At 45.9% G+C, this 115343-nt stretch carries 96 protein-coding genes and 1 tRNA gene (1 of these 97 running past the window's edge); 50 read left to right on the forward strand and 47 right to left on the reverse strand.

Features of this window, described 5'->3' with window-relative positions; all coding sequences use genetic code 11:
* Together ACYVD4_RS05615 and ACYVD4_RS05620 are read left to right on the forward strand one after the other, a co-directional pair.
* Positions 1-534: the end of a PQQ-dependent sugar dehydrogenase gene (locus ACYVD4_RS05615; RefSeq protein ID WP_460943285.1), read on the forward strand. 681 nt of this gene lie to the left of the window's left edge; the window shows 534 of its 1215 coding nt (coding positions 682-1215); its start codon lies beyond the left edge, outside the window; its stop codon occupies positions 532-534.
* A 75-nt stretch (positions 535-609) separates the two neighbouring features.
* Complete coding sequence (locus ACYVD4_RS05620; RefSeq protein ID WP_460943287.1) at positions 610-1107, forward strand: methylated-DNA--[protein]-cysteine S-methyltransferase; 498 nt, start codon at positions 610-612, stop codon at positions 1105-1107.
* On the opposite strand, the gene ACYVD4_RS05625 is transcribed toward ACYVD4_RS05620, so the two are convergent.
* Entirely contained in the window at positions 1089-1523 is a 435-nt protein-coding gene (locus tag ACYVD4_RS05625) for a DUF1801 domain-containing protein (RefSeq protein ID WP_460943289.1), read from the reverse strand. The two genes, ACYVD4_RS05620 and ACYVD4_RS05625, sit on opposite strands and share 19 nt — an antisense overlap.
* A 248-nt stretch (positions 1524-1771) precedes the next feature.
* Between ACYVD4_RS05625 and ACYVD4_RS05630 the strand changes: the two genes are divergently transcribed.
* Complete coding sequence (locus ACYVD4_RS05630; RefSeq protein WP_460943291.1) at positions 1772-2299, forward strand: 5' nucleotidase, NT5C type; 528 nt, start codon at positions 1772-1774, stop codon at positions 2297-2299.
* 76 nt (positions 2300-2375) lie between these two features.
* On the opposite strand, the gene ACYVD4_RS05635 is transcribed toward ACYVD4_RS05630, so the two are convergent.
* The 6 genes from ACYVD4_RS05635 to aroQ form a co-directional block, all read right to left on the reverse strand.
* Positions 2376-3188 carry an acyl-CoA desaturase gene (locus ACYVD4_RS05635; RefSeq protein WP_460944744.1) on the reverse strand — a complete coding sequence of 271 codons (813 nt, stop codon included), beginning with the start codon at positions 3186-3188 and terminating at the stop codon, positions 2376-2378.
* Between the two features lie 108 nt (positions 3189-3296).
* Positions 3297-3956: a DUF4159 domain-containing protein gene (locus ACYVD4_RS05640; RefSeq protein WP_460943293.1), complete on the reverse strand. Its 660-nt coding sequence runs from the start codon at positions 3954-3956 to the stop codon at positions 3297-3299.
* On the reverse strand, positions 3953-4660 hold the full coding sequence (locus tag ACYVD4_RS05645) for a 16S rRNA (uracil(1498)-N(3))-methyltransferase (RefSeq protein ID WP_460943295.1): 708 nt from the start codon (positions 4658-4660) through the stop codon (positions 3953-3955). Before ACYVD4_RS05645 ends, ACYVD4_RS05640 begins: the two co-directional genes overlap by 4 nt.
* Before the next feature lie 142 nt (positions 4661-4802).
* Positions 4803-5378: a MarC family protein gene (locus tag ACYVD4_RS05650; RefSeq protein WP_460944746.1), complete on the reverse strand. Its 576-nt coding sequence runs from the start codon at positions 5376-5378 to the stop codon at positions 4803-4805.
* A gap of 62 nt (positions 5379-5440) precedes the next feature.
* On the reverse strand, positions 5441-6460 hold the full coding sequence (locus ACYVD4_RS05655; RefSeq protein ID WP_460943297.1) for an aminotransferase class V-fold PLP-dependent enzyme: 1020 nt from the start codon (positions 6458-6460) through the stop codon (positions 5441-5443).
* A gap of 110 nt (positions 6461-6570) precedes the next feature.
* The gene (gene aroQ, locus ACYVD4_RS05660; RefSeq protein ID WP_460943299.1) at positions 6571-6990 is read right to left on the reverse strand and encodes a type II 3-dehydroquinate dehydratase; all 420 of its coding nucleotides are present in this window, start codon (positions 6988-6990) and stop codon (positions 6571-6573) included.
* 95 nt (positions 6991-7085) lie between these two features.
* Between aroQ and xerD the strand changes: the two genes are divergently transcribed.
* On the forward strand, positions 7086-7988 hold the full coding sequence (gene xerD / locus ACYVD4_RS05665) for a site-specific tyrosine recombinase XerD (protein WP_460944748.1): 903 nt from the start codon (positions 7086-7088) through the stop codon (positions 7986-7988).
* Positions 7989-8176: 188 nt separating this feature from the next.
* On the opposite strand, the gene ACYVD4_RS05670 is transcribed toward xerD, so the two are convergent.
* Positions 8177-8713, reverse strand: coding sequence for a hypothetical protein (locus ACYVD4_RS05670; protein WP_460943301.1), 537 nt, complete (start codon positions 8711-8713; stop codon positions 8177-8179).
* A gap of 90 nt (positions 8714-8803) precedes the next feature.
* Between ACYVD4_RS05670 and ACYVD4_RS05675 the strand changes: the two genes are divergently transcribed.
* Positions 8804-10000, forward strand: a complete 1197-nt coding sequence (locus ACYVD4_RS05675) for an aminotransferase class V-fold PLP-dependent enzyme (protein WP_460943302.1) — start codon at positions 8804-8806, stop codon at positions 9998-10000.
* An 85-nt stretch (positions 10001-10085) separates the two neighbouring features.
* Here ACYVD4_RS05675 and gloA2 read toward each other — a convergent pair whose 3' ends face one another.
* The 3 genes from gloA2 to ACYVD4_RS05690 all read right to left on the reverse strand — a co-directional run bounded on the left by gloA2 (position 10086) and on the right by ACYVD4_RS05690 (position 11282).
* Positions 10086-10475, reverse strand: a complete 390-nt coding sequence (gene gloA2 / locus ACYVD4_RS05680) for an SMU1112c/YaeR family gloxylase I-like metalloprotein (protein ID WP_460943304.1) — start codon at positions 10473-10475, stop codon at positions 10086-10088.
* A 5-nt stretch (positions 10476-10480) separates the two neighbouring features.
* Positions 10481-10675 carry a hypothetical protein gene (locus ACYVD4_RS05685; protein WP_460943306.1) on the reverse strand — a complete coding sequence of 65 codons (195 nt, stop codon included), beginning with the start codon at positions 10673-10675 and terminating at the stop codon, positions 10481-10483.
* A gap of 100 nt (positions 10676-10775) precedes the next feature.
* A complete protein-coding gene (locus ACYVD4_RS05690; protein ID WP_460943308.1) occupies positions 10776-11282 on the reverse strand; it encodes a SixA phosphatase family protein in 507 nt (168 codons plus the stop codon).
* Positions 11283-11471: 189 nt separating this feature from the next.
* On the opposite strand from ACYVD4_RS05690, the gene asnS reads away from it, so the two are divergent.
* From asnS to ACYVD4_RS05710, 4 genes are all read left to right on the forward strand, one after another.
* A complete protein-coding gene (asnS, locus tag ACYVD4_RS05695) occupies positions 11472-12911 on the forward strand; it encodes an asparagine--tRNA ligase (protein WP_460943310.1) in 1440 nt (479 codons plus the stop codon).
* Positions 12912-13005: 94 nt separating this feature from the next.
* On the forward strand, positions 13006-14091 hold the full coding sequence (locus ACYVD4_RS05700) for a complex I subunit 1/NuoH family protein (RefSeq protein ID WP_460944751.1): 1086 nt from the start codon (positions 13006-13008) through the stop codon (positions 14089-14091).
* A 23-nt stretch (positions 14092-14114) separates the two neighbouring features.
* Positions 14115-14930, forward strand: a complete 816-nt coding sequence (locus ACYVD4_RS05705; RefSeq protein WP_460943312.1) for an ion transporter — start codon at positions 14115-14117, stop codon at positions 14928-14930.
* A 93-nt stretch (positions 14931-15023) separates the two neighbouring features.
* Positions 15024-15692: a phosphatase PAP2-related protein gene (locus tag ACYVD4_RS05710; protein ID WP_460943314.1), complete on the forward strand. Its 669-nt coding sequence runs from the start codon at positions 15024-15026 to the stop codon at positions 15690-15692.
* Here ACYVD4_RS05710 and ACYVD4_RS05715 read toward each other — a convergent pair.
* Positions 15689-16828: a BamA/TamA family outer membrane protein gene (locus ACYVD4_RS05715; RefSeq protein ID WP_460943316.1), complete on the reverse strand. Its 1140-nt coding sequence runs from the start codon at positions 16826-16828 to the stop codon at positions 15689-15691. The genes ACYVD4_RS05710 and ACYVD4_RS05715 overlap by 4 nt on opposite strands.
* A gap of 179 nt (positions 16829-17007) precedes the next feature.
* Here ACYVD4_RS05715 and ACYVD4_RS05720 point away from each other — a divergent pair, with 179 nt between their 5' ends.
* The 16 genes from ACYVD4_RS05720 to hemF all read left to right on the forward strand — a co-directional run bounded on the left by ACYVD4_RS05720 (position 17008) and on the right by hemF (position 40933).
* Positions 17008-17823 carry a phytanoyl-CoA dioxygenase family protein gene (locus ACYVD4_RS05720; RefSeq protein WP_460943318.1) on the forward strand — a complete coding sequence of 272 codons (816 nt, stop codon included), beginning with the start codon at positions 17008-17010 and terminating at the stop codon, positions 17821-17823.
* Positions 17824-17920: 97 nt separating this feature from the next.
* On the forward strand, positions 17921-18694 hold the full coding sequence (locus tag ACYVD4_RS05725; protein ID WP_460943320.1) for an SDR family NAD(P)-dependent oxidoreductase: 774 nt from the start codon (positions 17921-17923) through the stop codon (positions 18692-18694).
* A 193-nt stretch (positions 18695-18887) separates the two neighbouring features.
* Positions 18888-20366 (forward strand): DEAD/DEAH box helicase, encoded by a 1479-nt coding sequence (locus ACYVD4_RS05730; RefSeq protein ID WP_460943322.1) that lies wholly within the window; start codon positions 18888-18890, stop codon positions 20364-20366.
* Positions 20367-20505: 139 nt separating this feature from the next.
* Positions 20506-22632, forward strand: coding sequence for an outer membrane protein assembly factor BamB family protein (locus ACYVD4_RS05735; protein ID WP_460943324.1), 2127 nt, complete (start codon positions 20506-20508; stop codon positions 22630-22632).
* Positions 22633-22694: 62 nt separating this feature from the next.
* Positions 22695-23360, forward strand: coding sequence for an SGNH/GDSL hydrolase family protein (locus ACYVD4_RS05740; protein WP_460943326.1), 666 nt, complete (start codon positions 22695-22697; stop codon positions 23358-23360).
* Positions 23361-23663: 303 nt separating this feature from the next.
* Positions 23664-24281, forward strand: a complete 618-nt coding sequence (locus ACYVD4_RS05745; protein ID WP_460944753.1) for an RNA polymerase sigma-70 factor — start codon at positions 23664-23666, stop codon at positions 24279-24281.
* 84 nt (positions 24282-24365) lie between these two features.
* Complete coding sequence (locus ACYVD4_RS05750; RefSeq protein WP_460943328.1) at positions 24366-25367, forward strand: FecR family protein; 1002 nt, start codon at positions 24366-24368, stop codon at positions 25365-25367.
* A gap of 31 nt (positions 25368-25398) precedes the next feature.
* Positions 25399-28893, forward strand: a complete 3495-nt coding sequence (locus ACYVD4_RS05755; protein ID WP_460943330.1) for a SusC/RagA family TonB-linked outer membrane protein — start codon at positions 25399-25401, stop codon at positions 28891-28893.
* Positions 28894-28914: 21 nt separating this feature from the next.
* Positions 28915-30420 (forward strand): RagB/SusD family nutrient uptake outer membrane protein, encoded by a 1506-nt coding sequence (locus ACYVD4_RS05760; protein ID WP_460943332.1) that lies wholly within the window; start codon positions 28915-28917, stop codon positions 30418-30420.
* 325 nt (positions 30421-30745) lie between these two features.
* Positions 30746-31651 carry a ThuA domain-containing protein gene (locus tag ACYVD4_RS05765; RefSeq protein WP_460943334.1) on the forward strand — a complete coding sequence of 302 codons (906 nt, stop codon included), beginning with the start codon at positions 30746-30748 and terminating at the stop codon, positions 31649-31651.
* Positions 31652-31665: 14 nt separating this feature from the next.
* Positions 31666-34833 carry a PVC-type heme-binding CxxCH protein gene (locus ACYVD4_RS05770; RefSeq protein ID WP_460943336.1) on the forward strand — a complete coding sequence of 1056 codons (3168 nt, stop codon included), beginning with the start codon at positions 31666-31668 and terminating at the stop codon, positions 34831-34833.
* A gap of 114 nt (positions 34834-34947) precedes the next feature.
* A complete protein-coding gene (locus ACYVD4_RS05775; protein ID WP_460943338.1) occupies positions 34948-35814 on the forward strand; it encodes a sugar phosphate isomerase/epimerase family protein in 867 nt (288 codons plus the stop codon).
* Positions 35815-36196: 382 nt separating this feature from the next.
* Positions 36197-37465, forward strand: coding sequence for a PKD domain-containing protein (locus tag ACYVD4_RS05780; protein WP_460943340.1), 1269 nt, complete (start codon positions 36197-36199; stop codon positions 37463-37465).
* 1094 nt (positions 37466-38559) lie between these two features.
* Positions 38560-39042, forward strand: coding sequence for a hypothetical protein (locus ACYVD4_RS05785; protein WP_460943342.1), 483 nt, complete (start codon positions 38560-38562; stop codon positions 39040-39042).
* 275 nt (positions 39043-39317) lie between these two features.
* Positions 39318-39944, forward strand: a complete 627-nt coding sequence (locus tag ACYVD4_RS05790) for an AlbA family DNA-binding domain-containing protein (protein ID WP_460943343.1) — start codon at positions 39318-39320, stop codon at positions 39942-39944.
* 59 nt (positions 39945-40003) lie between these two features.
* On the forward strand, positions 40004-40933 hold the full coding sequence (gene hemF, locus ACYVD4_RS05795; RefSeq protein WP_460943345.1) for an oxygen-dependent coproporphyrinogen oxidase: 930 nt from the start codon (positions 40004-40006) through the stop codon (positions 40931-40933).
* On the opposite strand, the gene ACYVD4_RS05800 is transcribed toward hemF, so the two are convergent.
* Entirely contained in the window at positions 40926-42035 is a 1110-nt protein-coding gene (locus tag ACYVD4_RS05800) for an o-succinylbenzoate synthase (protein ID WP_460943347.1), read from the reverse strand. The genes hemF and ACYVD4_RS05800 overlap by 8 nt on opposite strands.
* Before the next feature lie 97 nt (positions 42036-42132).
* Between ACYVD4_RS05800 and lpxK the strand changes: the two genes are divergently transcribed.
* Together lpxK and ACYVD4_RS05810 are read left to right on the forward strand one after the other, a co-directional pair.
* A complete protein-coding gene (gene lpxK / locus ACYVD4_RS05805) occupies positions 42133-43197 on the forward strand; it encodes a tetraacyldisaccharide 4'-kinase (protein ID WP_460943349.1) in 1065 nt (354 codons plus the stop codon).
* Positions 43198-43587: 390 nt separating this feature from the next.
* Positions 43588-45609 carry a putative porin gene (locus tag ACYVD4_RS05810; RefSeq protein ID WP_460943351.1) on the forward strand — a complete coding sequence of 674 codons (2022 nt, stop codon included), beginning with the start codon at positions 43588-43590 and terminating at the stop codon, positions 45607-45609.
* Between the two features lie 18 nt (positions 45610-45627).
* Here ACYVD4_RS05810 and ACYVD4_RS05815 read toward each other — a convergent pair whose 3' ends face one another.
* From ACYVD4_RS05815 to ACYVD4_RS05830, 4 genes are all read right to left on the reverse strand, one after another.
* Positions 45628-46536: a hypothetical protein gene (locus tag ACYVD4_RS05815; protein WP_460943353.1), complete on the reverse strand. Its 909-nt coding sequence runs from the start codon at positions 46534-46536 to the stop codon at positions 45628-45630.
* A gap of 196 nt (positions 46537-46732) precedes the next feature.
* Complete coding sequence (locus ACYVD4_RS05820) at positions 46733-48160, reverse strand: efflux transporter outer membrane subunit (protein WP_460943356.1); 1428 nt, start codon at positions 48158-48160, stop codon at positions 46733-46735.
* A gap of 2 nt (positions 48161-48162) precedes the next feature.
* Positions 48163-51342 (reverse strand): efflux RND transporter permease subunit, encoded by a 3180-nt coding sequence (locus ACYVD4_RS05825; protein WP_460943358.1) that lies wholly within the window; start codon positions 51340-51342, stop codon positions 48163-48165.
* Between the two features lie 64 nt (positions 51343-51406).
* A complete protein-coding gene (locus ACYVD4_RS05830; RefSeq protein WP_460943360.1) occupies positions 51407-52579 on the reverse strand; it encodes an efflux RND transporter periplasmic adaptor subunit in 1173 nt (390 codons plus the stop codon).
* A gap of 630 nt (positions 52580-53209) precedes the next feature.
* Between ACYVD4_RS05830 and ACYVD4_RS05835 the strand changes: the two genes are divergently transcribed.
* The 6 genes from ACYVD4_RS05835 to ACYVD4_RS05860 all read left to right on the forward strand — a co-directional run bounded on the left by ACYVD4_RS05835 (position 53210) and on the right by ACYVD4_RS05860 (position 59530).
* Positions 53210-53653, forward strand: coding sequence for a DoxX family protein (locus ACYVD4_RS05835; protein ID WP_460943362.1), 444 nt, complete (start codon positions 53210-53212; stop codon positions 53651-53653).
* A 107-nt stretch (positions 53654-53760) separates the two neighbouring features.
* Entirely contained in the window at positions 53761-54744 is a 984-nt protein-coding gene (locus ACYVD4_RS05840) for a sensor histidine kinase (RefSeq protein WP_460943364.1), read from the forward strand.
* Positions 54713-55420, forward strand: coding sequence for a LytR/AlgR family response regulator transcription factor (locus tag ACYVD4_RS05845; RefSeq protein WP_460943366.1), 708 nt, complete (start codon positions 54713-54715; stop codon positions 55418-55420). Before ACYVD4_RS05840 ends, ACYVD4_RS05845 begins: the two co-directional genes overlap by 32 nt.
* Positions 55421-55725: 305 nt before the next feature.
* The gene (locus ACYVD4_RS05850; RefSeq protein ID WP_460943368.1) at positions 55726-56892 is read left to right on the forward strand and encodes an alpha/beta hydrolase-fold protein; all 1167 of its coding nucleotides are present in this window, start codon (positions 55726-55728) and stop codon (positions 56890-56892) included.
* 161 nt (positions 56893-57053) lie between these two features.
* Entirely contained in the window at positions 57054-58799 is a 1746-nt protein-coding gene (locus tag ACYVD4_RS05855) for a GMC family oxidoreductase (protein ID WP_460943370.1), read from the forward strand.
* 95 nt (positions 58800-58894) lie between these two features.
* A complete protein-coding gene (locus ACYVD4_RS05860) occupies positions 58895-59530 on the forward strand; it encodes a gluconate 2-dehydrogenase subunit 3 family protein (protein WP_460943372.1) in 636 nt (211 codons plus the stop codon).
* 76 nt (positions 59531-59606) lie between these two features.
* Here the strand turns inward: ACYVD4_RS05860 and ACYVD4_RS05865 are convergent, their stop codons facing one another.
* From ACYVD4_RS05865 to ACYVD4_RS05880, 4 genes are all read right to left on the reverse strand, one after another.
* Entirely contained in the window at positions 59607-60632 is a 1026-nt protein-coding gene (locus ACYVD4_RS05865; protein WP_460943374.1) for an MlaD family protein, read from the reverse strand.
* A gap of 167 nt (positions 60633-60799) precedes the next feature.
* Positions 60800-61555: an ABC transporter ATP-binding protein gene (locus ACYVD4_RS05870; protein ID WP_460943376.1), complete on the reverse strand. Its 756-nt coding sequence runs from the start codon at positions 61553-61555 to the stop codon at positions 60800-60802.
* A gap of 9 nt (positions 61556-61564) precedes the next feature.
* Entirely contained in the window at positions 61565-62380 is an 816-nt protein-coding gene (locus tag ACYVD4_RS05875) for an MlaE family ABC transporter permease (protein ID WP_460943378.1), read from the reverse strand.
* Between the two features lie 324 nt (positions 62381-62704).
* The gene (locus tag ACYVD4_RS05880) at positions 62705-62980 is read right to left on the reverse strand and encodes an HNH endonuclease (protein ID WP_460943380.1); all 276 of its coding nucleotides are present in this window, start codon (positions 62978-62980) and stop codon (positions 62705-62707) included.
* Between the two features lie 231 nt (positions 62981-63211).
* Between ACYVD4_RS05880 and ACYVD4_RS05885 the strand changes: the two genes are divergently transcribed.
* Both ACYVD4_RS05885 and ACYVD4_RS05890 read left to right on the forward strand, forming a co-directional pair.
* On the forward strand, positions 63212-64063 hold the full coding sequence (locus tag ACYVD4_RS05885) for a CvfB family protein (RefSeq protein WP_460944755.1): 852 nt from the start codon (positions 63212-63214) through the stop codon (positions 64061-64063).
* 104 nt (positions 64064-64167) lie between these two features.
* Complete coding sequence (locus tag ACYVD4_RS05890; RefSeq protein WP_460943382.1) at positions 64168-67227, forward strand: PD-(D/E)XK nuclease family protein; 3060 nt, start codon at positions 64168-64170, stop codon at positions 67225-67227.
* 507 nt (positions 67228-67734) lie between these two features.
* Here ACYVD4_RS05890 and ACYVD4_RS05895 read toward each other — a convergent pair.
* The 4 genes from ACYVD4_RS05895 to ACYVD4_RS05910 all read right to left on the reverse strand — a co-directional run bounded on the left by ACYVD4_RS05895 (position 67735) and on the right by ACYVD4_RS05910 (position 74055).
* Positions 67735-69189 carry a TolC family protein gene (locus ACYVD4_RS05895; RefSeq protein WP_460943384.1) on the reverse strand — a complete coding sequence of 485 codons (1455 nt, stop codon included), beginning with the start codon at positions 69187-69189 and terminating at the stop codon, positions 67735-67737.
* A complete protein-coding gene (locus ACYVD4_RS05900; protein WP_460943386.1) occupies positions 69164-72352 on the reverse strand; it encodes an efflux RND transporter permease subunit in 3189 nt (1062 codons plus the stop codon). The genes ACYVD4_RS05895 and ACYVD4_RS05900 overlap by 26 nt, the downstream gene beginning before the upstream one ends.
* Before the next feature lie 93 nt (positions 72353-72445).
* Complete coding sequence (locus tag ACYVD4_RS05905) at positions 72446-73585, reverse strand: efflux RND transporter periplasmic adaptor subunit (RefSeq protein ID WP_460943388.1); 1140 nt, start codon at positions 73583-73585, stop codon at positions 72446-72448.
* Between the two features lie 161 nt (positions 73586-73746).
* Positions 73747-74055, reverse strand: a complete 309-nt coding sequence (locus ACYVD4_RS05910; protein WP_460943390.1) for a hypothetical protein — start codon at positions 74053-74055, stop codon at positions 73747-73749.
* Between the two features lie 223 nt (positions 74056-74278).
* Here ACYVD4_RS05910 and ACYVD4_RS05915 point away from each other — a divergent pair, with 223 nt between their 5' ends.
* A complete protein-coding gene (locus ACYVD4_RS05915; protein WP_460943392.1) occupies positions 74279-74809 on the forward strand; it encodes a GNAT family N-acetyltransferase in 531 nt (176 codons plus the stop codon).
* Positions 74810-74881: 72 nt separating this feature from the next.
* On the opposite strand, the gene ACYVD4_RS05920 is transcribed toward ACYVD4_RS05915, so the two are convergent.
* On the reverse strand, positions 74882-77149 hold the full coding sequence (locus tag ACYVD4_RS05920) for an aconitate hydratase (RefSeq protein ID WP_460943394.1): 2268 nt from the start codon (positions 77147-77149) through the stop codon (positions 74882-74884).
* Between the two features lie 253 nt (positions 77150-77402).
* Between ACYVD4_RS05920 and ACYVD4_RS05925 the strand changes: the two genes are divergently transcribed.
* Complete coding sequence (locus ACYVD4_RS05925; protein ID WP_460943396.1) at positions 77403-77870, forward strand: CHRD domain-containing protein; 468 nt, start codon at positions 77403-77405, stop codon at positions 77868-77870.
* A gap of 101 nt (positions 77871-77971) precedes the next feature.
* Here ACYVD4_RS05925 and ACYVD4_RS05930 read toward each other — a convergent pair whose 3' ends face one another.
* From ACYVD4_RS05930 to allB, 8 genes are all read right to left on the reverse strand, one after another.
* Positions 77972-78460 (reverse strand): Hsp20/alpha crystallin family protein, encoded by a 489-nt coding sequence (locus tag ACYVD4_RS05930; protein ID WP_460943399.1) that lies wholly within the window; start codon positions 78458-78460, stop codon positions 77972-77974.
* A gap of 45 nt (positions 78461-78505) precedes the next feature.
* On the reverse strand, positions 78506-78769 hold the full coding sequence (locus ACYVD4_RS05935) for a hypothetical protein (protein WP_460943401.1): 264 nt from the start codon (positions 78767-78769) through the stop codon (positions 78506-78508).
* Positions 78770-79024: 255 nt separating this feature from the next.
* Positions 79025-80257: a M20 family metallo-hydrolase gene (locus ACYVD4_RS05940; RefSeq protein WP_460943402.1), complete on the reverse strand. Its 1233-nt coding sequence runs from the start codon at positions 80255-80257 to the stop codon at positions 79025-79027.
* 111 nt (positions 80258-80368) lie between these two features.
* Positions 80369-80704, reverse strand: coding sequence for a hydroxyisourate hydrolase (gene uraH, locus ACYVD4_RS05945; RefSeq protein WP_460943404.1), 336 nt, complete (start codon positions 80702-80704; stop codon positions 80369-80371).
* Positions 80701-81207, reverse strand: a complete 507-nt coding sequence (uraD, locus tag ACYVD4_RS05950) for a 2-oxo-4-hydroxy-4-carboxy-5-ureidoimidazoline decarboxylase (RefSeq protein WP_460943406.1) — start codon at positions 81205-81207, stop codon at positions 80701-80703. The genes uraH and uraD overlap by 4 nt, the downstream gene beginning before the upstream one ends.
* On the reverse strand, positions 81204-81950 hold the full coding sequence (gene allE, locus ACYVD4_RS05955; RefSeq protein ID WP_460943408.1) for a (S)-ureidoglycine aminohydrolase: 747 nt from the start codon (positions 81948-81950) through the stop codon (positions 81204-81206). Before allE ends, uraD begins: the two co-directional genes overlap by 4 nt.
* Before the next feature lie 45 nt (positions 81951-81995).
* Complete coding sequence (locus ACYVD4_RS05960) at positions 81996-83240, reverse strand: allantoate amidohydrolase (protein ID WP_460943410.1); 1245 nt, start codon at positions 83238-83240, stop codon at positions 81996-81998.
* A gap of 1 nt (position 83241) precedes the next feature.
* Positions 83242-84579, reverse strand: coding sequence for an allantoinase AllB (gene allB / locus ACYVD4_RS05965; protein ID WP_460943412.1), 1338 nt, complete (start codon positions 84577-84579; stop codon positions 83242-83244).
* Positions 84580-84706: 127 nt separating this feature from the next.
* On the opposite strand from allB, the gene pucL reads away from it, so the two are divergent.
* The gene (pucL, locus tag ACYVD4_RS05970; protein ID WP_460943414.1) at positions 84707-85552 is read left to right on the forward strand and encodes a factor-independent urate hydroxylase; all 846 of its coding nucleotides are present in this window, start codon (positions 84707-84709) and stop codon (positions 85550-85552) included.
* A gap of 144 nt (positions 85553-85696) precedes the next feature.
* Positions 85697-86857 (forward strand): signal peptidase I, encoded by a 1161-nt coding sequence (gene lepB / locus ACYVD4_RS05975; protein WP_460943416.1) that lies wholly within the window; start codon positions 85697-85699, stop codon positions 86855-86857.
* Positions 86858-86988: 131 nt separating this feature from the next.
* Here lepB and ACYVD4_RS05980 read toward each other — a convergent pair whose 3' ends face one another.
* The 5 genes from ACYVD4_RS05980 to ACYVD4_RS06000 all read right to left on the reverse strand — a co-directional run bounded on the left by ACYVD4_RS05980 (position 86989) and on the right by ACYVD4_RS06000 (position 92677).
* A complete protein-coding gene (locus ACYVD4_RS05980; protein ID WP_009282104.1) occupies positions 86989-87852 on the reverse strand; it encodes a sigma-70 family RNA polymerase sigma factor in 864 nt (287 codons plus the stop codon).
* 75 nt (positions 87853-87927) lie between these two features.
* Entirely contained in the window at positions 87928-90054 is a 2127-nt protein-coding gene (gene pnp, locus ACYVD4_RS05985) for a polyribonucleotide nucleotidyltransferase (RefSeq protein ID WP_460943418.1), read from the reverse strand.
* Positions 90055-90292: 238 nt separating this feature from the next.
* Positions 90293-90568 carry a 30S ribosomal protein S15 gene (gene rpsO / locus ACYVD4_RS05990; protein WP_460943420.1) on the reverse strand — a complete coding sequence of 92 codons (276 nt, stop codon included), beginning with the start codon at positions 90566-90568 and terminating at the stop codon, positions 90293-90295.
* A gap of 113 nt (positions 90569-90681) precedes the next feature.
* Positions 90682-92184 (reverse strand): LptF/LptG family permease, encoded by a 1503-nt coding sequence (locus ACYVD4_RS05995; protein WP_460943422.1) that lies wholly within the window; start codon positions 92182-92184, stop codon positions 90682-90684.
* 100 nt (positions 92185-92284) lie between these two features.
* Complete coding sequence (locus ACYVD4_RS06000) at positions 92285-92677, reverse strand: START-like domain-containing protein (RefSeq protein ID WP_460943424.1); 393 nt, start codon at positions 92675-92677, stop codon at positions 92285-92287.
* A gap of 112 nt (positions 92678-92789) precedes the next feature.
* Here ACYVD4_RS06000 and ACYVD4_RS06005 point away from each other — a divergent pair.
* Positions 92790-92866 (forward strand) — tRNA-Met (locus ACYVD4_RS06005).
* 132 nt (positions 92867-92998) lie between these two features.
* Here ACYVD4_RS06005 and ACYVD4_RS06010 read toward each other — a convergent pair.
* The 3 genes from ACYVD4_RS06010 to ACYVD4_RS06020 all read right to left on the reverse strand — a co-directional run bounded on the left by ACYVD4_RS06010 (position 92999) and on the right by ACYVD4_RS06020 (position 98060).
* Positions 92999-93919 (reverse strand): sugar phosphate isomerase/epimerase family protein, encoded by a 921-nt coding sequence (locus tag ACYVD4_RS06010; RefSeq protein ID WP_460943426.1) that lies wholly within the window; start codon positions 93917-93919, stop codon positions 92999-93001.
* A gap of 161 nt (positions 93920-94080) precedes the next feature.
* Positions 94081-96489, reverse strand: coding sequence for a TonB-dependent receptor (locus ACYVD4_RS06015; RefSeq protein WP_460943428.1), 2409 nt, complete (start codon positions 96487-96489; stop codon positions 94081-94083).
* Between the two features lie 287 nt (positions 96490-96776).
* Complete coding sequence (locus ACYVD4_RS06020; protein WP_460943430.1) at positions 96777-98060, reverse strand: MFS transporter; 1284 nt, start codon at positions 98058-98060, stop codon at positions 96777-96779.
* 204 nt (positions 98061-98264) lie between these two features.
* On the opposite strand from ACYVD4_RS06020, the gene ACYVD4_RS06025 reads away from it, so the two are divergent.
* A complete protein-coding gene (locus tag ACYVD4_RS06025) occupies positions 98265-98444 on the forward strand; it encodes an IS1 family transposase (RefSeq protein WP_460944757.1) in 180 nt (59 codons plus the stop codon).
* A 74-nt stretch (positions 98445-98518) separates the two neighbouring features.
* On the opposite strand, the gene ACYVD4_RS06030 is transcribed toward ACYVD4_RS06025, so the two are convergent.
* Complete coding sequence (locus ACYVD4_RS06030; protein ID WP_460943432.1) at positions 98519-98989, reverse strand: Lrp/AsnC family transcriptional regulator; 471 nt, start codon at positions 98987-98989, stop codon at positions 98519-98521.
* 86 nt (positions 98990-99075) lie between these two features.
* Between ACYVD4_RS06030 and ACYVD4_RS06035 the strand changes: the two genes are divergently transcribed.
* The 7 genes from ACYVD4_RS06035 (at position 99076) to ACYVD4_RS06065 (ending at position 107663) form a co-directional block, all read left to right on the forward strand.
* Entirely contained in the window at positions 99076-100554 is a 1479-nt protein-coding gene (locus tag ACYVD4_RS06035; RefSeq protein WP_460943434.1) for a CoA-acylating methylmalonate-semialdehyde dehydrogenase, read from the forward strand.
* Positions 100555-100668: 114 nt separating this feature from the next.
* Positions 100669-102021, forward strand: coding sequence for an aminotransferase class III-fold pyridoxal phosphate-dependent enzyme (locus tag ACYVD4_RS06040; RefSeq protein WP_460943436.1), 1353 nt, complete (start codon positions 100669-100671; stop codon positions 102019-102021).
* 106 nt (positions 102022-102127) lie between these two features.
* Positions 102128-103180 (forward strand): nucleoside hydrolase, encoded by a 1053-nt coding sequence (locus ACYVD4_RS06045; protein WP_460943438.1) that lies wholly within the window; start codon positions 102128-102130, stop codon positions 103178-103180.
* A gap of 62 nt (positions 103181-103242) precedes the next feature.
* A complete protein-coding gene (locus tag ACYVD4_RS06050; RefSeq protein WP_460944759.1) occupies positions 103243-104775 on the forward strand; it encodes an NCS1 family nucleobase:cation symporter-1 in 1533 nt (510 codons plus the stop codon).
* A gap of 71 nt (positions 104776-104846) precedes the next feature.
* Complete coding sequence (locus ACYVD4_RS06055) at positions 104847-105224, forward strand: GxxExxY protein (protein ID WP_460943439.1); 378 nt, start codon at positions 104847-104849, stop codon at positions 105222-105224.
* Positions 105225-105323: 99 nt separating this feature from the next.
* Positions 105324-106706: a dihydropyrimidinase gene (hydA, locus tag ACYVD4_RS06060; RefSeq protein ID WP_460943441.1), complete on the forward strand. Its 1383-nt coding sequence runs from the start codon at positions 105324-105326 to the stop codon at positions 106704-106706.
* 90 nt (positions 106707-106796) lie between these two features.
* On the forward strand, positions 106797-107663 hold the full coding sequence (locus tag ACYVD4_RS06065) for a nitrilase-related carbon-nitrogen hydrolase (protein ID WP_460943443.1): 867 nt from the start codon (positions 106797-106799) through the stop codon (positions 107661-107663).
* A gap of 85 nt (positions 107664-107748) precedes the next feature.
* Here the strand turns inward: ACYVD4_RS06065 and ACYVD4_RS06070 are convergent, their stop codons facing one another.
* The 3 genes from ACYVD4_RS06070 to ACYVD4_RS06080 form a co-directional block, all read right to left on the reverse strand.
* Complete coding sequence (locus ACYVD4_RS06070; protein WP_460943445.1) at positions 107749-108606, reverse strand: acyl-CoA thioester hydrolase/BAAT C-terminal domain-containing protein; 858 nt, start codon at positions 108604-108606, stop codon at positions 107749-107751.
* Between the two features lie 65 nt (positions 108607-108671).
* On the reverse strand, positions 108672-109274 hold the full coding sequence (locus tag ACYVD4_RS06075) for a Crp/Fnr family transcriptional regulator (RefSeq protein WP_460943447.1): 603 nt from the start codon (positions 109272-109274) through the stop codon (positions 108672-108674).
* Positions 109275-109340: 66 nt separating this feature from the next.
* A complete protein-coding gene (locus ACYVD4_RS06080) occupies positions 109341-111071 on the reverse strand; it encodes an alpha-L-fucosidase (protein WP_460943449.1) in 1731 nt (576 codons plus the stop codon).
* A gap of 122 nt (positions 111072-111193) precedes the next feature.
* Here ACYVD4_RS06080 and ACYVD4_RS06085 point away from each other — a divergent pair, with 122 nt between their 5' ends.
* Together ACYVD4_RS06085 and ACYVD4_RS06090 are read left to right on the forward strand one after the other, a co-directional pair.
* Positions 111194-112168: an NADPH:quinone oxidoreductase family protein gene (locus ACYVD4_RS06085; RefSeq protein ID WP_460943451.1), complete on the forward strand. Its 975-nt coding sequence runs from the start codon at positions 111194-111196 to the stop codon at positions 112166-112168.
* A gap of 85 nt (positions 112169-112253) precedes the next feature.
* Positions 112254-114155: a YgiQ family radical SAM protein gene (locus tag ACYVD4_RS06090; protein WP_460943453.1), complete on the forward strand. Its 1902-nt coding sequence runs from the start codon at positions 112254-112256 to the stop codon at positions 114153-114155.
* Between the two features lie 707 nt (positions 114156-114862).
* Here the strand turns inward: ACYVD4_RS06090 and ACYVD4_RS06095 are convergent.
* Positions 114863-115294, reverse strand: coding sequence for a response regulator (locus ACYVD4_RS06095; RefSeq protein ID WP_460943455.1), 432 nt, complete (start codon positions 115292-115294; stop codon positions 114863-114865).
* Positions 115295-115343 lie beyond the last annotated feature (49 nt).

Genomic DNA, 115343 nt, shown 5'->3' on the forward strand with positions numbered 1-115343 from the left:
GGCATTCCTGCCGATAATCCTTACGTTGGAAATACAAACGGATTTCGTGAAGAGATTTTTGCCTATGGATTACGGAATCCCTGGCGAATGAGCTTCGACGGTCAGGGCCGTTTATGGGTAGGCGATGTTGGCCAGAATGCGGTGGAAGAAATTGACATCGTTACCAAAGGCGGAAATTACGGCTGGCGAGTCAAAGAAGGTACGAAAGATTACAATGCCAGTGGCAGTACGATCAATGCGTCGGAATTAATTCCGCCCGTTTTTGAGTACGGACGTAGTCAGGGCGACGTATCGATTACGGGCGGTTCAGTTTATCGAGGCCCGACCAACACCAGTTTAACCGGGAAATACATTTATGCCGATTATGCCAGCGGGCGTGTTTGGGCATTGACCATGAACGGTAATAGTGCTGCCGGAAATCAGGAAATTGTGAGTAAGGCGGGGGCTATTTCCGCATTTGGTGAAGACCAGAAAAAAGAGTTGTATATGTGCGATCACGGTTCGGGCAAGATTCTGAAACTAGCCACGAACTAGACGTAGCGCATTGCCGTTTGAGCCGAAGAAACCTGTGAAGTTAAGGCAGGTTTCTTCGGCTTTTTCCGTCTGCTTATGGCAACTACACTTTTTGAATCTCCGCTGGGTTTGGTACGTATCACAGGTGATGAACAGGGCGTTTCGGCGATTTCCTGCATTGATGTGCCAGAATCGGTAGCCGCCGAGCAAACTGTAGATGTACTTCCTGATCCAGTGCAACAGGCTGTTCAGCAACTTCAGGAGTACTTTGCCGGAAACCGTCAGTCGTTCGATTTTTTGTTGAATCCGTCAGGAACAAAGTTTCAGCAAACCGTCTGGAAGGCATTACTCAACGTACCGTTTGGTACTACGTTATCGTATCTGACCTTAACCCGACGTATTGGCGATGAAAAAGCGATACGGGCCGTAGCCGCAGCGAATAGCCGAAATCCGTTATGGATTGTGGTGCCTTGCCATCGGATTATTGGCTCGGATGGTTCGTTAACTGGCTATGCAGGTGGATTGTGGCGCAAAAAATGGCTGCTTGAACATGAAGGTGTGTTTGCCCGACCAACTCAATTATCATTATTCTGAGGAGAGTATTGCTGTTGTAGATGGCTGATTGAATGGTTTATTAATTGTTCCAGAACCCGGATATCAATGTCCTCTAGTTTCTGAATATACAGACATCCTTTTCCAATTTTGTGTTTTCCTAATTGAAGAAGTAATTCATCCTTGTTTTCAAAGTCAACAGCCAGATACAATGTAATGGCATTGGCTCTAGAGGAAAATCCGACTAGTGGCGCATCGCCTTCACGCCCGCTGTCATATCGATAGTGATAACTGCCAAAACCAACGATACTGGGCCCCCACATTTTGGCTTCACGGCCTGTTATGGTAGTCATTAACGTAGCGATTTCGGTACAGTCGTTACGTTTTTTGTGTTCGGTAATTGTTTGCAGGTAATCTGCTACGTTCGAATCGGTTTCTGTTGTTTTGTTCTTAGCCATAGTTAGTTCAAGGTTGTGCTACGTTCCTGAAAATGCTTCCAGCGGAGCTTGGCCGTTCTAGTATACGAAAATTAACGGTTTATGAAGTGTTATTGAAAATTGAACTTTTATACGGCAACCTATTTTACTTAATAAAGCTTTTTTCTCCATCGCGAATAACTACTAATAAATTTACCAGCGCTGAGTAAAAAAAGTGTTTCGCGAAATACTATTCGCGATTAGATCAGCCCAATTTTAGATTAGATTATATGAAACAACGTATTGCCATCGACATGGATGATGTGATGGCCGACACACACGCCAAGTTTATCAAACTGTACCTAGAAGGTGAAATGCCTCGTTATACGCTCGAAGAATTAAAAGAAAAATCGTTTCATGAGCTATTCGATGAGGACGAGTATCGTGCTTTGTCAAAGCAGGTTTATGAGCCGGGCTTTTTTGCTGATATACCCGTAATGGAAGGGGCACAGGACGTAATAGCTGACCTGATGAGTAAATACGAAATATTCATTGCCTCAGCCGCTCAGGAATTCCCCAATTCGCTACGTGAGAAATGGGACTGGCTGCAGATGCATTTTCCGGCTATATCGTGGCGGAATTACATTTTCATGGGCGATAAGAGCGTATTGAATACAGCTTACCTGATTGATGATATGCCTCGTAATTTGCATACTTTTCAGGGAGAGGGATTGCTTTTTGATGCACTACATAACCGTGAAGAAACAGGTTTCAAGCGTATGAAATCGTGGCAGGACGTAGCAAATTTGTTGCTGTAACGTGGATATGCTGTCCGCTTTACATAAAAAAAGGCTCTGATCAATCGGAGCCTTTTTCGTTTTGAGAAATCTATAGTTATGCTTCAACTTCTTGTTCAGTCTCAACTCGTCTATCGTGACCGACTTCGTGCTGCGCTTTTTTGGCTTCTGCCGACGGTCGGAGCCGAACAATGTGAAGCTTATGCAGAATTGTGATCATTGGGTAGGTAGGGTCAAATTCGAACCATTTAGCCCCGAAATTAGCTGCGTTCGGGCGTTTGTGGTGGTTGTTCTGGAACAGTTCACCCATCATCACTACGTCCAGAATCAGCGAATTTTTTGACTTGTCCTGGTTGTCAAAATTAGAATAACCGTATTTATGACCGCTCCAGTTAATGATGGCTCCATGCACAGGCCCCATCACGAAATGTACAGGCAACAGGAAGAAAAATGCCCAGTGCATGTCCAGATAGATAAAAGCGAAGATATAGAACAGGCTATAGACAATACCCCAGCCAGCACGTGAAATCCAGGAATCGCCTACTTTTTCAATAAAACTCCATTCTGGATAATTCCGGTCGAACTGGCGCTCAACGTTGTATCTACGGTGCAAAACGGCGTTATAGATATCTTTTGTCTTCCACATCATCGTAAAAATATTCTTGGTGTGATGTGGTGAGTGAGGATCTTTTTCAGTGTCGCTAAAGGCGTGGTGCATCCGGTGCAACACAGCATACGCACGTGGGCTCAAGTATGAAGAACCCTGCGATAGGTAGGTAAGTGCATAGAAAAACCGCTCCCAGAATTTGCTCATCGAAAACATTTTGTGAGCAGAATAGCGGTGCAGGAAAAACGTTTGGCAGAAAAGGGACAGATACCAATGTCCAATAAATGCGGCCAGAACAAAAATCACGGTATTTCTGATTAAAAGGGTGAAATGACGAGGTACTAAGAATATTACTACAAAACTAACGAATTCTTAACGGAATTAACGTTCTTTCCCAAAATAATACTTTACTTAATTTGTAGTTGTAGCATACTGTAACAAATTGGCGCCCATACGTAAGGCCTGCTGACGTAGTGGCTCAGGGTCATTATAAATGCTCTGATCTTCCCAGCCGTTTCCTAAATCGCACTCGTAGCTATAGAAACAAATTAACCGACCCTGATAAATTAGTCCGAAGCCTTGTGGCGCTTTTCCATCATGTTCGTGAACTTTCGGCAAACCCGTTGCAAACTTGAATTTCTGATGGTAAACGGGATGATTAAAGGGCAGCTCCACAAAATTCAGTTCGGGGAATACCTTTTTCATTTCACGTCGGATAAACTTATCGAGTCCGTAGTTATCATCGATATGCAGAAAACCACCCGACATGAGGTAACGACGCATATTTTTTACCTCGCCGTCGCTAAACGTAATGTTGCCATGGCCTGTCATGTGCACAAACGGATAACCGAAAATATCGGGGCTGCCCGGCTCTACTATATCTTCTTCCGGGAAAATATTCATTCGCAGATTAGCGTTGGCAAACTTAATCAGGTTGGGCACCGAGGTTTTGTTGGCATACCAGTCGCCCCCACCGTTGTATTTGAGTTTGGCAATCTTATATGCGTATTGTGCGTTGGCTACGATTACCGACGATTGAAACAGAATGAAGAATAACAGCAGCTTTTTCATGTATTGATAAAATTCAAAATCTGGCAGGCCGTCAGCGCTGCCGTCTCCGTTCGTAATCGATTTGGGCCGAGTGTTACGGGCTGAAAACCAGCATTGATGGCCTGTTGTATTTCTTTCTCTGAAAAATCACCTTCTGGCCCAATCAGAACAACGTAGCGCCCGTTTGGCGTAGCTTTTTTTGTTACGTTAACTGGTGGCTCATGGTCGGGCAAATGGGCGATAAACCGTTGTTCATCATCAATCGACGTCACTAATTTCTCGAACGGCAATGCTTCATCGAGTTGCGGTAAAAACGATTGTAACGATTGTTTCATAGCCGCAATCGCTATTTTCTCCAGCCGTTCCAGTTTAAGCACCCGCCGTTCGGAATGTTGACCGAAAAAGAAACTGATCCGTTCAATGCCAATTTCGACAGCTTTCTCCACAAACCACTCAATCCGGTCGATGTTTTTTGTTGGAGCCACACAAATACGAATCGAAAATTGGCGTGGCTGAGTTGTTTGCGTATCCAGTATCCGAAAACTGCAACGCCGGGCATCAGCTTTCGTTATAACGGCGGAATACTGATTTCCGTACCCATCCGTTACCGCAATGGCATCGCCCGTGTTCAGACGTAACGTTTTGACCGCGTGGCGCGAATCATCATCGCTTAAATAAAGTACAGGCTCGGGTGCGCTTACAAGGGGTTGATAAAACAAATGCATACGTAACAAATGTACGAAAGCGGGCCTATTTATTATCTGGCTACAACATCAGACTACAGATAATGTAGTGATTCGGTTGGCATTGAGTTAATAGCAGTTGATACTGTGACGCGTTACACCAGTTCGACCGCATTACAGTAGTCTAAAAGTCGGCTATTAGGTTGGTTTTGAAGAGCTTGATAGCAATTGCCAGTAGAATAATTCCGAAAATTTTACGTAGAACGGCCAATCCTCCCGCTCCAAGGCGTGTTTCGAGCCAACCCGACGATTTCAATACCAGATAAATAAGAATCAGGTTTATAATAATCCCGATCACAATATTGATGATCTGATATTCGGCACGTAGCGAAATGATGGTGGTTAACGTACCGGCTCCGGCAATAAGCGGAAAAGCAATCGGCACAATATGCGTAGCGCCACCCGTTTCGACCTCCGATTTAAAAATAGTCCGGCCCAATATCATTTCAAGTCCAATCAGAAAAATGATCAAGGCCCCGGCCACAGCAAAAGAAGCCACATCGACGCCAAATAATTTCAAAATCCGTTCGCCCACAAATAGAAACGAAATCATCAGTGCGCCCGAAGCAAACGTAGCACGCTCGGCTTCAATTTTTCCAGCTTTCCGACGTAAGTCGATGATCACGGGCAGCGATCCCACTACGTCGATAACCGAAAATAAAATGAGCGTAACAGAAATAATTTCTTTAAAGATGAGCATGATTTTAATGATTGCGTAAATGGCTGAGAGGGGTACGATACGTACTACGTTACGTCTGGCGGCTACAGCCAAGTCGTTAAAAATGATTTCAGTTCATTGATTTCATCGTCGGTAATAGCCGGGAAATTGGCGATTCGGAACGTAGTGGTTTTCCAATCACCGTAGCCGTTTCCGAGCATGATACCGGCCTGCTGTGCGGCTGTTTTTATCGCTTTAATATCGGCTTCTGAACCTTCAACTGCAATTACCGTATCTGAGCGTGTGGCTAGGTTGTCGATAAGCAATTTGAATCGCTTCGACGTAGCAGTTTGTTCGCTGGAAAAAAAAGAATACCAGTCCGCTGCCCTTTTTTTAGTAATCTGGTCAATTTCTGAAATGGGCGCAACCTGTTCCAGAACTCGCATGAGTAGGTAAATACCTAATCCGTTTGGCGTATAAGGCGTCTGGAATTTTTCGAAATTTTCGTGGATGAAAAGCAGACTGTTATAATGCGCGTTTTCGCCTATTTTTTTTGCCTGTTCAAGCGCAGCCGGTGAGTAAATCAATACCGCCAATCCTGCTGGCAGCCCAAAACATTTTTGGACAGACGCAAACCAGACATCGGCGAGTTTCCAGTTCAGCCGGATACCTGCCATCGACGAAACAGCATCGACGGCAATCAATCCCGAAAAATCGCGTCGGAACTGGGCGAGTGTTTCTTCGTTAATCTGCGTACCGTTCGAGGTTTCATTCTGAACCAGACACAGTACGTCGGCTTCGCTCAGACTCATGGGCGGTTTGATACGATAGGCGTACTCGGCCCATTTCTTCCCAAAGGCACCACTGAATGGATGCAGACTGGCTTCGGATGTTAGCGATTGCGCTACGATTTCCCAACATTCGGTTGCCGACGAAACAAACGCTACGTGGTAATCGGTCGGAATATCCAGTTTTTCGTGAAGCAGACGTATCGTTTCCTTTACTACGTCCATGAAGCCAGCACTCCGGTGATTCAGACTGACAAGGCCGCTACGTATCGCATCAGCCGCATACTCGGCCACTTGCGGATACACTTTCGATGGGCCGGGATAGAAGGTTATCATAGGTGTTGCTACGTTGTGAAGTTATAAGGTTATAGGGTTATAAAGTTGTCAGGTTATACGGTTTCCCGAAAGCCAACTATATAACCTTACAACTCTAAAACTTCATAACTTTAGTTTAATAAATATCTGATTGCCAGTTCGTAACCCATCAGGCCAAGGCCAACAACTACGCCTTTGCACTTGGCCGATAAATAGCTGTGATGCCGGAACGACTCGCGGGCGTGTACGTTGGAAATATGAACTTCGACGGCTGGCGCTGTAACGGCCGATAATGCATCGGCAATGGCAATGGATGTATGCGTATAAGCGCCCGCGTTGATCACGATACCATCGACGTCGAAACCCAGTTCGTGAATTTTATCGATCAGTTCGCCTTCGTGATTCGACTGAAAATACCGAAGTTGCACATCCGGAAAGAGTTCTTCAACGGTTTTCAAATAATCGACGAATGAACGATTTCCATAAATAGTTGGCTCGCGCTTGCCCAGCAGGTTCAGGTTGGGGCCGTTGATAATAAGAATTTGTTTCATTAGAATGAAAAATGGATAATGAATGATGGATAATGCTGGCTACTCAGGCGGCTATTCATTTAACATTTTACATTGGACATTATCCATTACCTAAGATGTGGCAAAGTTATATAAACGCCTTTAAGAATTACCTTAAACTAGAGCGGTCGCTGGCTGAGAATTCGGTTGAAGCGTATCTGCATGATGCCGAAAAACTGTACGAATACATGCTGCTGACCGATCCCGCGCGAACACCGATGCAGGTGACGGAAAAGGAGTTGATGAATTTCCTGAAATACCTTGGCGAACTGGGTTTAACAGCAACTAGTCAGGCGCGGATGCTGTCGGGACTGAAATCGTTTTTTAAATATTTACTGCTCGAAAACCTGATTCAACGTGACCCTACGCAACAACTCGAAGCACCCAAGCTGGGTCGTAAGCTGCCTGATACGTTGAGCTTTCCCGAAATCGAATCTATCCTATCGGCAATTGATCTCTCTACGCCCGGCGGTACACGTGATCGGGCCATGCTGGAAGTGCTGTATAGTTCAGGGCTACGTGTATCAGAACTGTTAAACTTACGGCTGACCAACTGCTTTTTCAGCGAAGGTTTTATTCGGGTACTCGGCAAAGGCGACAAAGTGCGGCTGGTGCCCATTGGCGAAGATGCCATGCATTATACCCGAATTTACGTAGATCATGTTCGGGGAAATCTGCTGGTTCAGAAAGGCGATGAAGACACCATTTTCCTGAATCTACGCGGAAGCCAGTTATCGCGCATTTCGGTATTTACGACAATAAAAAAACTGGCCAGCGAAGTCGGAATAAATAAAACAATTAGTCCACACACATTTCGTCATTCGTTTGCAACGCACCTGATCGAAGGTGGCGCCGACCTACGTGCCGTGCAGCAGATGTTGGGCCATGAATCGATTACCACCACCGAAATCTACACCCACCTCGACCGCGATTATCTCCAGCAAACGCTACGTGAATACCATCCAAGGAGTAAAAGGTGAGATTAGTTGTACAGTTATGAGTTGTAAGGTTGTAGAGTTATGCTTGCGTCAGCCAACTTTACAACGCTACAACCTTACAACTTTATAACAAAAAAAAGTCCCCGCCATCGAAACGACAGCGGGGAGCTCCCAATCTAACTAACCCAAAACTATATGAAACATTTAACTATCTCTATCTCAAGATTTTTTCATGCTTCTACAGTAGTCTTCTCACCAACAAACTGTTGATTCTGGTGCTTGAAAAGAACATTAAAAGACGTTAGACTACCATAAATTCTGGTAAGGTACTGCTGTATATTTATCTTCTCTTCGTCGTCAAGTGTGCTAGCATTTACGCGTTGTTCAAGAACGCGCAGCCGGTCTCGCACCATCACTATTTTGTGAAAGAATGCATCAATCGGCATCTCTTTATGGGCCAGGTCTGTGCGACCGGGTTTTAATATCAATTTTCCTCCTTTCCACTTATCGCCAAGTGGTACTATTTCCGTCTGGTCGGCCCAACGTTGCAAAATGCGCGTAAGCGATTGCTCTACGTCGAACAGGCTAACCAAGTCGCTGTCGGGTTCCAGCGCTTCAATTACGGTTAGCGACGTATCGAATTTGATTATCTTCACGCCATGCTGAACAAACGTAATCGTATAGCCACCAGCTTTCAGGTTGATTATCACGCCATCGCCAAACTCATCGTGCCGAACGCGTGAACCAATTCCCAACAGGGTATTCATAAAGGTTTATGGGTTTTGTGTTACGCTAGAGTTATAAACAAACCTCGTGCCAGAATTATATCATTCGTAAAATCTCCTGTTTTTTTGTTTATGACTGCTTCATCAATAGTCTCTTTATCTTCACAAAAACATTTATTCCGCCTTCCTGAAGGGCTTCATTATCTAAATTGCGCTACGCGTGCACCGGCTAGTCTAGCCGTTGAAGAGGCTGGTAAAGAGGCCATTGAGAAACAGATGAATCCATTCGGATTACGGCCCGATGATTTTTTTAGTGACGCCATCCAGGTACGAAAACTTTTTTCTGAACTCATTCACAATCCCGATCCCGAACGTATTGCCGTAATACCTTCCGTTTCTTACGGAATGGCTGTAGTAGCACGAAACCTGCCGCAAAAACCGGGCATTCGGCATGGACAGAAAATTGTGCTGGTTGGCGGGGAGTTTCCGAGCGATGTATATGCCTGGGATCGTGTCTGTAGGGAGTTGAATCTATCAGTAGTTACGGTCGATATGCCCGCTCAATTTCCCAAAGGAGGCATCTGGAATGAACAGTTACTGAATGCAATTGACGCTGATACGGCTCTGGTGGTTGTGCCACCGGTTCACTGGATGTACGGAATTCGGTTTGATCTGGAAGCCATCGGTCAGAGAGCCCGTCAACATGGGGCCTGGTTCGTTATTGATGGTACGCAAGCCGTTGGCGCATTACCGTTCGACCTTACACAAATTCAACCAGATGCGCTGATATGTGCTGGTTATAAATGGCTTATGGGGCCATATTCACTCGGTTTAGCGTATTACGGTGCTACGTTCGATAATGGGATTCCGCTGGAGGAAAGCTGGATGAACCGGGTCGATAGTAATCTTTTTCACCGCTTGACGGAGTATCAACCTGAATATCGGTCTAAAGCATATCGATATAACGTAGGTGAGCATACGCACTTTTTGCAGATGCCTATGCTTCAGGCCGCACTAACGCAACTTCTCGACTGGCAACCGATACGTATTCAACACTACGTTCAGCAGCTTATGGCCGATGCCTGGCCCGTTCTGGAACAACTGGGTTGTCGTATCGAACCCGAAAATGGGTCAAGAGGACGTAGTCACCATCTGATCGGGCTTTGGTTGCCAGACAGCGTTGATTCCGTTTCTGTTCAACAAGCTTTACAACAGGCGAACGTATCGGTGTCGGCCAGAGCGAACGTACTACGTATCGCTCCACAGGTGTACAATACGTCTGAAGACGTTCAGGCGCTGGTACGTGTGCTGAGCAGTCTGATATGTTAGGCTCAGACAGGCTCTGGCTGTCGAATTTGCGTTAGCGAGTAAATCAGTAGTCAGAATATATCCGACAGCCAGAGCCTGTCGGAGCCTACAATTCATATATCTCCAACGGCAGGTCGTCGGGGTCGGCGAAGAATGTGAAACGCCGTTTGGTGAGTTCGTCGATACGTATCGGTTCAGTCACTACGTTCTGGCTAGTCAAATGCGCGACTGCCTCATCCAGATTCGACACCGCAAATGCCAGATGCCGTAAACCTAACGCTTCGGGACGGGATGGCCGTTTGGGAGGATTCGGAAACGAAAATAGCTCGATGAGATATTGACCGTTCAGGGCTAAATCGAGTTTGTACGACTGCCGCTCGGCCCGATAATCTTCACTCAGAATAGTAAACCCAAGTGTTTCGGTATAAAATCGCTTCGATACGTCATAATCCGAACAAATTATGGCGATGTGATGAACAGCTTCGAGATGTAACATAAAGGTCAGGGAGTCAGCAATGTATCGGCGGCCAGGGTATCAACATTCGTGCCATCTTTCGGCATTGGCAGCGCCCGTTCCACTTCCCGGCGCTTGTTCCAGGGAGCGGTGGTTCGGCGTCCCATATCAATAGCCAGTAACGCAACGATTGCTGTGAAGACAATAAAAACGACAATAAAAATTCGACGATTTCGATTCATGTAATTTCAATGAACAATGGATCATGTAAAATATATAATGAGAAGTTGCTATCAGACAAACAGCACCAATTGTTCATTATCCATTTACATGACCTATAAATTACTCATTCCCTTGAAGTTGTTTTGGGCCAATCTGAAATAAGAGTGTACCTGTGCGGCCAGAAACTTCGGCCCAGTTTAAATCGCCAAATTCCACAGCAACAACGGCCCCTTTGCTCATAGTGCCAATATCCTTATGAGTCAGAAACTCGGCCAGATACGATACGTCGGGATTATGCCCAACAATCATGGCTGTTTTTACTGAATCGGGAAGGGCATTTATAGAGGCCAGATAGGCTTTTGGGCCACCGTCAAATAATGATGCATTTAGTTGAATTTCAGCAGTATCGAATTCTAGCTGTTCCGCAATAACCTTGGCGGTATCTTTTGCGCGGGGAGCCGTGCTACTCACAATAGAATCGGGATTTACTTCTTTACTACGTAGGTAACGTCCCATTCGGGCGGCAGCAATGATACCATCCGATGTTAGCTGACGGTCGTGGTCGGCCATGAAAATTGCTCTGTCTTCGGCCTTAGCATGACGGACGATGTATAAAATATTTGACATTTTTAAACTACAGGTTTCAAATTTGATATTTATGATTCCAAGTTAAGTGTTTACCCGTTCACAGTGCTACGTCTGACCAAAATCCTGAAACCCGAAACAAAAATACGACAGTAACCGATTCGTTATGGACGATTCGAGCGACAATCCGTACTTTTGCGGCTGTAACCAATCTGAGGTCACCGTTTTTGTATGAGTTATCAATCCATTCAGCAGCTATTAAAAACCGCCCCTGTCGGTTCTGACGTAACAGTGAAGGGCTGGGTCCGCACCAAACGCGAGAGCAAAAATGCCGTTTTCATTGCCATCAATGATGGGTCAACCATAAATAATATTCAGGCGGTTGCCCTACCCGGTCAACTTGCCGAAGAAACGCTGAAGCTCATCACAACGGGTTCCTGTCTGGCTATAACGGGTCAGTTAGTCGAATCGCAGGGCGCAGGTCAGGCGGTTGAACTGAAAATTGACAACGTAACGATTTATGGCTCAGCCGATCCTGAAAAATATCCGCTTCAGCCCAAACGCCACTCTCTCGAATTTTTGCGTGAGATAGCGCATCTGCGCCCACGTACCAATACGTTCAGTGCAGTGCTACGTATCCGTCACGCTCTTGCCTTCGCCATTCATAAATATTTCAACGATAACGGATTCTTTTACCTCAATACGCCCATCATTACGGCTTCCGATGCTGAGGGTGCTGGTGAAATGTTCCGCGTAACAACGCTTGATGCTATAAAACCTCCGCTTACCGAAGAAGGTAAAGTTGATTATAGTCAGGATTTCTTTGGTCGCGAAACCAACCTGACCGTATCAGGGCAGTTGGAAGGCGAATTAGGGGCAATGGCATTGGGCAAAATTTATACGTTTGGCCCTACGTTCCGCGCCGAAAACTCGAACACGACTCGCCACCTTGCTGAGTTCTGGATGATTGAGCCGGAAATGGCTTTTCATGAGCTGGAGGATAACATGAATCTGGCCGAAGATTTCGTGAAAACCGTAATTCGGTATGCGCTTCAGCATTGTGCCGACGATCTGGCTTTTCTGGATAATCGACTCAAGGAAGAAGAGAAAACCAAAAAGAAAGAAGAGCAAAGTGAACTCGGTCTGCTGGAGAAACTTCAGTTTGTCATTAACAACGAGTTTGTTCGGTTAACCTATACCGAAGCAATTGATATTCTGGTGAATTCGAAGCCAGCGAAGAAAGGACAATTCCAGTATGAGGTGAGTTGGGGTGTTGATTTGCAGTCGGAACACGAGCGGTTCCTCGTCGAAAAGCATTTCAAGAAACCGGTTATCCTGACCAACTACCCGCGTGAAATTAAAGCGTTCTACATGAAGCAGGACCCAGACGGCAAAACCGTTCGGGCTATGGACGTACTGTTTCCGGGCATCGGGGAAATTATCGGTGGTTCGCAGCGTGAAGATGACCTTGAAAAACTAACCGCCCGAATGCACGAAGTAGGCATCGAACCCGAAGCACTCTGGTGGTATCTGGATACGCGCCGGTTTGGTTCGGCCCCACACGCTGGTTTCGGTCTTGGCTTCGAACGTCTGGTTCTTTTTGTAACGGGTATGGGCAACATTCGCGATGTCATTCCATTCCCAAGAGCCCCCAAATCAGCCGAATTTTAAACTAATGAGCGAAAGAGTGAACGAGTAAATGAGCGAACTTCCAGCGCCAGCACTCTTTCGCTCTTTCGCTCTTTCGCTCTTTCGCTCTTTAAATATGCTCCTCGCTCTCCCCATTTTTCTGGCCATGGCCTCCGGTTTCGTCATTGTTGGCGTATATGCCGAGCGCAAGGTTTCGGCATTTATGCAGGATCGACTCGGACCGATGGAAACCGGGAAATGGGGTTTACTTCAGCTTTTTGCGGATTTACTGAAACTTCTTCAGAAAGAGGACATCGTTCCTACTGCTGCTGATCGGCGGTTGTTTTTATTGGCTCCAACCATCATTTTTGCTTCGGTCTTTGCGGGTTTCGCCGTTTTGCCGCTTACGCCTGATTTACAGGGCTCGGGAGCGGCTGTTGGCGTATTTTATCTGATGGCGATTGTATCATTCGACGTAGTGGGTATTCTAATGGCAGGGTGGGGCTCTAACAACAAATACTCGTTGTTTGGAGCCATGCGATCAGTTGCACAGATTATCTCTTACGAAATTCCGCTTGGGCTGATGATTCTGTGTGTGGTAATGATTTGTCAGACGCTTAACTTACAGGAAATTAGCTTTCAGCAGGGTATTTACGGGAATGATACCAACTATCTGTTTGGTATAAAAGCATTAGGTGTCGACGTATCGAGCTGGGGAGGAATTTTTAGTTGGAACGTACTACGTAATCCATTTTTGCTGATTGCGTATATCATCTTTTTTATTTGCACACTAGCAGAAAGCAACCGCGCACCGTTCGATTTGCCCGAAGGAGAATCGGAAATCGTAGGCGGTTTTCATACCGAATATTCAGGGATGCGATTTGCGTTGCTCTACCTATCTGAGTACGCTATGATGTTGCTGGTGTCGTTTTTGGGGGTTGTATTATTCTTAGGTAGCTGGAATACGCCCCTGCCTAATATTGGTCCCGTTCGACTGGCCGATTGGACCAGTGGAGAGCCCGGTACTGTCTGGGGTAACGTAACGGGAGGTTTCTGGCTACTGACGAAAGTATTTGTAGCCGTGTTGGTGCAAATGTGGGTACGCTGGACATTCCCCCGTGTTCGTGTCGATCAGATGATGTATCTGTGCTGGAAAGTGTTGACCCCCGCCGGTTTGATTTTGCTGCTCATTTCTGGCGTCTGGCGATTACTCATGGTTTAATACGTATTAACCACTGTTTGAGTATGACTTCCCGTTGGCAACGTTTCCGGCACCGCCTTCATGAAATCGTCTTTGAAGCCGACACATTGGCTGGTCGCGCGTTCGATATTTCGTTACTTTTTCTAATTGTACTGAGCGTAGTAGCGGTTATACTTGAAAGTGTTCCGTCTGTTGAACGTTCGTATGGTCTATTTTTCGAACGTATTGAATGGGTTTTCACTATTCTATTTACAGTCGAATATATACTACGTATCATCAGCATCCGTCAGCCGCTACGTTACATCTTCAGTTTTTTCGGTCTGGTCGATTTGCTGGCTATTTTGCCGAGTTATTTAGGGCTGTTTTTGTTTGGAGCACATGAATTGGCCGCCGTGCGAATTCTACGTCTGCTACGTATCTTCCGAATTCTAAAATTAGGCGAATACACATCGGCGGCAGCATTACTCGCGTACTCGTTGCGTGAAAGTCGGGCAAAAATCACGGTTTTCTTCGTGGCCATTTTCACGTTGGTAATTACGTTGGGAGCAATGATGTATGTAGTGGAGGGCCGCTCAAATGGTTTTGAAAGTATCCCGTTAAGTATTTATTGGGCAGTTATTACCATCACAACCGTTGGTTATGGCGATATTGTGCCCAGCACACCAATGGGTAAATTTATCGCTACAATCATTATGCTGCTTGGCTACGTGATTATTGCTGTACCAACTGGTATTGTGGCGGTTAGCTTAACGGCTGCGAGTAAAAAACAGGACATATCTACACAAGCTTGCCCAAACTGTAGCCGACAGGGACACGACCCTGATGCGACCTATTGTAAATATTGTGGCTCAGCTCTTTAGGGGGATATTACGCTACCTTACTAAGGATTGTATATTGTATTTATGTTAGTATACCGCTACACTTCGTAACTTTGCGGCCTTTTAGTGGCCGTTATGTCTCTTTTCAACCCTCGTCCTGTCAACGATTTAGTTTGGCAAAACGCCTGGAAATCGCCGGTATTCCGCAAGAAATCAATTATTGGTATTATAGCATTACTGATATTACTGGCCGTATTTCCTACATTTTTTCAGATAATTGAGCGGCACTCCGGTCCCGTTTTACACGACTGGTTATTGGCCCGAATTCCACCTGTAGACGTATCGCTTATCATCTTTTTAGTGATCTGGGCGGCTGCCTTATTATTGCTTATTCGAGTACGACGAAGCCCGGCAATTTTCATGATGTTTGTCTACAGTTACGTGATCGTAAGTCTGTCGCGTATGCTCAGTATCAATCTATTACCGCTCGATCCGCCTGTTGGTTTGATTCCAATGGTTGACCCAATTACCAATGCGTTTTATGGGAAAGTGTATATCACAAAAGATTTATTTTACTCAGGACATACATCGACCATCTTCCTGATTTTTTTATGTTTACGTCGTTGGTGGGACCGATTTTTCGTCTTCATCGGAACACTACTTGTTGGAGCTTTACTATTGGTACAGCACGTACATTACACCATCGATGTAATGGGCGCCTTTGTCTTTACCTATCCGCTTTATCGGCTCGGGAAATGGCTGGCACTCAGCGGCTGGAGCAACGTCGATAAACCCATGAATTAGAACGCTTCGCCGAGTTGAAAGTAAAGGCCGTGCGTAGTGCTTTGCCCAAATCCCCAACCATAATCGATACGTAGATTCAAGCGTTCCTGACGGTTCAATGCAACTCGAATACCTCCGCCGGCAGAATATTTAATATGTTGAAAATTAATCTCTTGTAATTGATCGCCCACATTTCCAATTCCAGCAAATCCTACAGCACCGAATCGCCAGAATAAAGGAATTCGGTATTCTAACTGGGCTACCACCTGATTTTTACTCCGATAACGCCCGTCGTAAAAGCCACGCATACTGTTTGAGCCGCCAAAACTCGCCAGACTACGTAACGGTACGTCACCCGTGTTCACAAACGCATAGGCCTGAATAGCTAGTACGTGCTGGCGATATAGCTGGATAAATCGTCGGAAATCAACTACATAGTTCGTGTATCGAAAATCAGACCCGAAAGCTGGAGCGAAGTGGTTAAAAAATACCTGCAAAAATCCTCCCTTGTCGGGGGCAAAAGCATTGTTACGCGAATCATAGGTTAAGCTTAAACCGGCTCCCGAAATGTGATAAGGCGTTCGGCCCGATACCTGTTGTTGATCAAATAAACCACCCGATTGATAATCAACACGTAGCAAACGCTGGTATTCGTAAATTAATCCTCCAAAAATGTGCTCCCTGAGTTTTCGCTGAGCATGGAGATATAAGTAATATTGCTTGAACGAATACGGCTCTTCATGTTCGTCGGGGGCTTCTTTCCCCAGTCCCCAGAATTTGTCAGGAAACGAGCTGTAAGACAATTGATGGTTGAGAATAATACGTTCGCCGGGGAAATACGTAGTACCATTAATAGCGGCTATAAATTGCTTTTGCAATGAGTATAAAACCAGTGCCTGCGTATTAGATGTTCGTGTCAGTGTGTCATGTCTATTGAACCGAAATGTAAACGAGCCAGCAACCCCAAACGACCAGTCTGTTTCGATGGAGCGAGCTACCAATGGTAAAATTAATGTATTCCGTGTTCGCGGAATTTGACCGCCTACTGGTTGACGCAATACAGGTAAACTGTCTTGTTGCGCCCTTAAATAACCAGAATTGCCGATTAAAAGAGTGATTAACAGCAAAATCGACCGTTTGTCAAGTAACACAGTCACAATTACTTAGATGCTTTCTAATTAAAGTCCTATTAATTAAATTGCAGCAAAGTAATCCTAAAATTGTAAATTTTGTAGATTTGGGCTTTCAATGAAACCGTCTCATCCGTGTGAATTACCCAGAAGCACGATGACCGGTAGACACCAAATACGGAACCTCCGAATTGTAAACCACCGATATGAGCAAATTAACCTTGCCGCCCTTTAAACTGGGCGAAACCATTACTCCGGAACAACGCCAGTTTTTCAATAAACATGGGGTTATCGTTTTCCGTAATTTCATTGAGCCGGAAACAGTGAAATTATTCATCAGCGAAACTGAACGGATTGAAAAAGAATGGATTGCCGAAGGTCGTGACAAAGTGAATGGCGTACCCCTGAAATTTGGACAGGACGAAGCAGGCAATCCGATGATTCAGCGGATGTGTTTTCTGTCGCAGCACAGTACGGCACTTCATGAATTTTTGCAGGACCCACGTTTACAGGCGGTTGTCGATCTGCTTCAACCGTATGAAGGACGGATTGCTGAAATCGAAAAAGACGGACTTATTCTCAACCACTACGTTCGCACGCCAAACAGTAAGTTCTCGCAAATGGGCTGGCATACGGATAGCCCCCGCGATATTTTCTTAGGTCAGCGAATCATGCCGATGCTTAACGTGGGTATTCACCTAAATCCTACGCCCTATGAAAATGGTGGTCTGCGAGTGATTCCAGGTACGCACAAACAGGGTATTCTGAAGATGTTGTTCCGCAAAAAATACTTTGTCGACAACGATCCAGATAAGCACGAGATTGGTTTTGATATTAACGCTGGTGATTTATCGGTACATGATGGACGTCTTTGGCACCGTGCTCAACAATCGCCCTATATTGGTGAAGCCAGCCGTCGTCGGGTAATGTACGTGCCCGTTGTAACAGGCAAATACATGCCGAAAGATGAGAACAGCAAAACACCGTTCTACCATCGGTTTATCTCAAAAGTTAATATTTAATACGTTATAAAGTTGTAGGGTTGTAAGGTTATAGAGTTGGCAAAAGCACATCCTATAACTTTACAACCCTACAACTTTATAACCCTACAACTTTTTTATGGCGTACGCCCTCATTACAGGAGCCAGTAAAGGAATTGGTCTGGCAATAGCCAGAGAATTGGCTCGGCGTAAATTTGATTTGCTGCTTGTGGCCCGCTCCGAATCGCTGCTCCGTGAAACAGCCAGCCAGCTCGCCAGCGAATTTCAGATTAAGACCGATTTTTTGGCTATAGATCTGGCCAAGCAAGGTGCTGGACAGGAGGTATTTGATTGGTGTAATCAGAAAAAATACACAATTCAGATGCTGATCAATAATGCCGGTTATGGTCTGAGTGGCCCGTTCGAAAAGCATACGATTTCTGAGCACCTCGATATGATGCAGGTGAATATGACTACGCTGGTTCAGCTAACACACCTGTTTCTACCGCAACTTCGTCAGCAATCGAAAGCTTACATTCTCAATATCGGTAGTTCGGCGGCTTATCAGGCGGTACCGGGGTTGAGCTTATATTCAGCGTCGAAAGCATTTGTGCTTCAATTTAGTCGGGGACTTCGTCAGGAGTTAAAGAAATCGTCGGTTTCTGTTACGTGTGTATGTCCTGGTTCGACTGATACAAACTTTGCCGACCGGGCGCAGATTGGTGAGAAAGGACGTAAGGCCGCCGAAAAAGTAAATATGACACCTGAAGACGTCGCCAAGCAATCGGTCGATGCTACGTTGGCCGGAAAAGCTGAAGTAGTTACCGGTATTCTGAATAAAGCCGGGAAATTTATGGCCTGGCTGCTGCCAAAAGGTCTGGTTGAACAAACCGCCGGTAGTATTTATGACTAAGCTCAATTCGCTAGTTTTATTACGGAAGGGCCGCCATAATCCAGAGAGATTATGGCGGCCTTTTTTGCACTTCGCCAATAAATGGCACTTTATTTGTGACAACACGGTTGTACACGTATAACTTTACACAGACGTTGGATGCCGGACTTACTTTTTTGTTATTATTCCCAGCCTACTGACGTCCACCCAACACATGCAATTTTCTGATTTAAATTTAATTGACCCGATTCTGAAAGCTCTGGCTGAAGAAGGTTACTCGAATCCGACGCCCATTCAGCAACAAGCAATACCTATTCTGTTAAACCGTCGCGATTTATTAGGTTGTGCACAAACAGGCACGGGCAAAACAGCCGCATTTGCTATTCCAATTCTACAACTTCTGAACGAGGAACGTAGCAAGAATCCCAAAGCGCCCCGACGTATTAAAACGCTGGTGTTGACTCCAACCCGCGAACTTGCTATTCAGATTGCCGAAAGTTTTACCGCTTACGGACGTCACCTGAACCTGCGTCATGCCGTTATTTTTGGTGGTGTTTCGCAACATAGTCAGGTAAATACGATTAAAGCTGGTATCGACGTATTGATTGCTACCCCCGGTCGATTGCTTGACCTCATGAATCAGGGTTTTATCTCGTTACGTGATGTGCAGTTTTTTGTGCTTGACGAAGCCGACCGTATGCTCGATATGGGCTTTATTCATGATGTGCGCAAAGTGATTGCCAAATTGCCCGAACGCCGACAATCGTTGTTTTTCTCGGCCACCATGCCGCCCGACGTGGCAAAACTGGCCGATTCTATTCTGCAGAATCCAGCAAAAGTTGAGGTTACGCCGGTTTCATCGACTGCCGATACCATTCAGCAAGCCATGTATTTTGTAAATCGCGATGATAAACGTAAACTGCTGGTGCATATTTTGAACGACACCACTATTCGTTCTGCACTGGTGTTTGCCCGCACAAAACACGGAGCTGATAAAGTAGCCAAAGATTTGCTGAAAGCCGGTATTCAGGCCGAAGCTATTCACGGAAATAAGTCGCAGAACGCCCGTCAGCGTGCACTTTCGAATTTCAAATCGCGGGAGACACGTGTACTGGTTGCCACTGATATTGCAGCAAGGGGTATCGATGTCGATGAATTGTCGCACGTGATCAATTACGAGTTGCCCAACATTCCCGAAACCTACGTTCACCGAATTGGTCGAACTGGACGAGCAGGTAATGATGGTATTGCTTTGTCTTTCTGCGATTTAGAAGAAACGGCTTACCTGAAAGATATTCATAAGCTAATTGGTAAACAGGTGCCGGTTATAACCGAACATCCCTACGTATTAAATATTAATATGGACGTGGTAATGCCAATACCTTCTCGTCAGGGACGTAACGCCAATAACCAACGGTCGAATAACCAGCAATCGAAAAACGCTCGCCCACAAAATAAAGGACGTAACGAACGCCCGAATCGCCCGAATGACCGTCGTGGAAATGCACCTTCTGCACAACGGAGCGAAAACCGTCAGCAACAGCAGCCACGTAGCGAGCAGGGAAATCGAACTGAACAACGACCGCAACGTAGTGCGACTAACCAGTCGCGGCAAGGTTCTCGCGAACAAAGCCCTTCTCGTGGCACCGGAAATAGTCGATATCTGGATTTTAGTAACGACAAAAATTATTAGTCTTAAGCCTCGGCAAAAACGCCGGGGCTTTTTCATTTCATCCCAGATAAGCTCTACGGTCAATTTCAAAGTCAAAAAACGGGTAGTTGGCGTAATTTTAGTTCTTTGGATAAGAGATTCTCTTACTACCTTTTCCTGAATGAAACGCTTACTGCTTCTCATCGTAGGTTCTGCTACGTTGGCCATAGGCTGGTCGCATTTTCGGCAAAATCCAACAGATACTCAGCCCAACGATGGCACTAACTGGAGTGAGTATCTGGGCGGTCCCGACCGAAATCACTATTCTACTTTGACCCAGATTAACCCGCAAAATGTCAATAAATTGCAGGTTGCCTGGACGTATGCAACACCTGATAGTGGTCAGATTCAAGCAAACCCGATTATTGTTGACGGGATTCTATACGGCGTTACGCCCACGGTAAAAGTGTTTGCGCTTGATGCGGCCACTGGTAAAGAAATCTGGCGCACTGGCGACTCGCTGAAAGCCTGGTACAGCACATGCCGAGGAGTTACGTACTGGGAATCGGGCGATGACAAACGTATCCTGTACACCGTTGGACCAATGTTATGCGCCCTTGATGCCAAAACAGGCAAACCCATACCAAGCTTTGGCGATAACGGTCGGGCCGATCTGCATCAGGGATTGGGCGAATCGGCTAAAGACAAGTTCGTAATTTCAAACACGCCTGGCACACTATTCGAAGACTTGCTGATTATGCCATCGCGGGTTTCGGAAGACGTTGGTGGTGCGCCGGGGCATATTCGGGCGTTTAACGTGCGCACTGGAAAACTGGCCTGGGTATTCAAAACCATTCCGCATCCAGGAGAAATTGGCTACGACACCTGGCCGAAAAACGCCTACAAAAATCCCGACATTGGCGCGGCTAACAACTGGTCGGGTATGGCTGTCGACCGGAAACGGGGCATTCTCTACGTACCAACGGGTTCACCTTCTTATGATTTTTATGGTGGTAACCGTACCGGACAAAACCTGTTTGCCAATTGTCTGCTGGCACTCGATGCACGAACGGGGAAACGGCTCTGGCATTTTCAGGCTATTCACCATGATATCTGGGATCGGGATTTTCCGGCTCCCCCAAATCTGATTACGGTCACGCAAAATGGGAAGAAAATTGACGCCGTAGCGCAGGTTTCTAAGCAAGGGCATGTTTTTGTTTTCGACCGTGTAACCGGAAAACCGCTCTTCCCAATTAAGGAAGTTCCTGTACCAAAATCAGATATACCGGGCGAGGTTACGTGGCCTACACAACCTATTCCGCAAAAGCCAGCTCCGTTTGCTCGTCAGGTGATGACCGAAGCGGATATAAATCCGTATACTACCGATAAAGATTCGCTACTGGCCATATTCCGAAAAGTAGGTAAACGTCCGTTTGAGCCAATCAGCAAGCGTGGATCAATCATGTTTCCGGGAACCGATGGAGGGGCCGAATGGGGTGGGGCAGCCGCTGACCCTGATGGCATTCTGTATGTGAATGCGAACGATATTCCATGGCTATTTACAATGATTGATACGCCCAAAGCTGATGCTCTGGCTCACCTCAGTCCCGGTCAGCGGGTATACACAAAGAACTGTATTGCCTGCCACGGTGCCGAACGCAAAGGAAATGCACGTAGTGGTTACCCGTCTCTAGTCGATATTGGTCAACGTCGCGACCGAGCCTATGTAACGCAGATTATCACCAGCGGTAAAGGCATGATGCCCGGTTTCACTACGTTATCGGCCGATGACAAACAGGCGTTGGTTTCTTTCCTGTTTAACGACGAAAAACAGGAAGTTGCCAGTAGCTCAGGCACTACACCGAAGGTAAAGGAACCATACTTACCTTACAAGATTAAGGGCTACGTCAAGTTTCAGGATAGCAAAGGCTATCCTGCCATCAAACCGCCCTGGGGCACGCTTAGCGCCATCAACCTCAATACGGGAGAATATGCGTGGAAAATTCCACTGGGTGAAGACCAGTATCTGAAAGCGAAAGGCATCGACAATTCAGGAACGGAGAATTACGGCGGTCCAGTCGTTACGGCCGGTGGAGTCTTGTTCATTGCGGCTACCAAAGACGAAAAAATGCGAGCATTTGATAAAAAAACAGGGAAAATCCTCTGGGAAGCCAATCTGCCTGCCGCCGGATTTGCTACGCCCGCTACGTATCAGGTTGGGGGTAAACAATACGTAGTGATTGCCTGCGGAGGAGCTAAACTTGGCGCGAAACGCGGAAACCAATACGTAGCATTTGCGCTACCATAATCTATTTCACCCACTACGTAGTAAGCTCAGGTAAATTTCGAGTAGCTACGTCTTTGCAGAATATGAAAACAATTAGTCGCCTTTTTCTTGGCTTCCTGGTTATCGGTTTGCTGGCAATGACAGCCGCCAAACCCACACGTATCGTTTTTTTTGGTGATTCCATCACGCAGGCTGGTGTGAAACCCGGTGGCTATGTCGATCGACTCAAAACCATGCTCCCCGCCGATCAATACGAACTGATTGGCGCCGGAATCGGTGGAAATAAAATCTACGACCTGTTTCTGCGAATGGACGACGACGTTCTGGCGCAGAAACCCGATGTAGTGGTTATCTGGGTAGGCGTAAACGATGTGTGGCATAAAGCCTCGTCGGGTACAGGTACTGATCCTGACAAGTTTGTGAAATTTTACGAAGCGGTTGTTAAAAAACTACAGGCGGCCAATATCAAAGTGGTACTCTGTACGCCAGCGGCCATCGGCGAAAAAACAGATATGACCAACCAGCAGGACGGCGATCTGAACCAGTATAGCCAGTTTATTCGGGACATTGCCAAGCGTCAGAACTTACCTTTGGTCGACCTGCGCCGGGCATTTCTGGATTATAACCTAAAAAGTAATTCAGAAAATAAAGATCGGGGAATCCTCACCACCGATCGCGTTCACCTGAACGATGCAGGAAATCAGTACGTGGCCGAGCAGATGCAGAAAGTACTAGCAACGGTTAAATAATTGAGTTTAGAAGACTAACTAATCCATGCTGGCTGTTCTAACGGTCAGCATTTTTTTATAACTCATAGTGTTCGTTTTTTGACAAATAATGCATACTGATAATCAGTGCATTAGTAAACTGTTTGCTGGATTTTTTAACTTTTTTTAGATTTTTTTAAAATCAACTAAGGTGCTTTTGGCTAAAAGTTGTCTTATATGTATAGGATTGACTTTTATAGGAATCAAGCCAAAGCTATGCAAAATCGTCTCCGGCCCGATTTCCCTTCTTCGCAACTACCGGAGAATTCTCCGCTCATAGTCGCCATGCCAGACAGTTCACCACCGGATGAATTGGGGGCCGGTAATGATACCGAATTATTCATACGGCGCACATTTGACGAAAGCCCCCAAAAAGGGTGTGAGTTATTGTTTCGGCGTTATCATCAGGCTTTATGTAGCCATGCCGTACGTTACGTCTATTCGAAAGAAACAGCCGAAGATCTGGTGAGTGATGTTTTCTGCAAATTCTGGAAAACCCGCGCTTATGCGTCCATAACATCGTCGTATCGGTATTATCTCTTTCGGAGCGTTCGGAATGAGGCTTACAATTACCTGCGGCTGGAGTTTCAGAAACTGGACGATATCGAATCTGCTGAAGTTCGGGAGGCTTCGCCCAGCCAGCGTCCAGATCAGTTATTACAGTTCGAAGAGGTTGCTCATAAGCTGGAAGATTTGGTCGAATCCCTGCCTCCACAGTGCCGTAAAGTGTTTCTGATGAGCCGGTTCGAAGGGAAGAAATATCAGGACATTGCACAGGAATTGGGCCTTTCGATCAAAACCGTCGAAGTCCATATTGTAAAGGCACTTAGCATCGTTCGCAAAGGGCTTAAAGATCACTGGCTCATTACCCTACTGGCCATTTACCACTCGCTTTCTCTATAACACACTCATTTTGACCTCGCCAACTGGGGCAATGATCAGCCTTTTCTTTTACCATTCATCCTATGATAAACAGCGCAAAATGTTATGGAATCAGAAGTTAATAAGAGTCTGATATTCAGTTATTTCAGTCGGTCAGTCTCCCCTTTACAACGAGAACTGATTGCGAAGTGGCTACAGGATCAGCGAAACGAAGAAAAATATTATGAGTGGCTGGAAGAATGGGAAACTGTTCATCCGCAATATCGGGCACAAACCGACGTAGCGCAGCAACAGTACCAGCTTTTTCTGGAGCAGCACCCACACAGTGCCGAACCTTCAGTTTATTCGCAAACGTCACCGACTCGGATAATCGGGTTTCGGCGGCAGTGGCTCGTGGCGGCTTCACTCGTTCTTCTGTTGGGATTAAGCGCAGTGCTGTTTCGGAAACAGATTTTATACAAAACTTACGAAACTGCTTTTGGCGAAACCCGTTCGATACGTTTACCCGATGGAAGTCAGGTAGTGCTCAATTCGAACTCGAGCCTACAGATTCCGCGTTGGAGCTTTGGCAGCAAAACCCGGCAGGTGTTACTCACTGGCGAAGCTAATTTCTCCGTAACCCACATGCCCAATCATAGCCGGTTTGTGGTGAAAACAACCAAGAATTTCGAAGTGGTTGTACTCGGAACGGAATTTAGCGTTTTTTCACGAAAACGAGGAGCCCGCGTTACGTTGAACAAAGGTAAAGTCCAGTTCAATTACAATGCCGGATCGACGGTTAAACAGGTGCTTATGAAGCCGGGCGAACGTGTTACGCTCGATCCGCAGAACCACATCGCCCTTCAGAATGTGCGCGCCGTACAACACTACCCGGCCTGGACCGATAAACGGTTTGTGTTCGATGAAACGCCCTTACAGGAAGTAGCCTACCTGCTTGAAGAAAACTACGGTCTTCAGGTCAGTATTAACGATTCGGCATTGGCTTCCCGAATGCTAATGGGCTCGTTTCGGGCCGATAACGTAGATCAGCTCCTCCAATCAATCTCCGAACTGCTCGATATCAGCGTAGTTCGGCAGGGAAACCGAGTTCAACTGACCAGTCGCTAACTCAATCTTTACTCCTATACCTTTTCCTTTTATGATTCATTCCATACGTAAGCTCCCCAGAACCGGGTTGCTGCTCCTTGCTCTGTTGCTTATTTTACAGCCAGGCTGGGCGCAGTCCATTTTGCTGGCCAGCAACCTGCAGCAGAAAAACCGCACGCTCACCAACGTAGCAACCCGTCAGTTGAAAGATGTACTGACGGAGTTGAAATCGCGCTATAAAGTTGATATCCTTTTTGAAGTACGAGCCGTAGAAGGGGTTTCTGTGAGTGCCGAAACGATTCAACCCCGTGCGAATCTGGAGCAAAACCTATCCACAATACTACGTCCGCTAGGCTTTCGCTACAAAAAAGTAAATGCGAGTTCATACCTCGTTATGAGTACGCGAAAAACCCGAAAATTGACCGGCATAGACGTAGCACCTCTCGAAGCAGAACAAACATTAACTACGTCGTCGGTTGTGTCGGAAAAGGTTGCCGACATAACGCACGTTGTTCTACCGCATACCGAAACGATTGTAGCTGATAAAACAATCAGTGGTTCGGTAAAAGGTGAATCGGGTGAAGCACTACCCGGTGTGAGCGTTGTTGTCAAAAACACGACACGTGGCACCACAACCGACAGCGAAGGTAATTTCAAACTGACCGTTCCTGATGACGCTACTACGTTAGTTTTCTCATTCGTTGGCTACGAGCTTCAGGAAGTTGCTATCGGTAATCGAACAAACCTCACCGTTCAGCTTGCACCCGATCAGAAAACCCTGAACGAAGTGGTCGTAATTGGGTATGGCGTTCAGAAGAAGTCAGATTTAACTGGCTCCGTTGGTACGGTAAAGGCAGAAGTATTGCAGGAAAGACCAGCCGCTTCGCTCAATCAGGGACTGGCTGGACGTATCACGGGCGTTAACGTATCGGTCAATTCGGGCCGCCCCGGCGGACGTTCCAATATCCGTATTCGGGGTAATACGTCTGTGAGCGTAGCGAACAACCCGCTCTATGTGATCGACGGCGTTATTCTGAATGCCAGCGGGTTAACAAATGGTAGTACGCCTATCGACTACATCAATCCAAACGATATTGCGTCTATCGAAGTGTTGAAAGATGCTTCGGCGACGGCTATTTACGGGGCTCGTGGTGCCAACGGCGTTATTCTGGTAACGACCAAACGGGGAAGTCAGACAGGCGGACGCGTTACGTATGATACTGATCTGAGTGTGGGCGTATTACCCAAAAAACTGGAGCTATTGAATTCGAAAGAGTTTTTGCAGGTCGAGGATATTGCCTACCAGAATGCGCAGAAATATGACCCGGTAGGCTGGGCAGGTGGAAAATACAAAGACCCGAAAACCAAACGTACCAACCCATTGCTTTTCGATGCAAACGGCAACCCGCTGTATGATACCGACTGGCAGAACGAAGCCTTTCAGAAAGCCTTCACGCAGAACCACCAATTGTCATTTGCCGGTGGAAATTCGAAAGACAGCTACGGCGTTTATCTGGGTTATCGCAACGAAAACGGACTCGTAAAAGAATCCTGGCTGAAGCGATTTGCTGGGCGGTTCGTATTTGACAGTCAGATCAAAAACTGGTTGAAAGTAGGTGGTAGCCTCAGTTATAATGATCAGAACGAAAATCAGATCGACCCATTGGGTGGTGGAGGAATCATTGCCATGCGTCAGGTACTGGAAGCGTTACCAATTATCCCGGTCAAATATCCCGATGGTCGCTGGGGTGGCAATGAAGATTATCCGGGCATGGAAGGCGGTGGCAACCCCATCAATATTCTGAAAGAACGCCTGAATTATATCAAAACGCAGACCTTGCTGGGTAATATTTACGCCAATATCAATCTGGCCAAAGGGCTGGAGTTACGTACTACCGTTGGTACAAACGTTATTAACCAACGTATTGACCTCTACAGTGGTCGTACACTCAACTACATTTCCCGAAATCAGGGTGGTATTGCCAGTGTCACGAACGAGCGGCATAATTCATGGCAGTTCGAAAACTACCTGACATATAACCGGCAGTTTGGCGAAAAACACTCGCTTACAGGCTTGCTTGGGTTATCGTGGCAACACGTCGACCGCTTTACATCGGTAGCGGCTACGCAGAATTTTCAGGACGATTACTTTCTGTATAATAACCTCGGAGCAGGTTCCAACCCGCAGGCACCGAGTTCGTCGGCCGTTGCCTATGGTTTAAACTCGTATTTCGGCCGGGTCAACTATGGCCTGAAAGATCGCTATCTGTTTACCCTAACCGGACGTATCGACGGTTCGTCGAAGTTTGGTTCGCAAAATCGCTACGCTTTTTTCCCATCAGCGGCTTTTGCGTGGAAGGTTACAGAAGAAGATTTTCTTAAAAACGTACCGGCCATATCGAACCTGAAACTACGTACCAGCTACGGTGTTACGGGCAACTCTGAAATTACGGCCTATCAGGCGTTGGCAGGTCTGGCAAACTATTCAGTGATTTTTGGCGGGGCACGCGCTATCGGAATCGGTACCGGACGACTGGCGAACCCAGATTTGCAATGGGAAAAAACGCATCAGGTTGATGCCGGACTTGAGTTAGGACTCTTTCAGAATCGTGTATCGATTGAAGTTGATTTATATCGAAAACTCACAACCGACATGCTGCTTAGTGCGCCCGTACCGGCCAGCAGTGGTTATGAAACGGTTTCGCGCAACGTAGGAAGTATGGAAAACCGGGGTATTGAATTTGCCCTGAACAGCGTGAATGTGAACTCGAATGGCTTCTCCTGGAATACTACGTTCAACGTATCGTTCAACAAAAACAAAGTGATTGCGCTCACGGGCGGTTCTGATATTTTCGTCGGATCGACCGTAGTACGCGAAGGGCAGCCCGTTGGCTCATTCTTCGGATTTGTTCATCAGGGAACTTGGAGTATGGCCGAAGAATCGACAGCGGCTAAGTATCTGAAAAAGCCGGGCGATGTGAAATATCAGGATGTTAACGGGGATGGCGTAGTGAATGACAACGACCGGGTTATTATCGGGAGAGGTATTCCGACGACGTTTGGTACGTTCCTTAATACGTTCAAATATAAAAACCTTGACCTGACGGTTGATCTTCAGTTTATGACGGGCAACGACGTACTGTATCGTAGTGAGCACTCGGCCGAAGATCGGCAGGGTATTGCCAACAGTTTTAAAACGGTATTGAACGCCTGGACTCCTGAAAATCAGAACACGCCTATTGCTCAACTACGTCCTGTATCGGCGGGATACAATACCAACGAAGATACGCATCGGGTAAAAGACGGATCGTTTCTGCGCGGACGTAACCTGTTACTGGCATACACGTTCCCTTCAACAACGGTTGAGAAGTTACGTCTGAATCGGCTACGGGTTTATGCATCGGTGCAGAACTTCTTCCTAAGCACAAAATATCCCGGTTATGACCCCGAAGTGTCGACCACCGGAAACGCCTTCGATCAGGGTGTTGCTTTATACGATTATCCGAAACCACGGGTATTTATGGTTGGTCTGAACATTGGCCTCTAACCCGATAAATCACTACGTATCATGACCAACTATCTCAAAAACCTTACAAAATGGACACTCTGCACTACGTTGCTGCTGAGCGGTGCCAGTTGTTCTAATTTTCTGGAAGAAGGTGACCCTTCCAATTTTACGGTCGAGAATTATTTCACCAAGCCCGAACATGCCACCAGTGCTGTCAACTCCATCTACGATAATTTAAAAACGACCACGGGTGGTGGTTTTAACGGCGCGCCCTGGATGATGCTTGAGTTTGCTACGGGATTGGCCAACACCGAGTTAGGACAAGCGGTAAACAGTATTTTCGTTCGAAATCTTACCAACAATTCCGACAACACCTATGGCCGCACGTATTGGGTAAGTTGCTATAAAGGTATTGGTAACGCGAATCTGGCGATTGCGAAAATTCCGGGTATTACGATGGATGCGACGGCCAAAAACAAATCGCTGGGCGAGGCTCGTTTTCTTCGGGCCTGGTACTACTACAATCTGGTCCGGATTTTCGGGAAAGTACCTTTAGTTACTGAGCCAGTTGGTCTTACGTCCGAAAATCTTTATGCAGAACAGGCAACCGAAGAAGCGGTTTACAACCTGATTGTAGCTGATTTGCTGGAAGCCGAAAAATCGGGGTTGCCCTATCTCGACAAAACTGGGCGCGTGTCTCTGGGGGCTATTAAATCGTTGTTGGCCGATGTATATATGACTATGGCGGGTTATCCATTGCAGAAAGGCGCTGAGTATTTCAAAAAAGCCGCCGAGAAAGCAAACGAAGTCATTACGTCGAATCAGTACAGTCTGTTTACTACGTATGATGATCTGCACGATCCGAGCAAAAAGAATACTGGCGAAAATATCTTCATGGTGCAGTTTCTGGCCAATATTCAGCCCTCTGGCTGGCAAACGTCTATCATTCCCTACAATCAGGGTATTTCGGCTTATTCTGACCAGACAGGTGCCATTTTCGCGAATAAAGAGTTTGTCGAATCGTATGAAAAAGGCGATAAACGAGCTGAAGAAAAGCAATTTTACTACCGCACTTATACGTTGAAGGACAATCGTTCAAGAACAATCGATTTGGGCGGCTACTACATTTATAAGCATTTCGACATCGCTGCACAACTGACAACCACCAGCAGCGATTTGAACTGGCCGTTGCTACGTTACGCCGACGTATTGCTTATTTATGCCGAGGCTGCCAATGAAGTGTCGGGTCCTTCGGCAGATGCTTATGAAGCGGTTAACAAAATCAGACGCCGGGCTAACCTGCCGAATCTGACAGGACTCACCAAAGACCAGCTTCGCGAAGCTGTCTGGAAAGAGCGCTGGTATGAGCTAAGTTTCGAAAATATTACGTGGTTCGACATGGTCCGGCTTCGGAAAGCGTTTAACGTGACAACCAAGGCTTTCGATAACTACGTTGGTCATAAGTTTTCGTACGGCCCTATCCTGAAAGAGCGGGAATTACTCTTCCCAATTCCGACTTCCGAGATTAGAAATAACAACAAACTGAAACAGAATCCGGGCTACTAAGCCTGTTTATCAATCACTCAGCCCGAACTATGTAATTTCGGGCTGAGTGATTTAGTACGTTCCTGCTAGGTAAAACAGATAAAAGAGCGTACTAGAAATAACTTCCCGATACGTATCACTTAGCTTAATTGGGTCGAAATTAAATTACGACAAATACCATTATTTTAGCTCATTTATCCGATTTTTTAGCCAAAAACAGCTAAACGGAAAAGGGATGGGTATATTCAGACGAAAATCGTCTTGTCACTACATGCTATTGTTCCTGCTCAATTTATTGGCATTTGATACGTTTGAACAGTGGCATAAAATTCAAAATTACTAGTACATGAAAACCAAACGCAGAGCTTTTTTACAACAGACTTCGGGCTTATTAGGCTTGTCGGGCCTGTTGGGACTGGGTCAAAACGAAGCCCTCGCTCGTCATCTGGAAGCGCTTTCCAGCAAAGCCGATAAGCCGTATGTTGTGTTTGTAACGGGCGACCATGAGTACAGTGGAGAATTGACCTTGCCTTTGATTGCCGCAGAGTTGGAAAAAAGTTACGGTATGCGGACGAAAGTTCTGAAATCAGTACCCGACTACAACGGTGAAAAAGATATTCCCGGACTAGAAGTTCTTAAAGAGGCCGATCTGGCGGTGTTTTACCTTCGCTGGCGGCTACTCCCTCAGGAACAACTGGATTATATTGACGCATACCTGAAATCGGGCAAGCCTGTCGTTGGTTTTCGGACTACTACCCACGCCTTTAATTTCCCCGATGGTGATCCGCGCAAACGTTGGAATTCGTTTGGGGAATTTGCCTTTGGTAGCCCTCCGGGATGGGGTGGTGCAGCAAAACACACGCACTACGGCCATAAAAGTACTACCGACGTAACGATTATTCCCGAAGCGGCTAAAAATCCGATTCTAACGGGCGTATCACCATCTTTCCACGTAGCGTCCTGGCTTTATCGGGTCAAACCCGATTATCCGGCTCAGGGTGCGGTGCCACTATTAATGGGTAAATCGGTCAATCCTGACAAAGACGCGATTGAAAATCCGGTGGCCTGGACATGGCAGAATCAGTGGGGCGGAAAGGCGTTTATGACCACAATGGGGCACCCTGAAGATTTTCAGGTTGAGTCGTTTCAGCATCTTGTCATCAACAGCATTCACTGGGCGTTAGGGAAATCCATACCCAAGAAGTGGAAAGGCAAAATCGATATTAACGTACCATACGGACATCCTAAATAATCCTGATCATCAATATGAATAAATTAAGGCTTATCAGCATTGCTGGTTCGCTGTGCGCCGTTGTGCTGGCCTTTTTTGCATTTAGTGCTTTTCAGGCAGGACCGCCATCGCTTAGCGTCAAAAAAGGTTCACACATTGTTTTGCTTGGGAACAATCTGGGTTCCCGGATGATGAATTTTGGTACGTTCGAGACCGAAATGCAGGTACGTTATCCTGCCGATTCGCTGTTCATTCGGAACATGTGCGACGGTGGTGATACCCCCGGATTTCGGCCACATGCGTCCCGATTTACGCCGTGGGCATTTCCGGGTGCTGAGAAATTTCAGACCGAATACGCTACGCCCTCTGCCAGTGAAGGCCATTTCGATACGCCCGACCAATGGCTAACCCGGCTAAAAACGGACATTATCGTGGCGTTTTTTGGCTATAACGAATCATTTCAGGGGAAAGAAGGGCTGGAAAACTACAAGGCTGAACTCGACGCCTTTATAAAATGGACGCTGAAACAGCAATATAACGGTACGTCGGCTCCACAACTGGCCATTGTTTCGCCCATCGCATTCGAAGATTTGTCGGCCAAGTTCGATTTACCGAATGGGAAGAAAGAGAATGAGAATCTGGCTTTGTACACGAAAGCCATGCAGGAAGTTTCGGCACAGAATAACGTATTGTTTGTTGATGCTTTTACCCCTTCGAAACAGTGGTATGCTGAAAGCCAGGCTGATTTAACTATCGATGGATCGCAACTCAACGAAGAAGGCTATAAAAAGCTGGGGCTTTTGCTGACCGATCAGGTTTTTGGCAAAACGGCCGCTAAAGCTGAAGCCAATCGGCAACTGGTGCATGATGCCGTGATGGAAAAAAACTGGATGTGGCACAACGATTTCAAAATTCCGAATGGGGTACACGTATACGGTCGGCGTTACAATCCGTTTGGCCCCGACAATTATCCGGCTGAAATTGAGAAAATCCGGCAGATGACCGACATCCGCGACCGGGCGGTTTGGCTGGCGGCTTCGAAAGGGGAGAAAATGGACGTAGCATCTGCCGACGAAAAAACAAAGGTATTGCCCACTGTAAAAACCAATTTCAATCCAGAGAAAAACGGCAGTCTTACCTATCTGTCCGGGCAGGATGCGTTAAGCAAACTCAAAGTTCCGGCGGGCTATAAAATCGAGTTGTTTGCCGATGAACAGCAGTTCCCAAATCTGGCGAAACCGATGCAAATGTCGTTCGATAACAAAGGACGATTATGGGTGGCGGTTATGCCCAGCTATCCGCACTATAAACCCGGTGATGCTAAACCGAATGACAAAATTCTGATTTACGAAGACACAAACAACGATGGTAAAGCCGATAAAGAAACGGTTTTTGCCGATAAACTGCACCTGCCGCTAGGTTTCGAAATTGCAAAAGAAGGCGTCTACGTATCGCAGGGAACCAATCTGAAGCTGTTTAGCGATACCAACGGCGACGATAAAGCTGACAAAGTTGAAATCCTGCTGAGCGGCTTTGATGACCATGACACGCACCACAACAGCCACGCGTTTACGGTTGACCCATCGGGTGCTATTTATTCGGGAGAAGGTGTTTTTCTGCACACCAACGTAGAGACGTCTTACGGGCCGGTTCGGGCTACAAATGGCGGATTCTACCGTTACGCTCCACAACTAAAAAAACTGGAACGTACTGCACAACTTTCCATTCCAAATCCGTGGGGTATTGCCTTCGATGATTGGGGACAGCCGTTTTTTGCCGAAACATCGAGCCCCGATGTACGCTGGATGATGCCCGGAAGTGTGTTGCCACGTTACGGCGAGTACACGCATAAATCGGTTCAACTCATTGAAGATGCGCATCGTGTGCGACCAACTTCGGGTCTGGAATTTGTGTCCAGCCGACATTTTCCCGATGAGATACAAGGCGATTTGCTGATCAACAACACCATTGGGTTTCTGGGAATGAAAGAGCATACGTTGGTCGATGATGGTACTGGCTATAAAAGCAAGCACCGGGCTGATCTGGTAGTAAGCGAAGACCGTAACTTCCGCCCCGTCGACATGGAATTTGCTCCCGATGGCTCGTTGTATCTTATTGACTGGCATAACATTTTGATTGGTCACATGCAGCACAACGCCCGCGATCCGCTACGTGACCACTCGCACGGACGTGTCTATCGCATTACGTATCCGGCACGCCCGCTCGTGAAGCCAGCTAAAATAGATGGTGCAACCATTGATGAATTGCTGGATAATCTGAAATTGCCAGAGTACCGAACTCGTTACCGTACCCGTCGTGAGTTACGTGGTCGGGATGCAGGTCAGGTATTGGCTAAAATAGGTCCCTGGGTTGCTAAACTCGACAAAAACGACCCTCGTTATGAGCACCATATGCTGGAAGCACTTTGGGTGAGTTGGGGGTTGGATAAGGTAGATCAGAAACTGCTACGTCAGGTTTTGAAAGCCAAAGATTACCATGCCCGTGCGGCAGCCGTTCAGGTAGTACGTTATACGGGGCATCAGGTAGCCGATCAGGCCGACTTATTAATGCAGTCCGCTCGTGACGATAACAGCCGGGTTCGACTGGATGCAATTGTGGCTGCTTCTTGGATCGGTAAAGAAAAAGGATTGCCGATTCTGGCCGAAGCCGCAAAAAAGCCAATGGACGACTGGATGATACACGCTCATGAAACTGCCGTAGCGCACTTAAATGGCAGAGGTGTTCAGAAGAAAAAGGAAATTACCGTTACGTCGGATCTGAAAGGGGCAGAACTTGCTTTGTATACAGCGGGGCGGCAGATTTACGCGAAAGAAGGCTATTGCATCACCTGCCATCAGGCCGACGGGAAAGGGCTTGAAGCATCTGGTTTTCCGCCGTTAACAGGTACAAATTGGGTAACAGGCAGCGAAGAACGATTGATCAAACTAGCTCTGAAAGGCTTGCTCGGGCCTATTGACGTAGCGGGTAAAAAATATCCCGGCCAAGTACCTATGACGCCCTTTGGTGGATTGCTGAAAGATGACGAACTGGCGGCTGTATTAACTTATGTTCGAAATTCGTTCGGAAATAAAGCGTCGGCCATCTTACCGGAGCAAGTGAAAAAAGTAAGAGCAGCTACGTCTAAAAAGGTGGATTTTTATTCGCCCAACCAATTACTTAAAGAACATCCTATGGAGAAATGAATAATGGATAATGCAAAACGAAGAATGAAAAGCGGACCCTAAGCAACTATCATTATTCATTTTACATTATCCATTATTCATTGCTACAATCCGTTTACCTTTATTTTTTGTTTTATGTCTTTACAAAACGTTTCTCCGGTTGGGTTTAATCTATTGGCATGGTCGGCCCCGATTTCGGAAAAAATGAACCCAATTGCCGAACGGCTAAAACAGATTGGTTACGATGGCATTGAGTGTTTTATTGATAATCAGGACGTAGCAGCCTATAGCCAGTTCGGCAAGCATTTAGATCAGTTAGGACTTCAACGTACTACGGTTATGGTGGTTGGTCCAGACGAAAATCCCGCCAGCGAATCGGCAACAATTCGGGCCCAAGCCGTCGATTTTCTAAAAGGCGCCATTGATCGGGCACATGCTATGGGCGCAACTGTAATCTGTGGCCCAATGCACTCGGCTTTTGCTACGTTCAGCCGACGCGAGCCACAGGCCGACGAGTACACACGTAGTGCCGAAGTCCTGCACGCTGCCGGAGAATACGCGAAACAGGCAAACATCATTCTGACGCCTGAAGCGTTAAATCGCTTCGAGTGCTATCTCTGCAATACGATGGAACAATTGGCACACCTGATTCGTCTCACCGATCATTCCAACGTAAGAGCCATGTTCGATACGCATCATGCTAACATGGAAGAAAAGCGATTCCCGGATGCGATACGTACCATTGCACCTTTGCTGGCGCACGTACACATCAGCGAAAACGATCGGGGAACGCCCGGAGATGGCCATATCCCATGGGATGATACGTTCAAAACCCTGGCCGAATTGAACTATACTGGTTGGATGACCATCGAAGCTTTCACCCGAAACGACATCGATTTTGCGAACTCTATCAACGTCTGGCGAGAATATAATGACCCCTGGGATATTGCCGAAAATGGCCTCAAATTTATCAAGGCCATGCAGGCCAAATATGCAAAATAGATACGATTTATAGGTAACGTAACGTTCTGTTGCCATCAAATACGTTGATAAGAGAATAGCTCGTTTCTCATAACACAAATCAGTCTACTTCATTTCTGCCAATTTATTGGTAAGGATGAAGTAGACTGATTTGTGTTTATGGAGAGTGCAAGACTGCTACTAGCTATTTTTTGCCTATGTAAATGCGATAAAACTAACTTTGCCTAAATATTTGTGTCCAGAAACGGTACTAAGTGTAATAAAAATTGCGAAATTGTTAGAAATAGATTCAAATAGTGGTATATGTTCGCAATAGAGAGAACAGATGCGATTTAGCTGTTATTTTGTGTAGTGTTCCATTACATACGCGCCAAGTATGATAGAACTCAATGTATAAAAATCTATGAAAATGCTGTCAGCCCTTACTGGTCTTTTATTTGTAATCTGTTGCTCACCCAGAGAAAACTTTCGTCCGGCACCAGAAGCTTTTTTTTCTTGGACTAATGCTGGAGATGGGAGTATTCAGTTTAAAAGTGAATCGACAGAAGCAGATAGTTATGCCTGGAATTTTGGCGATGGCTCGGCGATAAGCAATGAGCAAAGTCCTAAACATTCCTTTACGTCGAATTCAACGCATTCGGTAACACTTACCGTTACGAACCCAACCGCCAGCGATAAAACCACACAGGAAGTCGACGTAGCAACTATAAAGCCAAGCATTGATTTTATATGGTCAGACACGAATGGTCAGGTAAAATTTACCAACGTTTCTAAAAATGCGGAATCGTACATCTGGGATTTTGGCAATGGAAAAACGTCTTTGGAAGCGAACCCGGAGGTTCGTTACACAAAAGCAGGAAGTTATCTGGTTAAACTGACAGCCAAAGGCAAAGGCGGTGAAAACATGAAATCAATTAACGTGAATGTTCCCACGGTGGTTTTAGAACTTGCCGACGTAGTCGATGATCCATCACTAGTAAATTACTTGCCGGGCGTCTGGGGCTCATATGTTAAAGGCGAAGGGGCAAAATTTGATAACTATACATACCGATTCTTTCCAAAAAGTAATACGTTAACGTATCAGAATTACTATCACCCATATATCTATCCTAGTTCCGATTTTCAAACCGTAAAGCTGGACTATAAATACAGCATCGTCGATAAAACAATTTATGTAGAAGATGCTTCTGGCAAGCAGTCGAAACATGCTCGTATCCAGATTGTTTCTGACGATGAGATGCGAGTTTTCAGGATCATTGAAACCAGTACGGCGTATAACGAACTTTCTCCAATTATTTTTACCCGAACGAGCGATGTTGAAAGAACAGCTAATTCCGTTGTGAAGTCTCAGTCAATACTTTCAATTTTAAATGGCATTTGGGATCAGGGCGATTATTCTACCTACAAAGATGTATTTTTTGATTTTTCGACCGGAGCGAATTATTACACCTACAATTACTCGATTTTAGATACGAAAAATGTTCAGAAGCGGGAGTTTAAAATAGATGCTAATAACGTAATGAGCTATCGCAACTGGAGTACGGATGTGGACCCCGCCTGGAAGAAATACAAGATAGAGATTGAGTCGAATACCAGATTAAAGCTTTATGTAATTGATGCAAATGGCAGTGTGAACAAGACTCCTGATTACACCTTAACGAAACGGAATTAATAGTAATTTATATCGATTCCATAGAAAAGCGCTCTATTTTAGTTGATACTGATTTTTATGTAAGTTTTGCCCGGCCAAAGCTATTTTATTAGTTTGATCGAGATTCTGGGTAATCATCAGGTCAGATGTAGAAATTGGAAACACGGCTCCCAATAATAAACTGGAAATTAACAAAGGCGTAGCGAGCTAGTCTGGCTTGCGTTTTGCCAATCTAGGCAGTAGCTCTCCGGCTACGTTGTTGAGCAAAAGCAAATTTCTCTAGTCACAAGAATGGCGACGTAGTACTGGCGAGTGTGAACGGCTGCCCGTAAATCCGTAGGCGAAAGCATGTGATATCGGAAATGCTCGTTTTTACAAAGTACTCAGAACGATGCCGTGATTATTAGCACCAACGTAGCACGGACGCCATAGGCTACAAGCTGTTTGTAGAAGAAAAGATTCTCACTGAAAAAGTGAAGTTAGCTTTTAAAAACACCTCAAACTGAAGCGACTACGTCTTCGCCGATAGTATCAATTGAAAGCGAGAAATACATACAGACTCACAAGTATTTACCCGGTAATCTATCCGCAGATGACGTTGTAAAACAGGGGGTAACGTAGCAAAAATGGATGCCAAATTATTGGAGAAAATTGATGAATTGCCCCTTTATATTATTCGGCAGGACAAAGATAGTTAGCAACAAAAAGTAGTAAATCAACAGCAAAAACGTACTGACCAACAATTACAGAATGAGATCGAAAATCTAAAGCTGTTGTTTAAACAACTTCTCGAAAAGAAGTAAATTTTACCCTTATTTGTTTATTCCCAAATCTTTATAGCTGATGAAAATCACAAGCATTATTTTGTAAATATTCTCAATAATCGTAACGGAAACAGCCTGTTGAGTGCAACTTTACGGAAGTCTAGAAGTTTGTTCTGGTTTATTGGATATTTATTAAAAGGCGGCTAATTAAAGCTGAAAACTCTGGATCAGGCACAAATAAACTTTACTTATTAGTGGATGAACAGACGTAAAAGAAAATATTAACTCTTTAGTTTGCTATGTCTATTATATTTGTGTGGACGAAATAAGATAACATAAATAAATTCTCAGATGAAAGCTAAACAAATTCGATTCTTTTCGCCAGAAGAGAATAGCGAAGAGAAAAAAAAAGAGCAAAAAAGCGCAACTAAAGCAGCTCCTGTTACTGGGTATATTTCTACCGGAGGTAAGCTTGTATTTCCTGACAAATCGGCTGCACAATTGGGCTTCGATCCTGAAAGCAATCGCTATAAAGTGGGCACTCAGGATGGAAAGCGTAAGATAAAATCATTATATCTGGTGCCTGACTCTAGCGATCAGGGAGAAACATTTGAGTTAGTGAAAGCGGCAAAAAGCCATGCCATCTCATTGCCATTCATTTTACAGAAAGGTGGTATCGACTATGCAAACGTAAAATATAGTTTTACTGTTAAGTCTTTCGAATATGATAATGGAGTTACTGGTTATGAACTTAAATTATCAGACAACAGTCCAAAACCGGAGTATACAGGAAAGCCACGAGGCCGTAAACGCCAAAATCCTGTTGCAGAATAAACAGTAGTATTTATTTAGCATTAAGTACCTGTAAAATAGCGAATCGACTGGTTCGCTATTTTAATTTTAGTGATTTATAATGAGTTACATCTACTATTATAACCTGAAATTTTACACATAAAATCGTAAATCAAATACGAGATAAGTAGATCATTAATTAATAATATAACTTAAGACATCAGTTACAAAGCTGATAATTCGAAAATATCCGAAGGAATATTTATTCATGTTTTTAGTATAAAAAAACATAGTTTGTGGCCATCATATTTACAATTATGACCCGAAACCAATTAGACGATCTTATTTCTTTAGGCGAAAATAATCGACTGGAATTTAAACGGCAGTTGTCTTCTGCATACCGAATTGCTCGCACATTGGCAGCGTTTGCTAATTCAACTGGTGGTACGTTACTTATTGGCATTGCCGATGATGGACGTATTGTGGGCGTACCCGCTGAGTTTCGCGAAATTAGTAAATTGGAAGAGGCAACAGAACGGCTTATTGAACCGAGTCTGACAATAAGTTATAAAACATTGGCGCCAGATGGGCGATTGGTGCTAATTGTGAACGTAGCAGAAAGTGATGAAAAACCGCACTACGTACTTGACGAAACGGGCAAGCGTATACTATATGTTAGAGCCAAAGACAAATCGGTACCTACAACAAATTTGATCCAGAAAGCAGATCAGGGAAGTAATGATTTGTTAAAAACGAACGCTGTGCGGACTCTGATTCAGTACTTACGCAAAAATGATGACATTACAGCTCCCCGCTTTGCCAAACTGGTCAATATCTCCGACTACAGGGCGGGAAGACTTCTTAAGCAACTTGCTGGTCAGGGATTATTGATTATGATCGACAAACCTCGGCCAGTTCGCTACGCGTTACAAATGGCCACATAGTCACAAAATGAGGAAATATGTCTTGAAAATCGGCTATCCTTACGAACTTTGTGATTACTATGACAATTCAGCAACCCATCAATAAGGAGACGATTACCACTTTTTTCATGGATCTTCAGGATCGAATCTGTCAGGAACTGACACAAGCTGATGGTACCGGAAGCTTTCAGGAAGATTTATGGGAACGGCCGGGTGGGGGGGGAGGTCGCTCTCGGGTTATGTCTGGGGGAACAGTTATTGAAAAGGGGGGAGTTGGCTTTTCGGCTGTTCATGGCGAAGCCACTGAAGCTACACTACGTGTGCTGAATCTGACAGAACCCGCTCAGTTTTATGCAACTGGCGTATCGATTGTTCTACATCCGAATAATCCAATGGTGCCCATTATTCATATGAATGTTCGCTATTTTGAAATGAGTAGCGGACATAGCTGGTTTGGTGGAGGTATCGATTTGACGCCACACTACGTAGATGTTGACGATGCCCGTTGGTTTCATGCTTATCTGAAGTCTGTTTGTGATCGTCATCAGGGAGCTTACTATGCAAAATTTAAAGCCTGGGCCGACGACTATTTTTATATACCTCATCGGCAGGAAACAAGGGGCGTAGGCGGCATTTTTTTTGATTACCTACGGCCAACCGATGATGCCCACAAGGCAGCCTTGTTTTCGTTCGTTCAGGATGTGGGCAATGCATTTGCGCCAATTTATACGCATTTCATGCAGAAAAACCACTCCATGCCGTATGGAGACGCCGAGAAAAACTGGCAATTGCTACGTCGGGGACGTTACGTAGAGTTTAACCTCGTCTGGGATCGGGGAACGCGCTTTGGGTTAGAGACCAACGGACGTACCGAGTCGATCTTGATGAGTATGCCACCACAGGCAAACTGGATATACAATACAAGTCCATCGGTAGGTAGCCGAGAGGAGAAAACACTTGAATCTCTACAGAAAGGAATAAACTGGCTGGTAGAGGAAGCGGCTAGCTAGAGTGATTGGAAATTTTTTCCGTTAGCTCAACCAGATTCCAGGCGTGCGTTTGCAGGTAATAAAGTTGCCCCCGATCCACCACAAGCGGGCTCTGGAAATTATTTGTATATAACTGCCCTGTACCTAAGCCTTGTGGTAATGCGTACTTATGGTTAGCGGTGTATTGCGCAATGGTGTTTAAGCCAATATTTGATTCAAGAGCTGATGTAATCCACCACCCGATATTCAGCCGCCCTGCAATTTCAATCCATTCATCGCAATGGTGTAAACCACCCAGCAATGTTGGCTTTAGAATAATAAATTGAGGCTGAATTTTTTTCAGAAGCCGGAATTTGTGTACGTACTCCATCTGGCCGATCAGTTCTTCATCAAGTGCTATCGGTAAAGGAGAATGCTGACAAAGATCGGCCATTAGCTCAGGCTGACCAGCGCGTATGGGTTGTTCAATCGAGTGCAGATTGTAAGTAGCCAGCCGTTCGAGTTTGGCCATTGCTTCATCTGACCGAAAGGCACCATTGGCATCAACCCGTAAGCTAATCTGATCAGCCGTGAATTGCTCACGAATCATCGCTAACAGATCGCACTCCTGCTCGAAATCGAGGGCACCTATCTTCAGTTTTATCGTTGTAAAGCCAGATTGTAGTTTTTCCTCAATCTGCTGCCGCATAAAAGCTGGACTTCCCATCCAGATCAGACCGTTGATAGGAATCGGACGATTACCATCTGTGAATTCGGAAGGATACAGAATACGTTTTCCGCCCGCCAAAAAGTCAAGCATGGCCGATTCGAAGCCAAATAAAATACTGGGAAATTGATGACTGATTAGCTGAGTTAATACAATCGGAAGATTCCAGTGAAACAATTCGAGGTCAAGCTCGTTGAATTCCTGACAATATTGACCTAAGCGCTCCTCAAAATCAGGCCGATCATCGTAACTAAGACCGGGTAACGGGCTGCACTCGCCATAACCTATTACGTCTGGTTGGGTATCATCACGCAACCGCAAAATGTAGCAGGTTTTTTCGGTAAGGATACCACGTGACGTACCCGCTTCGAAGCGAAAATGCAACGTGTGTTTCAGGTAGTCGATGTGCAAACTCATTGGGTCAATAGATCAGGGCGGGTATTCCAAGCCTTAAAAGTACTACTTTTGGTTACTCATTAAAGGCAATGTTACGAAATTATTAGTGAAGTATTTGGTGATAAAGTGGCTATTACTCCCGTTCAGTTGGCTTTATGGTTGGGTGACGGATATTCGTAATTCGTTATATAACAGTCAGTTAATGACGTCTTTTCGCCCGGTTATACCTACAATTTGTGTTGGTAACCTCACTGTTGGCGGAACAGGAAAAACACCGATGGTCGAATTTTTGATTAAACGGTCGTTTATGGTCGAAGTTGGCAAAGCTAATCATACAGTTACATTAAGTCGTGGTTATGGTCGGAAGACTCGTGGCTTTCGAATCGCAACAGCTATTGACACTGCAGCCACCCTCGGCGATGAACCGCTTCAATTATATCGCAAGTTTGGCCAACGTATACAAGTCTGTGTTGGGGAGCGTCGAGCAGAGGCTATTCAGCGTATTCAGCAACAGTTTCCTGAAACAACTCAAATCCTGCTCGATGATGCCTTTCAGCATCGGGCTGTGCAGGCGCATCTGAACGTGTTGTTGATGGATTATAACCGGCCTTTCTATGAGGATTATCCATTTCCGACTGGCCGACTTCGTGAACAACGTAGCGGAGCACGTAGAGCCGATGTGCTTGTTGTTACAAAGTGCCCAATTAACCTTTGGGCGACAGAACAGCAACGTATCGTGTCAAAAATACGACCATATACACAAACCGATACGCCTGTATTTTTCGCTGGTCTACGATACGATACGCCTGTGGCATTCTCCACAAAGCAAGCTGATACGTCGCTTCAGCGGGTAGTACTGGTTTCTGGCTTAGCCCAACCTGAACCGCTGGAACAATACGTCCGCCAAACGTATCAGTTAACGCAGCATCATCGGTTTGCCGACCATTACGCCTATACGCGAACCGACCTTAACAAATTGCTGGCCGATATAAGGCCCGGAATTGCCTTGCTGACTACTGAAAAAGATTGGGTAAAACTGGATACGTTGCTGACCGCTGAGGAGCGAAATTCATTGCCTTTATATTATTTGCCGGTAGCGATGCAGTTTTTGGATCAGCAGGAAACAACGTTCAATAAATTCTTAAACGATCGGGGGTTTCTTGCGTCGGGTTTCCCGAAGTAGGGAAATGATGAATAAAATAATCCCTGATGTTAAAATCCCAAAGCGGAACCAATGCGGCCCTAATTGCCCAATTATGACAACTAGTCCCAAACTTATCAGCACTGTGGCTATAATTCGAGTGGTTCGTATACGCATAAGCCAGTTTACGTAAGTAGTTGCTTACATCATATTCTGTAAACGAATCCCAAAAAGATTGGTTAGGCCAATTGACTATTGAAATTCAGATTGATTAGCAAAAGGGTGCTTAGACGGAATTGATATTGATAAGTAACGGATCTTGAAAAAATATTTTTAAAGTAAAACTAAACGTAGCACGAAACCCGTTAAAAATCCTTAAGCGAATAGACGTAGTATGTTGGGTGTGCGGGGTTTTGGCGTACTTTTGACCTGATGAAGCAGTGTTTTTTTGTCTTTATATTGAGTGCTTTGCTGGCTGCAACAGGCTGGGCGCAACAGCTTCCGGGTGGCTTTCCGGGTGGCTTTGGCGGACGACAGGCTCAACCCGGCTCATTTTCGGCTAACAGCAATAGCAACAGTAACGGTATTGATGATTCGACGAAGGTAATCTACGGGCCGAAATCGACCCGTTACATGCTTGAAGATGATATTTTCAATAACCATAAAAAACTCTACACGCTCGACACCACCATGGACGACGTACACCGGTTTACGTACGTTCAGCGGAGTCAGAATCTGTATCAGGATTTAGGGTCGCTTGGAACACCCATGCGTTCTGTATTTCTTCCAGTTCCTCAGCAATTGGGCGCACAGTCGGGCTATTCGGTGTTCTCGCCCTACGCATTCCAGACCATGGATGTAAAGTATTTCGATACCAAATCGCCATTTACCGATATGTATCTGGCGCTTGGTGGTAACGATCAGAACATTCTGCGGTTCGACATGGCGCAGAATATTACGCCCCGCTGGAATGCCGGATTTAATGTTCAACGGTTCACGGCTCAGAAACAGTTTGGCACCAGCGGTTCAAACGATCCGTTTAAATTTCTGGCGCAAAACTGGAGCGTTTTATTACATACGAACTACCGCTCGAAAAACGATAAATATACCTTGCTGGCGCACTACGTCAACATGAATCACAGTGTCGATGAGCAGGGTGGCGTTTTGCCCGGTCAGACTGTCGATAATTCACCAATTATCTATAATTATACGGGCGATCCTCGTTTGCGAAGTGGCGGCTCTTCTATCCACGGGCCACATGGCTGGGACATTCGCAACAACTGGCACGTATATCATCAGTACGTTCTGGAAAAAGGGTTTCAGTTGTATCATCGGTTTGATTACCAGACCCAAAAAAACTTTTATCGGGACGATACGCTTGCATTAAACCGATTTGCTGTTACTCCCACAAACGATACGTTGATTTTTTACCCAATAATTCAGGGTGATACGTCGCGGCTGGAGCAGCGTGCCCGCTTTCGGGTGCTTGAGAATCAGTTTGGCCTGAAAGGAATTGCTCAGTTTAAAGGAGCTTCTTTTAACTATCGGGCGTATCTGCGTATTCGAAATTATCGCCAACAAACGAGATATAATCTAACGCGAACAAACTATAATGAATATGAAACGCCCCGAACCGAAACATTTGTGGGAGGTTGGTTGGGTTATTATTTTCCCGATAGCTTGTCAAGATTGACGGCGGAGGCTGAAATTGGAGCGAGAGGAAGTTATCGGCTTCAGGGGCAACTCGAAAGTAAATTCCTGACGGCGGGTGGCTCTATTATGGCTATAGAGCCAACGCTGTTGCAGGAACGTTTTCAGAGCAATGCTTACTTCTGGCCCGATGCCAGTAAAGGACTTCCACCGTTGACACTACGTAATTATTACCATGCTTATGGTAAGTTGAATATTGGCTCCAAACGATTCCGTATTCAGCCCGGTCTGGACTATTATCTGGTAAAAAACTTTGTGTATTTCGACTCATTGGGTGTAGTACGTCAGGAGAAAGCTCCATTGAGTATTTTCAGAACGGGTTTGGGATACCATTTGCAACTGGGTAAATTTCTGATTGCAGGGCAAGGGTATTATTCTGTTCAGTCGGGTCCGGATGTGCTACGTCAACCTCCGTTCTTCATGAATACGCGTATACAGTTTGAATTTTTATACGCCAAGGTTTTGTATATCCAGACGGGAATCGATCTGCATTATAAATCAGCGTATTATGCTGATGCCTATATGCCGCTCACACAGCAGTTCCATTTGCAGAATAGACAGAAGGTTGAGGGTTACGTATTGGCTGATCTTTATGCCAATCTGCGCGTGAACCGGACGCGCTTGTTTGTTAAACTGACGCATGCCAATCAGGGATTATTACAGCCCGGTTATTTCATTGGCCCTGATTACCTTCAACTACGTAGAGGATTTGCTTTTGGTGTTGACTGGTATCTGTTCGATTAATAGTTTAATACGAGAAATTTATCTCAACTTGTCGATCACTGATGCTTTTACCCAAAAAATATCGCCATCACGGGAAAAGAAAAGATATTTCCCGTCACTTGTTACAAAAGGACAAAACTCATACCCATCGGTATTTATTACATTGCCCATATTTTTAGCGGGTTGCCACTGACCAGCTTTGTTTTTGAAGCTGATAAATAAATCGCCTTTCCCAAAACCATCCGGGCGTTCGGCACAGAAGATTACAAATTGCTCATCCGGCGATACAAACACGTCTGCTTCGTAATGGTCTGAATTAATGCTATTGGGTAATTTCTTAGAAGGCTGGAAGCTGCCTTTTACGTACTTAGAAGCCCGGATGTCGTAATTCTTATCCGTAGTGGTGTTGGTGCCACCATTCGATGAAAAGTACATTGTGCCGTCCTTCGTAAAAGACATATAATATTCGTTTTTGTCGGAGTTGATGCCGGGGCCAGCATTAATCGGCTTATCAGACCAACCGTTTTTTGTCCGTTCGATATACCAGATATCAAAATCCTTCTTTTGCCCTTTCCCGTCGGTTACGCGATCTGAGATAAAATATAATCGTTTCTGGTCGGGCGACAGAAACGGATCGTTATACTCGTATTGATCGCTGCCAATCACCATTTTGGGAGCTGTCCAGCCATTTTTTTCAAAGCGTATCCATCGAATCTGAGGTTTTTTATTGATGATGACGGCATAGTAGAATTCCCTTTCGTCTTTAGAAAAAACAGAGCCATATTCATAATGATCGCTCAACGAAACCAAGCCTGGAGCAAATACGCTGGGGACTAATCCCGGTAGTTTCTGATTCAGAAAGGGGGAACTCGTTTGTAAGGATGGCTGGGCCAGTAACGTACACGCAGAAATTGATAGCAGCGTAATTGCAATACATAAACCGTTCATAAAGACTCTGGGATTTAGGGTAACAGGCCAGAAATGTATGAATTTTACGTATCAGTTCTCAATAAGTAGTACTTTCAACCTTTACGGATTGCTAATTCAATGTAAATGCCTGCCTGAGCCAAGATTGATTCCTATGCAAAGCAATAGGGGCAACTGTAACTCAAACAGGCACTAAATACGTATACTTTTGACCTAGCTATTGCCAGCCGCCACCCAGAGAGCGATAGACATCGACCATCGCACCAAGTCGTTGCCGTTTGATATCAGCCAAGGTGAGTTCAGCTTGGAGGGCGTTGGTTTGAGCGGTAATTACTTCCAGATACGTAGCCATACCACTTTTAAATAATAGTTTGGCGTTATTGATGGCTCCCTGTACGGTTTTTACCCGCAGCATAGCGATACGTTCCTGCTCCTGTAATTTTTCACTACGTGCCAACGCGTTCGATACGTCGGTAACGGCTGTGTTCAGACTCTGGTAAAATTGAATCTGGGCCGCGTCGCGCTGAATCTCAGCCACTTCGAGTTGCGTTTTGAGCTGGCGACGCTGAAAAATCGGTTGCACCAGACCAGCCGCCAGATTATAAAACAACGAATTGGGTAATGCAAACCAGTTGCCAGCCTGAAACGAATTCAATCCGCCAGCGCCTGTTATCGTTAGGGTAGGGTACAGATTGGCCTCTGCAACGCCAGCTCGTGCATTGGCAACAACAAGCCCCAATTCACTAGCTCTTACGTCGGGCCGATTAGCGAGCAGTTGAGCCGGTACACCTGTAAGCAACGTATCAGCCATCGGGTACGTAGTAAGCCGATTACCGCGTGCTACGTACCCGGGCCAGTCGCCCAGCAGTTGACGGAGGCTATTTTGTTCGATAATCAGCGCCTGTTCGAGTTGTGAACGTAGCAAATCGGCGGTTTGCCGTTGCGTTTCGGCCTGTTGTACGGCAAGTTCGGTTACGTCGCCAGCCTGTTTTTGCAATCGTACTAATCGAACAATGCTATCGCCAAGCGCCAGATTGCGTTTCGCTACGTCCAGTTGAGCATCCAGAAGCAATACGTTGAAATAGCCCGTTGCTACGTTGGCAACCAGATTCGTCCGAACGGCTTTCGCGGCTTCGTGCGATTGTAAAAATTGAGCCAGCGTAGCTTCATTTTGCCGACGGATTCGCCCCCAGATATCGGCTTCCCAAGTCAGGCCGAGGTTAGCCGAGAAATCTTCCAGATGCCGCGTACCGATGAAATTTTCGAGACTCAACCCGTTCAGGCTGTTGCGCGAAGGTGTAACCGTGGAGGCCGCAATCTGGGCGTTAACAGCCGGTAGGAGGGCGTAACGTGCCTGACGAACATAGGCCTGATTTTCTTCCAGCCGCTTGATTGCTACCCGTAAATCAAAATTATTGGTGAGCGCACTGCCGATCAGATTCTGCAACTCGTTGTCCCGAAAAAACTGTTTCCAGGGCACTTTGGCTACGCTGAACGTATCGGATTGAGATTGTTGCCCATATTGTTCGGGCAATTGTGTCGTTGGTCGCTGGTAATTCTGGCCCACTTTACAGGCTGAGAAAACCGACGCAACGGCAAAAATGATAAGCGGAAGGCGATACGATGAAAAAAACGTTCGCAGCATGATTAATTACGATTTAGTGGCGCATCGGCAAAGGCTTCTTCGGCCAGCGCTTTGCGTTCTTCAGCGGTTTTGGGCCGACTGATTTTTTCCTGAATTCCCTGAAAAATGACAAATAGTACCGGAATGATAAACAGCCCCAGCAATACGCCCGTAAGCATACCACCTGCCGTACCGATACTGATGGAATGATTTCCTTTAGCCGAGGCTCCGGTGGCACTCATCAATGGGATAAGCCCCACAATAAACGCGAACGACGTCATCAGAATGGGCCGTAACCGAAGCCGGGACGCTTCCAGTGCCGATGCCAGCAGACCCATGCCTGCCTGACGACGCTGAACGGCGTATTCGACAATCAGAATGGCGTTTTTGGCGAGTAGTCCAATTAACATAATCAGACCAACCTGCACATAGATATTGTTATCGATTCCGGCGAAATTGATGAAGGCGAAAACGCCCAGAATCCCCGTCGGAATGGAAAGCAACACGGCCCAGGGCAGTACGTAGCTCTCATATTGAGCCGCCAGCAGGAAGTAAACGAACACTAGACTCAGAATGAAAATAAGGCTTGATTGACCACCAGCCGCAATTTCTTCGCGCGTCATCCCTGTCCACTCATAAGTGTATCCAACTGGTAATTTTTGTTTTGCCACCTCTTCAACCGCCCGAATCGCATCGCCCGAACTATAGCCCGGTTTCGCCATGCCGTTGATCATCACCGACGTAAAGAGGTTATTCCGTGTAACTGCTTCTGGTCCATATACACGCTTCAACGTAACGAAAGTGGTCATCGGAATCATTTGGCCCGTTGCATTCTTAACATAGATACCATTGAGTGACGACGGATCGGCGCGATAAGGTGCGTCGGCCTGTGCAATGACGCGGTAGAATTTACCGAAACGGTTGAAGTCTGACGCGAACGTAGTGCCGTAATACACCTGCATCGTTTGCAGAATATCGCTGGTTGATACGCCGAGTTGCTTGGCTTTCTTTACGTCCATTTCCAGTTCAAATTGAGGAGTTTGAGTATCGAACGTAGTGAACGCGGCCGCAATTTCGGGGCGTTTCTGGACTTCTTCGATGAACGCATTGGCCGTAGCACTCAGTTTATCCAAACTGCCGCCCGTTCGGTCTTGCAAGAGCAATTCAAAGCCATCGACGTTACTGAAGCCCGGCACAGTTGGCATCGTGAATACATCGACCCGGCCTTCTTCCACACCGGCGACCTGCTTGCTCACCGTATCGACCACCTGCTGCAACTCTTTCACGGCTCCCCGATCTTCGTAAGGGCGCATTTTCACGAACCCGGCAGCATACGACGGGCTGGCCGAGTTGGCAATCATATTGAAGCCGCTGATTTCGATGTGTTGCTCAACCGCCTGCGTTTTATGCAGAATTCCCTCAATTTTGTCGGCTACTTTCTGCGTCCGTTGGAGCGAAGCACCCGCTGGTAATTTTAATGAATAAGCAATAAACCCCTGATCTTCAGAAGGTATAAAGCCAGTTGGTGTAGTGCGCATGAGCCAGAACGTAGTGGCACCCACCAGCGCAAGTCCACTCAGACCCACCCATTTATGACGAATTAAAAACCGCAACCCGCCAACGTAGCGGTTTGTCAGCGACGTAAAGCCTGCGTTGAACGCGTCAAAGAACCGGTTCAGAAATCCTTTTCGGGAATGACCTTCCTGATGCGGGTTTTTCAGCAATAAAGCACAAAGTGCTGGGCTCAGTGTCAGAGCATTAACCGCCGAAATCAAAATCGCAATGGCGAGTGTGAAGGCAAATTGCTGATAGAACACACCCGCCGGGCCGTTCATAAAACCAACCGGAACGAATACCGCAGCCATCACCAACGTAATGGAAATAATGGCTCCCGAAATTTCCTGCATCGAACGTAACGTAGCAGCCCGCGCCGATTGCCGACTCTTCTCCATTTTGGTATGCACCGCTTCAACCACCACAATGGCATCATCCACCACAATTCCGATAGCCAGTACCAGCGCGAAGAGCGTAAGCAGATTTATCGTGAAGCCAAACAATTGCATAAAAAAGAACGTACCAACAATGGCCACCGGAACTGCAATAGCCGGAATAAGCGTGGAACGGAAATCCTGCAAAAACAGAAAAACCACGATAAATACCAGAATAAACGCTTCAATAAGTGTGTGCGTGACCTGATCGATTGACTCGTCGAGGAAGGTTTTGGTGCTGTAACCGATGGTATAATTGATACCTTTTGGAAACGCGCCAGCGGCTTTATCCATGATTGACAGAATCGCCACCTGAATGTCATTCGCATTGGAGCCAGCCATTTGGTTAATGGCAATGCCGACACTGGGTCGACCGTTTACTTTGGTGTCGCCACTATACGTAAAAGACCCGAATTCAATCCGTGCTACGTCCTTCAATAGAATCGTTGACCCATCGGCGTTTGCTTTCAGGATTATGTTTTCGTATTGCTCAGGCTGGTTAAGTTTACCTTTATATTTAATAACGTATTCGAACGCTTCTTTGCTGTTTTCACCAATTTTACCCGGAGCCGCTTCCAGATTCTGCTCACGAATGGAGGCCATCACTTCCTGTGGCGACAATCCATAGGCAATCAGACGGTCGGGCTTGAGCCAGATACGCATCGAATAATCTTTCACACCAAACACCATTACCTGCCCCACGCCGTTTACCCGCTGTAGTTCAGGAATCAGGTTGATTTTGGCGTAGTTCTGCAAAAACGTTTCGTCGTACACATCCTCATCGCTGTTCAGGTTGAGGATCATAATCATGCTGTTTTGCTGTTTCTGCGTCGAAATACCCGCCTGAATCACCTCGGCAGGTAACAGGCTGGTGGCTTTGGCAACCCGGTTCTGTACGTTCACAGCCGCCAGATCGGGGTTGGTGCCGAGTTTGAAATAAATATTGATGGCTACAGACCCGTCGTTGCCCGACGATGAAGTCATGTAGGTCATGTTTTCAACACCGTTGATGGCTTCTTCAAGCGGAGTTGCCACTGAGCGGGCCACCACTTCGGCATTGGCTCCCGGATACGAAGCCATCACCTGTACGCTAGGGGGAGCAATTTCAGGGAACTGCGTAACGGGCAACGTAACGAGCGAGATAACTCCCAGAATGACCAACAGAATCGAAATAACTGTGGCCAGAACCGGACGTTCGATAAATAGTTTAAGCATGGTTTTGCTAAAAGCGTTCTGATCGGAAGATCGGAACGATGACTAAACGCTAAGAAAAAATGAACTAAAGCGCGCGGGCTGTCGCCAGGCTATCGGATGCAATCAACCGGGGCGAAATGGCATCACCATCGCGCAGCCGATCAAGCCCTTCCCGAACAATACGTTCGCCGGGTTGAATGCCTTTGGAGATCAGGTAGAAATTGCCACTTTTGCCCGCAATCTGAAGCGGTTTGCTTACCACTTTATTGCTGTCGGCAACGGCAAAAACAAACACGCGATCCTGTCGCTCGAACGTAGCTTCCTGCGGAACCACAACGGCCGATGGATGAGCTTCCGGAATCCGTATACGACCCGTAATGCCCGAACGTAGCAATCCTTGCGGATTTGGGAAAACAGCCCGGAAACTGATGGCACCCATCGTTTTGTCGAACTGGCCCGACACAAGTTCAATCCGTCCTTTTTGCGCATAGGATTTGCCATCGGCCAGAACCAGATCAATGGGCGGTAAGTTCTTGATTTTATCGGCCAAGCTGTTCCCTGATGCTTGTTTGGTGAAGCGCAAAAAGTCAACTTCGCCCATGGAGAAGTACGCGTAGATTTCCTGTACGTCAGAAACCGTTGTCAGCGGCAACACTTCCGCACGGCCAACCAAACTGCCTGTTTTAAACGGTAAACGGCCGATGAATCCTGTAGCGGGAGACGTAATGAGCGTCCGGTTCAGGTTTACATTCGCATTGCCTACCATCGACTTAGCCTGTTCAACATTCGCTTTTGCGGCTGCAAAGGCCGACTGAGCAGCTTTTAACTGCACATCCGACACTACGTTGTTTTCGACCAGTGGAGCCAGTCGCGCCACTTCGAGCGCGGCTTTATCCTGATTGGCTTTAGCTGCCAGCAACGTAGCGTTTGCATTACCGACCTGCTCGCGATAGGTGCGGGTGTCGATCCGAAAGAGCGGTTGCCCTTTGCGAACGGCAGCCCCTTCGTCAACGTAAATTTTCTCAAGATACCCTTCTACCTGTGGGCGAATATCAACGTTTACACGACCTTCCAACGTAGCGGAAAACTCCTGATACGTAGTAACCGACGCGGTTTTAACTTGTATGACGGGTAAGGTAGGAACTTGAGTAGCTGTCGACGTTTCCTGCGTTGATGAACCACAACCGAACTGGCTCAGCGCTAGAAACAGTGCTACGTAAAGCGAGGATGGGTGGTGGATAAATATGTCAAATTTCATCAGGTTGTAAAAAATAGTAGTTAATGTGAGCGGTTTTTTCTGACAGGATGAACGGGATATATCGGATAAAAAAATCCTGTCAGAAAAAAAACTTGCTCTGTAACGGGGAACAGTAATTAGAGCTGAATTATTCCGGCTTCGTTAAAAATTAATTAAAGCGAGGCCGGTCAACTCGCTTTTCGTATGGCCAGCTATGAGTAACCGACCTCACAGCAGGGCAATTATTTTGTCTTGACATCGTCGTTGGGAATTTTCCTGCCCGATGGCTCACTTCGCGTCCGAACCTGCTCAGATTGTCTGCTAAAGGTCAGCTTAACGGATCGGGTAAAACATTGACTGGCCGTATGCGCCCGGAATGAATTGGACTGTGACTCGTTGTTCTGCCGAAATTTACAGGTGAACGGATTGTTGATCTTTAGGTAAAGCGTAGCGAATTTCATTAACGCAGAATTTCGTTCACAAGGTTGGCGGATGGGTGCAAAGTACGTTTTGAATGTCCATCCAATTTGTAAAAGAATGACGAAGGGTGGCTTTTTGATGACCAACTCAGTTGGTCATTTAAGTTTGTTAAATTTCCGCGCTGAGGGTTGTTTTGCCAGTAATTAACTGTTACCGATTTTATAAATACGTATGCTGCGTTTATATTTCCAGAAGCTCACAGTCACTTACCCGGATATAGCTGCTCTGGTGTTACGGCTGGGATTCGGTTTTATGATGAGTGTCAATCATGGGTATGTCAAACTCGTTCATTTCCATGAGTGGAAAACGGACTTTACCCGCTTTATGGGTTTAGATGGCTCCATTTCATTATCGCTGGCTATCTTCGCCGAACTAGTGTGCTCAATCCTGCTGATGCTGGGTTTGTTTACGCGGCTGGCTCTTTTACCTCTACTGGTCGCCATGTTTGTTATTTTCCAGTCCCACAATTGGGATTTACTGGGCGAAGGTGAACTGGCAACGAGCTTTCTGATTGGCTACGGAGCTATTTTAGTCCTCGGACCGGGGCGCTACAGTCTGGATTGGCTGCTTGGCGCGCGATTGATAAATCATACTGAGCTGCACAACGCCGTGTAATGCCGCTTCCTCAAACTATAGAATAAGCGATGCGACTACCAGCCATATTCGATACGAGAAAAAATTGGTTACGGGAGAGCCTCTTCTTCGGAGTACTCTTCGTGCTTATGTCGCTCAGCGCCTGTAACCCCCTGACCACCTGGGATGATTTTTGGCGAGCCTTACTAAATTTCCTGATTTTATACGGGCAGGCGCAGTTTCACCGATTTTTTCTTTTTCCACTGTTGTTCAGTCAACAGTTCAGAAACTATGGAATCCTGACAAGCCTGGCTCTGGTCGTAGGCAGTTTGCTCGTTTATGGGGTTGATGTGTTGCTGTATCCCAAGTTCTACGAGTCACATGGGTTGCAGGACATGGCGCTATTTCATCTGGCCACTTGTACTATGAGCTTGATTGCGATCATGGCCTTTTTCCTGATCCAGCGATTTTACCAGCAACAGCAGGAGCGTAATGCTGATCAGTTGCTGCTTCAGGAAACACAGATGAAATTTCTGCACGCTCAGCTAAACCCGCATTTTTTTTTCAATACGCTCAACAACCTGTACGGAATTAGTCTGCACCAGCCCACCAGGATGCCCGATCTGCTGATGCAACTCTCGAAACTGATGCGCTATCAGGTAGACAGTAGCCGCCGGTCGTCAGTGTCTCTTCAACAGGAGATTGAGTTCATCACTAGCTACGTAACGCTGGAGCGGGAGCGCGTGGGTAACCGATGCCAGATCGAGTATACTTATCCGACTGATACGTGTGTACTACAAGGTTATCAATTGGCACCTTTGCTCTTGATCCCTCTGATCGAAAATGCGTTTAAACATGGCACGAGTGATATTCAAGGCTGCTTCGTTTCTATTTCCATAACGCTGGATGGCGATGCGTTAACCCTGAGCGTTGCCAATTCGGTGCCGAGCCAAAAGGTGCCCGTTACGTCGACGGGGCTGGGCTTGCAGAATACACGCCAGCGGTTGGAAATTCTCTATGCCGACAAGTATGAGCTTCGAATTGAACAGCCGCCGGGTTGTTACAAAACGAATTTGGTTGTTCAATTAACTACCCTGTCCTATGCCCAGCCCCTTACGGTGCCTGCTTATTGATGATGAAGTGGCGGCTCACTACGTATTACAGCACTATATTGAACAAGTAGACAGGCTGAAACTGGTCGGTAGTTGCTACCATGCTCTGGAAGCGATTAATTTTCTGCATCGTCATCCCGTCGATCTGCTGTTTTTGGACATCAATATGCCGCAAATGAATGGACTACAGATGCTGGAAACGCTAACCCACCCGCCCAAAGTCATCCTCACGACCGCCCATTCAGAGTTTGCGCTGGAAAGTTACAATTACACCGTAGTGGATTACCTGTTAAAGCCCATCGAGTTTGCCCGGTTTTTGAAAGCCATTGATAAAGTGGTGATAGCCCAACCCGATGGAGAAACGCAGCACGTGAACGTAACGGCATCTGTCAATACTTCGTTAGTCGTCAAAGTCGATGGTGACTGGGTACGAATTCTCTACGATGATCTTCTCTATGGACAAAGCTGGGGTAACTACGTCAAGTTATTTACGACCCAGCAGATTTACCTGACTTCTATGACTATGACCGAGCTAGAGCAGCGTCTGCCGACCGATCAGTTTATCCGCATCCATAAATCTTATCTGGTAGCACTGAATAAAGTCACGCGTCTGAGCGGTAACGAAGTTTTTATGGGTGAGATAGTGCTGCCAGTAGGACTTACCTATCGCCGTGAATTAGTGGACAGGCTGCGATAAGTTAGCTATATGAATCTTGTTCTGGTTGCTTTTTTTGCAAAACACAACCAGAATTGGCCGAACAATCTTCCACTGGAAATACAATCAAACGCTATTGATAGAATACTTACCTAAAAAAAGTACAACACCTGTGGTCACACAAACCGTTACAGCTAGAAAATGGCCATTTCGTGAAATTGAGATATAGTCTCCTCAAGTCAAGATTATTGCTAGATTGCTGCTGGAGTTGTTTGGTTATCAGATTGCTATCCTACAGTAAACCACTATCTTGAATACAGAAAAGAACGTACTAAAATGACTCGTTTATGTATACTGGCAAGACTTATCTCCGCTACGTATTAATGTTCGTTACGTTGCTGACTGGTTTCAAAGTCCGAAGCCAGTCAGCTCAACTTACGCGTATCGGAGAAGAGAAATCTATTACGTCCAAAGCGCTGAATGAAAAACGGACGTTTGCGGTCAGCCTTCCCGCTTCGTATCAAACCGATGACTTTTATCAGCAGAAACGATATCCAGTCTGTATTCTGTTGGATGCCGATACGCATTATCAGTATGTTAGTAGCATGATTCATTTCCTCAGTTCGGGCGAAAATGAACAGATACCCGAAATGATCGTTATAGCTGTCCGGAATACGAACCGAACGCGCGATATGACGGGAGGGCTTCAAAAGGATACTGATAACTTTCGGGCTTTTCTGGAGAATGAATTACTGTCTTACATCGACCAGCAATATCGAACAGTACCTTATCGGGTATTGGTCGGCCATTCGCTGGCGGGTTTGTTTACACTGAACTGTTTCTTAGATCAGCGGCCATTCAACGCCTACATCGCTATCGACCCAACTTTGACGTGGAACAGCGGATTTATACTAACAAAAACCAGTTCTGTATTTGAGAATAACACTACGTTAACGTCCCGATTGTACGTTTCTGAGTCAAATAACCCGTTTAATCCGGGTCAGCATACCGGCACGAGGGGCAAGGCGTTTGATACGTTTTCGAAAAATTTAGCCAGTAATACGTTCAAAGGAATGGTGCATAAGTTTGAGTACTTTGATGATGAAACCCATTTTTCGGTGCCATTTCGAAGTTTTTACAATGGACTGAATTTCGTATTTGACGATTATAAATTTCCGCTTCAAACGTTTTTGTCAGTAGGAGAGAAGGGCATAATCCAACATTATCAGCAGTTATATAGTCGGTTAGGAGCCGACCTTTTACCACCCGGTAAAGTGATCAATCAGATGGGTATGTTTTTGCTCATGAGTGAGAAACAGGTTGATAAAGCTCTTGAGCTATTAACGTTAAATGCACATTATTATCCTGATTCGCCCATTGTGTATCGAAGTTTGGGGGAAGCGTATCGGGCAAAAGGCGACAAGGAAAAGGCGATTCAATCGTTCAAAAAAGTATTGTCATTAAACTCTACTGATGAAGCATCCAAAAAGGCGCTCGGTGATTTGGTAAATTAGGGATAAACGCTTCAAAGTTATTTTTTATCAATAATGTGCCCGATTTTCCAAGGAATAGTTAGTTGTGTTTAGGGAATGGGGTAGTTTTTAAAAAATTTTGCTTTTGCAGGTACAATAGCGTTATTTTCAAACTTGAAAACTAACAATTATTACCTATATACATGAATTCATTTCAGATTCAAAAACCACCGACTCAATATGACGTAGCGATTGTTGGCTCGGGGGCTGGAGGAGGCATGGCGGCCTATACGTTGGCGAAAGCCGGGGCGAAAGTCGTGCTGCTGGAAGCGGGAGGTTACTTCGATCCGGCAGATCCAAAATATATTACCCAACTGAAATGGCCCTGGGAGTCGCCACGTCGTGGTGCTGGTACAACACGCGCATTTGGTGATTTTGACGCTGCCTGGGGTGGATGGGATATAGAAGGTGAACCGTATACGAACGCGAAAGGATCTGAATTCATGTGGTTTAGGTCTCGTATGCTTGGTGGACGTACCAACCACTGGGGACGTATTTCACTACGTTTCGCTCCTGATGATTTCCGTCGGAAAAGCATGACAGGTGTTGGCGAAGACTGGCCAATTACTTACGATGACATCAAGCCGTTTTACGACCGCGTTGACCGACTGATCGGAGTTTTCGGTTCTGTCGAAAATATGCCTTCTGAACCAGACGGAATCTTTTTGCCTCCACCAAAACCTCGTCTGCACGAGCTGATGATCCGGAAAGGTGCACGTAGCATTGGTATTCCGGTAATTCCGTCGCGGCTTTCGATTCTGACCAAGCCCATCAACAACGAGCGTGGTCAGTGTTTCTATTGCAGTCAGTGCGGTCGGGCGTGTCAGGCGTATGCCGATTTCTCGTCGTCGTCAGTATTAGTGAAACCCGCCATGGCAACGGGCAACGTAACGCTGATCAACGGAGCTATGGTTCGCGAAGTGATAACCGATCCGGCAACGGGTTTGGCTACCGGCGTTAGCTACGTGAATACGCAGACGATGCAGGAAATTACGGTAAAAGCGAAAACGGTTGTCTTGGCCGCCAGTGCTGGTGAAACCGCTCGGCTGATGCTTAACTCGAAATCGAGTCGTTTCCCAACCGGTTTGGCAAATAGCAGCGGAGTAATTGGGAAATACATCAATGACTCAACGGGCGCTTCTCGTTCGGCCTTTGTTCCGGCACTGATGGATCGGAAGCGGTATAACGAAGATGGCGTTGGTGGCATGCACGTATTCACACCGTGGTGGCTCGACAACAAGAAACTGGATTTCCCACGGGGTTACCACATCGAATATTGGGGCGGTATGGGTATGCCTGCCTATGGTTTCGGCTGGGGTATCGAAGCTATGAATGGTATGATTGCTGGCCGCGATGGTAAAATGAAACCCGGTGGTGGTTATGGTGCTGGTCTGAAAGATGATTACCGCCGTTTCTACGGTGCCTACATCGGTATGGCCGGTCGTGGTGAGCCTGTCCCTCTCGAAAGCAACTACTGCGAAATCGACCCGAACGTAGTCGATAAATACGGTATTCCGGTGCTACGTTTCAACTACAAATGGTCGGAACATGAAATCAAGCAGGCCAAGCACATGCAGGATACGTTCGAGGAAATCATTCACTCAATGGGCGGTATTGCACTGGGTAATAAACCGGATGCATCGAGTAACTACGGACTGGCATTGCCTGGTCAGATTATCCACGAAGTTGGCACAGCCCGGATGGGTAATGATCCGAAAAATTCGGTGCTGAACAAATACCAGCAGGCGCACGATGTGAAGAACCTGTTTGTAGTAGATGCGGCTCCGTTCCCATCGCAGGGCGATAAGAACGTAACATGGACGATTCTGGCATCGTCGATGCGTACATCTGAGTACTTAATTGATCAGGTCAAACAAAAAAATATCTAAACCGGCGAACGTAGCGGTAGTTCCGGGAGTCGTTTTTCTTTTACGACAAAACGACTCCCGGAACTACCCCGAAAAACGCTAAGCCTCTACGAACTATGAAACGAAGAGATTCCTTAAAAGCCCTTTCTCTGACTGGTTTTGGCCTGGCCGTAACGCCGGTTGAAGCAGCCGTTCCGGCACCACCAGAACCTAAACCGTTAAAAATTCCGGGTGGTCGCCAGAAGTTTGAAGCTGAGCGTGATGCAAAACTGATGGCGGAAAAATTTTTTACACCCCATGAGTTGCAGACCGTTACAGTTTTGTCGGATATTATCATCCCGGCTGACGAACGTTCGGGAAGTGCATCGCAGGCGGGCGTACCGGCTTTCATCGAATTTATGATGAAAGATCAGCCAAGAAATCAGACGCCTATGCGCGGAGGTATTAAGTGGCTGGATAATACGTGCGTGAAGCGTTACGGCAAACAATTTGTTCTGTGTACGAAGGCACAACAGATCGACATGGTTGAGCAAATTGCCTATCCGTCGAAAGCGAAGCCAGACATGACGCAGGGTGCCTCGTTTTTCACCATGATGCGAAACATGACGGCCAGCGGTTTTTACACGAGCCAGATGGGCGTTAAAGATTTAGGCTATGTAGGTAACGTACCAAACCAGTGGAATGGCGTTCCCGACGACGTACTGAAACAGTATAGTCTGGCCTACGAAGAACGTGAATTGAACCAGAAATAGGACTTATAACGTAGCAAAACGGCCCCGGAAAGAACTTCTTTCCGGGGCCGTTTTTTATGGTTGAACGTAGTAATAATTAATTTTGATCCCCTTTTGTAGCGGCTGCCGTACTGTCTGCTTTTCGTTTCGCTTCTTTCCTGAAATATCCTCTGAACAGGAAATTATTCTGAATAGCTTTCAAATCTTCGTTCAACAACGTAGTACCCCGGCTCAGGTTACGTAGTGTAGAACGTAAATTAGTTGCCGTTTCCTGATCGGTCAATAGCACACCCAGCGGGCTGTTGGTATTGTTCAGTTTTTCGGAAGCCCGTTGCAGATTGTCGCTGGTTTGGTTTAGCGTATTCACCGCTTTGTCGGCCGATTTAGCTGTTACCACAAATTGGTTGGCTGATTGACTCAGGCGGCTAAAAATAGTGGTATCGGTTACCAATTGATTCGCCAGCGAGCCTTTGTTGTTAAGTTTGGCCGCAAACTGCGAAACCGAACTGGTGATACGTGTTGTATTTTCTGACGCGCGTTCCAGATTAAGCATCGCCCGTTTGAAATTTCCGGCCACAATTGAATCCGTTAATACAGCCCCAACGGTTCCTTTGCCACGGCGGAGATTGCCGACCAGTTCCTTAAAATCGTTGGTTACCCGAAGCAGGTTATTATTATTTTCCTGCAATGTCGCCATAATTTGATCGGAGCTGAGCGCTTCAGTCGTTTTGAGTCGGTCGCCGTCTTCAACTTCAGGATGGTTGGTTGTGCCACCGGCAATAACAATGATTTTATTGCCAATCAATCCATCTGCGCCGATGGAAGCCGTGGCATCTTTACGGATATACTGTTTCGAGCTTTCTTCGATATTTATATCTACTTCGACCTGCTCGTTGCTGTAAATGCTAATCCGTTTGACGGTACCAATCTTAACGCCCGAAAACCAGACATTGTTTCCAGCTTTCAAACCGCCCACATCTTTAAACAGGGTAATGAGCCGGATACTGCTGGTAAAGCGTTTTTGCTGCCCTCCCAACACAAATACACCAGCAATTAAAATAACAAGAGCCAGCACAACAAAGATGCCGACAATAACAGTACGTTTGGTTGATTCGGTATTCATAGATAGTTGGTAGTCACCACAAGTCCGCCGGAACGGTCATAAGCTGTCTGTTGATCAACAATCGTATTCATCGTTAGAAAAGGTCAGGTTTGATACGTTGTTAATCAATTCGTTAAACGTAGTATCGTTGCGAAAGTTTATATTTTATTCAATCAACAACTACGAAATCAATCCACAAAATTGTAATTATAAAATTGCTGAATACGTTCATCGGGGTCGGCAAAGACTTCATCGAATGTACCAACGCGTTCAAATTTACCATCCAGCAGCATAGCAATACGATCACCAGTAGTTTTTGCACAGGTTAAATCGTGGGTAATAATAATCGACGTAGCGCCTAATCGTTCACGTACCTCGTTTATAAGATTATTAATTTCAACACTGGTTATTGGGTCAAGGCCGGCCGTTGGTTCGTCGTACAGCATAATTTCGGGTTTTAGAATCAGCGTTCTGGCAATGCCAATCCGTTTCCGCTGACCACCCGATAGCTCGGAAGGCATCTGATTAATCGTCTGCGAAAGACCCACATCGCTCAGGGCTTTTTCAACGGCTTTATTGATTTCGGCCCGACTCAGATTACGTACATTACGTACCAGCGGAAATTCCAGATTTTCCCGAATGCTCATGCTGTCGTACAATGCACTACTCTGAAATGAAAACCCAACTTTCTGCCGTAGTTCATCAAGTTGTTTCTCGTTCAATTGATCCACATCCTGCCCTAGAACTACTACTTTACCAGCATCGGGTTTGAGCAAGCCGACTATAATTTTAATCAGCACTGACTTTCCCGTTCCAGAACGGCCTAGGACTACTACGTTTTCATTTCGACTAACTTCCAGATTTACATCACGTAATACGTGCAAATCGCCGAAGGATTTACGTAATCCTGTGATGCTGATGACGGTATCTGTCTTTGGCTTCATGATTATTCTCTAATTGGTCCGAAGCGCACTGACAATCTGTAGCGCAATAAGTTCTTCAATGAATACTAAAAACATAGCCGCCACAACCGCCGAGTTTGCGGCCTTCCCAACACCCTCGGTACCCTTCGATGAGTTGTAGCCTTTATAACAACCCACCATACCAATTGTAAAGCCAAAGACAATGGATTTTATGACCGATGAAAAAATGTCGAGATACGTAATAGCCGAAAAAACTTCTTCGATATACGACGTAAAGCTGGTCTGTTCGTTAGCGCTTACGTTTAGATAGGCACCCATCAGTGCCACAAAAACGGTGTACATCGTCAGCAGTGGAATGGTAAAGGACGTAGCAATTACTCGACTCACAACCAGAAACTTAAACGGGTTTGTGCCCGAAACTTCCATAGCGTCAATCTGCTCTGTTACGTTCATGGAGCCAATTTCGGCACCAATACTCGATCCCACTTTACCGGCGGCAATCAGTGCTGTGACAAGTGGACCAAGCGCCCTCACAATAGCAATGGCAATCAGCTTGGGTAGCCAGGACGTAGCCCCAAATTCGGCCAGCGATGGCCGAGACTGGTTGGTAAATACCATACCGGTGATGAAACCTGTGGTAGAAATCAGCAACAGCGAACGATAACCGACTTCGTAACATTGCCGAATGATTTCCTTAAACTCATAAGGAGGCAAAAAAGCCTCTCGGAAGAAACGACCGACAAAAGCAGCCACATCGGCCACGTTCAGAAAAAACTGGTCGAGGTGGCGAGTCAGCACAGGCCGACTGCGGGACGAGTTGTTGGATTTAGAGCTAGAAGGCGGCATTCAACAGGTGGTGTAGCGCGAACCGGGCGTTTACCGGGTGGCTATACGTTTATAACTGATTTAGGCGCGATGGGGTTTAATTCGTGCCAAAGTTATGTCAAATCAGTTGCTAAATAATGCACGTAATGACCAGACTAACGCGAAATGAAAATCACTACGTTGCTATAACCCACAAAAGCCGCATTTTATTGAGTAATTGGTAGAAAAGTTAGTGTGCTGATCAGGAGTCGATTAAATACGAGAGCCGGTACGTAACGTTTCCGTTTAGTTCGGTGAAAACGTTCAGCCAGTCTTACTAAAGTTTACGGTTTTTGATCGCATAAATCATAAAACCAGCACAATTAGCCGTGATAATAGCGGAAATGGCTGGGAAATAATTGTAGTGCCTGCCGATAATGGCCGTAATTGTGAGCTACGTAGTGACAGGTGTCGCAGAGGATGACGGACGCAATTATCGAGCGTATCCCGACCGCCATCGGCCCTACGTAGCAGATGGTGCGCTTCGAACCAAACATCGTTCAATTTATCGCCACAGTCTCCGCATCGGCCATTCTGACGACCGATGGCTGCGTTAACAATGCTATCTGGAAAGGCTGCCATAGCTGTAACTAGTTTTTGGGTAGACGAAAATGTAAATAGACTAATCCGCTATTTATGAAGGTATTAAACAGAGTCTTAGTTCTGTTTCAAATTTGTGTGAACGGTCTGGTTTTGGAGAATCAATACGTACTAATCGCGAATCACTTTACTCTTTCTGAGGTAGGTTATCAGTATCAGGCCCGAAAAATGCCTAACTTTCGGACGTGCCAGAAAGGCCGTAGTATACAGTGTATGATTGAAATTGGACGAGTAAATACCTTAACGGCCCTTCGTGAAACCAGCGTAGGTTTTTTTCTGGGCGACCTGTCGGATCGGAAAACGGATTCGTATGATAACGATATTCTGTTACCTAATAAATACGTACCCGATACGCTGGAAATAGACGACGATATCGACGTTTTTGTCTATACAGATTCGGAAGATCGTCCAATTGCTACGACGTTGACGCCGGCCATTCACCGGGATGAATTTGCCTGTTTACAGGTTGTTGCCGTGACCAGTGCCGGGGCATTTCTGGATTGGGGCCTTGAAAAAGATTTGCTGGTGCCACATCGCGAGCAGGCATATCCTATGGAAGTGGGTGGGTGGTACGTAGTGTTTATGTATCTGGACCAACGTACTGATCGGCTGGTGGCATCGAGCAAACTGAATCGGTTTCTGGACCCCGATGTGCGGAATTTACAGGTTGGTGATGAAGTGCAGTTGCTGGTCTACGAACGTACTGATCTGGGCATGAACGTCATCATTAACAATCGCTACAAAGGGTTGATTTATGCCAACGAGATTTTCCGTACGCTACGTCCCGGCGATCCAATTATTGGCTACATAAAAAATGTTCGCGAGGATAATCTGGTCGATGTGAGTCTTCAGCGTACTGGTTTTGAGAATGTTGAACCGAATGCTCAACGTATTCTGGCTACGCTAAAAGCCGAAAACGGGTTTCTGCCACTGACCGACGATAGTCCGCCTGATGTTATATACAAAACACTGGAAATGAGTAAAAAGACATTTAAAAAAGCGGTTGGTACGTTGTATCGGGCTCGTAAAATAAAGCTGGAAGAAGGAGGAATCCGGTTACTGTAAATTATAGTCTCAAATCGGTTTGAAGCCGGAGAATTCTTTCAGATTTGAATGAAAAGGGCGGGTTGTAGGTTATCTTTACTCAAGTAAATTGTGCCTACCCTCTAATGACTTTTCTTCAGCAAACGGCTCAACGTATTTTCGAAACTCACGGGCCTAGTCTGCGCGATGTATGGGTTATTCTGCCAACTCGCCGGGCGGTGACCGTATTTCTGGATGAGCTTGCTGCGCTTTCTGATCGCCCGTTTCTGGCTCCACATACACTTGCTGTCGATGATTTTATTACGCAGGCTGCTGGCGTTCAACTGATCGATTCCGTTAGCCTACTGTTTGAGTTATACGACGTATTTAAGGAAATAGATCCTGCGGTTGAGTTTGAACAATTTATTGGCTGGGCATCTGTCCTGCTGGCCGATTTCGACCGAATTGACCAATATCTGGTTAGCCCCTCCGAACTATTTAGTTATCTGACGGCGGCCAAAGCGCTAGAACGTTGGGAGGTAGATCGGCCTTCAACAGCGAAACCAATTGCCGAAACTCCCGGAACCATTCGCTATTTCAAACTCTTTGAGAATCTACATACTGCCTATAATACGTTGCATCAGCGACTGGCTGAAAAAGGATTAGCCTATCGTGGGTTAGCCTATCGAATGCTGGCCGAAAATGTGGAAACGCAGATTCGGGATAACTGGGCGTATGAACGTATCTACTTCGTTGGTTTCAATGCCTTGAGCCGTGCCGAAGAACATATTATTCGCGTGCTGGTCGAAGCGAACAAAGCCGAATTGATTTGGGATGCCGACCAATATTATATTCAGGATTGGGGTCAGGAAGCTGGCGAATTTCTTCGACGTTATCGGAACAATGGTTGGTTTTTTACGAAACAAAATCGGGAAGACTTATCAAATAATCTGATCGGTACGGAAAAAAATATCCGGATCGTAGGAGTGCCGAATGCGAGTATGCAGGCTAAAGTTGCCGGCAAAATTTATCAGGAATGGCAGGAGGAATTTAAAGCCGATGATTGTCAATCAGAAGCAGTAGTGCCGCCCACGATAAACGACTCACGAATAGCGGCTAAAAAAACGGCTATCGTATTAGCCGATGAAACACTTCTGGTACCTGTATTGTATGCACTCGACGAAAAAGTAACCGACCTGAACGTAACAATGGGCCTTTCGCTACGTTCGTCTTTGTTGTTTACTTTGGTTGATACGTTGTTTGAAATGCAACGTACCGTACATGAGTTCCGCTCAAAAGATGGACGTAATGTGCGCGTACCGAAATTCCACCATCGGCACGTAGTGAAGTTGCTCAATCACCCCTTCATCAAGCAATATGAGCGAATCAAAGGGCTTATGTGGCCGGGTGGCGTCACCGAAAACGGTGTTAAGCTTCCGCCCGAACCGCTATTTCAATGGCTTGCAAAGGATATTGTTCAACAACAACGCGTTTATCTGACCGAACAAGAACTCCGGGAGTTAGGTCAGAATGACCCCCTGATTCAGATTCTGTTTACCCGTTGGCCCAATGAGGAGCCTATGAAGGCTATTCAGGGTTTTTATGATCTTATCGAGTTGTTGCGCGATGTGTATCGCGCTAGTCAGGATGCCATCGAAATCGAATACCTGTATCTGTTTTACACACTATTACGCCAACTCGAAGCAACGCTGGAAAGTCAGCGTAATGGGAACGTAGCGAAGAAAGTCTCTAAACCTCAGCCTGCTACGTCGGAGACACAGGTAACGGTACGTAGTTTACGACAGTTTCTTTACGAACTGATTCGCCAGACAAGTATTCCGTTCACGAGTGAAGGGAAAAGTCAGTTGCAAATCATGGGTATGCTCGAAACGCGGGCACTGGATTTCGAACGGGTCATTATTTTGTCGGTCAATGAAGGAATTCTACCGCAGGCACGTAGGCTTAATTCGCTGATTCCGTTCGATATAGCGGCTGAGCTTAATCTGCCAACGTACCGCGATCAGGAATCCGTAATGGCCTATCACTTTTACCGATTGCTCCAGCGAGCCAGTGATATTGTGTTGCTTCATACAACCGCTGCCGATGCCTACGGAAACAGTAAAGGCGAAAAAAGTCGGTTTCTATTGCAGATAAAACACGAACTCGCTCCTAAATCAAATGGCCGAATTCAGCTTAGTGAACCCGTAGTACGTTTCGGAAATGCAACTATCGATAAGCTGAAATCGCCGATGGAACTGAGCGTTCCTAAAACCGATAGTATTCGGGAACGACTTATCGGGTTGTTGACCACAAAAGGGCTTTATCCGTCGTACCTGAATCAGTTTGTAAGCTGCTCCATGCGCTTTTACTTCAGCCGGATTGTGAATATCGGCGAGGAGGAAGACATCGAGGAAAATATTGGTGCCGCTGAGTTCGGTAGTTGGTTGCACAAAGTGATGGAACGACTTGATCTTGACTACCGACTGAAAGGATTACCTATCGACGAAACCATTATCCGAAATCTACTCGACGAGGAATTTACCAAGACCATGAAAGGACGGGTAATTGAATCGGGTATGAATCTGTTGCTTTACGAACTGGCGCAGAAGTTAATGCTTGATTTTCAACGGCAACAAAGCCATTTGTCGGGTTTAACTGTCATTGGAACCGAGCAGACACTCGATACGTATCTGACTGTGCCAGTCTCAGGCCGTGAGCCAATAAAAGTACGTATTGCCGGAAAAGTGGACCGTATTGAGCGATACGGCGGACAAATTCGTATTGTCGATTATAAAACGGGAGCGGTGAAACTACCAGATAAAACGCCCGTCGATCTGGCTGAAAAACTACTAAGTGACGGTAGGGAAGATAAAATGCGGCAGTTGTGGCTGTATCGGTATCTCGCGCTTAAAAATATCAGTGAGTTGGGCGGATTACCACGAGACAGGGCGAAGCGAAATATTTATCAGACAGATGGACTACCTGTTGAAGCCGGATTTTATTCGTTTCGGGATGTAAATGGCGGATTCAAATCGAACCCAGTGCGTTTTGGTGATAATGACGAGCCCGAACAATACATCCGTAACTCAGAACGAATTTTGCAGGAGTTAATTCGCCAACTACTCGACACGGATCAACCTTTTCGGAAAACCGACCAGATAGAAACGTGCCAATACTGCGATTTCAAGGGTATATGTGGGCGGTAAATACTTCAAGAAGGGAGATGATCAATACGTCTATCACATCGAATACCGACTCAGCAAGGACTAGTTTACAGGTGTCAAATGAGTCGAAAACCGAGCAAGAAAGGGGAGGTGCTCCAGTAAAAAAGAAAAAATGCCTTCAATTCGCTTAGAAGAAGGCATTTTTTGCTGGTTTTGAATACAACCTGAATTGAAAAAAGCAATGATGGATGCTGCCGAAACAGCAAGTGCTCAAAATTGGTAAATAAAAGGAAATAATACAACTTTTTTGATAAAAATAGTTCATCAATCGAGTCAATGCTGGATCAAAGAAAGAGATAGTTGTTTTATTGTCAGTAGGTTAACTTTTTGGCAAGAAGTGTCTACCATTCGAAAAATAAATCACTTTCTGGAGATAATAACGTGAACTAAAAACTAAAAGCCATTCGTCAGGCAGTTAATGCCTGACGAATGGCTTTTTGATAAATAGGATTTATAAAAGAAAGATAATCTCGCGCTGGCGTTAATAGCTCATCTTACCCCTCCGCCAAGAGAACGATATAGGCCGACTAGTGATAAAAACTGCAACCGTTTTGTTGTAATAAGCGAAAGTTCTGCCTCAAGTACGTTACGTTGTGCTGTAATGACTTCCAGATACGTAGCATAGCCGTTTGCAAATAACTCATTCGACGTAGTGGCGGCCTGACGTAACACGCTAACTTCCTGCCGTCGGATGCTTGCTACGTTCCGATAATTCTCCAGCCCTTTCAGACTTGTTACAACTTCCGATACACCATTGAGCAATGAACGCTGGTAGGCGTAAAAAGCTTCCCGACTTTGGGCGTTCGTTATGGCCAGATTACCCTTTAGATGTTTCCGGTTAAATACGGGAGCTGCCAGACCGCCTAAAATACCAAGTGCAATAGACTGCGGATTCAGCAGTACTTCGGGCCGGAATGCGTTGAGCCCAACGTATGGCGTGAGGTTCAATGAAGGCAGAAACTCAGCCTGAGCAGCCGCTACGTCGATATTGGCCGCTTCCAGTTCACGCTCTGCCTGACGAACATCGGGCCGACGACGTACCAGTTGGGCTGGTATACCCTCTGAAAAATTTGCAGGAACCGACTGCTTTTCGATAGATGCCCCCCGGATTATAGGCTGTGGGTAGCGACCGAGCAGTGTGTTTAACTGGTTTTCGGTTTCAATGATATCCTGACGTACGTTTCCGTCCAGTGCACGGGTATTGAGCAACTGCGCTTTAAACTGTTGAACGGCCAGTTCAGTAACTCGTCCCGCTGATTTTTGGACTTCTACCAACTCCACCGCTTTTTGTTGTAGTTCTACGTTTTCGCCAATGATTTCCAGCTCCGCATCCAAGGCCAGTAACGAATAATAAAGGCGTGCTACGTCGGAAATAAGTGCAGTAGCAACTAGGTTTCGGCCCTCCTGAGAAGCGAGAAAACGAGTATATGCCGCCTTTCTCCGATTCCGTAGTTTACCCCAGATATCAATTTCCCAGGATGAACGCAGACCAAGAAAATAGTCAGGTGTTGGAGTCGGAATCAAGCTGCTACCACTTACATTGCCCGATAAGTTCGTATCGAAATTACCGACTCCGTTGAGAGTGTAACGCCCATACCGGTCTACACCGGCAGAAGCTACGGCATCGATTCGAGGTGCCAGCGGCCCCTGACTAATTGTATAATTCGCGCGTGCCATTTCGATACGTTGCACGGCAATCTTCAGATCCAGATTGCGGCTGATTGCGGTATCGATAAGCGCCACCAGATTCGGATCAGAAAAAATCGTCTGGTGCGGCAAGTCGCCAATATTTGTTGAATCAGTACGTCCCAGATAGGATTGCGGCACGGCAATAGTTGGTACTGGTGCGGGAGCAATCTGGGTTCGGCAACTACTTATGGCGCCCGCAAAACATAAACTCAGTAAAAAAGAATAAGAATTAATTTTCTTGAAGAACGGCACCATTAGTGTTGGTTTTGGTAGAAACGGATTCTGATAAGTCGTCGTCAGTAGATTTGGGAGCGATTTTCTGGGCAATTGTAGCGAATAATACGTACAGCCCCGGAATAAGCACCAGCCCAAAGATGGTTCCGATGAGCATTCCGCCAGCCGCAGCCGTGCCAATTGAACGGTTACCCAAAGCGCCAGCTCCTGTGGCAATACAAAGTGGAATCAGACCAGCAATGAAAGCCAGTGAGGTCATCAGAATCGGACGTAAACGGGTTACGGCTCCTTCGATAGCTGCTTGCACAATTGGTAGACCTTCCTGCTGACGCTGGTTCGCGAATTCGACAATCAGAATGGCATTTTTACCCAGAAGACCAATCAGCATGACGAGCGACACCTGCGCATAAATATTGTTTTGAAGCCCTGCGAGTTGGAGACAAAGGAACGAACCGAAAATCCCGACTGGCAGCGATAGAAGTACGGCCAGCGGTAAAAACAGGCTTTCGTACTGAGCAACCAGCAGCAGATAAACGAAAACTAGACAGATCACGAAAATGAAAATAGCTTGATCGCCTGAGAGAACTTCCTCGCGCGACATGCCCGACCAGGCAAACGAGTAGCCTTTGGGCAGCGATTTGTCCGCTACCTCCTGTACGGCTTTAAGCGCATCTCCACTACTGTAACCGGGTGCCTGCTCGCCATTGACCATGGCCGAGATATACATATTGTAACGCGTGATCTGCTCCGGCCCATACACACGTTTCAGGCTGACAAAGTTGGAATAAGGTACCATTTCGCCCGCTTTATTCTTTACCCGAAGATTCAGTACGTCCTCCGGTTTTGAGCGGTATTCGGGAGATGCCTGCACCATAACTTTATACATCTGATTGAACCGAATAAAGTTAGAGGCATAGAAGCTTCCCATGAGCGTTTGGAGAGTCTCCATCGCGTTTTCGATTGATACACCTTTCTGGGCCGCTTTATCCTGATCTACCTCCAACAAGTATTGCGGGAAACTAGGGTCGAAACTAGTGAATGCGTTACCTATTTCCGGGCGTTTTCTCAGGGCTGCAATAAAGTCATCGGCTACTTTTTTCGTCTTCTGCAAATCACCGGAACCCGTCCGGTCGAGCATACGTAGCTCAAAACCGCTGGCATTACCAAATCCCGGTACGGTTGGCGGTGGAAAAAACTGAACGCTGGCATCCTGAATACCTTTCGTTTGTGCCGTTAGATCGGCAATGACGTCATCGACGGTTTTAGAACGATCATCCCAACTTTTCAGGTTAATCATACCCATGCCATACGAAGCTCCGTTACCTTCAGTTATAAGGCTGTAACCGGCCAGCGTCGATACGTTTTCGACGGCTTCCATCTTCGACGCTATCTGCTGGATTTTGTCCATGACATCCTCTGTCCGTTTTACAGTAGATCCCACGGGTGTTGTTACACTTACGTAAATCATTCCCTGATCTTCAGTCGGAATAAAGCTACTGGGAAGAATGGTACTGATACCCCAAGTTCCAAACGAAAACACAACCAGTGTCAACACCGTAATGAGCCCGCGACTTGCTACACGGCGAAGAATAGTCTGATAACGACCGGTCATGGCGTCGAAGCCACGGTTAAAACTGGCGAAAAAACGGCCCAGCAAACCTTTAGCCTGATGCCCATGCGTGGGCTTAAGCAGGATGGCGCACAGGGCGGGCGTCAACGTAACAGCGTTTATCCCCGAAATAACGATAGCGACCGCCAACGTAAGCGAGAACTGCCGATAGAAAATACCAACCGGCCCCGACATAAAAGCAACCGGCACGAACACGGCCGACATAACCAACGTAATGGCAACCAGCGCCCCGCTGATTTCTTTCATGGCGGCAAACGTAGCGGCTCTGGGCGATAAATGCTCTTCGGCCATCTTGACGTGTACGGCTTCCACCACCACAATGGCGTTATCGACCACAATACCAATCGCCAGTACCAGCGCAAATAGCGTCAACAGGTTGATCGAGAAGCCAATTGTGCTCATGAACGCAAAGGCTCCCACCAGCGCAACAGGCACAGCCAACGCACAGATTAATGTAGAACGCCAGTCCTGAAGGAAGATAAATACGACCAGAAATACCAGTATAAACGCTTCGATAAGGGTTCTAACCACTTCGTGAATCGACGCATCCAGAAACCGTGATACGTCGTAAGCGAAGTTGTATTTCATGCCGGGAGGGAAATTGGATTTCTTCAATTCCGCCATGCGCTCCTTCACATTGTTGATTACTTCGCTGGCGTTTGAGCCGGGACGTTGTTTCAACATGATTGAAGCCGATGGACGACCATCGGTTTTTGACAATACGTCGTAGTTCAGTGAGCCAAATTCAACCTCTGCTACGTCCTTGAGCCGCAAAATTGAGCCATCAGGTTCGGCACGTAGCACCAGATTTTCGTATTGTTTGGGCTCGAAAAATTTGCCCGAATACCGCAATACGTATTGTAGCATTTGGGGAGCCCGGTCGGCGCTTTCGCCAGCTTTACCCGGGGCCGCTTCGACATTCTGGGTGCGAATGGCTTCAACAACGTCATCGGCCGACAGATTGTAGGCGGTCATGCGATCTGGTTTTAACCATACCCGCATCGAATATTCCCGCGAACCCATAATCGTTGCCACACCGACACCCTCAATACGTTTAAGTTCGGCTAGTACGTTGATATCGGCAAAGTTGTAAATAAACTTTTCGTCTGCAGCCGGGTCATCACTGGTAATGTTGAGGTACAACAGCATACTGTTCACCTCTTTTTCGGTCGACACCCCCGATTTAATAACTTCGGCTGGTAATTCATCGAGCACGGTTGTTACACGGTTCTGCACACTCATGGCTGCCAGATCGGGGTCGGTGCCAACCTGAAAAACAACCTGAATAACAGTAACACCATCGTTGCCCGACATGGAATTCATATAAACCATGCCCGGTACTCCGTTGATGGCGCGTTCGAGCGGCATAGAAACGGCTTTGGTTGCTACTTCGGCATTGGCACCTGTGTAGCGGGCGGTTACAGTTACGGAAGGAGGGACGATATCCGGGAATTGCGTTACAGGCAGCCCCATCAATGCCAGAAAGCCCAGCAGCGTGATCAGGACCGAAATAACGGCTGAAAGCAGCGGGCGCTTTATGAATATATTGAACATGAGTTGAGTTGTTCTGGTGGACTGGTTATAGGTTTCTGGCCATTATGTTTAGTGAAACACAATGGAGTCAGAAATCTATACCCAGTAAATTAGTTACTGCTGAGCAAGCGTGTTCTGGGTAGGAATCGAATCGGCTACAGCAACGGGTTCTGGAATGATTTCGTCGCCATCGCGAACGTTCTGAATTCCTTCGTAAACGACACGGTCGCCCGGTTCCAGACCCGACCGAACAATGTAGTTGTGACCAATGCGAGCCTGTGGGACAAAGCTTCGCGATTTTACTTTATTGGTCTTGTCGACAACGTAAACGTAGTTTTTGTCCTGTACCTCAAATACGGCTTTCTGAGGCACCAGCAGTGCGTCGCTAACGATGTTTGGTAACCGGACTTTGCCCGACGAACCATGTTTCAGGACTTTGTTTGGGTTCGGAAAACGCGCGCGGAAAGCAATTGTCCCTGATTCTTCAAAGACTGTTTCCATCGTTTCGATACGTCCTTTATGTGGGTACGTAGTTTCGTCGGCCAGCGTCATTTCAACTTCCTGACCACCTTTGCCAACCAGATCGCGGTGGCGTTTCAGAAATCCCAAATATTCTTTTTCTGATACGTCGAAATAAGCAAAAACCTCGTGTAGGTCAGATACTTCGGTCAAAAGGGCACCTTCTTCGATCAGGCTACCGATTTTAAACGGAATCCGGTTGATAATACCATCGAAAGGCGCACGGATACTGGCCTGTGCCAGACGTAGCGATGCCGTAGATTGAGCCGATTCAGCTTCCTCAATCGTTGCTTTAGCAGCATCCAGCTTGGCTTTAGCGAGGTCTAATTCAGAAGGAGAAACAATCTTTTTATCGACCAGTAACTTTACCCGATTTACTTCAACTTCAGCCGTTTTTACGCCAGCAATAGCACTACGTAGCGAAGCGCGGGCTTTGTCTAGTTCAACTTTGTATTCGGCGGGGTTAAGCGTAAACAGAAGCTGGCCCTTATGAACGGTCTGACCTTCATCGACGTAAATTTTATCTAAAAATCCTGACACACGAGCCCGAATTTCAACGTTACGTACAGCCTCCATTGTTGTTACGTATTCGCGCTGGAGGGTTGTTGATTTACGGCTGAGTTGTACGACAGGTAATTTTAGTTTTTCTGTTCCTTCGGTTTTGGTTTCGCCGTTAGAGCAGCCCGCCAGAAAAGCACCGAGTAAAAGGGTGGGAGGTATGAGCCAATTTTTCATAGTTATAGAGCAGAGTGTATAAAAATGGCTTCACCTGAAGCTGACAGGGCAGTGCTTCAGGTAAAGTGTGTTTTTAGAAATAAATATCTTTACAATTGCCTGTCTTTCAGGCAACCAATAGGGTAAACGTAACTATACCAACGTATTGCTGGTGGTTTAGTTTAGGCTATAGGTTGTGGGGGCGGAGCACTGATTTCGGGTATGTATACCAAAAAAGGCTCTTGCCTGAATAGGATGTTGTCTGTTGTCAGAAACTGAACGGAGGACAGCAAAACATCAAAATTGAATAGGTGAATGAAATCGTAGTCGGCTTCTGATTCAACAACTTCTGTGTCGTTAGATGGAATTCCCGGTTCCGGTAATGTATCGGAAAAGGCCAGCCAGCTACCCAGAATAAACTTACTTAAATTCTCGGAATCAGCGAAGTTGCTTGTGAAAGTAGCGGTATTTCCAAAAAGGGACATGGGCATCTGTATGTCAGTGCTTAAATTAAGGGCCGATAGAGCCATTAAAAAGCACATGAACCGAAATATCCCAAATTTGTATTGCCGCACATTCATATCGATCAGAAACCAAATGTAATCCGAAACCAATAGAAACTCAACTAATTCCCAATCAGATAGTTATAAAACTTGAATAAAGATAATTTCATCTGAGATGGATTAAATTTTCATTAAAGATACTTACTTTTTTATGATTTTTTTCAGAATCTCTCAGCCACATCATTATCTAGAAACAATAAAAATCTGGTATGAATTGTCATTCCCGCCCGAAGAACGACGGCAACCTGATGATTTACAGGAACTTTTAGGCTATGAGGATATGCACCTCTGCGCGTTGCTGGAGCAAAACGAATTGGTGGGTTTTATAATTTACTGGGAATGGGACGATATTGTTTTTGTAGAGCATTTTGCCGTAGCTCCTGACCAGCGCGGAAAGCAATATGGCCAGCAGGCCGTTCTCGAACTGAAGCAACTCGATTGCCGCTATTGCGTACTGGAAGTAGAACGACCAGAAAACGAGACCCAACAGCGCCGAATCCGTTTCTATGAGCGACAAGGTTTTGTATTGAATCCGTTCGATTATGTTCAGCCATCTTATGGGCCCCATGGAAAAGCCATACCTATGCGACTGATGTCGATACCGGCCATTGAATCGATTCATACGTTCAAACAATTGAGTCAACTAATAAAGGAGCGCGTTTACGAACGATTTTACATGTAAAAACCCGGCAAACTAGCAGCTTGCCGGGTTTTTACGTATCAGACCACCCTAAGTCGATGGTCAGATTATAGTTTACGCGTTTTGCTTCATCCGAATAATGTTCAACGCGGCACCGGCCTTGAACCATTCAATCTGACCTTCGTTGTAGGTATGATTAACGGGGAACGTATCGGTTGTGCCGTCGGCGTGGTGCAGAACGATTTCCAACTGACGACCGGGTGCAAATTCAGTCAGTCCATTGATGTCGATTACATCGTCTTCCTGAATCTTGTCGTAATCGGCAGGATTAGCAAACGTTAACGCCAGCATACCCTGTTTTTTTAGGTTGGTTTCGTGTATCCGGGCAAACGAACGTACCAGAATAGCCCGCACGCCAAGGAAGCGAGGCTCCATAGCTGCATGTTCGCGAGAAGAACCTTCGCCGTAGTTTTCATCGCCTACAACAATCGAACCGATACCGTTGGCTTTATAATCACGTTGTACCGCCGGTACTTCACCATATTCGTCGGTTAGCTGATTTTTAACCGTGTTGGTCTTCTCGTTGTAGAAGTTGAGCGCACCAATCAGCATATTGTTCGAAATATTGTCGAGATGTCCCCGGTATTTCAACCAAGGGCCAGCCATCGAAATATGGTCGGTCGTGCATTTGCCTTTCGCTTTGATCAACAGTTTCAGCCCTTTCAAATCGGTACCTTCCCAAGGCTTAAATGGAGCGAGCAATTGCAGACGGTCAGACGTTGGGCTAACAATTACCTCAACACCTGAACCATCTTCGGCAGGAGCCTGATAGCCAGCGTCGTCAACTGCGTAGCCTTTTATAGGTTGTTCAATACCTGCTGGCTCATCGAGTTTCACCTGCTCACCGTTTTCGTTGGTCAACGTATCGGTCATTGGGTTGAACGTCAGATCACCCGCAATGGCGAGAGCCGTTACGATTTCGGGCGAGGCCACAAACGCGTGAGTGCTGGCGTTACCATCGTTCCGTTTCGCAAAGTTTCGGTTGAACGACGTAATGATTGAGTTTTTGCGGGTTGGATCGTCCATGTGCCGCGCCCACTGACCAATGCAGGGACCGCAGGCATTAGCCAGAACAACGCCACCAATTTCTTCAAACGTATCGAGCAGACCATCGCGTTCAGCCGTAAATCGAACCAGTTCCGAACCGGGCGTTACGGTAAATTCAGCTTTGGTTTTCAGATTCTTGGCTGTTGCCTGAGCCGCCACCGACGCCGAACGGGTCATGTCTTCGTAGCTCGAGTTGGTACACGAACCGATCAGACCTACTTCCAGTTTAGCAGGCCAGTTGTTTTCTTTCACTGCTTTAGCAAAGTTCGACAAGGGCCACGCCAGATCTGGTGTGAATGGGCCGTTTATGTGTGGTTCGAGCGTATCCAGATCGATTTCGATCAGTTGATCGTAATACGTAGCGGGGTCAGCGTAAACTTCATCATCCGAACGCAGATGTTGTTTTACTGCATCGGCTGCATCGGCAATATCGGCCCGGCTGGTTGCTTTAAGATAGTTGCCCATCTTCTCATCGTAAGCAAAAATCGACGTAGTAGCCCCGATTTCAGCTCCCATGTTGCAGATCGTACCTTTACCCGTTGCCGAAAGGCTTTCTGCGCCATCGCCAAAATATTCAACAATGCAGCCCGTACCGCCTTTTACAGTCAGGATACCCGCCACACGTAGTATTACGTCTTTAGCTGAAGCCCAACCGCTTAGTTTACCAGTTAATTTTACACCGATAAGTTTCGGCATTTTCAATTCCCAGGCAAGACCTGCCATTACGTCGCAGGCATCAGCGCCACCTACACCGATAGCAATCATTCCCAGACCACCTGCGTTAGGTGTGTGCGAATCGGTTCCGATCATCATACCACCCGGAAACGCGTAGTTTTCAAGGACAACCTGGTGAATGATACCGGCACCGGGTTTCCAGAAGCCAATTCCGTATTTGTTCGAAATCGACGACAGGAAATCATACACCTCTTTGTTTTTGCTTTTCGCAACATCCAGATCTTTTTCGGCACCCACTTCTGCCTGAATCAGGTGGTCGCAGTGTACAGTCGATGGAACGGCTACTTTAGGTCGGCCAGCCTGCATAAATTGCAACAAGGCCATTTGTGCTGTGGCGTCCTGCATGGCTACTCGGTCAGGCGCAAAGTCCACATAATCTTTTCCCCGAACGAACGCCTGCTTAGGATTCCCGGCAAAAAGGTGACTATATAAAATCTTTTCCGACAGAGTCAGCGGTTTGCCGACTGCCTGCCGGGCTGCTTCGACGCGTTCGCCGAGATTGGCATAAACACGCTGAATCATGTCTAAATCAAAGGCCATAGCAAATGAGGATAACGGTTACTGAAAAGTATCTTACTACAGAGATAACCAATGAATACTGAAAATGGATTCCGGTTAGTGGCTTAAAATTAGAAGTTTCTGATTCCGTTTGGCAATTTGCCCTCACCTGCCCGGTGAATTGCCCCTCGCAAAGCATAATATAGAATTAGTCTACCTTAGAATCGGACATAATCGAAAACCCTGAGGGTTAATCTTTAGTTAATACTGGAATATTATCAAACTACTGACTCTTATGAACAATCGAAATGCCCTTTTATCCGTAGCCGCTGTACTCGCCTTCGGACTGACGTTTTTCTCGTGTAAAGACGACGGAAATCCAACTGTAACGAACACGACAACTCGTCTGACAGCTACCATAAACGGGGCCAGTGAAAAACCAACAGCTACTACGTCAACAGCCACAGGCTCATTTACGGGCATACTTGATGAGTCGACCCGTACGCTGAGTTATACCGTTGCATATACAGGGCCATTTACATCGTCATTAACGGCTGGCCATATTCACCGGGTAACAAATGCTACAGCTCTGACAGGTGGTGTTGAAATTCCGTTCTCCAGCCTTGGATCACCCATTGTCGGTACGTTCCAATTGGCTAATCAGAATCGGGTTGATAGCCTGAAAAACGGATTTTACTACGTTAATCTCCACACTACTACGTATCCAAACGGAGAAATTCGGGGAGATATTAAAAGACAGTAACCTTTGATTGGGTGAATCACGATCATGAGTAAACCAAAAGGCCAGAATCGGAAAACTCCGTTCTGGCCTTTGTGCATTATGGCTAAATTACGATTGACGAATTAGGCAACCGTAATCGTTTGAGCCGGTTTGTTAGTATCTGGATTCTTGGGTAACGTCACTTTTAACACTCCATCAGCGTAAGTGGCGGCAATGGTATCCACAAGAACTTTATTGTTCAACTGAAAAGACCGTTCAAATGAGTGGTGGCTATATTCCTGATACGTATAGGTACCCGTTGGATTTTCAGACGTATCGGCAACTTCGTAAGAAACTTTCAGTACGTCATCTTTTACCGTCAGCTTAACATTTTCTTTTATCAGCGCTGAAGCAAATAACGAGATAACATATTCATTTTCGGTTTCTTCAATATTGACAGGTACTTGCTGGAATCCCCAGCCATGCCGACCAAATTTCTGACCACCCCAGAATCGGCCAAACCGCCCACGGCCCCATAGACCTCCAAATTTACCCGGACCAAATCCTGAACCACCCCAATTACCGCAATTTCCTTTATGATTTTCTGTTTCGAATGCTTGTTTCGTGTACATGGTTGTTTTGTGTTTACTGATGTTGACTAAGTTAACTTTCTGAGATTACCCAATCGGGATAACACGCTCAAAACGAGGTTGATTTGCGCTCGTATGGTACGAAGGATTATCGATGGCAATGATGGTAGCCGATTGCCAATGACCTTGTCTAAGCGGACCGAACGAGCGACCCATTAAGCGAGGGCCTACTACCCGAGCCAGCAAAAATAAACCGGCCCCAATCAGGAGTACTTTCAGAATAAGTGTGATCAAAAACAGAGTTAAACCGACTGCCAGTGCTATACCAGCTACTCGCCAAATAATGTTCATTGTGTTTATCGTTAAAAGGTTTGCAAAAGCCTGATCAGGAACTTTGATAAGGATGACGGAGAAGCCAGCATGTTTACTTTAACGAATCGTAAAATTTTTTTGAGAATTTTAAACAGAATAGATAAATATTACTTTATATTGCTGATAATCAATATATTATTTTCTTAAATTTTTTCTCTTTAACCAAAAAAAACTGCCCAATAAGAGCAGTTTCGATTTGTACTTAGGTGAGTTTTAGCGAATGTTCGACCTCGGTCAGCCTACAATTTTCAAAATTGTTTGATAAAGAACTTCGCTACCTAAAGCCAGGTCTTCATAAGACGCATATTCGAGCGGGTTGTGGCTGATACCATCTTTGCAGCGAACAAAAATCATCCCGAAATCACAAGCTTCCGACATCACCAATGCATCGTGAAATGGCCCGCTTACGAGTTCTGGCGCATCTAGTCCTAGTTCAGTACAACTATCACGGATGGTATCTTTTATCCAGTCGGCGCAATAACTCGATTTGATGTCAGTATCAACCGTTAGTTCATACGTTAACCCATGTTCCTGACTAATTGTAATAATGGCTTCCTGAAGCTGATGTTCGCAAGTTGCTCTGCGTGCCATATCGATGTCCCTGAATTCCATCGTCATACGTACCGATTCGGGTATAATATTTCGAGACGAAGGAAACACATCGAACGTACCGACAGTCCCGACGGTAGGGGCAGGGCTAAACTGAGACGCAATTTCATTGACCACAACAGCCACTTTAGCAGCTCCCAGCAACGCATCCTTACGTAGCGGCATCGGCACCGAACCCGCATGGCCAGCCATTCCCTTCAGGCTAAGGCTCAGCAAAAGTGGCCCGGCAATTCCGCTGACAATGCCAATCGGCTTATTGAGTTTGTCCAGTATCGGCCCCTGTTCAATGTGTAACTCCAGAAAACAGCGGATACTCCCCGGTGCATATTCGTCGTCCTTAAATTTCGTAATGTCGCAGCCAAAATCACGTAGCGCCTGTTCGCGGGTTATTCCGTCTTTATCAGTGCGTTGAAGTTCGCCGGGTTCCAGCTTTCCAAGGAGGCCTCTTGAGCCGAAAAGCCCTTTGTTAAATCGCCAGCTTTCCTCATCGGCAAAAGCGATAACGTCGATACTCGTTTCGGGCACGATTCCTTTTTCGGCAATGGTGCAAACGGCCTCAATAGCGCACAAAACACCCGCAATGCCGTCGAAACGACCGCCGTATGGTTGTGTATCAAGGTGAGAGCCTGTCATCAGAATCGGCGCGTCGGGTTTTTTGCCTGCAAGTCGTCCAATCAAATTCCCAAAGCTGTCGATACGTACCGTAAGACCAGCGGCTTCCATCCAGCTTTTGGCGTGCATAAACATTTCTTTTTCGAGCGAAGAATGCGCCGGTCGACACATTCCCGTTTCGCCGATTTTTCCGATACTGCTCGAAACCTCAAAAAAATGCTGAAGGCGGGATGGATTTATGTTCATCAATTAGCGAATGAATAATGTTAAATGGACAATGGTAATGCAAAGCGAATAATGTAGAATGTGCAATGAGAAATCATCGTTCACTTTTCATTTTACATTATCCATTACTGATCAAGAACCTCGGTAAGTTGAATAGCCGAATGGGTTGAGCAATAGTGGAACGTGGTAATGCTCGCCGGTGGTGACCATAAACGTAATCTCGACAAATGGGTAAAATGTATGGGTGTTTAGTTGGGCAAAATAAGCACCTGTCTCAAACCGGATTTTATACGTACCAGATGACAAAACTGTGTTTTTAGCCAGCAAATCAGAAATTCGACCATCGACGTTCGTAATGCCCCGGCCGATTTCATGCCATTCCCGCTGCTGCTTATATAACACAACACTCACACCTTCAGCGGGTTTGCCAATTGTTGTGTTCAGAATATGGGTTGTAATTGCACTCATGTAGTCAAAAGTTTTTTAAGACGTAGTAATGTGATTTTATTCTGTTCCTGAGCCGCAATCAGGATTTCATCTTCTGGGCGATTGGGTAATCGGGAACGTAGCAGATTGAGCATTTCTTCGGCCGATTTACCGATTGCGCAGACGATGAAAATATAACCAAATTTTTCTTCGTATTTCCGATTGCCCTCGGCTAGTTGTTCCAGTATTTCCTGAGATGCCGATGCTGTGCCAGCCTGTTCGCTGGAAGTCCAGTGGCTCGTGCTGGCAAATTTGGCACGTAACGAATCGATATCGCCAATTTTCGGATGATGAGCAAACGCTTCTTTCCAGTCGCTTTCAGTACAGGAAAACCAAATAACATCTGCCTGATCAAACAACGTATCCTTACTTTCGACCGGGAAAAGTTTATCCATTTCGGCCACCCATGCCGACGCTCCACAACACGTAGCAAGGGCTTCCTTCCGTTGCAACGAAGGCAATTCATTCAGCTCAGGAAGGGTCATACAGTTGTTGGAAAACGATTGACGTTTTTGTAATAAATGTAAACCGCTGGTTCCTTGCCCATAGCCGTAAACCATTGCTGGCAATAAGGAGCCATCCAGATTGAATCGCCTTTTTTGATCGGGTACCATTCCTGATCGAGCATATAAACACCCTGCCCCTGCAAGTATGTCAGACCATGTTCCATAATGTGTGTTTCTACAAAAGGAAGGTGGCCGCCGGGGTCATACGTGAAGATATTAATGGCCATGTCGAACGAGAGCGTATCGGGCAATAACACTTGCAGACGTAGCGCCGGATCGCCCAGATAGGTTGGTGCCGCTACGTTGGCGGCATCTCCGAACATAACGGGCGGTACGTCATAACCGTCCAGTTTTTCATATATTTTCTGGAATGTTAGTAACTGTGTGCCGGATAGTGCGTTTTCAATCGCATAATCGTTTTCGACAGGAATATAGACGTAGTGACCAGCAGTCAATACATTAGTTTCATCACCGACTTTTATGTGGCATTGCCCTTGCACAAGGTATAGAAATAGCTGAGATTGCTGGGTTTTTCCAGTAAGCATACTCTGTTCCTGCAACGTAATGAGTGTTTGGCACAATCGAGCGCCCATCTGCTCATTGATGATCACATTGACCGTACAGTTATCCCAACCGGGTACGCGACTGTTTATGTAGCCATCGGGACTGATAATGGCATGAGTACGTTTAACAACCGAGCGGGTAAGTGCAGAAATTTCCATAAGTAATTAATTTGTTGATTTTCAGATAGTCAGGTTTCGGGCAGTTCAGATCATGTTTTGTTCGATAAGACGGTTCATAAAGTCATCGCCTACCTGCAACGTAGCAGCAATATCGCTTACATCAACCGCTTCTAATGGGTTGTGGCTAATACCTTCGAAGCATCGCACAAAGAGCATGGATACGGGTGCTACAGCCGAAATCGGAACGGCATCATGCCCGGCACCACTCACGAGTTCGATAAGTTCGTAGCCTGATTCCAGAATCGATTGGCTCAGTAACTCACATAGCGACGTATCACAGGCAACGGGGTGCGTTTCCTGAATCAGGTTCCAGTTTGTTTGTACCGAACGCTGAAAGCCGATAGATTCGCAAATATCCTGTAAGGCCTGATAAGCATGGATCAATAGTGCGTTGTCGTTACTACGTACATCCAGACTACAGCTTACGACGCCCGGTATTACGTTGCTGGCAGCATTTACTACGTTCAGTTTGCCCACCGTTGCTACCAGATTAGGCTGACTTGTTGCTAACTGTTCTACAGCCAGAATAAATTCGGAAGCGGCACACAACGCATCCTGACGCATGTTCATTGGAACGGTTCCGGCATGACCCGCAACGCCTTCAAACGTAATTTCGATACGTTTCTGCCCCGCAATTCCTGATACTACGGCAATGGGTACGTTACGTTCATAAAGAACCGGGCCCTGCTCGATGTGGATTTCAAGGTAGCCCAGCCAGTTTTCTTTCGGAATGGCATCAGTAGCCAGATTTGTTGCTACGCAGCCCATCTTTGTCATTACATTGGCTAACACATTTCCCGACGTATCACACCGACTGAGTAAAGTTTGCTCAAATGATCCGGCAATAACTTTACTACCCAGATACGTAGTGTGAAACCGAACACCTTCTTCGTCGCTGAAGGCAATCAGTTCAATATGAAACGGTAACGACTTACCTGATTGAGTGAGTTGCGCAATCAGGTCTAAACCGACAATAATTCCCAGCGGCCCATCGAACTTTCCGGCATTAATGACCGTGTCAATATGCGATGCCAGCACGAACGTTTTGGCTTCCGGAAACGGACAGTTCAATCGTCCGCGAACGTTGCCAATCGAATCGATACGTGTCTGTAAGCCAACTTCCTGCATCCACTGCCGAACCAACTGACTTCCTTGCAGAAAAGCTCTTGAGCCGTATGTGCGGGTGAGGCAGATAGTATCGTCACTTACGGTTGCCAGCTCATCGATTTTACGTAGTACGTTTTCCGCACGTTGTTTGAAATCCGCCATATTAATTTCGTCTGATGAGTTGACCGCTGTTTGGTTTTAGCAATTGTCCATCGGCAAAAACACGTTTTCCGTGCAAATAGGTCTGCTCAACTTTTCCGAATAAGTCGGTATTCAGATACGGCGTCATTTTGTGGCGATGGTATAAATCAGCTTCCTTAACTACGAACGATGAGTCTGGATTCCAGACAATCAAATCGGCATCATAGCCAATGGCGATACGTCCTTTTCGGTGCGATAGGCCGGCAAGATGCGCAGGTTTTTCGCAAAGCCAACGTGCTATATCTACTACGTCACAACCCCGATTTCGGGCTGCCGTCCAGAGAATGGGCAAGGCGAGTTGTAGGGATGCAATACCTCCCCAGGCTGTCATAAAATTGCCGCTTTTGGTTTGTTTCAGATCGGGTGGGGCGGGGGAGTGATCGGTAGCTACAAAATCGATAAGTCCTTCGCGAAGAGCCGTCCACAACTGATCATTATTAGCCTGTTCACGAATGGGAGGTGCGCATTTAAATTGTGTTTGTCCATCCGGAATCTGTTCGGCATTAAAAAAAAGATAATGCTGAGCAGTTTCAACCGTTAGGGGTAATCCTTTTTGTTTTGCTACTGCAATGATTTCCAGTGAATTGGCAGATGACAAGTGGACAATATGCGTCGGGCAACTGAATTCCTCGCACAGCCGAATCATCATAGTAATGGCATTGTCTTCCCAGGCTTTGGGTCGAGAAGTAAGGTAATTCTGGTAGGAGCGAGGGTTGCCAGTTGCCAGGTTTTCGTCGGTCGATAGTTCACAATGCACGAGCAAGGGTAAACCCTGTCGGGCAATAATTGGCATGGCTTTGCGGAGGTCGACTTCGGTAACGTTCGGGAAATCGTTGATTCCTGAATGGGTTAAAAACGCTTTGAAACCTAATATGCCTTTTTCGACCAGTGGCTCAATTTCATTAGTGTTGCCGGGAACGAGACCGCCCCAAAAACCACAATTTGTATGAAGTTTTCCGGCAGTAGCGTCTAGTTTTTCATCAAATGATTTGGCAGACGTAGTGACGGGTGAAGAGTTTAAGGGCATATCGACCAACGTAGTGAGGCCCCCTGCTATGGCGGCCTGGGTTGCCGTATCGAACCCCTCCCAATCGGTTCGGCCCGGTTCGTTGATATGTACATGCGGATCGATGATACCGGGCATCAATACGTTATCCTGAATGTCGATAACTTCAGCCGTATATTGGTTTGGGATTTCTGCCCGTATATCGGTGATCAGCCCGTTGGTAACCAGAACTACGGCCTTCCGAATGCCTTCGGGTGTCAGAATTCTATTTCCTTTGATGGCAAATTCTGGCATAACGTTTCAATTCTGGTTGTTTTGGTATATAGCAATTTCGCGTGGTCACTGCTACGTGTTTTTGACTAAAATAGAAAATTTATGGCTATACTAGCTTTTAATACGACCGAAAACAACCAGATCGACCATGAAAATCACGCTGAAAACGAATGCCTACGGAAAAAATGCAGTGAATCTGTCGAAAGTTATTCGCCATGCTGATTATCATGAGTTCCGACAGATTTCTGTCAACGTAGCACTGGAAGGTGATTTTGAAAAAGCGCATACGCTGGGCGATAATGCAAAAATTCTACCCACCGATACGCAGAAAAATACTGTATATGTGCTTGCTAAAGAGTATTTTATCGGTTCTATCGAAAGCTTTGCCTTAAAATTGGCTAGTCATTTTCTGGAGCATAATCCACAAGTGTCGCTGGTGAAAATCGATATAACCGAACTCCCCTGGACGCGAATGACATTCGACGGCAAACCCCATCACCATGCCTACGTAGGTGGAGGTTCAGGTAAACACACTACGTCGGTCGTACAAACAGCTACGGAGGTACATGTTACGTCTGGGATAAAGGAGTTGATGATTCTGAAAACAACCGATTCTGGATTTGAAGGCTATATAAAAGATCAATACACTACGTTAAAAGAAACGCCCGACCGAATTTTGGCTACCCAATGTGAAGCAGATTGGCAGTATACGGGCCATGATCTTGATTTTGAAAATTTGTACTCGCAGCTATGCGATACGTTGCTGAAAACGTTTGCGAATCACAAAAGCCTCTCGGTTCAGCAGACGTTGCTGGCAATGGGGACGGCGGTGTTAGAGGCTTTCCCATCCGTAAAAGAAATCAATTTTAAATTACCCAATAAACACCATATTCTATTCAATCTGGAACAGTTTGGGATGGATAACAAGAACGAGATTTTTATTGCAACCGACGAACCATACGGCTATATCACAGGCACCGTAACGAGAGAATAAGCGGCTGAACGTAACGTTATTAGGTTTGATAGATTAGAATCGTTATCTGCCCGAACCGATTCAGAACCGTCTGTGTAAAATAAGGTGCTACGTGCGAACCAGTCTCACTATTTTGTGACTATGGTTTCTTAGCTCCTTATTCTTATGTTCAAAGCGAAAAAAACGGCGGTTACTACGTCGAAAAAATCTCCACTGCGGGAGTGGCTCGATTCGTTGCTATTTGCGGTCATTGCTGCTACGTTAATCCGATTTCTGACCTTCGAGGCATTCGCCATTCCAACGCCTTCCATGGAAAATAATCTGATGGTAGGCGATTATCTGTTTGTTAGTAAGCTTCATTATGGCTCTCGTACACCTAAAACACCATTACAGGTTCCGCTTACACACCAGAAAATTTGGGGAACCAATATCCCTTCGTACAGTACAGCCATTCAATTGCCTTCGTTTCGTCTGCCCGGTTTTTCGAAGGTAAAAAATGGTGATGTAGTTGTGTTTAATTATCCGCCACCGAAAGTTGGAGAACCTGATTATCCAACCGATTTGCGAACGAATTTTATTAAACGTTGCATTGGTATTCCGGGCGACGTAGTAGCGATTCGTCAGGAGCAGGTATATGTCAACGGGAAAGCAATGGCAACACCGGCTCGCGCTCAGACAACCTATTTTGTGAAAACTGCTGAAGTTCTTGATGAGCGTTTTTTTCGAAAGTATGATATAGTTAATGATTTTGTTTCGGAAGAAGGGCCGTTTATAAACTGGCAGCCGCTCGAATCGTATGACGAGACGACTAAAACCAATACGTTGGTAGGCTATCGGGTAAATACGACCTCGTCGGTTATTGCGAAATTTAAAGAATTCGATTGGGTAAAAGGCATTGAGCCAATGACTGAGCAACCCGGACTAACGGCGCCTGGTATTTACGGGGGTTCTGCCCATACGTGGAATCAGGATAATTTCGGACCAGTTACGATTCCGAAAAAAGATATGATTGTGTCGCTAAATAAGAAGACGATTGCTTTATATGGGCCTGTTATTAGCCGGTACGAGGGAAATGAGAACGTAACGCTTTCTGCCGAAGAGGTTAAAATTAATGGCAAGCCCGTTACGTCCTATACCTTCAAACAGGACTATTATTTTATGATGGGCGATAATCGACACAACTCAGAAGACTCACGGTATTGGGGGTTTGTTCCTGAAGATCATATCGTTGGCAAAGCCGTTTTTGTCTGGATGTCGGTAGATCCCGTTCCTGCTGATATGTGGCACAAAATCCGCTGGAATCGCTTGTTTCGGGTCATCGAATAATGTTTTAGTCTCACAGTGTATCTCCCTGAATGCTCGCTTCTAGAAAGATACACTCTGAGACTAAGACTATAGATATAAAAAAACGACTCTCACTTTCGCAAGAGCCGTTCTTCATACAAACAGGTATCGTATTAACCCAGATACGTCTTCAACGCTTTGGAGCGTGATGTATGACGTAGGCGACGGATGGCTTTTTCTTTGATCTGCCGAACCCGCTCACGGGTTAGATTGAATTTTTCACCAATTTCTTCGAGAGTCATTGCGTGTTCACCATTCAGGCCGAAGTACAACGTAATAACGTCGGCTTCACGCTGCGTTAGGGTCGAAAGAGCGCGTTGCACTTCTTTCCGTAACGAATCGTTGATGAGGCCCGAATCAGGTTTGTCTTCGCCATCGTTTTCGAGCACGTCGAGCAGGCTGTTTTCTTCACCCTGTACAAACGGTGCGTCCATTGATACGTGGCGACCTGAAATCTTCAACGTATCTACAACCTCGGCTGCTGAAATTTCCAGCACGGCTGCCAGTTCTTCTGGGGAAGGTTCCCGCTCAAACTTTTGCTCAAGGTCGGAAAACGTTTTCGAAATCTTGTTGAGCGAACCAACCCGGTTCAACGGCAGGCGGACAATCCGGGATTGTTCGGCCAATGCCTGAAGAATCGACTGACGAATCCACCAAACGGCATACGAGATAAACTTAAATCCACGGGTTTCGTCGAAACGTTGAGCTGCTTTAATCAGACCCAGGTTTCCTTCGTTAATTAAGTCGCCCAGCGAGAGACCCTGATTTTGATATTGTTTGGCTACCGACACCACGAATCGAAGGTTAGCCTTTGTTAACCGCTCCAGTGATAATTGATCCCCTTCGCGGATTTTTTGGGCCAGCGTTACTTCTTCGTCAGGAGTAAGCAAGTCCACTTTACCAATCTCCTGCAAGTACTTGTCTAACGACTGACTTTCACGGTTGGTAATCTGTTTTGAAATTTTTAGCTGTCTCATAATACGTTTCTCCCGGTGGTGCGACTATTTAACGCAAGTTTTAGACGTTCCATTACGCAAAAAAGTAACAAATTCCTAAGCATTTTTGTTCTCCGGCTTCGGTAACAAAACTTTACGGGATAGGCGATACTTTCCGGTCTTTTTATCAACATCAACCAGTTTTACTGATACTTCTTCGCCTACCTGTAAGACGCCATCCATGCTTTCTAGGCGTTCCCACTTAATCTCGGAAATATGCAATAAGCCATCTTTGCCTGGCATGAACTCAACAAAGGCTCCGAAAGGCTGAATCGTCTTAACTTTTCCGACATAGGTTTCGCCAACTTCAGGAACGGCCACGATGCCTTTCACACGTGAAACGGCTTTATCCATACTCTGTTTGTTGGTCGCAAAGATGCTGACCCAACCTGCGTTGTCGCGTTCGTCGATGTTGACTACAGCACCCGAATCTTTCTGGATGTCCTGCACAACTTTACCGCCGGGCCCGATAACGGCACCAATCTGATTCGTTTCGATTTTGATAACGATGGCGCGGGGAGCATGTGGTTTCAGATCTGGACGAACGTCGGCAATACCTTTCTTCATCTCACCCAGAATATGCAACCGACCAACACGGGCCTGTTCCAGAGCCTGAGCCAGCACTTCATACGACAGGCCATCTACTTTGAGGTCCATCTGACAGGCAACAATACCTTTTTCGGTACCTGTCACTTTGAAATCCATATCGCCCAGGTGATCTTCATCGCCGAGGATATCTGACAGAACAGCGTATTTCTCGCCATCGGAGATAAGTCCCATAGCAATACCGGCTACAGGAGCTTTGATTTTAATGCCGGCATCCATCAGCGCCATCGTACCGGCACAAACTGTAGCCATCGACGATGAACCATTTGATTCCAGAATATCTGATACCACCCGAATTGTGTATGGATTATCAGCCTCAGGAGGCAACACTTTTTTCAGCGAACGGTGAGCCAAGTTACCATGCCCGATTTCGCGACGACCTGCACCCCGGTTAGGTTTCACTTCTCCCGTTGAAAAACCAGGGAAATTATAATGCAACAGGAACTTGCTGTACCCCTGAAACATCGCCTGATCGACAATTTGTTCGTCTACTTTAGTGCCAAGCGTTACTGTTGTCAATGACTGCGTTTCGCCACGAGTAAATAACGATGAACCATGTGGGCCAGGTAGAAGTCCTGCTTCTGTCGAAATAGGACGTATTTCATCTAACTGACGACCATCTAAACGGATACGTTCATCCAACACTAACCGACGGGCTGCTTCCCATTCCAGATCGTGCAGGTATGTTTTAATTAAAGATGTATTAACTTCAGCACCTTCAGGGAACGTAGCGAGGTATTCTTCACGAACGTCTTTGAAGCCTTGTGCACGAGCCTTTTTGCTTGGATTTTGTCCTTGTGCAACGGCGTATATTTTGTTGTAAGCATAAGCCCGTACCGCTTCGCGAAGTGCTTCGTCGTGCGTTTCGTGGCTGTATTGGCGTTTTTCAGTTTTGCCAACTTTGGCTTCCAGTTCTTTTTGAGCCTGACACTGCACTTTAATAGCTTCGTGAGCTGCTTTGAGTGCTTCTACAACTTCAGCTTCAGAACATTCATCCATTTCACCTTCAACCATGCAAATATCTTTTTCGGTTGCTGCAACGATCAAATCAATTGTAGCGCGCTCAAGATCAGTGGTTTTTGGGTTTATCAGATACTGTCCGTCAATTTTGGCAACACGTACTTCCGAAATTGGGCCGTTGAACGGAATGTCAGATACTGCCAGCGCCGATGATGCCGCCAGCGCTGCCAGCGCATCGGGCTGAACTTCTGGATCGGCCGAAATTAACGTAATGATTACCTGCGTATCAGCATGATAATCATCGGGAAAAATAGGACGTAGCGCCCGGTCAACCAGACGGCTAATTAAGATTTCATGATCGCCAAGCCGGCCTTCGCGCCGTTGGAAGCTGCCTGGAATACGGCCAGCCGATGCGAATTTTTCTTGATAATCGACAGAGAGAGGGAGGAAATCAACGCCTTCTTTCGCGTCTTTGCTCGATACTACAGTGGCCAACAGCATGGTGTCGCCCAAGCGTACAACTACCGCTCCATCGGCTTGCCGGGCCATTTTCCCAGTTTCGATGGTAATTTCCCGCCCATCGGGCAACGCAACAGTTTGCGTGGTGATTTGAAACATACAGCAGATTTTGAAAACGTCTTCGTTCAGCTTTAAACCGCGTGGGTATCGTTCAACCTTGAATGAACCCGGTACTATTATTATTTTAAACCGAGCTTTTGGTTCTGACGTTCAACATAACAGATGTTGCTGTCAATACATGAACGATAGAAATCAAAAACGAATAGGTATTTACCTACAAATAACAAAAATGAGGGAATCTACTATGAGCAGATTCCCTTTTTGCAATGAAGCCCGATTACTTCCGTAATCCGAGTGCGGCCAGAATAGCCCGATACCGCGTAATGTCTTTTTTCTGGAGGTAATTCAGCAGACGCCGACGCTTACCTACTAATTTTAAAAGACCTAATTGAGTGCCATAATCGTGCTTGTGAACTTTCAGGTGACCGGTTAAGTGACTAATCCGGTAGGTAAACAGCGCGATCTGGGATTCGGCCGACCCGGTGTCAGTTGCATTTTTAGCGTGACCCGAGGTAGAGAAAATCTCTTGCTTTTTTTCGGACGTTAGATACATCTTCAGACAGCTTTTTTGTTGAAAAAAAAGAATTTGGGTGCAAAGGTAGCAAAAAACACTAGAAAAATATTCGCTATATCAATAAACTTACCTTCCTGTAATAATTTCCAAGATTATTGATGCATGACGAGTGAGGGCTTGCGGTAATTAGCCCATTTCCGTTTGATACGTTCCCAGGCGATCACATAAACATCCTTATCGAACAAACGCGAATCGTGACGGGCGCGTTGCATCAGAAATAAGCCAATTGGGAACAAAACGATGTTAGCCATCCATGCACCCAGCGGTACCCACAGAAGCCCATCCTTGGCATATTTATCGCCCATGAGTGTCAATACGTAGAGAAAAATAAAGAATACGATAGACACGAGCACAGGTAAACCAAAGCCCCCCTTCTTAATGATTGCGCCCATGGATGCTCCAATGAGAAACATCACAAAAATGGAGATGGATTGGGTAAATTTATGATGGCTCTCTAACTGATAGCGCCAGACACTTTTCTCTTTTTCGGTTAAATATGTAACGTTCGACGTAGCGTACGATAATATGTTTTGGGCTTGACTCAAAGCCGCCTGCGCTAATTCTGGCGCGGATACGGTACGTTTTTTGAGAACAGAATCAACCCATTTGCCTGCCGTTATTTTTTTCTGTTGAGCAGCTATATCTGCTTTAAACTGGTAATTATAATACTGCCGGGATGTACTCGCTACGTTCTGACTGGTTTTTGCGTATTCTTTTCGGAGCGAATCGGTCAGTGTTGACAGCTCCTTGAGGTTTTTCATGTATTCGTGGTACTCGAACTGATTTTCGTCGGTCCGTTTAATACCAAACGACTCCATACTGATCACCAGCCTGTAATCTTTGAAGGCGTTTCGAACAAACTGAGCCCCATTAGCAGAACCGTTATTGGCGTAGTTTACTGTGCTGTTGTCGGAGTATTCCTGATAATCATTGCCATTGAAAAGCTGAAAAACGAGATAAGTACGGTCTTTATCCATATACATACGCCCCGAATCAGCCAGAATAATTTCCCGATTTCCCGACGTAACGCCACTCGTCGGATGCTTATAAATGACCAATCCTTTCAGCAGTTCACCTTTGGCACTTTCGGTTGGGGGCTTTACTTTTTGGTCGACTTTTATGCTGTATCCGGGAAGGTCATTATAGAAAATACCTTCCTTTAAATTGAGCGTTGCTTTCGCTGTTTTTATATCATAAAGGAGGCTGTATCCCTTAAGATTTGCCCAGGGCGACACCGAATTGTTGAACCAGAACGAAAAAATACTGATGCCAACCGCAACAACCAGCAGTGGACGCATGGCTCGTGTTAACGAAATTCCTGCACTTTTCATAGCCGTGAGTTCGAAAAACTCGCCCAGATTGCCAAATGTCATTAACGACGAAAGCAATACGGCCAACGGCAAAGCCGTGGGTATAGTCAGGAGGGCAAAATAAAAGAGAAGACGAACGAACGTAGCAAAATCAAGATCTTTTGAAACAAAGTCGTCTATATAAAACATAAGGAGCCGCATCAGAAAAATAAAAATGACGACGGCTAATGTTAAAAAAAACGGCCCCCAAAACGAGCCGAGTATTAGTTTGTCTATTTTCTTCATTATAATAATGTATAATGCACAACGACAAATGGATAAGGCGTACTAGTAAGACACCAATCACATCCTACATTGTTCATTTTCCATTATTGATTAACCTTTTTTAACTACCTACAATTTCCTTTAATTTATCCATCAGGCCATCCCAAAGATCTTTAAGTTCTTCTTCGTCAGTAGTAGATGAGTAATCGGTAATACGTAGAAAAGTTGATTGAGTCAGTTCGCTCTGATCAATTCGGAAATCAATATAATTATTGTCGGCCCCATTCTCCGCCGTATCTAAAAATTCAAACCGAACTCCTTTGTTTTGACGTAAGGAAACCTGTTTGGCAAAATGGCTTTCGTTATCCCACTGGAAGTCGAATCGCTGTTCAGGCATTACGTTAACCTTACTGGCAAACCATTGCGATAGGCCAGAAGCCGTGCTAATGTACGGGAACAGCATCTTGGGGGAGGCCCGAAGCTCGTATTCGGTAATGAATTTATATTTCTCCATAAACGTCCTTGTTGAAAAGGGGGCTAAAAACAAAGGTAAACGATTTTTTTTGCGAAAGTCAACGCTGTTTTTTGCTTCCCGACGATTTTTTCTTACTTTTGTGCATCAATTCGGCGGGGTAGCTCAGATGGTTAGAGCGTAGGATTCATAACCCTAAGGTCGGCAGTTCGATCCTGCTCCCCGCTACCAAATTTCTTTTATGATACTGACGAACCCGCTAACTCTAAACAGCGGGTTTTTGCCTTTTGTAGCCAAGTGGTTGATTATTAGCTCCCACAAGTTGCCAAATTGCACTCTACTCAAAATGGATTTATTGATCCGTTAATCGGCTATAGCTGTTTTAACTTTCTTATAAAAAGTGGCAACTTTCTCTTTCGGATCGCCTTTGCCCAGCGTTTCAATGGGTAGATAGCCACGATAACCCGATTCACGAACAATTTTTACAATTTTGGCCAAATCGGTTGGCACTTCCTTGCCGTCTACAAACAAATTTTCTTTTATCTGCCAGGTGGCTGCATAAGGTGCTACGTTGGCAATCTGTGCATACGGGTCGCCAATCTTGAAACTGCCAATATCAAGGTTGACCGCCAGCCAGTTTGATTGTACACGATGTACAATTTCGAGAACATGTGCGTCAGTCTGAATGAAGTCAGCGTGATTCTGCAAAACGATCAATACGCCTTGTGTTGCAGCAAATTCGGTACATTCCTGAATAGCTTCGACTACCCAATTGGTAACTTCGGCCCGATTATAACCCACGGTTAGCTCTTTGCCCGTACCAGCAAATATTCGAATTACAGGGGCGCCGAGTCGGGCTGCTAGACCTGTCCATTTTTTTACCAACTCAACCTCAGCTTTTCTTCGAAGAGGATCGGGAAGTGTAAAATCGTTACGTACTCCGGTACCGCTAATGTCGATCCCCAGCCGAAATGTTTTCCGTTTTATATCGTAGAGGTAGTTATCTGTCGGTAATGCTGGGTAATTGGGAAAATAATAACCAGTTGGGTCAACTGCATCGAAACCAAGCTCAGCACAGAACGTAATGACCTGTTCAAGTGTCATTTTCCCACTCATCAACGGTTCGTTGAACGAATACAGATTACAACTCAACCGAACACGACTGGGTAAATCGTTTACCGGAATAAGAGTCGCTGCTAAATCTGATTCGGTCAATGGCCATAAAGCTCCACCAGCTAGTGCCGATTTTAGAAAATTCCTTCGTGTAGGTGAGAGTATATCCATAATACGATTAAGGGTTTTTAGTTGCCGTAGTAAGGATGTGACGTAGTGAAAATACTATTCGCTCTGGATTACAGATTGAACGTAGCCATACGTAGTAAACCCAACGTAACAGGGTCGCTACGTTGGGTTTACTACGTATGGCTACGTCTGAATATCAGAAATTAGTTGCTGCCTTCGCCTGATTTTTTGTCGTCGTTGCTGATTCGTTTTTTCTGACGTTGGGAGCCTGACATTTTGCCAAATTCGTATTTCAAATTCAGACGCCAGCCCCGACGATACATCGCTACATCCTGTGTCTGTACAAAATTAGGGCCGACAAAATCGTTACGCCAGTTGATGGTTTCGTTGAACGGATTGTCGTAACCAAATCCGATGGTGCCTTTTTTCTTGAAGACTTCTTTTTGTAGGACAATATTATAGAAGCCAAAACCACCGTAGGTTCCCTGTAAATTGACGCGGGCCGAATTATAAAAACCAAAGAACTGCGCCTTAATTCCTTTCCCAAAATCAAGAGTCGAGTTGAGGTTGAGCCGATACATCCAGTCTGCATTACGTGTCTTTAACTCAGCACTTTCCAGCACGTTGTAGAATAGATTCAGTGACCCATTTACTGACCATTGTTTGGTAAGTTTGGTATTTGCACTCAGGTTGACACCGTAGGCCGAGTTCTGTGCTACGTTCTGGAAAATCTGTTTCAGTACGCCCTCATTATCCACTGTGCTGATGCTTTCAATCGCGTTGTTAGTTTGGCGTAAAAAGAAAGAAGCGTTCAGACTAGTTTGCTTGATCGAAATACTATAATTGGCTTCGACAGAGTGTGTTAATTCGGGTTGTAAGTATGGATTGCCGCCGTACAGATTTTTTGAATCTGCCTGATTTACATAGGGATTCAGGTAAAAAAATTGAGGCCGCTGAATGCGTTGCGAGTAACTTAACCGGATTTGTTGTTCTTTTTTCAGGCTACGCGACAGGCTTAAATTAGGAATGAAGTTGCCATACGTATTGTTGAAGGGAGCGGTACCGTTTAAGAAATTTGCCTGAATGAATGTGTGCTCATAACGAGCGCCTACATTTATTCCCCATCTGTTTTTGGGTGTACGGCTATACACTACGTAGGCCGAAGCTACCTGCTGGGCATAATCGAACACGTTGGCCAGAGCAGGCTGGTCGGTAAAGTTAGTTGAACCATCAACGGCATTGGCAATACGATAATCGCTGAGAATTTGCCGGAAGATCGTTTTCGTTCCCATCTCAAGCGTACTTACACTATCCAGCGGATTAGTAAAATCAAGTTGTATCGTTCCCTCTTTGTTGTTGCTAATATTATAACTCTTCTCGCGGTAGTACGTCGTATTTTCACGATTCAGCAGATTCGACCAGTAGTCGCTGTCTTCGCCTTCGAATGAATACAACATCAGAAACGTGAGTTCCTTTTTCGGTTTTTTAAACAGGCGGGTGTAATCCAGATTTATGGTGGCTCCGGCCCAATCGTAGGTCCGGCTCATGTCACGACGGAAATACTGATTTATAACCCCTCTACTGCTTTCCTGAAAATTGATATCGAAGCCATTCGTGTTAGCACCGTTGTAGTAATTAAGGCCAGTGCCAAGTCGGTTCAATGAATCGATATCCCAATCGACATTAAGCGTACCGTAGAAATTCTTGCCATTGCCTGTTGTCCACTGAGTCTGATCCTGATTTGTCACGACACCTTCGTTGGTAAACGAGCGGAGCATTTGCATATACCGTCTGTTTTTCCAATCGCTATAGCCGCCGTTGGCCGAAATGCCGATACTTTTCATACGGTGGTTTATACTAGCGTTTTGCCAATTATTCCACTGGCCAAAATTGGGACTGATAGAGCCGCTGGTGCCCTGTAACGAATTTTTCTTGGTAATGATGTTGATAATTCCGGCAGTGCCTTCGGCATCGTATTTGGCTGATGGCGACGTAATGACCTCAACTTGCTTGATAATGTCGGCTGGAATTTGCTTGAGTGCGTCGGAGATGCTACGAGCAACAATGCTAGACGGTTTATTATTGATCAGGACTTTTATATTGCCGCTACCACGTAGCGATACGTTGCCTTCAATATCGACCGCTATCGATGGAATTTTTTTCAATACGTCAGTTGCGTCACCCCCTCGAATGCTAATATCTTTCTCGGCATTATAGACCATCCGGTCCGATTTCTCCTCGAACAGGGCTTTCTGTTCCGTCACAGTTACTTCGGCCAGTTTCTGAACAGTTTGAGCGAGTTTGATGATACCTAATTCATGCTCTTCACCAGTTTTCACTCTAACTTTTTCAATTGTTTTAGTCGTGTAACCAACAAACGAAGCCTGAACGGTATAGAGTCCGGTTTCGGCTTTGGCGAAGGTAAATTTTCCGGAAGCATCGGCGGTTACGCCTTCAACTATTTTGCCATCTTTCAGGAGGGCAACCGTTGCGAATTCAACGGGTTTATTTGCCGTTGAGTCGAGTAACAGACCTGAAATTTTCGTTTGCTGAGCCAATAAAGATCCGATACTCGTTGCAAACGCGAGTAGGGTAAGTAATAACGATTTCATGGGAACGTGTAGTAGGCGGGTGTATTTGTTGTTTTATAAAATTGTATTAGTTCAAGTTCTGGGTAATGACACACACTATTAAAAAACGTTGCATTAACTAACCCATGAATGATTTAGAATGATCTATTTGTAACGTAGTTATCCGGCTGTATTGATGATTATTATACAGGCAAGATTTTGATTAATAGTCTATTGTGAGATTTATTGTATTCTGGAAAATCATAAATTAAAACGACCAACTTAGTATTTACTATGTTGGTCGTTTTAATTTAGTAAATCTTTGTCTGTTACTCAATGTTGGATGTTTCCGGCGATGCTACGTATTGGGCGGAAGGTTTTTTAACGGCAACTAATGTAATAATTGCCGATAAGAGGAGAGAGCCTGCCATAAACAGATAGGAAGCACCAAATCCGCCTGTTGTCCCGTTTAAGTAGCCTACCAGATAAGAACCAACAAAAGACCCCAGTGCCCCAAAACTATTGATCAGCGCCATTGCTCCCCCCGCTACGTTCTTAGGTAGAACTTCCGGAATAATTGCAAAAAATGGTCCATAGGGTGCATACATAGCGCCACCAGCTATAATAAGCAGCACAAACGAGAGCCAGAACTGATCGGTTCCGACCGCATATGAGGCATAGAAAGCAATGGACCCGATCATCAGAAATGGCCAGACAAATGCTTTTCGATTGAGGGTTTTATCTGAAAAATAGGAAGCTCCCAGCATACCGATTATAGCCAATACATAAGGAACCGCCGATAGCCAGCCCGTTTTTACAATGTTCATGTTAGGGGCTGCATTCAGAATGGAGGGAAGCCACATCACAAAGCCATAAACTCCGATACTCCAAAGGGCGTATTGTAAACTGAGCAAAATAACTACCCGCGATTTGAAAGCTTCACCATAGTTTTTTACTGGTTTTATACCTTGCTGTTCCTGTTGGAGCTGCTCGGCCAATGCTTGTTTTTCGGCATCGGTCAACCAGTTGGCATCCTGAGGTTTATCATCGACCAGGCGCCACCAGAAGAAAGCCCAGATAACGGCAGGTAACCCTTCAATCACGAACATCCAGCGCCAGCCAACCGATTGAACCAGGTATCCAGATAGCACCGACATCCATAGAATTGTAGCCGGATTTCCAAGAATCAGGAACGTATTGGCCTGCGAACGTTCGGCCTTCGTGAACCATCGGCTTAAAAACAGCAGCATCGACGGCATCACCGCACTTTCTACTACGCCGAGCATAAACCGAATCACAATCAGCACATTTATATTACTGACCATCCCCGTTGCTGTGGCTAAGCCCCCCCATAGAATTAAGGACCAGAAAATGAGTTTTTTGGCGCTACGTTTCTCCGCATACATAGCTCCCGGTACCTGAAAGAAAAAGTAACCCAGAAAGAACAACGAGCCTAGTAACGACGACATGGCAGGTGTTATGTGCAGATCAGCAGCCAGACCACTGGCAGCACCAAATCCGTAATTGGCCCGGTCGAGATAGGCTAAACTGTACGTAATAAACGCGATGGGCAGTAAACGAGACCAACGGGATTTTGCGAGAGGGGTATTCATGCAGATTGTATACTGATTCAAAAAAATGGTACGTACTCAGTTTCTTAATAAGGCATTCATTCCCTTAGCTCTACTGTTTAATGATTCGTTGGAAGCAAATTCAGTGTTTCTTGAATACGTAGTAAATGTTCATCTACGGTTGTATCATCTTATGCTCATGGCGTAGTAATTCCTAAGCTACAGCGTACAGGTGATACGCCTATCATTGAACGTTCTAATAACACTTTGCAGCAACGCTGCAGCTGGTTAGTGCGAAAAACGTTATCCTTCTCGAAAAGTGTAGAGAATTATTACCAAACCACCTTATCTTTCTTACGCCATTACAACTTTGAGATTTTGGCAAAGAATCCATCCTTTCAATTAGATCACTACCCCCTGCGGTAATTTGGCTCCCAACTTTTCGGAGACACTAGCTACTATCAAACAGTCTCTTATAAATAATAATGCCGAATAAGGGATTACTTCAATAACCCCAAATCGGGCTGAGCGTATTTGTAGACTTTAAAATAGAGGGTGGTTTTGGTCTGGTAAACGCCTTCAATACCTGAAATATCGTTGACAAACTGCACCAGATGGCTATTGTTCTGACACATGACGTCAACTTCCAGATCGTAATCGCCCGACGTACTAGCCAAAAAACTGACCTCTGGTAGAACGGCAATTTTCTGTGCTACTGGCTCCTTTAACGTAGCAGGACGCACATAAACCGCGATGTGTGCATACGCACCAAAACCTACTTTGTCAGGATCGACACGGCCTACAATATTGATCACGCCTTCATCAATAAGGCGGTTCAGGCGGGTTCTCGCCGTGCCGACTGATACGTTTAATTGCTCAGCGATTTCGGTGAATGACATGCGCCCGTCTTTTTGCAGACATGACAAAATTGCAAAATCAAGATCGTCGAGCGTACTGTGATTTCTCTCCATATTAACTAACTCAAGTCGTAAAAATATTGCTAAATATTGATTATAGATTAAATATTTTTTAGTTTGCGAATGCTATTTTGCAAAATATGCAGATTTCGCCCAAGGAAATGAAGTATACGCCAATTCGAAATTATATAAACGGTGAATTTGTAACGCCCTTAACCGATAGAATGCTGGATGTTGTTTCACCGGTAGACGGTACGTTACTATCGACGGTTCCATTGTCAATCAGCCAGGATTTGGACAGCGCTGTTCAGGCGGCTAAAGCGGCATTTCCGATCTGGAGCCGTATGCCAATTAAAGAAAGAGTGCAGGTCTTTTTTCGCTATAAAGCATTACTGGAGAAAAACCTGAAAGAACTGGCACTTCTTATACAGGAAGAAAACGGCAAAACATACGAGGAGGCCGTTGCTGAAATCGAAAAAGGGGCTGAACTAACGGAATTTGCCTGCTCATTGCCTCAACTTATTCCCGGCGAAATTCTGGAAGTGAGTCGGGGTGTCGAATGCCGTACTGAACACGTAGCATTGGGTGTAGTGGCGAGTATTGTGCCGTTTAATTTTCCGAGCATGGTTCCTAACTGGACAATTCCCAACGCCATTGCGCTAGGTAATTGCATGATTATCAAACCGTCGGAAAAGGTACCGCTGAGCGTTGGTCGTCTGGCCGAACTGTTGCAGGAAGCCGGATTGCCCAAAGGCGTTTTCAACGTAGTACATGGAGATCGGGACGTAGTAGAAGCGATCTGTGATCATCCGGGCATCGAAGCAGTGTCATTTGTGGGCTCTACCAAAATTGCGAAACTTGTCTATCAGCGTGCCACGAGCAATCTGAAACGGTGCTTAGCATTGGGTGGCGCCAAAAATCACCTGATTGTATTGCCCGACGCTATTCCGGGTATGACTGCGCAAAATATTACCGCGTCGATGGCTGGTTGTGCAGGTCAACGATGTATGGCGGCTTCAGCTATGGTTGCTGTGGGGCCGGTCGACCATATCATTGAGAAACTTTGCGAGGAAGCACGTAACGTAGTGCCAGGTAAAAATCTCGGTGCCGTTATTAATCGCGAATCCAAAGAACGCATAGAACGCTACATTACTGAGGCTGAAAATCAAGGCGCAAAAGTGCTGGTCGACGGACGTAGCCCGACGGTAGAGGGCAAGGAAAATGGTACGTATGTTGGACCTACGGTGATTGACTACGTAACGCCTGATATGGCTATTGCTAAAGAAGAAATCTTCGGCCCCGTGATCAGTATTATGCGTACCAAAACGGTAGATGAAGCACTGGCAATTGAAAATGCGAATCCGTACGGGAATGCCGCTTCGGTGTTTACGCAAAATGGTGGCATGGCGCGTTACGTGATGGATCGGGCCAGCGCCGGGATGGTTGGCGTAAACGTGGGCGTACCCGTTCCGCGTGAACCATTCTCGTTTGGCGGTTGGAATGAAAGTCGATTCGGTGTCGGTGATATTACCGGAAAAAGCTCCATCGAATTCTGGACAAAACTGAAGAAAAGCACCACCAAGTGGAACCCCGAGGCAGGTATTAACTGGATGAGCTAAATATAATTAGTGTTATAAAGTTGTAGGGTTGTGAGGTTATAAAGTTAGCTGACGCGCTCACGAATCCTGCAACTTTATAACTCTACAACCATATAACCTTAGAACTTAAAAATCATGCTTGATACACAAACACTTTCCGAAACGCAGGAGGTTCTGCAAGACAATTTTGATTCAACCGTTTTTGTCTGGAGTAAGCAGAAGGGAATTTCGCCCATTGCCGTAAAATATGCGCAGGGCGTCTATCTCTATGATTATGACGGCAAGCGCTATATCGACTTTTCATCAGGACTGATGAATGTAAACATCGGTCATGGAAATCAACGAATTACGGAAGCTGTGGTTCGGCAGATGCAGGAAGTGAGCTACGTAACGCCCTATTGCGTGACCAAAGTACGGGGTGAACTGGGAAAGAAAATGGCAGAAATCTGCCCCGGCGATCTCAACAAAGCTTACTTCACCCTGTGCGGTGCTACGTCAATAGAAGCGGCTCTGAAATTGGCACGTTCGTATACTGGGCGGCATAAAATTTTGAGTCGGTATCAGTCGTATCACGGCGCTACGTATGGGGCGCTGTCAGTTGGTGGTGATCCGCGTAAACTGCCCGACGATTCACAACAATCGCCCAATTTTGTCCATATCGACATTCCGTATCGGTATCGTTGGAATCATGATGAAGAAAGCATGTTGCCTGATGCTATTGCCCAACTCGAACGTATCATTTCATACGAAGGTCCCGGTAATATTGCCGCTTTTCTGCTCGAAGGTGAATCCGGTACGTCGGGTTGTCTGCAATATCCGGTGGGGTATCTGAAAGCCGTTCGGGAAATCTGCGACAAATATGGCATTCTGCTGATTATGGATGAAGTGATGAGCGGGTTCGGACGTACTGGAAAATGGTTTGGCTTTGAAAATCATGGTATTGTGCCGGATATGGTAACCATGGCCAAAGGAATTACGAGTGGTTATCTGCCGTTTGGCTGCCTGATGGTTACCGATAAAATTGCCGCGCGCTACGACGATACGGTGCTGGCAACGGGCATGACGTATAACGCGCACCCAGTCGGTTGTGCGGCTGCGCTCGAAACGATTAAGATTTACGAAGACGATAATCTTATCGAAAATGCGGCCGAAATGGGCCAATACGTAGCTCAACAGGCTGAATTAATGAAAGCGAAACACCCCTGCATCGGCGATTTCAGAACAATGGGTTTGCTGGGCTGTTTCGAAATCGTGAAAAACCGTTCTACCAAAGAAGCGATGGCTCCCTTCAACGCTAAACCTGAAGAAATGGCAGTAATGGGAAAGGTAGCGGCCAAAATTAAAGAGCTTGGTATGTACACATTTGTACGCTGGAGCTACGTGTTTGTGGCCCCTCCGCTTATTGTGACTAAAGAACAGATCGATGAAGGGCTGGCAATTATCAGCGAAGCTCTGAAAATTGCTGATGAGTATGTAACAGAGGTCTAGGAGGCAGAAAAAGCATGATGAAAAATGGAAAATGGTAAGATATTGCAGGCTAATCCATCAGTCATTGTTGATTGTGCATTTTTCCTCGCATTAACTAGACAAATTTATGTTCGCAACCCGGCGAAAGTTCATTCAGACCGTATCGGTAGGGGCTGTATCGGCATGTTTACCAGCCGTAGTAGTTGGAAAAAACGCTACGTTACTGAACGCTGATTCACCCAAACGAATTATTCTGGACACAGATACCGCCACCGACGATGCGTTGGCGGTGTTAATGGCCGTTACGTCGCCCCGGTTGAAAGTCGAAGCACTTACGATTACGTGCGGGAATGTTGGCTTTGACCAGCAGACGAAAAACGCGCTTTACACGCTGGAAGTTGCCGGAAAGTCGGGGCAGATTCCGGTTTATCAGGGTTCGGCGCGTCCGCTGGTTCGTCAGGTTCACGGAAACGCTACGTATGTGCACGGAAGTGATGGCATGAGTGATTCGTTTTTCCCGGAACCAAAGCAGAAGCCGGAACAGGAACACGCCGTTGATGCGATTATTCGTCTGGTTGAAAAGTATCCGAATGAGCTGACAATCGTTGCCATCGGCCCGCTGACCAACGTAGCACTAGCCATTTTGAAGGCACCGGCTACCATGAAAAAAGTAAAAGAAATCTATTTCATGGGTGGTTTTTACAAGTTTTACGGGAATATCAATCCGGGTGCTACGTATAACGCATGGGTCGATCCGGAAGCGGCACGGGTTGTGTTTCAGGCGGGAATTCCGCTAACAACCGTTGGCTTCGATGTAAGCGTGAAAAGCTCGGTTTTTACGAATGATGATTATGCAAAGGTTGAAAAACTGGGTACCAGGTATTCAGATTTCTTTCTGAAAATCAATCGGATTCGTAAGAAGTACTGCATGGAGCATCAGAAAATGAACGGCTCCAACCATCCTGATGCCATTACAATTGCGGCTGTAATTGACCCGACTATTGTTACCGAAAAAATAAAACGCTTTGCTGATATCGAAACCCGTGGAGAGTTAACGCTCGGGGCAATAGCTATTGATGAACTAGGCGTTTGGGGCAAAGAGCCGAATGTTACCATTTGTGTAGAAGCCAATGAAGCCATGTTCAAGAAAATGGTCTTCGATACGTTAAAAATGGCCTGAAAATACGTAGTTTGTCATTTGTCCTCTTCGTACCAAAAACTCCCGACCATAACTTGAAAACTGTGTCAGCCAATCAGGAAGAAACACCGATGCATGTAGACGAAACCTCATCGCTCTACAGTGAAGATTTAGCGCCAATTTCGGTCTCAAAACGAACCTGGACAACCTGGAACTATGCGGCTCTGTGGATTAGCATGAGCCTTTGTATTCCCACTTATATGATGGCTAGTTCGTTGATTCAGGGCGGTATGAACTGGTGGCAGGCTATCTTCACCATCTTTCTGGGAAATACGATCGTTCTGATTCCCATGATTTTAAACGGTCATGCGGGGGCTAAATATGGTATTCCGTTCCCAGTGTTGGTACGTTCTAGTTTCGGTACGGCAGGGGCAAATATTCCGGCGTTGCTACGTGCCATTGTGGCCTGTGGCTGGTTCGGAATCCAGACCTGGATTGGTGGTTTTTCTATCTATCAGATGCTACGTCTCTGGATTCCATCACTGGAAACACTGCCTCAGATTTTTCCGGCTTCGTTTGGTCTGGAAACTGGCCCAGCCATTTGCTTTCTACTTTTCTGGGCGCTGAATATGTACGTAGTGTATCTCGGTGTCGATAGTATTCGGAAACTGCTGGTTTTTAAAGCGTTTTTTCTTCCGGTTGCCGCTTTGGCGTTGTTGTTCTGGGCAATCTCGGCTGGAAACGGACTTGGCCCAATTCTTCAGCAGCCCGCGAAGTTTGCTGATTCGGCTACGTTTTTCGCGTTCTTCTTTCCGGCGCTTACAGGCATGGTTGGTTTCTGGGCTACGTTGTCGCTCAATATTCCTGATTTCACTCGTTACGCCACCAGTCAGAAAGCGCAGGTAAATGGACAGATTATAGGTCTTCCACCAGCCATGACATTGTTCTCATTTATTGGTGTGGTTGTTACGTCTGCTACCACAATTATTTACGGCACTACCATCTGGGACCCAATTGTGCTGGCTGGCAAATTCGACAGTAAATTACTGGTGAGCATTGCCATGATTGCCGTAGCGATTTCGACGCTGGCAACCAACATTGCAGCTAACATCGTAAGTCCGGCCAACGATTTTGCGAACCTCTCCCCATCAAAAATTGACTTCCGGAAAGGTGGCTATATTACCGGTATAATCGGTGTTTTTATTTTCCCATGGAAGCTCATTGCTGACCCCACCGGCTTTATTTTTACGTGGCTGGTTGGTTATTCCAGTTTGCTCGGTCCTGTTGGCGGAATTATGATTGCCGATTATTATTTCCTTCGAAAGAAACAGTTGAATGTGAGTGATTTATACAACCCTGATGGCCAATATAGCTTTAAGAGCGGATTCAACTCCGCTGCTATTATTGCGTTGCTGGCGGGTATCATTCCTAATATTCCCGGTTTTCTGGTGACGATAGGGGCGATATCGACCGATAGCGTTCCCGGTTGGATTACACAGTTATATAATTACGCCTGGTTTGTCGGGTTTCTGGTCAGCGGGGCTGTGTATCTTGGGTTGATGCGGAATGAAGTTTTGGCAGTAACAAACGTGGCATTGGCTGAGAATAATTCGGAAAACTTATCGCTTAACTCTTAGCGAGACTTTGTGATATATTTCCCGTCTTTTAACCGCAAAGGGCGCGAAGGTTGCCGCAAAGTTTCGCAAAGATGACAGAGAATGAAATTTCGTATAAAGTGATCGGATTGGCTTTAGATGTTCACTCCGCTTTAGGACCCGGCTTATTGGAAAGTGCATACAAAGAATGTTTGTCTTACAAGCTGACAAAAGCAGGTTTGTTTATTGAGAAAGAAAAGCCAATGCCGCTGTTTTTTGAAGAGGTGAAACTGGATTGCGGTTACCGAATCGATATACTGGTAGAAAATTGCCTAGTTGTTGAATTGAAAAGTATTGATGCACTCAATGATGTTCATCTGGCCCAAACGTTGACTTACATGAGGCTTGGAGGTTATAAGTTAGGATTACTGATTAACTTCAATGTATTTCGATTAAAGGATGGAATAAAAAGAGTTGTAAACAGACTATAAACCTTAGCGAACCTTTGCGTTAAAACTCAGCGTTCTTTGCAGTTAAGCTTTTTTGCAGTAATAACGCTAAGGTTTTCGCAAAGCATATAAAGATTTACCATGTCAATATTGATCAAAAATGGCCGGATAATAACGGCTGCTGACGATTACGTTGCCGATATTTTCATCGAAGGCGAAACCATTTCTGCGATCGGGAAAAACTTGCCTGTTGAAGCAGATACGGTGATTGATGCGTCAGGAAAGCTGGTTTTTCCGGGTGGTATCGACCCACATGTGCATCTGGAAATGCCTTTTATGGGTACGTTCTCGAGCGATACGCACGAGACCGGTACACGGGCAGCGCTTTTCGGTGGAACAACTACTGTAATTGATTTTGTCCTGCAAAAACAGGGGCATTCGTTGAAAGAAGCACTGGCCGAGTGGAATTCGCGGGCTAAAGGAACCGCTGTGGGCGATTATAGCTTCCACATGGCCGTTACCGACTTCAACGAAAACTCGAAGGCTGAAATAAAAGAAATGGTTGAGAACGAAGGTATTACGTCGTTCAAGACCTTCATGGCTTACAAAGGTGCACTCATGATTGACGACCGGCAGATGATTGGCCTGATGCAAGAGGTGAAGAAACAGGGCGGTATGGTAACGGTTCACGCAACAAACGGCGATGTGATCGACTACCTTACAGCCAAACACAGGGCCGAAGGAAAATTAACTCCGCGCTACCATTATCTGTCGCAACCCGAAGTAACCGAAGCCGAAGCCAGTGGGCGTTTTTCTGACATGGCTGACTATACGGGATGTCCCGGCTATATTGTCCACATGACCTGCGAAGGAGCCTTAAACGCTGTTCGCGGTGCAACCCGGCGCAATCAAAAAGTATTTGTTGAAACCTGTATTCAATATCTGGTGCTGGATGCGTCGCTATATGGGGACGAATTTGAGGGAGCCAAGTGGGTCATGAGTCCACCATTGCGCGAGAAAAAAGACCAGCAAACCCTGTGGGCGGGCATTAATCAGGGACTTGTACAGGTTGTGGCTACCGATCACTGTCCGTTCATGTGGGAGCAAAAATTGATGGGAAAAGATGATTTCTCAAAAATTCCGAATGGGCACCCGGCCATCGAAAACCGGATGGAACTGCTCTATAGCGAAGGTGTTCATAACGGCAAAATTACCCTCAACAAATACGTAGAGGTAGCTTGTACCAATCCCGCCAAAATTTTTGGGATGTTCCCTCGCAAAGGCACCATTGCCGTGGGTAGCGACGCCGACATTGTTCTTTTCGACCCCAATGAAACACACACGTTATCTGCCAAAACCCATCACATGAACGTCGACTACTCTGGCTATGAAGGCCGAGAATTGACAGGTAAAGTGAAAACGGTATTGCTACGTGGTAAAGTGGCGATTGATGATAATAACTGTCTGGTCGACAGAGGATACGGTCAGTTCATAAAACGAAATAAAGTAAGCGGGAAGATATAATCGGCGTAGGGAATAGGGGTTAGGGTATAGGGTTCACAAGCCGGCGTAAGTATCTCTTCCCCATGCCCTATACTATAAACTAAAACAATTATGCCAAGAATCGTAAAATCGGGATTGATACAGATGAGCCTGCCGATGACAGAAGGCGAGGGCACTATCGACGAAATTAAGGCAGCAATGCTGCAAAAACATCTGCCGCTCATCGAAGAAGCCGGTCAGAAAGGTGTTCAGATTCTGTGTTTGCAGGAAATTTTCAATACGCCTTATTTCTGCCCCGGTCAGAACGCGGAGTGGTATAAATCGGCGGAAACCATTCCGGGGCCGACTACCGACCTGATGGCCGAGTATGCCAAAAAGTACAACATGGTCATGATTGTCCCGATTTTCGAGAGAGAACAGGCGGGTGTGCTTTATAACACGGCGGCTGTGATTGATGCCGATGGTACGTATCTGGGTAAATATCGGAAAAATCATATTCCACACACGTCGGGTTTTTGGGAAAAATTCTTTTTTAAACCCGGCAATCTGGGTTATCCTGTTTTCCAGACCAAATACGCGAAAATTGGCGTTTACATCTGCTACGACCGCCATTTTCCCGATGGAGCGCGTTGCCTCGGCCTGAACGGCGCAGAAATTGTGTATAACCCTTCGGCAACCGTAGCGGGACTTTCGCAATACCTCTGGAAACTGGAGCAACCTGCCCATGCGGCAGCCAATGGCTATTTTATGGGTTGTATTAATCGGGTAGGGGAAGAAAAACCCTGGAATCTCGGTCGGTTCTATGGTTCGTCTTATTTTGTTGATCCGCGTGGGCAGATTTTTGCCACTGCTTCGGAAGACAAAGACGAACTTCTTATTTCTGAATTCGACCTCGATATGATTGATGAGGTACGTAGCGTATGGCAATTCTTCCGCGACAGAAGACCTGAAACATACGGAAAACTGGTTGAATTGTAGAATGCTACGTAGCAAAATCGCAATAAGCTAAGTAACTGCCCGAGCCAATATGTTCGGGCAGTTTTGTTGATACGTAGTGAATTAGTTAGTGTTCGTTTTTGAGAAAATTTCTGTCGAGGAATTCGAAAATTTTGTCGAAATGTTTCAGTGGTTCAGCATGACTACCCTCAATCGCTACGTGTTCGTTAACATAGCTGAAGTTCTTACTACGTAGTCGGCTGATGATTTTCTCGCACATGGGTGTGCTGGGAATAATTTCATCCTTCGTCGCTGACAATAAAAGAATTGACCCCTTTATGTTCTCCACGTGAATGCGGGCTTTCTCTTCGGCAACACTATCGCGCAGCATAGCTTCGAACGTACCGCGTAAATCTCGTTTGATCAGAAACGGAACGGCAGCCTCATTGACTGGTACAAATGGTAACTCTTTCCCCTGATACGTCCAGGTCGACGTAGTGAAATGGTTTGTGTTGCCCGGAAATACTACGTGGCTGGGCACAATTCCTACTACGCAGTTTATATCAGAATAATAACTGCTTATTAACAGGGCTAAATCGGCTCCTCTCGACCCGCCCACAATCGCAATTCTCGTTTTGCTGACCTGCGGATTTTTTGTGGCTTCGAGAATAGCATCATGAATGGGTTCAATGGCGATTCGTTCCAGCGTATCGGGCGTACCAGAAGCCCCAAAGTAGCCGATAGCTAGAAACGCATATCCTTTTTCGAGAAACTGGTCGCGAATCGGTTTCCAGCGATTGCTTGTCCAGGCATTACCACCTTCGGAACCACCCAACCCGACTACTAAAGGCTGATTTTTGCTTTTACCGACATACAGCACACTGTTTACGTTCGGCGTGTTGAGTGTTAGCTGGGCAAATGTGTTGACGGAGATAATAGATAATATGCCGATAATCAGAAAGTTGATAAACTTAATTCTGTTCATAGTTTTTGTTTTTTTGACAAAATAGAACAGTAAAAACTCCCCGATTTTTGACCTATATCAAATAATCATTTTTCAGCTCTGATTCGGCTCAACGTTTCCTGTGTAATACCCAGATAGGAGGCAATCATTCCAAGTGGAATCCGGTGGTAAATGTCCTGATAAACAGTGCAGAAGTGTTCATACTTTTCCTTTGCCGACGTAAAGCGCATCGATGTAATACGTTCTAGAAGGTGACCAAAAATGGCTCCCATCGACAGTCGGGCATAACGCTCCATACTCGGAAAATTGTCGAAAAGGAAACCTAAGTCGTTGATGTGCAGGTAAAAAACATCGGTCGGTTCAAGCGCGTCGATATAGTAAATATCGGGTATTCGTTGCATGAAACTTCGGGGCGAATTCACCCATTCTTCCTCATACGAAAAGTACTCGCTGATTTCCTTTCCGTCTTTAAGAAAATACGTCCTTAGCAATCCTTTCTGAATGAAATAACTTTTCGTGCAAACCTGATCGGCACGTAGCACGAGTTCACCTTTTTTGAAAGTTGTAAAATGTACTCGTTTTGCTAGTTCTGATTTCAGTTCGTCAGATAACCAAATATATTTTTCGAAGTGCTGGAATAACACCTCGATTGACGATGTAGGTTGATTGCTATCTACTTCTGCTGGCATACGTAACGGGTTAATTCTACAAGCAACGTAGTGATTTCTGGCGCTACGTTCAAAATTGTGTTTACGCTACTGTTTTGCACCAAACACCTGAAATTCACGTATGCCGGGGTAACCTTGTGAATCCTCAATGACTAAGCGAAGCTTTTGTGCCCGAATCGGCGAAATCGCTTTCCACCAGTTTCCCATATGCGTGTCTTTTACTAACGGTATCCATTGCTCATCTTTCTGGTACTCAATAGAAAATGCGTTGATTGATGATTTCTGATAAACAAATTCGCTAACTGCTAGCCGATTAATAGTTTGAGGTTTGCCAAGGTCTATCTCCAGCCAGCCCGTATGCTGATAAAGAGCATACACCGAATCAGATAGATAATGGATATTAGTACCGTAGTAGTTATCAAAATTTACGTCAGTCCGTCGGCCCATTTTCCAGTACGTATTTGGGTTATCATCGAACGCAACCGATGCATCGTGCAAAAACGGACCAACAGCACTGGAGGCACTTGCTTTCTTATTGTAAGACAACGCGTTACTGGTTGAAAATTGCTTGATTTTTTCGAGTGTAGCAACCGGTTTGTCGAGCGTCAGCGCAATAACTGTCGCCACGGTGTCTGGGTTTTTTTCTGGCAAAACAAGTTGAAGCTCTGTAGGTTTCTGGTTTACAACAATGGCCGTACCATCGAGTAATCGGGCGCTTTTTATGGTAGCGGAGAGTGGCGGTAACTGAACTACATTCGTACTGGTCGGGAAAATGTATACATAAATCGTGTTTCCGCGATACGTACTGACATACTCCTGTGCGGGAGTATACGGCCCGGCCTCCGTTTGGTAAATGGCTTCGGCATGACGAGAAATCCAGTTACCCATTTCAGTAGTACGTTCGACGAATGAGGCCGGAAACACACCCGTACTATCGGGGCCAATATTGAACAACAGATTGCCATTCCCGCCAACACAACGTAGCAGCGTTTGTACACATTCGTTAAGCGGTCGCGGTGAATCGCCGAAACGCCAGGCCCACTGATGCCCCATGTTCGTGCAGGTTTCCCACGGAATGGCTCCGTAACCCGCCACAAAACCTTCGGGCGTTGTATAATCAGCATAGTTGCCTAAATACGCGTGCGACTCATCGGGCGTGAACGGCTCGAGCCGATTATTAATAATGATACGAGGGTTCAGGCTTCGGGCCAGATCAAATACTTTTTTCGGCTGAACGGGGCTGGGCCAGCCTTCAAAATCAATCCACAACAGACTGATGTCGCCGTAGTTGGTCAGCAATTCACGTATTTGAGTTTGTACCCGGTCGGCAAATTGCCCGTTTTTTTTGGGGTTCCGACAGTCAGGATCCTTCCAGTCGGCTACTGAAAAATACCAGCCAATCGGCATGCCTTCATCGTGCGCAGCCTGCGCTAATTCTTTACAAATATCCCGATTAAACGGCGACGACAGAATGTTATACGTCGTTGTCTTGGTGCCCCAGAGACAGAAACCGTCGTGGTGCTTAGCCGTTAGAACGATGTATTTGAAGCCGTTACGTTTTGCCATTCGAACCCATTCGCGAGCATTGAACTTGGTCGGGTTGAAACGCAGATACAGCGAATCGTAGCGACTCTTGCCATAGTCCTCGCGCGACCAGCTTATTTCTTTCCCGATACGGCTCACTGGCCCCCAATGAACAAACAAACCCAATCGACCATCACGCCACCATTGCAAGCGCTGATTTTGTGAAATGGGTTGCTGAGCCATCGCCTGTCCAAAAAGACCCAGTAAGCAGAACGTTAGAATTTTACGAGTCATGGCTAAATTTTGGCGTTTTTGTGCTACGTTTCAAGCCTAAATACTTGGAACGTAGCAGCTTGTTAAAATCGAATCAACAGGCTCATTATATTACCTAAACCATTTCTTTAAAAAGTTTACCCATGAAAGCGATTGTCTGTAATGCCTACGGCCTGCCCGATACGTTAACGCTTGAAGACGTACCATCGCCATCACCCGGTCCAAGCGACGTATTGATCCAGGTGAAAGCCTGTAGTTTGAATTTCCCCGATACGCTTACCATCCGAAACATGTATCAGTTTAAACCGCAACTTCCTTTTTCGCCCGGTAGCGAGGCTTCTGGCATCGTCAAGGAAGTAGGGGATAACGTAACACATGTGAAACCGGGTGATCGCGTATTTACTTACGGCACCCACGGCGGACTGGCTGAGGAACGTATCGCCGAAGCGCGTGCTACGTTACCGATTCCCGAAGGTATGGACTTTGTAACGGGAGCATCGACCTTATACGCATTTGGTACGTCGTATCACGCATTGAAAGATCGGGCGCAACTGCAATCTGGCGAAACCTTGCTGGTTTTAGGAGCGGCTGGTGGAGTGGGCTTGGCGGCTGTTGAATTAGGGAAGTTGATGGGCGCCACTGTGATTGCAGCAGCGTCGACCGATGAAAAACTGGCTATCTGTCAACAGAAAGGTGCTACGTATGGAATCAATTACACTACGGAAGATCTGCGCGAACGTATCAAAGAGATTACGAATGGTAAGGGCGTCGACGTAGTGTATGACCCGGTTGGCGATAAATGGGCAGATCCGGCCATCCGTTCGCTGGCGTGGCGCGGGCGGTATCTGGTGGTTGGTTTTGCGGGTGGCGATATTCCTAAAATTCCGTTGAATCTGGCGCTGCTAAAAGGTTCTTCAATTGTCGGTGTTTTCTGGGGAATGTTTGGTCAGAAAGAACCCGAACTCAATCGGCAGAATATGGAACAAATCGCTACGTGGGTACTTCAGGGGAAAATTGCCCCGCGTATTTCTAAACTGTATTCATTGGCCGAAGCCCCGCAGGCACTCACCGATATGATGGAGCGCCGGATTATTGGGAAAGCCGTTGTGGTTATATAGCGTATTATGATTCAGATTTACGTAACGAAAAAGTGAATTATTTAGTGGAATCAGTGGTTTTCAAAGGCATAAGCTCACGTAGTATATGACTGAAAGACCCCTAACAGACTGGTTGCCGCTGACGATGAAAGAAGTCGAGAAAAGAGGCTGGGATGAAGTTGATATCGTTCTGGTTTCGGGCGATGCGTACGTCGACCATCCCGCCTTTGGCACTGCTGTAATCGGCCGAATAATGGAGAGTGAAGGCTTTCGGGTAGCTGTTATTGCCCAGCCAAACTGGAAAGACGACCTGCGCGACTTTAAGAAATTCGGGCGGCCCAAATACTTCTTTGGCGTAACGGCGGGCTGCATGGATTCGATGGTGAACCACTATACGGCTAACAAACGGCTACGTTCCAACGATTCCTACACGCCCGGTGGTGAAGCGGGTTTTCGGCCTGATTATGCCACAATTGTCTACTCCAATATCCTGAAAACATTGTATCCCGATGTGCCAGTGCTGTTAGGTGGAATTGAGGCTTCACTACGTCGCGTAACCCACTACGATTATTGGCAGGATAAACTGTTGCCGTCGATTCTGGTCGATGCCGGTGCCGATATGCTGGTGTATGGTATGGGCGAACAGCCACTACGTGAAATCCTGAAACTGGTGCAGAAAGGCGTACCGTTTTCGTCGATGCGTAACATTAATCAGGTGGCGTTTATGCACGATGCTGCTACGTCGCTACGTGATTATAACAATTGGAACACGGTTGAACTGTCCAGCCACGAAGAGTGCTTGGATGATAAAATAAAGTACGCGGCTAATTTTAAAATCGTTGAAGTTGAGTCGAATAAGTGGCAGGCCAACCGGATTACGCAGAAAGTTGGCGATCAGGTTTTGGTGATCAATCCTCCGTTTAAAACGATGGATGAGGCCGAAGTCGATAAGTCGTTCGATTTGCCATACACCCGATTGCCGCACCCGAAATACAAAAAACGGGGTCCAATTCCGGCCTACGATATGATTAAATTCTCGGTCAATATGCACCGGGGATGTTTTGGCGGCTGTAGCTTCTGTACGATTTCGGCCCATCAGGGTAAATTTATTGCGTCACGTAGTGAGAAGTCGGTACTAAAAGAAGTTGATGAAATCACGAAACATCCTGAGTTTAAAGGATATATTTCGGATCTGGGTGGGCCGTCGGCCAATATGTACAAGATGAAAGGTAAAGACGAAGCGATTTGTGCCCGTTGTCAGAGCCCGAGCTGTATTCACCCGGTTATCTGCTCGAATCTTGATACGTCGCATAAACCGCTAACCGAACTATATCGGAAAGTAGACGCAAATCCAGCCGTTAAAAAGGCGTTTGTTGGTTCGGGAATTCGGTACGATTTACTGGTTGATGATTTTAATAAGAACAACGCCGACGGCAACCACGATGAGTACATGGAGCAACTGACAACACGCCACGTATCAGGCAGGTTGAAAGTGGCTCCTGAACATACCGCCGATGATACGTTGCGGATTATGCGGAAACCGTCGTTTAAATATTTTAAGCTATTTAAGAAAAAGTACGACCAGATTCAGGAGAAACACAATCTGAAACAGCCACTGGTTCCGTACTTTATCTCGTCGCACCCCGGCTGCGAAGAACAGGATATGGCCAACTTAGCGGCCGAAACCAAAGATTTGGGTTTTCAACTCGAACAGGTGCAGGATTTTACACCAACGCCAATGACGGTGGCCGAAGTGATCTATTATTCGGGCGTTCATCCATACACACTGAAACCGGTTAAAACGGCGAAAACCCGCGAGGAAAAACAAGCGCAAAATCGTTATTTCTTCTGGTACAAACCCGAATACAAAGACTGGATTCGAAATCGGCTCAATAAGCTCAAGCGCCCTGATTTGGCCGAACGTTTAGTTGGAAATCATCATGCAAATTCGCATCAACAAAATACTGATAGCAAGGGTAAAAAAGGAAATCGGAAGTTTCGAAAATGATTTTCCTTCGAACTGCCATGAGTAATTGTTTAAACAGAAGCTGTCAACTTACTACATTTGACTAATGTGATTTTTAGACAGATTTGGGCCAACTCTTAAATCTGGTTAGTGAGAAAAGACCATAAAGGCGGATCGTTTTTAAAAAAAGCTTTAGGCTGATGTCTATCAATTTGCCCTACGCAAAAGGCTCGGTTCGTGAATCTGTTGAAAACGGGGTAGTAGTTTAGAGGGAAGTCTGCACAAACCTTAACGTAGTAGTGGGGAAAGTATCTACTGCATGGTTACTTACCTTTCTACCACGCTGGCAGTCCCTGAGTACACAGTATCAGTATTGATTTTTGAGATCAGTTAAAGGAATTGTTCGTCTTGTGAAGTATGGCCAGGCGAAAAGGGAACTGCTGGGATATTGCTGTTCAATTTCGAAACACGCCAGGTGGAAACAGTTAACGCGACCATCCAATTCCTTTTCAAGGTAAATCTTACTTTTCACCAGCTCAATGGCGGCCTAAAAAAACCTCCAGAATTCTGTTGCAAGTCCACTGCCGAGGCTGAAAATTTTCACTCCGTTTCCTGTGTTGAAGGTGCCCCAATTTAAACTCCACTACGTATTGACCTAGCTATTTTCGTTAAATGCTCGCTTTTCTTTGAGGACCTTAACTCTAAGATTTATTTACTACGTCGAAATCGCTTGATTGTTAGAGTATAGATTAATATCTACGTGAGGGTAATGTAACGGTACTGTACCAATATGCACGCAAATTAGTCAGGTACGTTTTCCATTCGGTCAAATTGTATGGTTTAATCGTAAAGGAAGAAGCTCCAATAAAATAAGCCCGATCGATCTGTGCTTGTGTATAAGTACCTGAAAGAATTACTACTGGCAGCAACCGGCCCTGTGGGTGAGATCTTACTAAAGCAAGGAAATCAAGTCCATCTACCTGTTGCTGGAGGTCAATGTCCAGTAGAAGTAGATTAAGCTTTTTATCGTCTAGAGCTTCGAGATGCTGTTTGGCTTCCTCAAAACTGGTTACCTGAATAAATCGGGCTTCCGGAAAACTTGTTGCGGCTGCTCGATTCATCAAATCCCCGAGTGTGGAATCATCATCAACCAATAAAATATTAAACGGCGAGGAGGCCATAACATGGATTAGTTTAAAACAGCATACCTTGTTCGTCTAAAATTGTTAA

Source organism: Spirosoma daeguense, assembly GCF_054776875.1.

Excerpts from the sequence above, each read along its gene's own strand:
- ACYVD4_RS05620 (WP_460943287.1), top strand. The coding sequence starts at position 610 with ATGGCAACTACACTTTTTGAATCTCCGCTGGGTTTGGTACGTATCACA.
- ACYVD4_RS05625 (WP_460943289.1), bottom strand. The coding sequence starts at position 1,523 with ATGGCTAAGAACAAAACAACAGAAACCGATTCGAACGTAGCAGATTAC.
- ACYVD4_RS05630 (WP_460943291.1), top strand. The coding sequence starts at position 1,772 with ATGAAACAACGTATTGCCATCGACATGGATGATGTGATGGCCGACACA.
- ACYVD4_RS05640 (WP_460943293.1), bottom strand. The coding sequence starts at position 3,956 with ATGAAAAAGCTGCTGTTATTCTTCATTCTGTTTCAATCGTCGGTAATC.
- ACYVD4_RS05645 (WP_460943295.1), bottom strand. The coding sequence starts at position 4,660 with ATGCATTTGTTTTATCAACCCCTTGTAAGCGCACCCGAGCCTGTACTT.
- ACYVD4_RS05650 (WP_460944746.1), bottom strand. The coding sequence starts at position 5,378 with ATGCTCATCTTTAAAGAAATTATTTCTGTTACGCTCATTTTATTTTCG.
- ACYVD4_RS05655 (WP_460943297.1), bottom strand. The coding sequence starts at position 6,460 with ATGATAACCTTCTATCCCGGCCCATCGAAAGTGTATCCGCAAGTGGCC.
- aroQ (WP_460943299.1), bottom strand. The coding sequence starts at position 6,990 with ATGAAACAAATTCTTATTATCAACGGCCCCAACCTGAACCTGCTGGGC.
- xerD (WP_460944748.1), top strand. The coding sequence starts at position 7,086 with ATGTGGCAAAGTTATATAAACGCCTTTAAGAATTACCTTAAACTAGAG.
- ACYVD4_RS05670 (WP_460943301.1), bottom strand. The coding sequence starts at position 8,713 with ATGAATACCCTGTTGGGAATTGGTTCACGCGTTCGGCACGATGAGTTT.
- ACYVD4_RS05675 (WP_460943302.1), top strand. The coding sequence starts at position 8,804 with ATGACTGCTTCATCAATAGTCTCTTTATCTTCACAAAAACATTTATTC.
- gloA2 (WP_460943304.1), bottom strand. The coding sequence starts at position 10,475 with ATGTTACATCTCGAAGCTGTTCATCACATCGCCATAATTTGTTCGGAT.
- ACYVD4_RS05685 (WP_460943306.1), bottom strand. The coding sequence starts at position 10,675 with ATGAATCGAAATCGTCGAATTTTTATTGTCGTTTTTATTGTCTTCACA.
- ACYVD4_RS05690 (WP_460943308.1), bottom strand. The coding sequence starts at position 11,282 with ATGTCAAATATTTTATACATCGTCCGTCATGCTAAGGCCGAAGACAGA.
- asnS (WP_460943310.1), top strand. The coding sequence starts at position 11,472 with ATGAGTTATCAATCCATTCAGCAGCTATTAAAAACCGCCCCTGTCGGT.
- ACYVD4_RS05700 (WP_460944751.1), top strand. The coding sequence starts at position 13,006 with ATGCTCCTCGCTCTCCCCATTTTTCTGGCCATGGCCTCCGGTTTCGTC.
- ACYVD4_RS05705 (WP_460943312.1), top strand. The coding sequence starts at position 14,115 with ATGACTTCCCGTTGGCAACGTTTCCGGCACCGCCTTCATGAAATCGTC.
- ACYVD4_RS05710 (WP_460943314.1), top strand. The coding sequence starts at position 15,024 with ATGTCTCTTTTCAACCCTCGTCCTGTCAACGATTTAGTTTGGCAAAAC.
- ACYVD4_RS05720 (WP_460943318.1), top strand. The coding sequence starts at position 17,008 with ATGAGCAAATTAACCTTGCCGCCCTTTAAACTGGGCGAAACCATTACT.
- ACYVD4_RS05725 (WP_460943320.1), top strand. The coding sequence starts at position 17,921 with ATGGCGTACGCCCTCATTACAGGAGCCAGTAAAGGAATTGGTCTGGCA.
- ACYVD4_RS05730 (WP_460943322.1), top strand. The coding sequence starts at position 18,888 with ATGCAATTTTCTGATTTAAATTTAATTGACCCGATTCTGAAAGCTCTG.
- ACYVD4_RS05735 (WP_460943324.1), top strand. The coding sequence starts at position 20,506 with ATGAAACGCTTACTGCTTCTCATCGTAGGTTCTGCTACGTTGGCCATA.
- ACYVD4_RS05740 (WP_460943326.1), top strand. The coding sequence starts at position 22,695 with ATGAAAACAATTAGTCGCCTTTTTCTTGGCTTCCTGGTTATCGGTTTG.
- ACYVD4_RS05745 (WP_460944753.1), top strand. The coding sequence starts at position 23,664 with ATGCCAGACAGTTCACCACCGGATGAATTGGGGGCCGGTAATGATACC.
- ACYVD4_RS05750 (WP_460943328.1), top strand. The coding sequence starts at position 24,366 with ATGGAATCAGAAGTTAATAAGAGTCTGATATTCAGTTATTTCAGTCGG.
- ACYVD4_RS05755 (WP_460943330.1), top strand. The coding sequence starts at position 25,399 with ATGATTCATTCCATACGTAAGCTCCCCAGAACCGGGTTGCTGCTCCTT.
- ACYVD4_RS05760 (WP_460943332.1), top strand. The coding sequence starts at position 28,915 with ATGACCAACTATCTCAAAAACCTTACAAAATGGACACTCTGCACTACG.
- ACYVD4_RS05765 (WP_460943334.1), top strand. The coding sequence starts at position 30,746 with ATGAAAACCAAACGCAGAGCTTTTTTACAACAGACTTCGGGCTTATTA.
- ACYVD4_RS05770 (WP_460943336.1), top strand. The coding sequence starts at position 31,666 with ATGAATAAATTAAGGCTTATCAGCATTGCTGGTTCGCTGTGCGCCGTT.
- ACYVD4_RS05775 (WP_460943338.1), top strand. The coding sequence starts at position 34,948 with ATGTCTTTACAAAACGTTTCTCCGGTTGGGTTTAATCTATTGGCATGG.
- ACYVD4_RS05780 (WP_460943340.1), top strand. The coding sequence starts at position 36,197 with ATGAAAATGCTGTCAGCCCTTACTGGTCTTTTATTTGTAATCTGTTGC.
- ACYVD4_RS05785 (WP_460943342.1), top strand. The coding sequence starts at position 38,560 with ATGAAAGCTAAACAAATTCGATTCTTTTCGCCAGAAGAGAATAGCGAA.
- ACYVD4_RS05790 (WP_460943343.1), top strand. The coding sequence starts at position 39,318 with ATGACCCGAAACCAATTAGACGATCTTATTTCTTTAGGCGAAAATAAT.
- hemF (WP_460943345.1), top strand. The coding sequence starts at position 40,004 with ATGACAATTCAGCAACCCATCAATAAGGAGACGATTACCACTTTTTTC.
- ACYVD4_RS05800 (WP_460943347.1), bottom strand. The coding sequence starts at position 42,035 with ATGAGTTTGCACATCGACTACCTGAAACACACGTTGCATTTTCGCTTC.
- ACYVD4_RS05810 (WP_460943351.1), top strand. The coding sequence starts at position 43,588 with ATGAAGCAGTGTTTTTTTGTCTTTATATTGAGTGCTTTGCTGGCTGCA.
- ACYVD4_RS05815 (WP_460943353.1), bottom strand. The coding sequence starts at position 46,536 with ATGAACGGTTTATGTATTGCAATTACGCTGCTATCAATTTCTGCGTGT.
- ACYVD4_RS05820 (WP_460943356.1), bottom strand. The coding sequence starts at position 48,160 with ATGCTGCGAACGTTTTTTTCATCGTATCGCCTTCCGCTTATCATTTTT.
- ACYVD4_RS05825 (WP_460943358.1), bottom strand. The coding sequence starts at position 51,342 with ATGCTTAAACTATTTATCGAACGTCCGGTTCTGGCCACAGTTATTTCG.
- ACYVD4_RS05830 (WP_460943360.1), bottom strand. The coding sequence starts at position 52,579 with ATGAAATTTGACATATTTATCCACCACCCATCCTCGCTTTACGTAGCA.
- ACYVD4_RS05835 (WP_460943362.1), top strand. The coding sequence starts at position 53,210 with ATGCTGCGTTTATATTTCCAGAAGCTCACAGTCACTTACCCGGATATA.
- ACYVD4_RS05840 (WP_460943364.1), top strand. The coding sequence starts at position 53,761 with ATGTCGCTCAGCGCCTGTAACCCCCTGACCACCTGGGATGATTTTTGG.
- ACYVD4_RS05845 (WP_460943366.1), top strand. The coding sequence starts at position 54,713 with ATGCCCAGCCCCTTACGGTGCCTGCTTATTGATGATGAAGTGGCGGCT.
- ACYVD4_RS05850 (WP_460943368.1), top strand. The coding sequence starts at position 55,726 with ATGTATACTGGCAAGACTTATCTCCGCTACGTATTAATGTTCGTTACG.
- ACYVD4_RS05855 (WP_460943370.1), top strand. The coding sequence starts at position 57,054 with ATGAATTCATTTCAGATTCAAAAACCACCGACTCAATATGACGTAGCG.
- ACYVD4_RS05860 (WP_460943372.1), top strand. The coding sequence starts at position 58,895 with ATGAAACGAAGAGATTCCTTAAAAGCCCTTTCTCTGACTGGTTTTGGC.
- ACYVD4_RS05865 (WP_460943374.1), bottom strand. The coding sequence starts at position 60,632 with ATGAATACCGAATCAACCAAACGTACTGTTATTGTCGGCATCTTTGTT.
- ACYVD4_RS05870 (WP_460943376.1), bottom strand. The coding sequence starts at position 61,555 with ATGAAGCCAAAGACAGATACCGTCATCAGCATCACAGGATTACGTAAA.
- ACYVD4_RS05875 (WP_460943378.1), bottom strand. The coding sequence starts at position 62,380 with ATGCCGCCTTCTAGCTCTAAATCCAACAACTCGTCCCGCAGTCGGCCT.
- ACYVD4_RS05880 (WP_460943380.1), bottom strand. The coding sequence starts at position 62,980 with ATGGCAGCCTTTCCAGATAGCATTGTTAACGCAGCCATCGGTCGTCAG.
- ACYVD4_RS05885 (WP_460944755.1), top strand. The coding sequence starts at position 63,212 with ATGATTGAAATTGGACGAGTAAATACCTTAACGGCCCTTCGTGAAACC.
- ACYVD4_RS05890 (WP_460943382.1), top strand. The coding sequence starts at position 64,168 with ATGACTTTTCTTCAGCAAACGGCTCAACGTATTTTCGAAACTCACGGG.
- ACYVD4_RS05895 (WP_460943384.1), bottom strand. The coding sequence starts at position 69,189 with ATGGTGCCGTTCTTCAAGAAAATTAATTCTTATTCTTTTTTACTGAGT.
- ACYVD4_RS05900 (WP_460943386.1), bottom strand. The coding sequence starts at position 72,352 with ATGTTCAATATATTCATAAAGCGCCCGCTGCTTTCAGCCGTTATTTCG.
- ACYVD4_RS05905 (WP_460943388.1), bottom strand. The coding sequence starts at position 73,585 with ATGAAAAATTGGCTCATACCTCCCACCCTTTTACTCGGTGCTTTTCTG.
- ACYVD4_RS05910 (WP_460943390.1), bottom strand. The coding sequence starts at position 74,055 with ATGCCCATGTCCCTTTTTGGAAATACCGCTACTTTCACAAGCAACTTC.
- ACYVD4_RS05915 (WP_460943392.1), top strand. The coding sequence starts at position 74,279 with ATGATTTTTTTCAGAATCTCTCAGCCACATCATTATCTAGAAACAATA.
- ACYVD4_RS05920 (WP_460943394.1), bottom strand. The coding sequence starts at position 77,149 with ATGGCCTTTGATTTAGACATGATTCAGCGTGTTTATGCCAATCTCGGC.
- ACYVD4_RS05925 (WP_460943396.1), top strand. The coding sequence starts at position 77,403 with ATGAACAATCGAAATGCCCTTTTATCCGTAGCCGCTGTACTCGCCTTC.
- ACYVD4_RS05930 (WP_460943399.1), bottom strand. The coding sequence starts at position 78,460 with ATGTACACGAAACAAGCATTCGAAACAGAAAATCATAAAGGAAATTGC.
- ACYVD4_RS05935 (WP_460943401.1), bottom strand. The coding sequence starts at position 78,769 with ATGAACATTATTTGGCGAGTAGCTGGTATAGCACTGGCAGTCGGTTTA.
- ACYVD4_RS05940 (WP_460943402.1), bottom strand. The coding sequence starts at position 80,257 with ATGAACATAAATCCATCCCGCCTTCAGCATTTTTTTGAGGTTTCGAGC.
- uraH (WP_460943404.1), bottom strand. The coding sequence starts at position 80,704 with ATGAGTGCAATTACAACCCATATTCTGAACACAACAATTGGCAAACCC.
- uraD (WP_460943406.1), bottom strand. The coding sequence starts at position 81,207 with ATGACCCTTCCTGAGCTGAATGAATTGCCTTCGTTGCAACGGAAGGAA.
- allE (WP_460943408.1), bottom strand. The coding sequence starts at position 81,950 with ATGGAAATTTCTGCACTTACCCGCTCGGTTGTTAAACGTACTCATGCC.
- ACYVD4_RS05960 (WP_460943410.1), bottom strand. The coding sequence starts at position 83,240 with ATGGCGGATTTCAAACAACGTGCGGAAAACGTACTACGTAAAATCGAT.
- allB (WP_460943412.1), bottom strand. The coding sequence starts at position 84,579 with ATGCCAGAATTTGCCATCAAAGGAAATAGAATTCTGACACCCGAAGGC.
- pucL (WP_460943414.1), top strand. The coding sequence starts at position 84,707 with ATGAAAATCACGCTGAAAACGAATGCCTACGGAAAAAATGCAGTGAAT.
- lepB (WP_460943416.1), top strand. The coding sequence starts at position 85,697 with ATGTTCAAAGCGAAAAAAACGGCGGTTACTACGTCGAAAAAATCTCCA.
- ACYVD4_RS05980 (WP_009282104.1), bottom strand. The coding sequence starts at position 87,852 with ATGAGACAGCTAAAAATTTCAAAACAGATTACCAACCGTGAAAGTCAG.
- pnp (WP_460943418.1), bottom strand. The coding sequence starts at position 90,054 with ATGTTTCAAATCACCACGCAAACTGTTGCGTTGCCCGATGGGCGGGAA.
- rpsO (WP_460943420.1), bottom strand. The coding sequence starts at position 90,568 with ATGTATCTAACGTCCGAAAAAAAGCAAGAGATTTTCTCTACCTCGGGT.
- ACYVD4_RS05995 (WP_460943422.1), bottom strand. The coding sequence starts at position 92,184 with ATGAAGAAAATAGACAAACTAATACTCGGCTCGTTTTGGGGGCCGTTT.
- ACYVD4_RS06000 (WP_460943424.1), bottom strand. The coding sequence starts at position 92,677 with ATGGAGAAATATAAATTCATTACCGAATACGAGCTTCGGGCCTCCCCC.
- ACYVD4_RS06010 (WP_460943426.1), bottom strand. The coding sequence starts at position 93,919 with ATGGATATACTCTCACCTACACGAAGGAATTTTCTAAAATCGGCACTA.
- ACYVD4_RS06015 (WP_460943428.1), bottom strand. The coding sequence starts at position 96,489 with ATGAAATCGTTATTACTTACCCTACTCGCGTTTGCAACGAGTATCGGA.
- ACYVD4_RS06020 (WP_460943430.1), bottom strand. The coding sequence starts at position 98,060 with ATGAATACCCCTCTCGCAAAATCCCGTTGGTCTCGTTTACTGCCCATC.
- ACYVD4_RS06030 (WP_460943432.1), bottom strand. The coding sequence starts at position 98,989 with ATGGAGAGAAATCACAGTACGCTCGACGATCTTGATTTTGCAATTTTG.
- ACYVD4_RS06035 (WP_460943434.1), top strand. The coding sequence starts at position 99,076 with ATGCAGATTTCGCCCAAGGAAATGAAGTATACGCCAATTCGAAATTAT.
- ACYVD4_RS06040 (WP_460943436.1), top strand. The coding sequence starts at position 100,669 with ATGCTTGATACACAAACACTTTCCGAAACGCAGGAGGTTCTGCAAGAC.
- ACYVD4_RS06045 (WP_460943438.1), top strand. The coding sequence starts at position 102,128 with ATGTTCGCAACCCGGCGAAAGTTCATTCAGACCGTATCGGTAGGGGCT.
- ACYVD4_RS06055 (WP_460943439.1), top strand. The coding sequence starts at position 104,847 with ATGACAGAGAATGAAATTTCGTATAAAGTGATCGGATTGGCTTTAGAT.
- hydA (WP_460943441.1), top strand. The coding sequence starts at position 105,324 with ATGTCAATATTGATCAAAAATGGCCGGATAATAACGGCTGCTGACGAT.
- ACYVD4_RS06065 (WP_460943443.1), top strand. The coding sequence starts at position 106,797 with ATGCCAAGAATCGTAAAATCGGGATTGATACAGATGAGCCTGCCGATG.
- ACYVD4_RS06070 (WP_460943445.1), bottom strand. The coding sequence starts at position 108,606 with ATGAACAGAATTAAGTTTATCAACTTTCTGATTATCGGCATATTATCT.
- ACYVD4_RS06075 (WP_460943447.1), bottom strand. The coding sequence starts at position 109,274 with ATGCCAGCAGAAGTAGATAGCAATCAACCTACATCGTCAATCGAGGTG.
- ACYVD4_RS06080 (WP_460943449.1), bottom strand. The coding sequence starts at position 111,071 with ATGACTCGTAAAATTCTAACGTTCTGCTTACTGGGTCTTTTTGGACAG.
- ACYVD4_RS06085 (WP_460943451.1), top strand. The coding sequence starts at position 111,194 with ATGAAAGCGATTGTCTGTAATGCCTACGGCCTGCCCGATACGTTAACG.
- ACYVD4_RS06090 (WP_460943453.1), top strand. The coding sequence starts at position 112,254 with ATGACTGAAAGACCCCTAACAGACTGGTTGCCGCTGACGATGAAAGAA.
- ACYVD4_RS06095 (WP_460943455.1), bottom strand. The coding sequence starts at position 115,294 with ATGGCCTCCTCGCCGTTTAATATTTTATTGGTTGATGATGATTCCACA.